The organism is Enterococcus moraviensis ATCC BAA-383 (assembly GCF_000407445.1).
GTDB lineage: Bacteria > Bacillota > Bacilli > Lactobacillales > Enterococcaceae > Enterococcus_L > Enterococcus_L moraviensis.
In genome coordinates this window covers 115343-230685 of sequence record NZ_ASWB01000002.1, presented here as the reverse complement: position 1 = coordinate 230685, position 115343 = coordinate 115343, and the positions used below count along the sequence as shown (strand labels likewise).

At 36.1% G+C, this 115343-nt stretch carries 111 protein-coding genes, 3 tRNA genes, 3 rRNA genes and 1 riboswitch (2 of these 118 running past the window's edge); of the genes, 19 read left to right on the top strand and 98 right to left on the bottom strand.

What is annotated here, in order from left to right; all coding sequences use genetic code 11:
* The 10 genes from I586_RS07100 to I586_RS07055 all read right to left on the bottom strand — a co-directional run.
* Positions 1–826, bottom strand: partial view of an HD domain-containing protein gene (locus I586_RS07100; protein WP_010765831.1) — the 5' portion only. It extends 152 nt beyond the left edge of the window; the window shows 826 of its 978 coding nt (coding positions 1–826); the start codon lies at positions 824–826; its stop codon lies off the left edge, out of view.
* Positions 827–989: 163 nt separating this feature from the next.
* Entirely contained in the window at positions 990–1331 is a 342-nt protein-coding gene (locus I586_RS07095) for a P-II family nitrogen regulator (RefSeq protein ID WP_010765832.1), read from the bottom strand.
* 11 nt (positions 1332–1342) lie between these two features.
* On the bottom strand, positions 1343–2560 hold the full coding sequence (locus I586_RS07090) for an ammonium transporter (RefSeq protein ID WP_010765833.1): 1218 nt from the start codon (positions 2558–2560) through the stop codon (positions 1343–1345).
* Between the two features lie 296 nt (positions 2561–2856).
* Positions 2857–3723 carry a 16S rRNA (cytidine(1402)-2'-O)-methyltransferase gene (gene rsmI / locus I586_RS07085; RefSeq protein ID WP_010765834.1) on the bottom strand — a complete coding sequence of 289 codons (867 nt, stop codon included), beginning with the start codon at positions 3721–3723 and terminating at the stop codon, positions 2857–2859.
* 89 nt (positions 3724–3812) lie between these two features.
* Positions 3813–4160 carry a DNA replication initiation control protein YabA gene (locus tag I586_RS07080; protein ID WP_010760523.1) on the bottom strand — a complete coding sequence of 116 codons (348 nt, stop codon included), beginning with the start codon at positions 4158–4160 and terminating at the stop codon, positions 3813–3815.
* Positions 4153–4992 (bottom strand): PSP1 domain-containing protein, encoded by an 840-nt coding sequence (locus I586_RS07075; protein WP_010765835.1) that lies wholly within the window; start codon positions 4990–4992, stop codon positions 4153–4155. Before I586_RS07075 ends, I586_RS07080 begins: the two co-directional genes overlap by 8 nt.
* Positions 4993–5006: 14 nt before the next feature.
* Positions 5007–5957 (bottom strand): DNA polymerase III subunit delta', encoded by a 951-nt coding sequence (holB, locus tag I586_RS07070; protein ID WP_010765836.1) that lies wholly within the window; start codon positions 5955–5957, stop codon positions 5007–5009.
* A 1-nt stretch (position 5958) separates the two neighbouring features.
* The gene (locus tag I586_RS07065) at positions 5959–6288 is read right to left on the bottom strand and encodes a cyclic-di-AMP receptor (protein WP_010765837.1); all 330 of its coding nucleotides are present in this window, start codon (positions 6286–6288) and stop codon (positions 5959–5961) included.
* A 14-nt stretch (positions 6289–6302) separates the two neighbouring features.
* A complete protein-coding gene (gene tmk / locus I586_RS07060; RefSeq protein ID WP_010765838.1) occupies positions 6303–6947 on the bottom strand; it encodes a dTMP kinase in 645 nt (214 codons plus the stop codon).
* 172 nt (positions 6948–7119) lie between these two features.
* Entirely contained in the window at positions 7120–8862 is a 1743-nt protein-coding gene (locus I586_RS07055) for a SpaA isopeptide-forming pilin-related protein (RefSeq protein ID WP_010765839.1), read from the bottom strand.
* 190 nt (positions 8863–9052) lie between these two features.
* Between I586_RS07055 and I586_RS07050 the strand changes: the two genes are divergently transcribed.
* Entirely contained in the window at positions 9053–9718 is a 666-nt protein-coding gene (locus I586_RS07050) for an O-methyltransferase (protein WP_010765840.1), read from the top strand.
* A 54-nt stretch (positions 9719–9772) separates the two neighbouring features.
* Here I586_RS07050 and recR read toward each other — a convergent pair whose 3' ends face one another.
* A complete protein-coding gene (gene recR / locus I586_RS07045; protein WP_010765841.1) occupies positions 9773–10369 on the bottom strand; it encodes a recombination mediator RecR in 597 nt (198 codons plus the stop codon).
* A 350-nt stretch (positions 10370–10719) separates the two neighbouring features.
* On the opposite strand from recR, the gene I586_RS07040 reads away from it, so the two are divergent.
* The gene (locus I586_RS07040; RefSeq protein WP_010765842.1) at positions 10720–11835 is read left to right on the top strand and encodes an LPXTG cell wall anchor domain-containing protein; all 1116 of its coding nucleotides are present in this window, start codon (positions 10720–10722) and stop codon (positions 11833–11835) included.
* Between the two features lie 212 nt (positions 11836–12047).
* Here I586_RS07040 and I586_RS07030 read toward each other — a convergent pair whose 3' ends face one another.
* The 4 genes from I586_RS07030 to I586_RS07015 all read right to left on the bottom strand — a co-directional run bounded on the left by I586_RS07030 (position 12048) and on the right by I586_RS07015 (position 16157).
* On the bottom strand, positions 12048–12362 hold the full coding sequence (locus I586_RS07030; RefSeq protein WP_010765843.1) for a YbaB/EbfC family nucleoid-associated protein: 315 nt from the start codon (positions 12360–12362) through the stop codon (positions 12048–12050).
* A 15-nt stretch (positions 12363–12377) separates the two neighbouring features.
* The gene (gene dnaX, locus I586_RS07025) at positions 12378–14132 is read right to left on the bottom strand and encodes a DNA polymerase III subunit gamma/tau (RefSeq protein WP_010765844.1); all 1755 of its coding nucleotides are present in this window, start codon (positions 14130–14132) and stop codon (positions 12378–12380) included.
* A 137-nt stretch (positions 14133–14269) separates the two neighbouring features.
* Positions 14270–14548: a YiaA/YiaB family inner membrane protein gene (locus I586_RS07020; RefSeq protein WP_010765845.1), complete on the bottom strand. Its 279-nt coding sequence runs from the start codon at positions 14546–14548 to the stop codon at positions 14270–14272.
* Between the two features lie 115 nt (positions 14549–14663).
* On the bottom strand, positions 14664–16157 hold the full coding sequence (locus I586_RS07015; RefSeq protein WP_010765846.1) for an AcpB/EbpR/MafR family transcriptional regulator: 1494 nt from the start codon (positions 16155–16157) through the stop codon (positions 14664–14666).
* 240 nt (positions 16158–16397) lie between these two features.
* Between I586_RS07015 and I586_RS07010 the strand changes: the two genes are divergently transcribed.
* A complete protein-coding gene (locus I586_RS07010; protein ID WP_010765847.1) occupies positions 16398–17420 on the top strand; it encodes an immunoglobulin-like domain-containing protein in 1023 nt (340 codons plus the stop codon).
* A gap of 20 nt (positions 17421–17440) precedes the next feature.
* On the opposite strand, the gene I586_RS07005 is transcribed toward I586_RS07010, so the two are convergent.
* The 4 genes from I586_RS07005 to I586_RS06990 all read right to left on the bottom strand — a co-directional run bounded on the left by I586_RS07005 (position 17441) and on the right by I586_RS06990 (position 22565).
* Complete coding sequence (locus tag I586_RS07005) at positions 17441–18427, bottom strand: LacI family DNA-binding transcriptional regulator (RefSeq protein ID WP_034701988.1); 987 nt, start codon at positions 18425–18427, stop codon at positions 17441–17443.
* A 17-nt stretch (positions 18428–18444) separates the two neighbouring features.
* Positions 18445–19926 carry a UDP-glucose--hexose-1-phosphate uridylyltransferase gene (galT, locus tag I586_RS07000; protein ID WP_010765849.1) on the bottom strand — a complete coding sequence of 494 codons (1482 nt, stop codon included), beginning with the start codon at positions 19924–19926 and terminating at the stop codon, positions 18445–18447.
* Between the two features lie 429 nt (positions 19927–20355).
* Positions 20356–21342, bottom strand: coding sequence for a UDP-glucose 4-epimerase GalE (galE, locus tag I586_RS06995; protein ID WP_010765850.1), 987 nt, complete (start codon positions 21340–21342; stop codon positions 20356–20358).
* A gap of 62 nt (positions 21343–21404) precedes the next feature.
* A complete protein-coding gene (locus I586_RS06990; protein WP_010765851.1) occupies positions 21405–22565 on the bottom strand; it encodes a galactokinase in 1161 nt (386 codons plus the stop codon).
* A gap of 202 nt (positions 22566–22767) precedes the next feature.
* Here I586_RS06990 and I586_RS17080 point away from each other — a divergent pair, with 202 nt between their 5' ends.
* Complete coding sequence (locus tag I586_RS17080) at positions 22768–22935, top strand: DUF3042 family protein (RefSeq protein WP_010760505.1); 168 nt, start codon at positions 22768–22770, stop codon at positions 22933–22935.
* 333 nt (positions 22936–23268) lie between these two features.
* Here the strand turns inward: I586_RS17080 and I586_RS06985 are convergent, their stop codons facing one another.
* From I586_RS06985 to I586_RS06920, 14 genes are all read right to left on the bottom strand, one after another.
* Complete coding sequence (locus tag I586_RS06985; RefSeq protein WP_010765852.1) at positions 23269–25113, bottom strand: FAD/NAD(P)-binding protein; 1845 nt, start codon at positions 25111–25113, stop codon at positions 23269–23271.
* Between the two features lie 37 nt (positions 25114–25150).
* Complete coding sequence (locus tag I586_RS06980; protein ID WP_010765853.1) at positions 25151–25510, bottom strand: DUF488 domain-containing protein; 360 nt, start codon at positions 25508–25510, stop codon at positions 25151–25153.
* Positions 25511–25642: 132 nt separating this feature from the next.
* Positions 25643–26041 carry a rhodanese-like domain-containing protein gene (locus I586_RS06975; RefSeq protein WP_010760502.1) on the bottom strand — a complete coding sequence of 133 codons (399 nt, stop codon included), beginning with the start codon at positions 26039–26041 and terminating at the stop codon, positions 25643–25645.
* Positions 26042–26056: 15 nt separating this feature from the next.
* Positions 26057–27028: an ROK family glucokinase gene (locus I586_RS06970; RefSeq protein WP_010765854.1), complete on the bottom strand. Its 972-nt coding sequence runs from the start codon at positions 27026–27028 to the stop codon at positions 26057–26059.
* Positions 27029–27247, bottom strand: a complete 219-nt coding sequence (locus tag I586_RS06965) for a YqgQ family protein (protein ID WP_010765855.1) — start codon at positions 27245–27247, stop codon at positions 27029–27031.
* Between the two features lie 16 nt (positions 27248–27263).
* Entirely contained in the window at positions 27264–27974 is a 711-nt protein-coding gene (locus I586_RS06960; protein ID WP_010765856.1) for a rhomboid family intramembrane serine protease, read from the bottom strand.
* 9 nt (positions 27975–27983) lie between these two features.
* Positions 27984–28523 carry a 5-formyltetrahydrofolate cyclo-ligase gene (locus tag I586_RS06955; protein WP_010765857.1) on the bottom strand — a complete coding sequence of 180 codons (540 nt, stop codon included), beginning with the start codon at positions 28521–28523 and terminating at the stop codon, positions 27984–27986.
* Between the two features lie 175 nt (positions 28524–28698).
* Positions 28699–29631, bottom strand: a complete 933-nt coding sequence (locus I586_RS06950; protein WP_010765858.1) for an alpha/beta fold hydrolase — start codon at positions 29629–29631, stop codon at positions 28699–28701.
* Between the two features lie 216 nt (positions 29632–29847).
* On the bottom strand, positions 29848–30567 hold the full coding sequence (locus I586_RS06945; RefSeq protein ID WP_010765859.1) for an MIP/aquaporin family protein: 720 nt from the start codon (positions 30565–30567) through the stop codon (positions 29848–29850).
* 1 nt (position 30568) lies between these two features.
* Positions 30569–32404: a type 1 glycerol-3-phosphate oxidase gene (gene glpO / locus I586_RS06940; RefSeq protein ID WP_010765860.1), complete on the bottom strand. Its 1836-nt coding sequence runs from the start codon at positions 32402–32404 to the stop codon at positions 30569–30571.
* A gap of 17 nt (positions 32405–32421) precedes the next feature.
* Entirely contained in the window at positions 32422–33930 is a 1509-nt protein-coding gene (gene glpK, locus I586_RS06935; protein ID WP_010765861.1) for a glycerol kinase GlpK, read from the bottom strand.
* Between the two features lie 360 nt (positions 33931–34290).
* Positions 34291–35763 (bottom strand): AcpB/EbpR/MafR family transcriptional regulator, encoded by a 1473-nt coding sequence (locus I586_RS06930; protein WP_010765862.1) that lies wholly within the window; start codon positions 35761–35763, stop codon positions 34291–34293.
* Positions 35753–37078 (bottom strand): FAD-dependent oxidoreductase, encoded by a 1326-nt coding sequence (locus tag I586_RS06925; RefSeq protein ID WP_244147877.1) that lies wholly within the window; start codon positions 37076–37078, stop codon positions 35753–35755. Before I586_RS06925 ends, I586_RS06930 begins: the two co-directional genes overlap by 11 nt.
* Before the next feature lie 157 nt (positions 37079–37235).
* Positions 37236–38150: an LCP family protein gene (locus I586_RS06920; protein ID WP_010765864.1), complete on the bottom strand. Its 915-nt coding sequence runs from the start codon at positions 38148–38150 to the stop codon at positions 37236–37238.
* 127 nt (positions 38151–38277) lie between these two features.
* Positions 38278–38446: riboswitch (M-box (ykoK) riboswitch) on the bottom strand.
* Between the two features lie 250 nt (positions 38447–38696).
* On the opposite strand from I586_RS06920, the gene I586_RS06915 reads away from it, so the two are divergent.
* Positions 38697–39194 carry a hypothetical protein gene (locus I586_RS06915; protein ID WP_010765865.1) on the top strand — a complete coding sequence of 166 codons (498 nt, stop codon included), beginning with the start codon at positions 38697–38699 and terminating at the stop codon, positions 39192–39194.
* A gap of 65 nt (positions 39195–39259) precedes the next feature.
* Here the strand turns inward: I586_RS06915 and I586_RS06910 are convergent, their stop codons facing one another.
* Positions 39260–39652 (bottom strand): DUF4809 family protein, encoded by a 393-nt coding sequence (locus tag I586_RS06910; protein WP_010765866.1) that lies wholly within the window; start codon positions 39650–39652, stop codon positions 39260–39262.
* A 365-nt stretch (positions 39653–40017) separates the two neighbouring features.
* Between I586_RS06910 and I586_RS06905 the strand changes: the two genes are divergently transcribed.
* Entirely contained in the window at positions 40018–40827 is an 810-nt protein-coding gene (locus tag I586_RS06905) for a YusW family protein (protein WP_010765867.1), read from the top strand.
* A 93-nt stretch (positions 40828–40920) separates the two neighbouring features.
* Here the strand turns inward: I586_RS06905 and I586_RS06900 are convergent, their stop codons facing one another.
* From I586_RS06900 to I586_RS06890, 3 genes are all read right to left on the bottom strand, one after another.
* Complete coding sequence (locus I586_RS06900; RefSeq protein ID WP_010765868.1) at positions 40921–41964, bottom strand: WxLIP family cell surface protein; 1044 nt, start codon at positions 41962–41964, stop codon at positions 40921–40923.
* A 145-nt stretch (positions 41965–42109) separates the two neighbouring features.
* A complete protein-coding gene (locus I586_RS06895) occupies positions 42110–42712 on the bottom strand; it encodes a WxL domain-containing protein (protein ID WP_010765869.1) in 603 nt (200 codons plus the stop codon).
* Positions 42713–42748: 36 nt separating this feature from the next.
* Entirely contained in the window at positions 42749–44947 is a 2199-nt protein-coding gene (locus I586_RS06890) for an adhesive domain-containing protein (protein WP_010765870.1), read from the bottom strand.
* Between the two features lie 478 nt (positions 44948–45425).
* Between I586_RS06890 and I586_RS06885 the strand changes: the two genes are divergently transcribed.
* Positions 45426–45965, top strand: coding sequence for a DUF924 family protein (locus I586_RS06885; protein WP_010765871.1), 540 nt, complete (start codon positions 45426–45428; stop codon positions 45963–45965).
* A gap of 471 nt (positions 45966–46436) precedes the next feature.
* The gene (locus tag I586_RS06880; protein ID WP_010765872.1) at positions 46437–47120 is read left to right on the top strand and encodes a GumC domain-containing protein; all 684 of its coding nucleotides are present in this window, start codon (positions 46437–46439) and stop codon (positions 47118–47120) included.
* A gap of 59 nt (positions 47121–47179) precedes the next feature.
* Here the strand turns inward: I586_RS06880 and I586_RS06875 are convergent, their stop codons facing one another.
* From I586_RS06875 to I586_RS06835, 9 genes are all read right to left on the bottom strand, one after another.
* The gene (locus I586_RS06875; protein WP_010765873.1) at positions 47180–47938 is read right to left on the bottom strand and encodes an alpha/beta fold hydrolase; all 759 of its coding nucleotides are present in this window, start codon (positions 47936–47938) and stop codon (positions 47180–47182) included.
* A gap of 161 nt (positions 47939–48099) precedes the next feature.
* Complete coding sequence (locus tag I586_RS06870) at positions 48100–49011, bottom strand: hypothetical protein (protein ID WP_010765874.1); 912 nt, start codon at positions 49009–49011, stop codon at positions 48100–48102.
* A gap of 232 nt (positions 49012–49243) precedes the next feature.
* Positions 49244–49393: a 50S ribosomal protein L33 gene (rpmG, locus tag I586_RS06865; RefSeq protein WP_002296119.1), complete on the bottom strand. Its 150-nt coding sequence runs from the start codon at positions 49391–49393 to the stop codon at positions 49244–49246.
* 127 nt (positions 49394–49520) lie between these two features.
* A complete protein-coding gene (locus I586_RS06860) occupies positions 49521–51644 on the bottom strand; it encodes a penicillin-binding transpeptidase domain-containing protein (protein ID WP_010765875.1) in 2124 nt (707 codons plus the stop codon).
* 294 nt (positions 51645–51938) lie between these two features.
* Positions 51939–53879, bottom strand: coding sequence for a threonine--tRNA ligase (thrS, locus tag I586_RS06855; protein WP_010765876.1), 1941 nt, complete (start codon positions 53877–53879; stop codon positions 51939–51941).
* A 444-nt stretch (positions 53880–54323) separates the two neighbouring features.
* Complete coding sequence (locus I586_RS06850; protein ID WP_010765877.1) at positions 54324–54503, bottom strand: 2-hydroxymuconate tautomerase; 180 nt, start codon at positions 54501–54503, stop codon at positions 54324–54326.
* A gap of 62 nt (positions 54504–54565) precedes the next feature.
* Complete coding sequence (locus tag I586_RS06845; protein WP_010765878.1) at positions 54566–55159, bottom strand: class I SAM-dependent methyltransferase; 594 nt, start codon at positions 55157–55159, stop codon at positions 54566–54568.
* An 87-nt stretch (positions 55160–55246) separates the two neighbouring features.
* Positions 55247–56719, bottom strand: a complete 1473-nt coding sequence (locus tag I586_RS06840) for a L,D-transpeptidase family protein (protein WP_010765879.1) — start codon at positions 56717–56719, stop codon at positions 55247–55249.
* 416 nt (positions 56720–57135) lie between these two features.
* Positions 57136–57978 (bottom strand): aminoglycoside 6-adenylyltransferase, encoded by an 843-nt coding sequence (locus I586_RS06835; protein ID WP_010765880.1) that lies wholly within the window; start codon positions 57976–57978, stop codon positions 57136–57138.
* Positions 57979–58134: 156 nt separating this feature from the next.
* Between I586_RS06835 and I586_RS06830 the strand changes: the two genes are divergently transcribed.
* A complete protein-coding gene (locus tag I586_RS06830; protein WP_010765881.1) occupies positions 58135–58716 on the top strand; it encodes a YdcF family protein in 582 nt (193 codons plus the stop codon).
* Between the two features lie 126 nt (positions 58717–58842).
* On the opposite strand, the gene I586_RS06825 is transcribed toward I586_RS06830, so the two are convergent.
* The 12 genes from I586_RS06825 to I586_RS06770 all read right to left on the bottom strand — a co-directional run bounded on the left by I586_RS06825 (position 58843) and on the right by I586_RS06770 (position 70037).
* A complete protein-coding gene (locus I586_RS06825) occupies positions 58843–59916 on the bottom strand; it encodes a WxLIP family cell surface protein (protein WP_010765882.1) in 1074 nt (357 codons plus the stop codon).
* 129 nt (positions 59917–60045) lie between these two features.
* Complete coding sequence (locus I586_RS06820; RefSeq protein WP_034701975.1) at positions 60046–60783, bottom strand: WxL domain-containing protein; 738 nt, start codon at positions 60781–60783, stop codon at positions 60046–60048.
* A gap of 36 nt (positions 60784–60819) precedes the next feature.
* Positions 60820–63024, bottom strand: coding sequence for a hypothetical protein (locus tag I586_RS06815; RefSeq protein WP_010765884.1), 2205 nt, complete (start codon positions 63022–63024; stop codon positions 60820–60822).
* A 458-nt stretch (positions 63025–63482) separates the two neighbouring features.
* Positions 63483–64202, bottom strand: coding sequence for a YebC/PmpR family DNA-binding transcriptional regulator (locus I586_RS06810; RefSeq protein WP_010765885.1), 720 nt, complete (start codon positions 64200–64202; stop codon positions 63483–63485).
* Positions 64203–64297: 95 nt separating this feature from the next.
* Positions 64298–65467: a nucleotidyltransferase gene (locus tag I586_RS06805; RefSeq protein WP_010765886.1), complete on the bottom strand. Its 1170-nt coding sequence runs from the start codon at positions 65465–65467 to the stop codon at positions 64298–64300.
* 129 nt (positions 65468–65596) lie between these two features.
* A complete protein-coding gene (locus I586_RS06800) occupies positions 65597–66334 on the bottom strand; it encodes a class I SAM-dependent DNA methyltransferase (RefSeq protein ID WP_034701971.1) in 738 nt (245 codons plus the stop codon).
* Between the two features lies 1 nt (position 66335).
* The gene (gene rsfS, locus I586_RS06795) at positions 66336–66674 is read right to left on the bottom strand and encodes a ribosome silencing factor (RefSeq protein ID WP_034701966.1); all 339 of its coding nucleotides are present in this window, start codon (positions 66672–66674) and stop codon (positions 66336–66338) included.
* A gap of 122 nt (positions 66675–66796) precedes the next feature.
* Positions 66797–67402, bottom strand: a complete 606-nt coding sequence (gene yqeK, locus I586_RS06790) for a bis(5'-nucleosyl)-tetraphosphatase (symmetrical) YqeK (protein WP_010765889.1) — start codon at positions 67400–67402, stop codon at positions 66797–66799.
* Positions 67392–68036 (bottom strand): nicotinate-nucleotide adenylyltransferase, encoded by a 645-nt coding sequence (locus tag I586_RS06785; protein ID WP_010765890.1) that lies wholly within the window; start codon positions 68034–68036, stop codon positions 67392–67394. Before I586_RS06785 ends, yqeK begins: the two co-directional genes overlap by 11 nt.
* A gap of 18 nt (positions 68037–68054) precedes the next feature.
* Complete coding sequence (gene yhbY, locus I586_RS06780) at positions 68055–68366, bottom strand: ribosome assembly RNA-binding protein YhbY (protein ID WP_010765891.1); 312 nt, start codon at positions 68364–68366, stop codon at positions 68055–68057.
* Between the two features lie 31 nt (positions 68367–68397).
* Positions 68398–69513, bottom strand: coding sequence for a ribosome biogenesis GTPase YqeH (gene yqeH / locus I586_RS06775; RefSeq protein ID WP_010765892.1), 1116 nt, complete (start codon positions 69511–69513; stop codon positions 68398–68400).
* Entirely contained in the window at positions 69510–70037 is a 528-nt protein-coding gene (locus I586_RS06770; protein ID WP_010765893.1) for a YqeG family HAD IIIA-type phosphatase, read from the bottom strand. Before I586_RS06770 ends, yqeH begins: the two co-directional genes overlap by 4 nt.
* Positions 70038–70262: 225 nt before the next feature.
* Here I586_RS06770 and I586_RS06765 point away from each other — a divergent pair, with 225 nt between their 5' ends.
* Positions 70263–70655, top strand: coding sequence for a VOC family protein (locus I586_RS06765; RefSeq protein ID WP_010765894.1), 393 nt, complete (start codon positions 70263–70265; stop codon positions 70653–70655).
* 46 nt (positions 70656–70701) lie between these two features.
* On the opposite strand, the gene I586_RS06760 is transcribed toward I586_RS06765, so the two are convergent.
* From I586_RS06760 to I586_RS06645, 24 genes are all read right to left on the bottom strand, one after another.
* On the bottom strand, positions 70702–71487 hold the full coding sequence (locus I586_RS06760; protein WP_010765895.1) for an acetyl-CoA carboxylase carboxyl transferase subunit alpha: 786 nt from the start codon (positions 71485–71487) through the stop codon (positions 70702–70704).
* Positions 71488–71489: 2 nt separating this feature from the next.
* Positions 71490–72356, bottom strand: a complete 867-nt coding sequence (accD, locus tag I586_RS06755) for an acetyl-CoA carboxylase, carboxyltransferase subunit beta (protein ID WP_010765896.1) — start codon at positions 72354–72356, stop codon at positions 71490–71492.
* Positions 72357–72370: 14 nt separating this feature from the next.
* Positions 72371–73741 carry an acetyl-CoA carboxylase biotin carboxylase subunit gene (locus I586_RS06750; RefSeq protein ID WP_010765897.1) on the bottom strand — a complete coding sequence of 457 codons (1371 nt, stop codon included), beginning with the start codon at positions 73739–73741 and terminating at the stop codon, positions 72371–72373.
* A 7-nt stretch (positions 73742–73748) separates the two neighbouring features.
* Entirely contained in the window at positions 73749–74168 is a 420-nt protein-coding gene (fabZ, locus tag I586_RS06745) for a 3-hydroxyacyl-ACP dehydratase FabZ (protein ID WP_010765898.1), read from the bottom strand.
* Complete coding sequence (gene accB, locus I586_RS06740; protein ID WP_010765899.1) at positions 74168–74668, bottom strand: acetyl-CoA carboxylase biotin carboxyl carrier protein; 501 nt, start codon at positions 74666–74668, stop codon at positions 74168–74170. The genes fabZ and accB overlap by 1 nt, the downstream gene beginning before the upstream one ends.
* A 1-nt stretch (position 74669) precedes the next feature.
* Entirely contained in the window at positions 74670–75905 is a 1236-nt protein-coding gene (gene fabF / locus I586_RS06735) for a beta-ketoacyl-ACP synthase II (RefSeq protein ID WP_010765900.1), read from the bottom strand.
* 26 nt (positions 75906–75931) lie between these two features.
* Entirely contained in the window at positions 75932–76669 is a 738-nt protein-coding gene (fabG, locus tag I586_RS06730) for a 3-oxoacyl-[acyl-carrier-protein] reductase (RefSeq protein ID WP_010765901.1), read from the bottom strand.
* 3 nt (positions 76670–76672) lie between these two features.
* Positions 76673–77602 carry an ACP S-malonyltransferase gene (gene fabD, locus I586_RS06725; protein WP_010765902.1) on the bottom strand — a complete coding sequence of 310 codons (930 nt, stop codon included), beginning with the start codon at positions 77600–77602 and terminating at the stop codon, positions 76673–76675.
* Between the two features lie 187 nt (positions 77603–77789).
* On the bottom strand, positions 77790–78746 hold the full coding sequence (fabK, locus tag I586_RS06720) for an enoyl-[acyl-carrier-protein] reductase FabK (protein ID WP_010765903.1): 957 nt from the start codon (positions 78744–78746) through the stop codon (positions 77790–77792).
* Between the two features lie 186 nt (positions 78747–78932).
* Positions 78933–79157 (bottom strand): acyl carrier protein, encoded by a 225-nt coding sequence (locus I586_RS06715; RefSeq protein ID WP_010765904.1) that lies wholly within the window; start codon positions 79155–79157, stop codon positions 78933–78935.
* Between the two features lie 49 nt (positions 79158–79206).
* Positions 79207–80166: a beta-ketoacyl-ACP synthase III gene (locus tag I586_RS06710; RefSeq protein ID WP_010765905.1), complete on the bottom strand. Its 960-nt coding sequence runs from the start codon at positions 80164–80166 to the stop codon at positions 79207–79209.
* A gap of 14 nt (positions 80167–80180) precedes the next feature.
* On the bottom strand, positions 80181–80621 hold the full coding sequence (gene fabT / locus I586_RS06705) for a fatty acid biosynthesis transcriptional regulator FabT (RefSeq protein WP_010765906.1): 441 nt from the start codon (positions 80619–80621) through the stop codon (positions 80181–80183).
* 565 nt (positions 80622–81186) lie between these two features.
* The gene (locus tag I586_RS06700) at positions 81187–81417 is read right to left on the bottom strand and encodes a YkuJ family protein (RefSeq protein WP_010760442.1); all 231 of its coding nucleotides are present in this window, start codon (positions 81415–81417) and stop codon (positions 81187–81189) included.
* Positions 81418–81517: 100 nt separating this feature from the next.
* Complete coding sequence (locus tag I586_RS06695) at positions 81518–82408, bottom strand: NAD(P)-dependent oxidoreductase (protein WP_010765907.1); 891 nt, start codon at positions 82406–82408, stop codon at positions 81518–81520.
* A gap of 76 nt (positions 82409–82484) precedes the next feature.
* The gene (locus I586_RS06690; protein WP_010765908.1) at positions 82485–83708 is read right to left on the bottom strand and encodes a glycosyltransferase family 4 protein; all 1224 of its coding nucleotides are present in this window, start codon (positions 83706–83708) and stop codon (positions 82485–82487) included.
* Between the two features lie 49 nt (positions 83709–83757).
* Entirely contained in the window at positions 83758–84774 is a 1017-nt protein-coding gene (locus tag I586_RS06685; protein ID WP_010765909.1) for an LTA glycolipid anchor biosynthesis glycosyltransferase, IagA/BgsA family, read from the bottom strand.
* A gap of 287 nt (positions 84775–85061) precedes the next feature.
* Positions 85062–85135 (bottom strand) — tRNA-Asn (locus tag I586_RS06680).
* Positions 85136–85145: 10 nt separating this feature from the next.
* A 5S ribosomal RNA gene (gene rrf, locus I586_RS06675) occupies positions 85146–85261 on the bottom strand.
* Positions 85262–85356: 95 nt separating this feature from the next.
* A 23S ribosomal RNA gene (locus tag I586_RS06670) occupies positions 85357–88268 on the bottom strand.
* A gap of 181 nt (positions 88269–88449) precedes the next feature.
* Positions 88450–88522, bottom strand: a tRNA-Ala gene (locus I586_RS06665).
* 83 nt (positions 88523–88605) lie between these two features.
* Positions 88606–90166, bottom strand: a 16S ribosomal RNA gene (locus I586_RS06660).
* The 16S, 23S and 5S rRNA genes sit together here with 2 tRNA genes alongside, the layout of an rRNA operon.
* Positions 90167–90830: 664 nt before the next feature.
* Positions 90831–91346: a GNAT family N-acetyltransferase gene (locus I586_RS06655; protein WP_010765910.1), complete on the bottom strand. Its 516-nt coding sequence runs from the start codon at positions 91344–91346 to the stop codon at positions 90831–90833.
* A gap of 133 nt (positions 91347–91479) precedes the next feature.
* Positions 91480–91851: a hypothetical protein gene (locus tag I586_RS06650; RefSeq protein WP_174270386.1), complete on the bottom strand. Its 372-nt coding sequence runs from the start codon at positions 91849–91851 to the stop codon at positions 91480–91482.
* Between the two features lie 64 nt (positions 91852–91915).
* A complete protein-coding gene (locus I586_RS06645) occupies positions 91916–92284 on the bottom strand; it encodes a CvfD/Ygs/GSP13 family RNA-binding post-transcriptional regulator (protein WP_010765912.1) in 369 nt (122 codons plus the stop codon).
* A gap of 199 nt (positions 92285–92483) precedes the next feature.
* On the opposite strand from I586_RS06645, the gene I586_RS06640 reads away from it, so the two are divergent.
* Positions 92484–93650 carry a MalY/PatB family protein gene (locus tag I586_RS06640; protein WP_010765913.1) on the top strand — a complete coding sequence of 389 codons (1167 nt, stop codon included), beginning with the start codon at positions 92484–92486 and terminating at the stop codon, positions 93648–93650.
* A gap of 67 nt (positions 93651–93717) precedes the next feature.
* On the opposite strand, the gene I586_RS06635 is transcribed toward I586_RS06640, so the two are convergent.
* Positions 93718–94305 (bottom strand): peptidylprolyl isomerase, encoded by a 588-nt coding sequence (locus I586_RS06635; RefSeq protein WP_010765914.1) that lies wholly within the window; start codon positions 94303–94305, stop codon positions 93718–93720.
* 224 nt (positions 94306–94529) lie between these two features.
* Here I586_RS06635 and I586_RS06630 point away from each other — a divergent pair, with 224 nt between their 5' ends.
* The gene (locus tag I586_RS06630; protein WP_010765915.1) at positions 94530–95543 is read left to right on the top strand and encodes an NAD(P)/FAD-dependent oxidoreductase; all 1014 of its coding nucleotides are present in this window, start codon (positions 94530–94532) and stop codon (positions 95541–95543) included.
* A gap of 37 nt (positions 95544–95580) precedes the next feature.
* On the opposite strand, the gene I586_RS06625 is transcribed toward I586_RS06630, so the two are convergent.
* Positions 95581–95826, bottom strand: coding sequence for a DUF1450 domain-containing protein (locus I586_RS06625; RefSeq protein ID WP_010765916.1), 246 nt, complete (start codon positions 95824–95826; stop codon positions 95581–95583).
* 43 nt (positions 95827–95869) lie between these two features.
* Here I586_RS06625 and I586_RS06620 point away from each other — a divergent pair, with 43 nt between their 5' ends.
* Positions 95870–96418 (top strand): phosphatidylglycerophosphatase A family protein, encoded by a 549-nt coding sequence (locus I586_RS06620; protein WP_425250066.1) that lies wholly within the window; start codon positions 95870–95872, stop codon positions 96416–96418.
* 776 nt (positions 96419–97194) lie between these two features.
* On the opposite strand, the gene I586_RS06615 is transcribed toward I586_RS06620, so the two are convergent.
* From I586_RS06615 to I586_RS06595, 4 genes are all read right to left on the bottom strand, one after another.
* The gene (locus I586_RS06615; protein WP_010765918.1) at positions 97195–98082 is read right to left on the bottom strand and encodes a hypothetical protein; all 888 of its coding nucleotides are present in this window, start codon (positions 98080–98082) and stop codon (positions 97195–97197) included.
* A 530-nt stretch (positions 98083–98612) separates the two neighbouring features.
* Positions 98613–100517, bottom strand: a complete 1905-nt coding sequence (locus tag I586_RS06610) for a DUF262 domain-containing protein (protein ID WP_010765919.1) — start codon at positions 100515–100517, stop codon at positions 98613–98615.
* Positions 100518–101147: 630 nt separating this feature from the next.
* The gene (locus I586_RS06600) at positions 101148–102134 is read right to left on the bottom strand and encodes a hypothetical protein (RefSeq protein WP_010765921.1); all 987 of its coding nucleotides are present in this window, start codon (positions 102132–102134) and stop codon (positions 101148–101150) included.
* Positions 102135–102283: 149 nt separating this feature from the next.
* On the bottom strand, positions 102284–102583 hold the full coding sequence (locus tag I586_RS06595; RefSeq protein WP_010765922.1) for a hypothetical protein: 300 nt from the start codon (positions 102581–102583) through the stop codon (positions 102284–102286).
* A 156-nt stretch (positions 102584–102739) separates the two neighbouring features.
* Between I586_RS06595 and I586_RS06590 the strand changes: the two genes are divergently transcribed.
* Positions 102740–103057, top strand: a complete 318-nt coding sequence (locus tag I586_RS06590; RefSeq protein ID WP_010765923.1) for a helix-turn-helix domain-containing protein — start codon at positions 102740–102742, stop codon at positions 103055–103057.
* A gap of 499 nt (positions 103058–103556) precedes the next feature.
* On the opposite strand, the gene I586_RS06585 is transcribed toward I586_RS06590, so the two are convergent.
* The 9 genes from I586_RS06585 to I586_RS06550 form a co-directional block, all read right to left on the bottom strand.
* Complete coding sequence (locus tag I586_RS06585; protein ID WP_010765924.1) at positions 103557–103841, bottom strand: DUF3969 family protein; 285 nt, start codon at positions 103839–103841, stop codon at positions 103557–103559.
* Positions 103842–103928: 87 nt separating this feature from the next.
* Positions 103929–104270: a DUF3969 family protein gene (locus I586_RS06580; RefSeq protein WP_010765925.1), complete on the bottom strand. Its 342-nt coding sequence runs from the start codon at positions 104268–104270 to the stop codon at positions 103929–103931.
* A complete protein-coding gene (locus I586_RS16930; RefSeq protein ID WP_010765926.1) occupies positions 104264–105697 on the bottom strand; it encodes a T7SS effector LXG polymorphic toxin in 1434 nt (477 codons plus the stop codon). The genes I586_RS06580 and I586_RS16930 overlap by 7 nt, the downstream gene beginning before the upstream one ends.
* On the bottom strand, positions 105687–106040 hold the full coding sequence (locus I586_RS06570; RefSeq protein WP_010765927.1) for a DUF3958 family protein: 354 nt from the start codon (positions 106038–106040) through the stop codon (positions 105687–105689). Before I586_RS06570 ends, I586_RS16930 begins: the two co-directional genes overlap by 11 nt.
* Positions 106037–106327, bottom strand: coding sequence for a TIGR04197 family type VII secretion effector (locus tag I586_RS06565; protein ID WP_010765928.1), 291 nt, complete (start codon positions 106325–106327; stop codon positions 106037–106039). The genes I586_RS06570 and I586_RS06565 overlap by 4 nt, the downstream gene beginning before the upstream one ends.
* 220 nt (positions 106328–106547) lie before the next feature.
* Positions 106548–106620 (bottom strand) — tRNA-Lys (locus I586_RS06560).
* Positions 106621–106730: 110 nt separating this feature from the next.
* Positions 106731–106862 carry a FeoB-associated Cys-rich membrane protein gene (locus I586_RS17070; RefSeq protein ID WP_010765929.1) on the bottom strand — a complete coding sequence of 44 codons (132 nt, stop codon included), beginning with the start codon at positions 106860–106862 and terminating at the stop codon, positions 106731–106733.
* Positions 106863–106866: 4 nt separating this feature from the next.
* A complete protein-coding gene (feoB, locus tag I586_RS06555) occupies positions 106867–109020 on the bottom strand; it encodes a ferrous iron transport protein B (protein ID WP_010765930.1) in 2154 nt (717 codons plus the stop codon).
* 3 nt (positions 109021–109023) lie between these two features.
* Positions 109024–109491, bottom strand: a complete 468-nt coding sequence (locus I586_RS06550) for a FeoA family protein (protein ID WP_010765931.1) — start codon at positions 109489–109491, stop codon at positions 109024–109026.
* 492 nt (positions 109492–109983) lie between these two features.
* Between I586_RS06550 and nrdH the strand changes: the two genes are divergently transcribed.
* The 5 genes from nrdH (at position 109984) to I586_RS06525 (ending at position 114829) form a co-directional block, all read left to right on the top strand.
* On the top strand, positions 109984–110208 hold the full coding sequence (gene nrdH, locus I586_RS06545) for a glutaredoxin-like protein NrdH (protein ID WP_010760423.1): 225 nt from the start codon (positions 109984–109986) through the stop codon (positions 110206–110208).
* Between the two features lies 1 nt (position 110209).
* The gene (nrdI, locus tag I586_RS06540; protein WP_010765932.1) at positions 110210–110587 is read left to right on the top strand and encodes a class Ib ribonucleoside-diphosphate reductase assembly flavoprotein NrdI; all 378 of its coding nucleotides are present in this window, start codon (positions 110210–110212) and stop codon (positions 110585–110587) included.
* Complete coding sequence (gene nrdE / locus I586_RS06535) at positions 110568–112727, top strand: class 1b ribonucleoside-diphosphate reductase subunit alpha (protein ID WP_034702205.1); 2160 nt, start codon at positions 110568–110570, stop codon at positions 112725–112727. The genes nrdI and nrdE overlap by 20 nt, the downstream gene beginning before the upstream one ends.
* Before the next feature lie 170 nt (positions 112728–112897).
* Complete coding sequence (gene nrdF / locus I586_RS06530) at positions 112898–113860, top strand: class 1b ribonucleoside-diphosphate reductase subunit beta (RefSeq protein WP_010765934.1); 963 nt, start codon at positions 112898–112900, stop codon at positions 113858–113860.
* A 141-nt stretch (positions 113861–114001) separates the two neighbouring features.
* The gene (locus I586_RS06525) at positions 114002–114829 is read left to right on the top strand and encodes a DUF92 domain-containing protein (RefSeq protein ID WP_010765935.1); all 828 of its coding nucleotides are present in this window, start codon (positions 114002–114004) and stop codon (positions 114827–114829) included.
* Between the two features lie 201 nt (positions 114830–115030).
* Here the strand turns inward: I586_RS06525 and I586_RS06520 are convergent, their stop codons facing one another.
* Positions 115031–115343, bottom strand: the 3' end of a protein-coding gene (locus tag I586_RS06520) for an MgtC/SapB family protein (RefSeq protein ID WP_010765936.1). 392 nt of this gene lie beyond the right edge of the window; the window shows 313 of its 705 coding nt (coding positions 393–705); the start codon falls outside the window, past its right edge; its stop codon occupies positions 115031–115033.

Genomic DNA, 115343 nt, shown 5'->3' with positions numbered 1-115343 from the left:
TATCATACTCATCCTCACTGGAACAGACACTATATTTGGGTGGATTCTGTATTTTAGCCAACAAAAAATTGATTTCAGTTGAACGAGTTGAACGCAGCTTTTGAAGAAATGGTGCATCTGTCAATAACAAATCCGTCATAGTGATTTCCCCATTTGACAGTCCAAGTTGGATTGCTTTTGCCATCCATTCATAGCTACAGATATTTCGAGGATCATAAAAAAAATCAAGCACTACTTTTTGATACTGATCTACAAACCAAACCGCCCAAGCAACTGATTCTAACACAATTTGATCGTTCATGATTTTGATGGCTTTCAAAAAATCATGAATCTCTTGTAATGGAACGGAAAAGTAGCGATGAACTTCTCGCAATGTATAATCAATCCGATCACAACATAATAATGGCGCTTTTTGCTCCAATAATCTCCATTGTTCGTCATCAAATAAAATTTGCTGATAATCAAAACCATATTGCTCTAATAACTCAGGAATTGTTGATTGTTCGATAAACTCTTTTTTGATTTGCTCATGATAGTCATCCGCTTTATTCGATAGGACCAAATCGATCACATGTGAAAATGCCGTGTGTGACACATCATGTAGTAAACCTGCAATTTGTTCCTCTACTGTCCCTCCTAGTTTCTTGACTAGCAACATAACACCAATAGAATGTTCATATCTCGTTTCATTCCAAGATGGATTGATCAAAAATGCTGGTCCAGCCATATGAACATCTTTTAAACGTTGGACTTCTTGTGATGAAATCAATACTGCTAGAACTTCTTCTACTTCAAATGAGCCATACAAAATATCCTCAACGATCATTTTTTCTCCTTTAAAGACACCTTATTTTACTTACATTATACACGAACGCTTGTTCTTTCACAACTAAATTTGTTTTTTGTAGTTTCTATTGAGTAAACTTAATTTATAGAAAAAGAAGAAATCCCGCGGTTAAAAATCTGCTGGATTTCTTCTTTTTCTCTTTTTAAATTGCATTTGCTCCTCTTTCACCTGTTCTAATTCGAATTGCTTCTTCTATATCATAAACAAAAATTTTACCATCACCTACTTCGCCTGTCTGGCAAATAGCGAGAATCAAAGAGATAATTTCTTCTACTTTTTCATCTAATACAACACAGCTGACTTTGACTTTTGGTAATAATGTAGTGATCACTTCCTGTCCACGTACATATTCTTTTAGACCCTTTTGATTTCCAAATCCCAGCACTTGGCTTACGGTCATTCCTAGCATTTCAAAACTATCAGCCATTTCTACTTTCAGCTCTTCTAATTTTTCTTGCTGAATAATTGCTTCTACTTTTTTCATTTATCTTCCTCCTAAGAATCTAATCCCATAAATGTTGGATAGGCTGTTTCATCATGCTCGATGCGATCTAATCCCAACGCTTCTTCTTTTGCCGAAACACGAATCGGCATAAACAATTGAATCCCTTTAATAATAAGAAAACTAGCCATACCAGCAAATAGAATCGTAAAAGCAATACTCTCAACTTGCGCTATAAACAATTCCGTACCACCATAAAGTAAACCAGTTTTTCCCCCTACCGCTGGATCGGCAAAAACCCCAGTCATGATTCCACCAAAAATCCCGCCAACACCATGACAACCAAACGCATCTAATGCATCATCATAGCCAAATTTATGTTTAACAAACGAAATAAAGTAATAACAAAATGGGCTAACTAAAGCGCCCAGAACAAATGAACTCCAAAGAGAAACGAATCCTGCTCCCGGAGTAATGGCTACTAAACCAACCACAGCTCCTGTACAAGCACCTACAACCGTCGGCTTACCGATTGCTAATTTTTCAATTAACATCCAAGAAAGCATCCCGCTGGCCGCTGCTGTATTAGTCGTCAGCATAGCATGGATTGCCAAACCATCTGCTGCCAATGCTGAACCTGCGTTAAATCCGAACCATCCGAACCAAAGTAAGCCAGCACCCAAAACGACAAAAGGAATATTATGTGGACGATACTCCGTTTGGCGATATTCTCGACGTTGACCTAAAACAACTGCCAATACCAGACCCGAAATCCCTGAGCTAATATGGACAACATTTCCACCAGCAAAATCGATCGATCCTATTTTATCTAAAAAGCCCCCACCCCAAACCATGTGAGCCATTGGATAATAAACAACGATCGACCAGATACCAATAAATAAAAAGATTGCTGAAAAACGCATTCGTCCAACAACAGCACCTGTAATGATCGCCGTTGTAATCAAGGCGAACATCATTTGAAAACCTGCAAATAGTCCTTCTGGAATTTTCTCTCCGTCTGTCATTGAGACATGTTCAAAAAACAGCTTATCAAAGTTTCCAACGAATAAATTTTCACCGCTAAACGACATTGAATAACCAATAATGACCCAAAGAACTGATGCAAGCCCCATTACACAAATCACCATCATCATTGTGTTGAGAATATTTTTCCTTCGTTCCAATCCACCGTAAAAAAATGCCAGTGCCGGAGTCATTAAAAAAACCATTGCAGAACAAATCAGAATAAATGCGATATTTCCTGTTTCCATAAAATCCCTCCAATTCCCAAGTTAAGCCAACCTTCACTTTAGCTTTGTCGGTTATTTTAGCATCGTTTTTTTAATTCTCCTAGTAAAAATCTCTCAATCGCGAAAAATAATTTGATTTTTCTGACAATTCGCGTTATAAAAAATAACATCTATACCAATGAAGCGGTTTCGACTGAATTATTGGCTTTATTTGCACTACCAATTTCACACAAAAAAAGCGAGAATAAACGGCGAGGAAAAAGCAGCTCCTTCGTAAATAAGGAGCTAAACGCTTTTATCTCGGCCTCATTCTCACTTTAATCTACATGATACTCTTTGTATACATCCTGTTTCTTCAATCCACGTAGTTTTGCTACTTCTTTGATGGCTTCTTTAGAGGAACTTCCTGTATTCATCAACACATCGATATGCTCCTTAATCGAAAGTTCCAACTCTGTATTATCTTTTAACTCCGATTCATCAGCCCCTTCAACTAAAAGACAGCACTCACCTTTTAACGTGTGTTCAGCTAAATAATCTCGAAGCTCAGCCAATGTTCCTCGTAAATACTCTTCATGTAACTTCGTTAATTCCCGACAAACCACAGCTTTTCGTTCTTCCCCGAAGACTTCCGAAAAATGCTTTACTGTTGTTGCAATTCGATGTGGCGACTCATAAAAAATCTGAGTTGGAATTGCGGTTTTCAGCTGTTCCAACGTCTCAACTTGTTCTTTTTTCTTTCGAGGTAAAAACCCATAAAAAGTGAATGGTTGTGGAACTAATCCTGATGCGATCAGTGCAGTGATTCCAGCTGTTGGGCCTGGTAGGGCAACAACCTTAATCCCCGCTTCAATACACGCTTCAACTAACTCATGACCAGGATCACTGATTGACGGCATCCCAGCATCACTAACTTGTGCAATCATTTCACCCGCTTCTAAACGAGCAATAAATTGCGGAATACGCTCTTTATAATTATGCTCATGAAAGCTAATTTGCGGCGTCGTGATTTCAAAATGATTCAGTAATTTTTGAGTATTCCGGGTATCCTCACTCGCGATGATCGTTGCTTCCTTTAAACTATTAATACAGCGAAAGCTCATATCTTCCAAGTTTCCGATTGGTGTTGGAACCAAGTAGAGTTGTCCAATATTGGATGAATCGAAACTTTTTTGTTTTTGCATAACTGCTCCTTTTCAACACATAGGTTTAGGTTAATGTAAAAAGGCTGAGACAAATTATGTCACAGCCTCTAAATTTGAATTACATAGTATTATTTGTATCGTTCACCATAAATGACATCTAAACAAAATGCACATTCTTCATCATTTTCACGACGTGAGCCATACAAAATGTTACAGACATGAAATCCTTCTTCATAAAGTTTTTCTAAATTCATACGAGATTTAGATAACTCTTGCTTCGCTGGATCATTTGAATCACTGGCTAATTTAGTCAATTCTTGTAAATGTTCACGTAAGCGTTGATTTTCGATTTCAAGAGTGGTGTTTTTTTCCACTAACTCATGAAGAGCTTCTTTAATCTCTGACAATTGTCCCAAAGTTCCTTGTAGATCCGTCTCTAATGAACTCAGACCATCGTATAAAGAACGTTTATCCATTGTGATCACCTTTTTCGGCTTGAGCTTTTTCTGTTGCTTCTTTTATTTCTTCATAATCATATTCTACGGCTGTTTCGCGTCCAACTAAACGGACTTTGATGATGCGACTCAATAAATTCAAGCCAACCACACGGCCTTTACCATCTGGTGTGATCACGTCTTTACCATAATCAGGTAGTTCTTTTTTCGCTGCTTCGTATTCATCATTTTCGTATTTTAAGCAACACATCAAGCGTCCACATAAGCCAGAAATTTTTACTGGATTTAAAGATAACCCTTGATCTTTTGCCATTTTGATTGAAACAGGCATAAAGTCACCTAAGAATGTCGAACAACATAATTGTCTACCACACGGTCCGATTCCGCCTAAAATTTTTGCTTCATCTCGAACTCCGATTTGGCGTAATTCAATCCTTGTACGAAAAATCGCCGCTAAATCTTTAACAAGTTCACGAAAGTCAATTCGACCATCTGCAGTAAAATAAAAGACCATTTTGCTGCGATCAAATGTATATTCAACACGAATCAATTTCATTTCTAACTCATGTGCTCGGATTTTTTCTTTGGCCACACTTAATGCAGCTTGGGCATCATCTACGTTTTTTTGTTCTTTCTCTAAATCAGTCTCTGATGCTTTATTTAAAATGGGTTTTAAATCCTCAGGTAAATCTTCTGGATCAATAGATTTTTTCGGTATCGCAACTGTGGCAAGCTGTTTAGATTGCTGTGATTCCACAAGTACTTTATCATTGTAAAAATACTCTGATTTTCCAGGAGCAAAATAATAGATATGACCTGCTTCACGGAAGCGAACTCCTACTACTTCTACCATTTTCATCCTCCTATTTATGTTTTAGGGTGAATCATTCGTATTACTAATTGCTCGCAAACACTCTGCCAACCGACATTGGCTTCCCACTTTTGACGTGCTTGTAAAATCAATTCAACTCGCTGTGCTTGTCGTTCTACCACACGTTTGAGCTGTTCTTTCGCAACGCTTTCTGTGAGTTGTTTACGGTAATAAGCAAGTAATAAATCAAAACTCAACGCTTGTTGATCCTTTTCTTTAAAGACTTTTACCATCTTTTTTTGAACATAGACAAAAGCCTGCAAATCATCTTTTATCATATAATCGAACCATTGTTGAGTAATTTCCCTAGCTTCATTAAACCATTCATCTTGAGAGATTTCAACTGCTTTGTCAAAACTATTTGTCAGTTCTGCTAAAAGGCTGGCAGTATTTTTGTTGATTCCTGATTCTACCAAAGCATTGACCAATTTCGCCTTAACTAAAGGCTGAAAATGAAGAACTTGGCAACGTGATTGAATGGTTGGTAAAATCTTTGCCAACGATGTCGTTTCTAAAATAGCCAAAACTTTTCCTTCAGGTTCTTCTAAAAATTTTAATAAACTATTTGCAGCACCTATACTCATTTTATCTGCTTGCTCAATCAGAAAAACTTTTTGAGCAGTTTCAACACCACTTTTGCTGAATTCTGCTTTTAGTCCTCTGATTTGGTCAACTTTTATTGTCTGACCATCTGGCACGACACGCAAGACATCTGGATGCTCATTGTCATTGATCCGTAAACAATTGTTGCACTGATTACAAGGATTATTCTCTATCAGGTTCGAACAAAAAACATGTTTTGCCATCCATAAACCAAATTCCTTTTTACCAGTTCCTGTATCGCCTTCAAAAAGATAAGCATGGGCAAGACGACCATGCTCAAAACTTTTTTGAAGTTGCTGGTAAAGCAACGGTTGCTGTTCTTTTAAAACGCGCGCTTCATCCATCTTAATATTGGTGGAATCCTTCTACAGGAAGAACAAACACAGTTGCGCCGCCCACCTCAACCTCGACAGGATAAGGCACTTGTCCATCCATCGTAATATCTAGTGTTACAGGAGTTGACACATATTGTTTACGAGATTGACACGTTTTTTTGATTAATTCTAACGCTTCTTCCACACGCTCATCATCAATACCAACGATAAATGTGCTATTGCCAGCTTTTAAAAATCCACCAGTTGATGAAAGTTTTGTTGCACGGATATTGGCATCAATAAATTCATTGGCTAAACGGTTACTATCTTTATCTTGGACAATCGCTAAAATAATTTTCATATTCGGTCACCTTCCTAGTTTCTAAAATATTCTGGATAACGATTTACAATGGCTTGATACGTTGCTTCTACAACATTTTCCAAACTCATTCTCGCATCGATTTTCGTGATTCTTTCTGGATTTTCTTCTACTAATTTTAAATATTCATGACGAACTCTTTGATGGAACTCAAGACCTTCTGAATCTAAACGATCGATTTGTTCTTGACGATTATTTTTGATGCGGTTCAATCCAGTATCAGAGTCTACGTCTAGGTAAATTGTAAAATCAGGTACTGTTCCTTCGATCGCAAATTCATTGATTGTCGCAATCGCTTCAACGCCAATACGGCGGCCAGCACCTTGGTAGGCTAATGAACTGTCTACAAAACGATCACATAAAACGATTTTACCTTCTTCTAATGCAGGCAAAACCTTCTCCATCAAATGCTGACGTCTAGCTGCCGCATAAAGGAGAGCCTCTGTTCGCTCATCCATCTCCTGATTTCTTGGATCTAAAATGATTTGACGAATTTTCTCAGCAATAGGAATGCCGCCAGGTTCTCTTGTTTTAATGATACTTCTTTCTGCTGCTAGATCTAATCTTGGATATAACTCATTTAATACGCTTGTCTTTCCTGCACCATCTGGTCCTTCGATCGTTATAAAAATCCCTTGCACTTCACTAATCCCCTTACTTACTTTGATTCCTTTTATCTATTATACTTTATCTGCCACAATCAGTCTAATTGAATTCCTTATTATTAAAATTTTCCTGATAAAAGAATAAAACCGGCCTAAAAAGTCTCATTGACTTCAGACCAGTTTTATTCTTTTAGGTTATTAAAATCATTTAAATTCTTTTCTTTCTTGCTAGAATGATCATCACACCTGTTACTAGACACAAACTTCCAAACACGATCAGGTTATGCATAGATTTTTCTCCAGCCTTAGGGAGCATTTTACTTTTAGTCTGGCTGTCCTCTTTTTTCTTTATCGGTTGTTCATTACTACTGTCCTGTAATGGTTGTGGTGTCTTTTCTTTTTGATTTTCAACAATTAATTCTAATGGTTCCGTTTGAGTTTGTCTGATTTCAAATGGAATTGGTTTTGCATTTAATAGATAGCCTGGTAATGCTTTAGTTTCAACAAATTGATACTTTCTTGGTGCCAAACCTTGGATGAATAGTTGGCCATCTTCATCTGTTGTGAGTCCAGTTTGAAGAACATTCCCTAAATCATCTTGAAGTTCAAATACAACGTCTGCTAATGTTTCTTTTGATTCTTGATCCAGTTTAAGCAATCGGATCGAGCCCAGTGTCTGTTCAGCTTTATTGGTAACTTGCCTAAATGCAATTTTATTTTGAAACTCATTGGTTGTTATTTTTATCGGAGTAGCATCTAAAACATATCCCGTTGGTGCTTTGGTTTCTATTAAAGTGTAGCTTTCTTGTAGCAAATTATTTATTTCACCTAATCCTTGATCATTTGTGATAATTTGCCCAATTCGCTCGTTTGTTGAATCTCTGTACACATCGAATTCTGCGCCAGCTAATTCAGTACCCTCTTCTGATGTTTTCATTATCTGAATAGAGAATATATCCCCTGTTCCAGAACCATTCCCATCAGAGTATTGTGTTTTCGCTTCTTTTGAATCGATTGTGATCTGATTGCTTTCTAATGTAGCAATATTTGAAAATACTTCTTGGTCTTTTGGTTGATGATCGATCGTCGTGTCATAAGAAATAAGATAGCCGATCCCTTTTGGCATATCCCCGAAATCGACCGTAAAACCATTTGGTAAATAGTTAATGGCTACTTGATTCGTAATATCGACTTTATTGATTGGATTATCAAAAATGCCTTTGTCTCCATCTGGGAATTCTGCTGAAGTCACCTTGATCGAGCCGGGAACTAACGTGTAGTTATCCGTTTGAAAAGTGTCTGTGACCACAGCATTAGGAAACTCTTGCCCGCTAGCATTTACTCGTACTTCCCAATAAAGCGTACGAGAGTCAGATGAGAACCATGACCATTTATTGATTACTTCATTTGGATCATCTGTGGCTTTTTCAACTTCGACTTCTGTAGATACTTCGGTTGTTTTATTGATTGGAAATACCAACTTGATTTCGCCATATTCATTAATGACTTGTGTATCAAATCGAGTGAAAAACTGCAATGTCCCTTTAACATTTGAATGTGTTTCAACATAATCCGTATACGTCAGCAACACTGTTTTTGACTCTTTATCTGCAACTGCAGTAGCCACAACTGCTCCACTTTCGTCCAATACATCAAAGGTCAAACTATTCACTAAATCTAGTTCATCAGGCAATTCGATCAATGTCGTATCCCCTTTTTGAGCACTTCCGTTTGGAATACTCCAATCCATATGAACTTGGATGATATCCCATGATTGAAATGAGGGTTGATCTTCTCCTTTTTCATTGGTGACTTTCACATTTTGAATCACATCATTTAGTTCTTTTGCTTCAGATTTCATTTCAACTAACACCATAGAGCTAATCAAAATACCAATAAACATGATACTTAATACGAATACTTGAATTGGCTTATACATTTTCTCTTGCATTCCTTCACCTCTATTTGTTTTTTATCTCCTAAATTATACAATATCCACACATTTAAACTGTATTTATTTTTAATAATAAAAAAATTATAAAAACATAATTATAAGAAAGCTAGATACATAGGTCTTTCGATTCATTAACAATCGCAGTATAATTAATTTAAACAAATCAATATTGATTGGACGTGATTTTTTGGAAAATTTATTTGCAGCGGTTGATAATTATTTTATTGAGAAATTAGTAGAAAAGGATTCTATCTTTGACCAAATTCTTTCCAACAACCAAAAACACCATTTACCACCTCACGATGTCTCACCTTCACAAGGGAAATTTCTGTATCTTTTAGCAAAAATAAAAGGTGCAAAACGAATTCTAGAAATTGGCACACTCGGTGGCTACAGTACTGTTTGGTTTGCTAAGGCACTGGATGCTGATGGACAAGTTATTTCTCTTGAATACAATAAAAAACATGCAGACGTTGCAATAGAAAATCTGATGCTAGCAAACGTTTCTGATAAAACGACGATTTTAGTTGGCCCTGCTTCTACGCATTTAGAACAAATGGTTCAAGAGCAGGTTTCACCTTTTGATTTAATATTTATTGATGCAGATAAGGAAAATAACTCAGTTTATCTTCATTACGCGTTACAGCTTTCAATGCCGGGAACCATTATTATTGGAGATAATGTTGTTCGTGATGGAGCGGTTCTTGATGCACAAAGTACTGATGGAAGAGTGATTGGCGTGCGCTCTTTTATAGATGATTTATCGACTTCAGCAAAATTAACTTCTACAGCAATTGAAACAGTTGGTGTGAAAGGCTATGACGGATTCACGATCAGTATTGTTGAAAAGTAAATCAAAAAGGTTGGAATATAACTCTACGAGTTATATTCCAACCTTTTTCTATTTTTAAAGTTCGCGACGTCCTTCTACGGCTTTTAATAAAGTTACTTCATCCGCATACTCGATATCACTGCCGACAGATAAACCATGTGCTAATCGTGTAACGATGATTCCAGCTGGTTTGATCAAACGAGAAAGATACATTGCAGTAGCTTCTCCTTCAGTCGTAGCATTTGTCGCGATAATGACTTCTTTGACCTCATCGTCATGTAATCGTTGGATCAACGATGCAATATTAATATCTTCTGGTCCAGTCCCTTCCATTGGAGATAATACCCCATGCAAAACATGATACAAGCCATGGTATTCACGCATTTTTTCCATAGCCATCACATCTTTTGACTCTTCTACGACTAAAATGATACTGCGGTCTCTTGTTTTATCTTGACAAATTTCACAAGGATCTTCTTCTGTAATATTTCCGCAAATACTACAAAAATGTAAATCACGTTTCACACTGATCAAAGATTTCGCAAAAGCATTCACATCTTCTTCTTTCATATCTAATGTATAAAAGGCTAAACGAACGGCCGTTTTTTGACCGATACCAGGTAGTTTCATGTAACTTTCAACTAATTTTGCGATAGGTTCTGGGTAATGCATTTCAACAAATCCTTTCAAACACAAACGATGGACGATTGGTTGTAAATTATGTATTCATTGTAGAGCTAACATATATTATACCATTTTTTATGCATGTTTTTACAGAGTAAAAGCTTTACAGCCATTCTACTTTCTCTTTGTTATGTTAAAAATCAGAAAAAATACTTAAATTGATGACTAATAAGATACGTATTTTGTCAAAAACGTCTAATTTAAAAGGGTTAATAAATCTATAATTTACTCTAACATTTTACTCTTTTACTAAATAAATCTTGACATTTATTACAAGTGTTATATATTAAATAGCGGGTGAGAAAATAAAAAGATGGAAATACAAAAGGGGAGTTTTTATGAAAAAGGGTTTAAAAATATTAACAATATCATTACTGTTCAGTTCTGCTATCTTTTCAACACCAGCAGTCAATGCTGTTGTTCATGCTGAAGAAATAGGGGAAACAACAGTTGATGACAGCGAAGATGATAGTTTACTACGTGCTCAATTACAAGATTTAATCAAACAAGCAAATTCAACTATATCAACGCCTGATACAACATACTCTGAAGCTGACATTGCAAGCATAAGACTTACAATAGCTGATGCTCAAAATGCTTTAGACAATAATCTTAAAGATGATTTTGCTTCTCTTCTTGAAACATTGAAAGCTAAATTAGGAACATTAGTTAATCCTCCAACTGAACCTAGTTCTTCTGAACCAGAGCCTAGCACGACTGATTCTAGTTCTACTATGCCTGAATCTACTGATTCTAGTTCCACAATACCTAGCTCGACCGATTCTAGTTCTACTGCACCTAGTTCTACTGATTCTAGTTCTACTATACCTAGCTCGACTGACTCTAGTTCGACCGTTCCTAGTTCGACTGATTCTGATGCTGCTGTGTCTACCTCTACAGATCTTAGTTCAACTACACCTAGTTCAACGGATGAAGCTAAACCAACGATTGAAATTACCGACCAAACAATGTACGTAGGTCAAACATTAACAGAAGAAATGATTTTAAGTTGGGCAACGTTTCACAATGCAGATGGCTATGAAGTAGGGTTTGAAATCCTTGAATCGCCTATTAAAGTTACAGCTACCGGCAACACGCTAATTGAAGTTGGAACATACAAAATTAGATATTATATCAGTCAATTAACACGTATGGCTACAAATGTTGTTGCTGAAAAAACAATTACTTTAACGATTCTTTCAGAAAGTGAAAACCCATTAAATCAGGTTACACCAATTGAAAAAGACAAAAATCCTAAAGCACCAGCTAATAATGTTTTTTCACCAGTAGCAAATCCTGTTTCTACTAAAAATCAAAAATCGATTACCTCAGCTCAAACAAAAGCAAAACAATTACCTGTAACAGGTGAAGTAAACAATGGTATGACGATTGCTTCAGCTGGCGTAATCTTGATTGCAGGAGCTTACATCTTTAGAAAAAAAACAATTAGATAAATAACCAGCTAACTTTTTTTGATTTATTTGCCTGATAACTATGTTGATATTCCATTAACTCTTGCCCTATCGCATAGTTGTCACTAGTAAAATAATCATTAAATCTACAGAGGATTTCCCTCTGTTTGCTGAATATAGAATGAAGAAAAGAGCCAAAGAATAAATGTTTATTCATTTATCCTTTGGCTCTTTTTCTTTAAGCTTATTCTTGATTAAAATCCTGGCATTCCTTTAGCATATTTGCCCATAGTTGCTTCTGTTTCTTTTTCTACTTTTGTCAGTGCATCATTTACTGCCATGATGACAAGATCTTGCAACATTTCAACATCTTCTGGATCTACGATGTCTTCTTTGATCGAAATGTCTTTCATTTTACGATCGCCAGTAAAAGTTGCCGTAACGAATTGATTGGTTGACTCACCAACAAATTCACGTACGTTTAATTCAGCTTGTGCCTTTTCCATATCTTTTTGCATTTTTTGGACTTGTTTCATCATTCCTTGCATATTTCCCATGCCTCGCATCATAACTATCTTCTCCTCTTAATCGTTTATTACTTCAACAAGCGCTTCGCCAAACATAGCAATCGCTTCGTCTACTACTTGATTATTGACTTCTTCTGCCGGTTCTTCGTTGGCTAATAGGTGGTTCGTGTCACTAGTCGCACCTTGTGTTTCATTGCTTTGATCACTTGGGGTATCTTTATTTTGGCTGATAAATGACTGACGCAGTTTCGGCCAGCTTTCTTTTGTGATACAAATCATGTCTGGTGAATAATTGTTCACTAAGCGGCTTAAATTGTTATGAACTGCCAGCTGCATTTCTTCGTCTTCCATCGCTCTACCACAAACAATTTCATACTCAAATGCAATAACTAAACCGTTTGGCCCTGCAGCAACAGGTTCACTCGCTTTTAGCATCGCTCGTTGTGTTACTGACATCATTTGTAACAGGTCATCCCAAACATTTTTCACATTCAGTAAATGGTCTTTAGTCGCTTCGTTTAAGACCTTATATACTAGTTCAGTGGGAATTCGTAATGTATTTTTGCTACTTGTTGCTCGTGTTGCCTTAACTGGCTCAGCTTCTTTAGCGACAACACCATTTTTTTTCAACTCTGTTAATTCTTTTTTTAGTTGCTCGATTTGTTGTTGTAATGTAGCAATTTCTTCAGTTGGGACTGCTTGTGACTCACTGGAATTCACAACGGGTTGCTTAACAGATTTTGCCAACTTGACTGTTGCAACTTCAAGATAAATATTCGCATTATTCGTAAATCGAATATCATTTTGAGTATCACTTAAAATCTGAATCATCTGGTAAATTTTTTCTGCTGCCGTTTTTCCAGCGAGCGCTTTGAAGTTCTCGGTTAGATTGCCGACTTTTTCTGTTAATAGATTCGGTGCTTGCTGAAACATTAACAGGTCTCGGCAATATAATAACAGGTCTTCTAGGAATCTTCTTGCTTCTTTACCAGAACTAAGGATATTCTCCAAGGCTTCTAATGCCTGCTCAACATCCCCTGTTACACAGTTAGAAATATACTGATCCATCATTTCATACGTTAAGCTACCTGTTACTTGCATCGCATCTGTCAACGTTACTTTTTCATCGCTAAACGAAATTGTTTGATCTAGAATACTTAAAGCATCTCGCATTCCACCTTCTGCCGCTCTACCGATCACATATAACGCCTGCTCTTCAAACTCGACATTAATCTGTTTTAAAATATAGCCCAAATGATCAACAATATCTTGTGTACTGATTCGCTTAAAATCAAAGCGCTGTGTTCTTGAAATAATCGTCAATGGAATCTTATGCGGTTCAGTTGTCGCCAAGATAAAAATAACATTTTGTGGTGGTTCTTCTAACGTTTTTAATAACGCATTGAATGCCCCTGTCGATAACATATGTACTTCATCAATGATATAGACTTTAAATTCAGCTTGTGTGGGTGCATATTTGGCTTTATCCCGAATGTCTCGAATTTCTTCCACACCATTATTACTAGCTGCATCGATTTCAATCACATCATTCAAACGGCCTTCAGTGATTGCAACACAGGTTTCACATTCATTACACGGTTCTCCATCGACACTATGTTTACAGTTGATTGCTTTAGCAAAAATTTTTGCCGCACTTGTTTTCCCTGTTCCTCTTGGGCCGGTAAACAAATAGGCATGCGAGGTTTTCTTTTGGATGATTGCATTTTTTAATGTCTGTGTAATTGCTTTTTGTCCGACAACATCCTCAAAACGCTGTGAACGCCAGACGCGATACAAAGCTTGATACGCCATAATTTACCCCTCCCTCGAAATTTCACTATGGTCTATTATACGTGATTTTTATGGATAAGGCATTAAAAAAAGCTAAACTCATTTAAAAATAATAAAAAAAGCCCCAACTATCGTCAGAACTTTCTTCTATTCGTTTATTAAAGGTGTGTCTCAGTATCTTCTGTTTTTACTAATCCGTCGTTTGCACGGAACATTTGATTGTATCGTTCTTCATCTTCTTGATTGTCTCTGATTACTTTTGACAATGTAAAAGATGACGAAATCAATCCAACGGAACCCATTAAATAATAACCTTTAACCATTAATGGCTCTTTTAATGTGTACAACCCAATCAACATCAATGCCACGAAAAAGGCAAATGATCCCCAACTTAAAAATACGAAAGCTGGTGTATTTCTATACGCTTTTTTTTTCATAGTACTCTCCTTTAAAGAAAATTGTTACTTTATTAGTATATCATTAAAATAAATGAAATGACATACATTATTTGGATATCCATTTTTCACTTTAAATGTATTTTGCTGTAACTGCTCACGAGTTGAGATAACGAACCTCTTCTGGTAAAACCAACCTCTTTTTATTAATGAAACTCCCTAAATCAGTAATATTTTTAAATGATGGAATATCTTCTACTATAATATTGACCTCTTGTTCTAAATCATCAATTGCATAATTTGAAACATACAGATCGTAAGGTTGTTCGATGGATTCTTTTATTTTCTCATAATAATGATATTCTTGAATAGTCATCGAAATTTTTTCTCTAAAATTTTCGTATAAAATGGACTGTAATAATTTAGCATGCTCTTTTCCCAGATCACTCAACACTAAAATAGATACCTGATAGCGTAGTTCATCTGATTGCTCAGTAAGATGTTCCCATCGAATCGCCATTTCATGTAGGATTTCACTAAGGTACATACTTTTCCAAGGAAATTTTGTTTTGGCTTCCAAATCAGCAAGTGCTTTTTCAACAACCGCACTAAACACTACAAAGTTTTGTTGGATCGTTTTACTAGAATATAAGAATCGATCATAAACCATGTATTTTTTATACGGAAACATTTTATGTTTTGCATAGATATGTTCGATCAGCCGAACAATACTTTCACGACTTTGATCCGAAATTGAAATCGTTAATGCCTCTTTAATAGTCGTAACTAAATGATCTGCTTGAATCATCACATTTTCTTTCTCTTGCTTATTATCCCAACCAAAATCCCACCAAAATATTGAATAGCAAAAATCCTCATACCAATTTTTAGGCAGTTCAATATTCAACGGTTCAATGATTTTTTCAACATCTTCTTGGTAATTTTTCATGTCGATCGATTTTTTAACGAAGTTATGGATTGGATCTCGTTTTTTATTGATCAAAAATCCTTGTTTTTCTCTAATGATTGTAACGGCAATCGAGTTTGCTAAATGAACGATTTGGCTATCATTTAACTTTAATTCAAACTTCTCATTGATCTTATTGGTTAGTGAGAAAACACTTTCTCGCTCTAAAGGAAAAGGCCACTCTCTCACACCATAAACCTCCATAAAATAAGAGGAAAAAAAGTAACGAACTTTTCGTTCGTCTTTTCCATAAACAAAATAGGGAGAACGACTCATTTCGATTTTCCGATCTTTTAGTGCAGATAAAATCAAATTAGACAACCTATAAAGGCTTGAACTGCTTAAAAAATATTTTTTCTCCCAAAACGTAGCGGTTTCATTTGGTTCAAAAAAAATAGATTCTAATAAAGAAAAAGCATTAGATTCCTTAATGACTTCAACGTATATCTCATGAAGTGACTGATAAGGAGATACGGTAAGTCGGATGCCATATTTTCTTGAGGTCTCTATCATTAGATAGTCTGACCATCGATCTTCTATGTATTGGCAATCCAACATCAACGTTTTTTTTGAGCAATTGATTTTATCAGCTAATTCTTCTGACGTGATCCAACCATTTGGCTCATTCAATAGGTTCAACAACAACACTCTTCGATGCATAGCAGGTGATAACAAACGTTCCATTTTCTCTCCTCTTTTCTTATTTCTATATCCTTTATTCAAAAATTTCCAGTAGTTATGACTATTTTGAACAAAACCTTATTTAACACTAATTATAGCATTTTATCCTCTATTTTTGTATCCTCCAAAAGCGCAACTCTATTGGTTTATTTGAGCACACGTTTTATTATAAAACTGTAAAAAAGCGGATTTAAAGTTTATCGATAAATGGAAAATCTCACCACATTTTTGGAGGGATTCTACATGAAAAAAAACACAATCAAACAGACCATTATTGCTGGATTCATCAGTATCCTAGGGGTTGTTTTGTTTCTTGCTGGTTACATTTTCACCGATGTATCTAGTAGAGCAAACAGCTTAGAACGCGAGCCGCAAAAGACAAAGGTTACCTTTATAAAAAATGTTCCAACTGGCAAAAAATTGACTAATCTAGCGACTATTCCTGAGAAAAAACAAACAGAAGCGAAGGCGCTGGCATTAAATGTTGCTACAGATACCACCGCTCCATCGATCAGCGCTCCTGAAGAAACAGTGATACAAAATACACAGGTCAATATTTATGAGGAAATTACCGCAACCGACGACCACGACGGAGATATTACAGAAAAAGTAGTGGCCGATCGAGACTTAGACACTACCGTTATAGGCCAGCAGCTTATTCATTTTACGGTAACTGATGCAAGCGGAAATACGGGCTCTACTGATAGAACATTTAACATCATCGCTAGTAATGAACCCGTAGAAGAAGCGCCAATCGCACAGTCTACTCAAGAAGAAGTATCGCCTACTGTAACTGAACCTACTGCTGATAAGGCAATCGATGCGCCAGTAATTCCAACTGAACCTGCTTATGGACCCATGACCCTTACTATGAATGGTCAAACTATTCCTTACCAAAATGGTGGACAAGGCGCTGGACAAAGTATAATCGACTCAAATCCTGGCGGCATTGCTTCTACGTGGGGAGGTGCAGCTGTTCAATCAGGTGATGATGGACAAAACACTCATTTTATCGGACATAACCCTGGCGTTTTCTCAACTGTCTTCTCGTTAGGTGTAGGTAGTCAAATCGTTGTAACTGACGCAAATGGAACCCCCACAACTTACACTGTGCAAACCTTACTTCAGTTAGACGATTATGGTACAGAAGTCGGTACTGGGACAAACTATTGGGATCTTACTGTAGGCACAGCTGGTGGCGAGCGTATCACCTTACAAAGTTGTGTCAACGATGATATTAATTTATTTGCCATTGCATATAAATAATCAAAAGAGCAACGATGAGGTCACCTCGTCGATGCTCTTTCTATTAATTCTGTAGCTATCGTTATTTTTCTTGCTACAGGCGCTTGTTCATGAATCACGGAAAAAAGTGTTTCGACAGCTAATTCTCCCATCCATTCCGTATGGATTTTTATTGTCGTCAACGGTGGGCTGACATATTTTGCTACACTGATATCATTAAAACCGATGACAGAAATATCTTCTGGTATCTTAAAGCCTAGTTCTTGGATTGCTTTTAATGCACCCACAGCCAATGCATCACTTGAAGCAAAAAACGCACTTGGAAATTCCTTTGGATGTTGTATTAGAAATTGTTTCATTACTTCATAGCCACTTTCAACCGTAAAGGGTGCTTTTAAAATAAATGATTCATTTAATATCTTTTTTTGTTCTAGTATCTCTTTAAAAATCGTCAACCGCTTATCTTCAAGTAATTCATGAGTGCCACGAGTATACTCTTCACCTGCAATCATCCCAATTTCTTGATGTCCACGTTGTGTCAAATAAGTCAAAACACTAGAAACACTCTGGTGAAAATCGATGACTAAGGAATTATAGCCTAAATCCAGTGCATCAAAGTCAACAAATAAAAGATTTTCATTTAAGTTAAATAATAAATCTGCCTGTTCTTTAGTGAATTTCCCTAATGCAAGTATTCCATCCACAGACTCATCACTTACGTCTTCTAAAGAACGCTTGATCAAATCAAACCCCAGTTCTTCCATCTTTTTTTCAATGCCTAAACGAATCGATAAATAATAAATATCTTCTAATTCTTCTAACTCGTCGTACCATTGAATTAATAAAATTTTAGCTTTAGCATTTTTAGCATTCTTTTTGTATTTTGTATAATTTAATTCTTCTGCCGCTTCAAACACTTTTTGTTTTGTGTCAATACCTACAGAAAGATCAGGATCATAATTTAGCACTCTAGAAACTGTAGCTGGTGAAACTCCTGCCATTTTTGCTATATCTTTGATTGTTGCCATCTTTTCACCTGCCTTCATTATAAACTGTCAATAAATCGTTTAAACGCAGCTTGACCTTCTGGGGTCCGTTTGTATACTCCTGCATCTGCTAAAACCTTAGCAAAAATTTGACCTACCTCTTTTTGAATAATTTCTTTTGCATTTTCATCATTAAAATCATAGCGTTCTTTCATTTGATCAGCCCACTTTTTGTGGTGTTCTGCTATATGATTTTCTTGCTCTAGGACATAGCTTTTCACTTCATGCAGTTCATTTTTCAAACGAGGTGGCAATACAGCCAATCCCATTACCTCGATCAAACCGATATTTTCCTTTTTAATATGCTGAACATCTTTATGAGGATGAAAAATCCCATCTGGATGTTCTTCGGAAACGTTATTGTCACGTAAAACTAAATCCAGTTCAAAGAGTTTCCCTTTACGTCGGGCGATCGGTGTAATGGTATGATGAGGTGTTCCATCTGCTGAAAAAGCTCGAATTGATACTTTCTCATCAGAATACTCCTGCCATTTATCTAAAATCAATGCTGCCGCTTCAACTATGTCCTCCGAATTTGGACTTTGCAGGCGTATCACAGACATTGGCCACTTAACAATTCCAGCGTTCATCAGAGGAAACTCTTTCAACTCGAAGTATTGTTCAATCTCTGCTTTCTCCATTGGAAAAACATGGCGTCCAGCTTGATAATGATCATGTGTCAAGATCGAACCACCTACGATTGGTAAGTCTGCATTAGACCCTACAAAATAATGAGGTAACACTTCGATGATTCTTGTCAATCTACGAAAAGTCTCTTTCGAAATAACCATTGGGCGATGTTCTTCTGATAAAATAATCGAATGTTCATTATAGTAGGCGTAAGGCGAGTACTGAAATCCCCAACTTTCCCCATCTAAATTCATTCGAATGATCCGATGATTAGTTCTAGCAGGATGATTGTTTCCACCTTTGTACCCTTCATTTTCCATGCATAAAGCACACTTAGGGTAATCAGTTTGCACTACTTGTCGTTGTGCGGCTATTTGTTTTGATTCTTTTTCTGGCTTAGATAAATTGATTGTGATTTCGAGCTGACCATACTCTGTTTCAGCTGGAAACACACTATTTTGAGCAATTGCTCTTGTTTTAATATAGTCATTATTTTGACTTAATTTATAGAAGTAATCCGTCGCATCTGCTGGATCTTTTTCATAATATTGAGCAAAAAGAGCATTAACCACTGATGGTGGCGGGGTAAGAAAATCCATCAATTGCGCTTCAAAAACCTCCAACGCCATTCCATCTTCTTGAACTACTCCATTTTTTTTAGCTTGGACTACTAATTCATCTAGCAATTCCAATGATGTCTTTGTCACTAGTCTTGGAGAAATAGATTCTAACGATTCTTCACCGATCATTGCGAGTACACGATTTTGTAAATAAAGACGATCTAGCTCCATCCATCCACCAGCTTGAATCGCTAATGTGACAAAATCAGTAATAGTTTGACTAATTGACACAATGTTTCCTCCTAAATTTGAAAGCTGAACAGGCTCATTTAGCCTTGACAGGAAAATAGGAAAAAATGACTGAGATGTTTTTTATCTCATTCACTTTTTTATCTTTTTCCCGAAAGGTTAGCCTGTTACGCTAGATAATGTTAAAAGCTGAACAGGCTCGTTTAACCTTGACAGGAAAATAGGAAAAAATGACTGAGATGTTTTTTATCTCATTCACTTTTTTATCTTTTTCCCGAAAGGTTAGCCTGTTACGCTAGATAATGTTAAAAGCTGAACAGGCTCGTTTAACCTTGACAGGAAAATAGGAAAAATGACTGAGATGTTTTTTATCTCATTCACTTTTCTATCTTTTTCCCGAAAGGTTAGCCTGTTACGCTAGATAATGTTAAAAGCTGAACAGGCTCATTTAACCTATACCGCTCTACAAAGTTATTTATATCCGTTTGGATGACTAACATGCCAATCCCAAGCAGTTTTAATGATCTGATTGATTTCTGTCACTTGAGGTTGCCAACCTAAAATCATTTTTGCTTTTTCACTTGAGGCAACTAATTTACTAGGATCACCAGCTCTACGTGGTAGGATTTTTGCTGGAATTTCTTTACCTGTTACTTGTCGAGCTGCTTCCAGCATTTCTTTGACTGAATAACCAGTATTACTTCCTAAATTGAAAATATTACTCTCATTCCCGTTTTGTAAATATTTCAATGCCGCAATGTGAGCTTCGATCAAGTCTTCAATATACACATAATCACGAATACAAGTACCATCTGGTGTATCATAATCATCCCCATAAATCCCTAAATACTCTCTTTGACCTAACGCTGTTTGTAAAATAATTGGAATTAAATGCGTTTCTGGATCATGATCTTCGCCAATAGACGCATCTGCTTTTGCTCCTGCAACGTTGAAGTAACGAAGTGCAACATAACGCATACCATACGCTTTATCACACCATTTCATCATTTTTTCCATCATTAATTTGCTTTCACCATATGGATTTTCCGGATTGGTCGGCGTTGATTCTATGATCGGCATCTCTTTAGGCTCTCCGTATGTAGCCGCAGTAGAAGAAAATACGATATGTTTAACCCCGAATTCTTCCATTACTTCTAATACAATTTGTGTACCATGAACATTATTATTAAAATAAACTAATGGTTTTTCTACTGATTCTCCTACTAACGAACTTGCAGCAAAATGGATTACACCCTCAATGTCTTCCCTCTTAAAGACATTCTGTAAAAATGCTTTGTCTCGAATATCTCCTAAATAAAATACAGCCTTTTCGTGAAGCGATTGTTTATGCCCCGTTTGAAGGTTATCCACTACAACTACGTTATATCCTTTATTAATCAATTGATCAACTGCATGAGAGCCAATGTAGCCTGCTCCTCCTAATACTAAAATTGACATGTGACTGCCTCCTTATTTGAATAAAACATCTGTTAAAATCATTTTTTTACATCTTCTTTATTCTACAGCTTTCTAGCTCCGTCATCAACATTTGCACTATAGAAATCAGCTGGATACCCTATTTTATCTAAATAAATTGATCCAACTTGTTTGGTAAAATGCTCTAGTTCGGATTCTTTTACCAAGGCAATTGCACATCCTCCAAAACCCGCTCCAGTCATCCGCGCCCCTAAAACACCGGGTTGTTGCTGCGCTGCTTCTACTAAAGTGTCTAATTCAAAGCCAGTCACTTCATAATCATCTTTTAAAGAAGCATGTGATTCGTTCAATAATTGACCGAATCGTTGTAAATCATTTTCTACCAGTGCTCTCTTAGCCAAGATCGTCCGCTGATTCTCTGTTACCGCATGTTTCACTCGTCGAATTAATCGTTCATCGGCAATAAGATCTTTGTTTTCATTGAAGCGTTCTTCTGTTAATTCGCCTAAAGATTCTATGGATAAAGAAGTTTGGAGAAGTTTTAGAGCCAATTCACATTCCGCTCGACGTTCATTATATTTTGAGTCAGCTAATTCTCTGCGTTTGTTTGTATTCATAATGGCAATCACATAATCTCCAAATTCTGCCGGTACTAACTCGAAATCCAATGTGTTCGTATCCAATAAGATTGCATGATCACGTTTCCCCATCCCGATGGCAAACTGATCCATGATCCCAGAATTCACCCCGATAAATTGATTTTCTACACGCTTACCAGTCAGTACTAAATCTATCATCTTAACATTTAATTGAAACAAATCATTTAGAACAACTCCTGTTAGTAACTCGATTGAAGCTGAAGAAGAAAGTCCAGCCCCATTTGGAATTGTGCCGTAAAAAAGAATATCAAAGCCATGATTCATTGCATAACCTTGTTCGATTAAATAGTGAATCATGCCTTTAGGATAATTCGTCCAGTTATCCTCCTCCTTATAAGCTAAATCAGTTAATGATACTTCAATAATCCCCAACTCCGAAAAATTTTCTGAATAAAAGCGTATCATTTGATCTTCGCGTTTCCTAACTACGCCATAAGTCCCAATCGTAATCGCTGCTGGAAAGACATGACCGCCATTATAATCTGTATGTTCCCCAATCAAATTGATTCTTCCTGGAGCAAAATAGATTTCCTTAGAAGCTACTCCAAATACAGAATAAAAGAGCTCTTTCAATTCATTTTCCACAATTGCCACCCCTTGCTTCTTTTTAGTAAATTAATAATAAAACATTTACTAAATTTTTGCAACACTTTTTACTAAAGCGATTACAACATTGATTTTACTATAAGAATAAAGCAATTTTAAAAAGATTCATTACAATCTATTGGATTTTTTTCTTACTTTAGTTCATAATAGAGGTATCTAAATAACTGAGAGGAGAATATATATGAAAAAATTTATTTCAGGTATGCTTGTAGGAACAGCTGTAACTTGCGCTGCTGTTGTCGGCTTTGCAGCTACAATCAAAAAAACTGTTCTTGATCCAATCGAAGAAAAAGAAGATATGATCGAGGAAAACCGTAAAAAAGCAATGCGTAAACGCATTTCTCGATAAACAGAAAAGCGAAATAAACCCGTTTTACTCTGACAGAAAAATAGAAACCCCAGCGTGTGAGGCTTTTTATCACATGCTGGGGTTATCTTTTTTCCGAAGAGTTGGTTTATGCAGCTGGATCACAGAAAAGCGAAATAAACCCGTTTTACTCTGGCAGAAAAATAGAAACCCTTGCTTGTGATGCCTTTTATCACATGCTGGGGTTATCTTTTTTTCTAAGATAGGTATTTTATTTTACAAAACAAGCTGAAATTCACAAAAATTTAAAAAACAGATTTCGTGAATTCCTGCTTATTTCTTCGAGTTAGACACTTAGGTCCCAACCTATTCTTTCTAACTTTTATTCTCTTCAAAAATACGTCTCGCAATCAAATCTGCTTCCCTCAAGTTCCAGGGATCCGTTCCAGGTCTAGATGTTGCCGCCGTCAACCAATGAACGCCCTCAGTTGGAATTCCATAACAATATAAGCCCTTAATAAGTTTGCCCGATTTTGACTGTATTTGATTCGTTTTTCGTTCAACTGAAAGTGCCCCAGTTTGATAAAGTTTGCCTGAGGCTAATTTCATTTGGTGCAAGCTAGCGATCTCATCTCGTAAAAGTTGTTGTACTAACGGATTTAGACTAAATTGATTCCTTGTCTTTGGCAATCTAGCTTCAATCAAAAAATGCGTTTCAAATTTGAGGTTTGGGTCTTTTCTTGAATACCCTACAAACCAGCCATTCTCTGTCTCAACTTCCATTCCTGGTTCAAGAAGTGTTACAACACCGGCTTTGATCAACGCTTTTAATTCAGCTATTCTTTCTAAAGGAGGCCCAATCGATAAAAACGAATTCAACGGCGTAAACCAGTCCCACAACCATCGCTTATAATCATCAGTAGAAAATAGTTCATGTTCTTGCATAAAACGGACTTCATCTCGCAAATCTTTCAAACAATCCAATGCTGCTGCAAATGGTCCCGCTATTGTCCCTTTTTTTGCTTCTTCAAAATCCCATGACAAATAATCTAGAACAAATGCCTGAAACGAACCGGTCTCACCTTCTGTTTTATCAGGATGTTGAACAACAGACCAGTCCCAAATATCTTTTTGAGAGATTCCATACTTTTGTAAAACCGAATTTGCTCCTTTTGTTCGAACGAAATCCTCGCTAAAGCGACCTTGATTCACATTAGGATAATTTGTTTCGATTAATGCTAAATAGTAAACAAACTCTACTTCTTTTTTTAGAAGCTCAAAAAATTGCTCAGCAGGAAAAGTATTTTTTCGTTTAAACTTATTTAAACTTTTTTCTTTTAGAAATCGTGGCTGATACTCTTCCCCATATCCCTTTTGATTAGCCCCTCTAGCATGATATGGAATTCCTCTACCAGACCCAGCGATAATTTTTGGTTCTTTCCCCGACGGAAGATAAATTAGCTCCCCTTCTATTTCTTTAAATAGGCCTCCTCGATCACGGGTCAACAAAGTCAGATAGTCATAAAAAACGAGCCCTAATCCCTGAATCAAGACAGGTGTTTTATCTGTGATGGCTTCAAGATAAGCATCTGCTGCATTTTTAGGTGAAGAATAAAATAAACGATGTTCACTTGCATAAGCCGCCAATTCTTTTTCTTGCCCTATCAGTTCATTTTCTTGATGCCCTAAAGCTAAAATAACTGTATCTACAGTCGTTTCAACTGCTTTTGTATACACCAAAAAATGATCCTCTTGTATTTTAGCCGCACGAACGGTATCTTTAAAAAATTTTACCGAAGTCTGCTCTGTCATACGTGTCTGAACATATTCATAGAACCATTTTTGATATAGACCATAAAAAACGCGTGAGCAATGATCATTTGGCCCAAGTTTTTCGCACTCTTCCAGTAAGGCGGTTCTGTTTGCAACATTATGTGTTTTTATAAATGTGGTTGCTTCGGTTTTCGCCCATTCATGTAGATTTGGGCCTTTTGCCACAGGACCTTTTGTACTCAACGTTTCATCCGTAAATAACGTGACCTGAGCTGCCACAGAATTCATGAGCAATGATAACGGTTGATCTTCTCGCCACACTTTTCCTCCAGGACCATAGGGATCGAACATTGTAATTTGGATTACCTGCTCTTCTCTTGACCATTCAACTATTCTTTCCAAAATTGAAAGACCTCGAGGACCTCCACCGACAATCGCAATTTTCATTTTCTTCCCCCTTTCAAAACCTTATTCGTTTTCGTCGCTACTGAGCTCTTTTTTCTAATGCTTCTTTTAAAATAATCGCATTATTATATTTTTCATCTTTGGCACTATAAATCAGTGTCGTTACAGGATACTTTTCTATAATCTGCACTAACTTTTGGAAGGCTGATTTTGCTTCTCCTGACTGTAGTTCAATTAAATATTTCTCTTTGAATAAAGGAAACTTAATTGCTTCATGATTAAACCATTTTCTCAGTTCGTTACTTGGAGCAATTTCTTTCAACCACAAATCTAGCTGTTCTTTTTCCTTGGACATTCCTCTAGGCCATAAACGATCAACCAACACTCGATAACCGTCAGCTGCTTCAGAACTTTCATAGGCTCTTTTTAATTGAATCATAGTTACCACCTCTTCTTTATTTTACCGCAATGAATAAAAAAAGAAACGAGTTATCATTTTATTTCAGAAAAAAACACAGAGAAGTAAACGGTGTTCTTTCTTGAACACCCGTTTCTCTCTGTGCTTTATTGTTTACGCATTTTTCTTTTTCGTTTTGCCAGTCCAGCCTTCATAGCCGCCTTTTAAAATATAAAGATCTTTATAGCCATTTTTACGTAATTGATTCGCTGTCCGAATACTTAATGATTTTTTTTGATCATAAATATAGACAGGTTGGTCTTTACGAATTGAATTCAATGTTGTTTTGATTGTTGTATAAGGCATGCTACGAGCACCAAGAATATGCCCTGCATCAAATGAGTCTTTTTCACGAACATCAATGATTTGAGCTTTTCTCATGCCTTCTTTAAATTCTTCTTCTGTAATTGTTTTAGCAGAGCGTTTTGCCATGATTCTAAGATATAATTCGTTGATCCCCATTGCTAATAAAATTGTTAATAAAACACCATTAATAATCCATAAAACGTTCATTCCAAAATCCCTTTCTTACTCTTTCTCCATGAATTGCAATGCAAGTGAAGCAGCTCCGATAACACCCGCTTCATTGCCTAATTGTGCAAGCTTAACTTGCGTACTAGTGCGAACTTCTGGGAAAGTAAATTCTTCAAAATATGTTTGAACACGACTGCGTAAAAATTCACCAGCTGCAGACACACCACCGCCGATTACCACACTAGACGGATTTAAGGTATTTCCTAGGTTACCGATTGCAAGCCCTAAGAAATAGCATACTCGATCTACTACCATCAAAGCAAACGGATCATCTGCTTGAGCATAATCAAAGACATCTTTACTTGAAACATCTTGTCCATCATCGATAGCTTGTTTCAACTGAGAATCGCCCGCATATTCTTCTGACATATGGCGAGCCACTCGAACAACACCTGTTGCACTAGAAACTGTTTCTAAACACCCGCGTTTGCCACAAGTACATTCAAAACCACCAGGATCCACCGTTACGTGACCAATTTCGCCCGCACAGCCATTTATCCCATGCAGTAAATTGCCTTCTGCGATAATTCCGCCACCTACACCTGTTCCAAGCGTGATGAACACTACATCTGGATTGTTCTCTCCAGCACCTTTCCAACGTTCACCTAAGGCTGCTACATTGGCATCATTATCTAAAACAAAAGGAATCCCTGTTGCCTCTTCGATTTTCGTTTTTACAGCTTGTTTTTTTGTCCAATTCAGATTGTATGCACCAACCACTGTCCCTTTTTCAATATCGACACTACCAGGTGTCCCCATACCGATGCCGATAAAATCTTCATGTTTCATCTCATAAAGAGAAATTCTGTGATTGATTGATTCAATGATATCAGGCACAATATGGCTACCCTCATCTAAAATATTCGTTTCAATACTCCATTTTTGCTGAACATCTCCATCAGTTGTTAAAATCGCAAACTTAATCGTTGTTCCGCCTAAATCAATCCCAATCAGTTTCTTGTCCATTTACTCGGTTCCTTTCTCAGCCGCTCTGCTTTCTTCAATTCGATGTTCTCTTTGCAAAACACTTCTCGCATGGAGGTAAGTGTCTCTATCAATCAAGTGACCTTCGTAAATATTTTTCAATTCAATCATCATCAACTCGATATCATAAATTCTAGCACCAACATAGATGTAAATGCCGAATTGTTTAAATAACTGCTGCACATCATATAGCGTTTCCATTAAATGCACTTCCTCATTATACAAGTAAACCGAATTTTTTAAAACCCAAGACTAAGCAAACACCTAATAAAAATATAAAAAAGATCCCAGAGATGATTCGTTCATGGATATTGAATTCTTCTGAGCGGTCTGGCACAGCTAAAACAGTAGCCACTAAGAGTCCACCAATCAATCCGCCAATATGTCCCATTATATCAACAGAGCTGCTAAACAAATTGAAAATCAAGTTGATTCCAATGAAGGTTGCATATCGTTGAACCATAAATGAAATCGCCGGATTATTTCTAAAATGTCGACCTAAAATAATAAAAGCACCAAATAAGCCAAATAACGATGTACTTGCACCCGCTGAAATACTACCTTGAGAGCCCAATGCGAAACTAAGAATATTTCCTGAAATGCCACTTAATAGATAAATCAAAAGATAGCGCCAGTGACCATAAATACTCTCAACTTGAGTGCCCACATAGTAGAGCGTCACCATGTTTACCGCAAAATGTAACCATCCAATATGTAAAAACATCGGTGTAAACAAACGCCAGTATTCATGATAATCCACAATTTCTTTGCGAGACATTGCTCCCCACTCAATCAGGACTTGTTGAACAGTGGAGCCTCCACTAACTTCTAATCCTAGAAAAACAAGAGTTGTTATCCCTAATAAAATATACGTAACCAAGGGTTGTTTCCATAATCGTTTTATTTTCATTTGCGTTTGATAATCCATGTATTCCTCCTAGTTGATAAATAATTGTTTCACAGGTAGGTCAAAAGATTCCACCTGCCAACTTTCTTGAATCTGTTCACTAAATACCAAACTACATGTTTCCCCTTGATACTGTTGAAGGAATCGATCATAGAATCCTCCACCAAAACCAATTCGAAATCCCCCAGTTGTAAACACAATCCCAGGTACAACTAATAAATCAATCATTTCCATCGATACATTTTGTGAAGCTACAGGTTCTTCTACGCCAAAGGTCGTTTTTTTAAAGCGAGTCTCTGGTGTGACGTGATGGAATGTTAGCTGTCGTTGTTTCTCTGCGACAGGCATCAGCATTTGTTTTCCTTCCTGCCACCCTTTTTCAAGCAAAATATGGGTATCAAATTCAAAATCTAATGGTTTAGTGATCGCAATGGTTTGCGCTTTTTGCCAAATTGGATCATTAAATAATCTTCGACTGATTTCTAGCTCTTTTTGTTCTTTTACTATTGGATGTTCGTGAAGCCAGTTTAAGTTTGCTAAACCTAGCTTTCTTAGTTTTGCTTTTTCCACATCCACCCCTCCTAACCTAGAAGCTGAACTCAATTATACAGCTTTGATAGGAAAAACTACTTATCATGCTTACATCGCATTTATTTTTGCTTTTTCCTGAATAATTTTTTAATCCTTTTTCTTTTAACCTTACCTTGTAGTTTATAGAAAAACAGTCCAAATAGCAAACAGATTTCTACCCTTCAAAAGTAATATCGATTCTTTTTTGTAGCCAGTTACCAATTGCTTTATATACTTCATTTTTTTCAAATTCAAATAAAATCTCATGACGTAATTCTGCAAACAAAACGAGTGACACATCTTTGATGCCTGCCTCATCTAATTCCTTTGCGACCTTTCTTGGTCCCTTGCCAAAATCCCCTACTGGATCTTGTTCACCACTGATAACTAAAATCGGCAAATCCTGATCGATATTTTGCGCCCATCCATTACGGTTCGCTCCTTCTACTAAACGAAACAGCGTATAAAAACCATTGTTCGTGAAGGTGAATCCTGTTAACGGATCATTTTCATATTGTGTCACATTCTCTTGGTTTTTACTTAGCCAATTGAATCTACCATCTTCTGGAAATTGCTTACTGAAAGAGCCAAAAGTCATGTGATCCAGCCAATTATTTGGTTTATCTGGGGCTGTTCGATTTAACCCTTTTGTTAACGATAGACCCAGTGACATGAGAGCTGCATTTTTACCTGTTCCCATAAAAATAGCGCCACTGATTTCAGACTTGTATAATTGTAAATAATTGCGCAATGCAAAAGACCCCATACTATGACCTAACATAACGTGTGGTAAATCAGGATAATTCATTTCTGTCCATTCTTTGACATACTGAATATCTTCTAAGACAAATGTTAAAGGTTCACCCAAACCAAAATACCCATGTTTAGGCTCATCCTTCATTACAGATTTACCATGTCCCAAATGATCATGTCCAATAACGATAAAGCCTATTCCATTTAAATACTTGGCAAAGTCTTCATAACGTTCAATGTATTCCGCCATTCCATGAATGATTTGGACCGTTCCAATTGGCTCACATTCCGGCTCCCAACAGACAAAGTGGCTGGTCGTATTTTTATCTGCAGACAAAAAAGTATTGTGTTTCATATTCTTCCCTCTTCTCAATTGATACATTCTATTATAGAGTATTCTTAGCACATGAAGTAGTCAAATGTTCATTTTCTTTGACCCCACTCTAAACGTCCAATTTTATCCCTTGAAACAATCAATTCCTAGTTTTTTTATAACCGTTGATCATGGATAAACAAAAAAAAGGAGTGGGACATGACTCTTAGAGTCATACCCCATCCCTATATATCAAACTCAAACCATCATCATATAAACACCAGCTGCTACTGCCGCACCGATAACAGGCCCAACGACCGGTACCCATGAATAGCTCCAATCAGAGTCACCTTTAGTTGAAATTGGTAGTAACTGATGTGCTAAACGAGGACCAAAATCACGAGCTGGATTGATTGCATATCCAGTAGGTCCACCTAAAGATAACCCAATGGATAAAATCAATGCACCGACAACTAGTGGATTTAAGCCATCTGTAAAACTATGTTGTGAAAATGAGAGTAGGCCTAAAACTAAAACAAATGTTCCAATAACTTCTGTAATCATATTTGCTGGATAATTGCGAATTGCTGGACCTGTGGCAAATGTCCCTAAAATCGCGCCTTGATCTTCTGTCACTTCCCAATGTGGTAAATAAGCCAACCAAACTAGAACCCCACCAACAACGGCACCTAGTACTTGTGCTACAATAAATAGTACAACCAAGCTCCATTCAAAACTTCCAGTCATCGCCATAGCAATCGTCACCGCAGGATTCAAATGAGCTGGTCCCATGTAGCCTGCAACATAAACCGCAATGGTTACAGCCATCGCCCAACCAAAGGCAATCACGATCCAACCAGATGCTTCAGCTTTACTTTTCTTTAAATTAACTGCCGCACATACGCCATCCCCTAAAAGAATCAAAATCATTGTTCCTAAAAACTCACTGAAAATCTGTGTCATATTTGAAGTATCCATTTTACTTCGTCCCTTCTTTCAATGTACTCAAGTCAGATTCCGCAATTAATTGATTTAGATCGTTTGTGTAGTCTTCTTTTTTCTCGTTGCTCCAGTTGTGATAGTGACTCAATTCTGCAATTACACCTTGTTTGACTTCATCCAACGTATCTCTCATGAAAAGTAAATGATTTGTTCTACGTACTAGATAATCTGCTGGTGTCAAAACCATTTCGTTTTCTAAGGCATAATGCAATGCCAATGTTTCTGCTAAACTTAATCCTGTCACCGGTTCAGTTGTGGTGATTTTTTCAAAAAGTTTTGTTACATTTGATCCATATAAATGTGTAAGGTATTCTGCCTCTTCTTGGCTTAATCCTTTTTCTACACCCATTTTTGCAAGATCATTTAATGCTGCTTCTACATTGGCAGCATCAAGATCTCCCCCAGAAACAGAATACGTTTTAGAGTCGATCAACTCAAATTCACAATTAAACTCTTCTTTTAAAATACGTTGAATTTCCTTCAAAGCACCTTCTGCCATTTTACGATAATCTGTAATTTTACCACCTGATAATGTTAACAAACCATCTTCTGAACGCTCTAACAAACTACCACGAGAAACAGCAGAGGGATTTTCTTTGCTTTCAGCTAGTGAGTCTTCCAAATGATTCAAGACATTTTCAACATCAAAACGTGTTGCTTGCTGATTTTTATACTTATCAACAACATCAATGACTTTATCAAAACTTTCATCAGATACTTTGCCATTATTGCCACCGTTATAATCTGAACCACCATTTTCAGAAATTAGTGGTCTAAGTCCAGCCCAACTTGCTTCGATATCATCGATCGTCACATTCGCTTTAGGATAGTGGCTGTTGACGATTTCCAACAAATAATCAACATCTTCTTGGGTAACCGTAGGATGTTCAAAATCACCAGTGTAATCTGTATCTGTTGTACCAAAATAGGTTTTTTTCTCTCTAGGAACTACGAAAACCATCCGCCCATCATGTTTCCCTGTGTCAAAATACGTTGGCTGAGGTACAAACAATTTGCTGCTATCTACAACAAGATGAACACCTTTAGTTGGGCGCATTTGTGGGATTAGATTTTCGTTGGTATCCAATCCACGAACTTTATCTGACCATGGACCTGTCGTATTGATCACGACTTTGGCTTTAATTTCAAATTGTTCACCAGTTAATACATCTTCTGCCTTTACTCCAATAATTTTACCATTTTCAGCTTGCATAAATCCGACAGCTTTCACTTTGCTGACCATCAAACCACCATCAGAATCAGCACGTTTGATATTTTCAATAACAAGACGAGCATCGTTATTTCTAAAATCTAAATATACACCGCCGCCTTGTAACCCTTCACTTTTTAATTGTGGTTCTCTTGTTAACACTTCTTCTTTTGTTAGTGTATAATTTTCATATTTTGTTCCGATCACATTTGCTAAACGATCATATAGATCCATCGCTACTTTGACAGAAAACATATTGAACGTTGCTTTTGGATCGTCATAAATTGGTAAAAGCATTGGGTCTGGTTTTGGAATATGAGGTGCAATTGCTTGGACCACTGCGCGTTCTTGTACAGTGTCCGCTACAACTTCCACATCAAAATTTTTCAAATAGCGAATACCACCATGCACTAATTTGGTTGACCGAGAAGATGTTCCTTCAGCAAAATCCTGCATTTCGATCAAGCCTGTTTTCATGCCTGTAGCACTTGCTTGCAGAGCAACACCAGCACCTGTAATACCACCGCCAATGATCAATAAATCTAATTCTTCAGACTTCATCTTTTCAATTGATGCTTGTCTCGTTTTAATTGAAAATGACATACCACTCACTTCTTCCTTTATTTTGATTTATGTTTGAACATTTGTGTGGCAGCGACTGCTTGTTGCCAGCCTTCATATAAATCATCACGTTCTTCATCAGACATTTTTGCTTCAAACACTTGCCCATCTTCGTAAAACTCTTTTAGCTCATCTAAATCTTTCCAAAAACCAACTGCTAATCCTGCTAAAAAGGCTGCACCTAAGGCTGTTGTTTCCAAGTTTTGCGCTTTTTGAACAGAGGTATTTAAAATATCTGCTTGGAATTGCATCAATAAATCATTGTTAGCCGCTCCGCCATCTACTTTTAAGATTGGGATATCGATCCCCGTATCTTTTTGCATTGTGTCAATGATATCCCGCACTTGATAAGCCACTGATTGTAATGTTGCTTTTACAAAATCTTCTCTTGTTGTTCCTCTCGTTAAACCAAATACAGCACCTCGTGCATCAGAATCCCAATATGGTGCACCTAGACCCGTAAAAGCAGGCACAACATACACTTCATTTTTATTATGCGATTCGTTTGCTACAGCCTCTGATTCTGCTGCTGTTTGAATCATCTTCAAACCGTCACGTAACCATTGAATCGCTGAACCAGCAACAAAAATACTTCCTTCCAACGCATAGTATACTTTTCCATTGATCCCGTACCCAATCGTTGTTAGTAGGTTATTATCAGAAAGTTGCGGTTTTTCCCCTGTATTCATCACAATAAATGAACCTGTGCCATAGGTATTTTTGACCATACCGGGTTCAAAGGCCATTTGTCCAAATAATGCGGCTTGTTGGTCACCTGCCATACCTGAAATCGGGATTTCACTGCCGTAAAAATGATAATTTTTCGTTAATCCATATACTTCTGAATTAGACGTTGCTTTTGGTAACATCACACGCGGTATATTTAAAATATCTAAGATATCTTGATCCCAATCTAACTCATGAATATTGAATAACATAGTACGGCTTGCATTAGAATAATCCGTTACATGGGTTTCTCCACCCGTTAATTTCCAAACTAGCCAAGAATCAATCGTACCAAACAACAATTCACCTTTTTCAGCACGTTCTTGTGCACCTTCCACATGATCTAATATCCAACGAATCTTCGTTGCTGAAAAGTATGCATCAACAATTAAACCTGTTTTTTCGTGGATCTTTTCCCCATATCCATCTTCTTTTAATTGATCAGCGATTGGAGAGGATTGACGAGACTGCCAAACAATTGCGTTATAAATTGGTAAGCCTGTTTGTTTATCCCAAACAACTGTTGTTTCACGTTGATTGGTAATCCCGATCCCAGCAATGTCTGAAGGTTTAACGCCAGATTCGATCAAAGCACCTGCAATAACAGATTGCACTGAATTCCAAATCTCATTTGCATTATGTTCTACCCAACCAGCTTTTGGAAAAATTTGTGTAAACTCTTTTTGCGAACTCCCGATATTATTCCCTTTCTTATCAAAAATAATTGCTCTAGAGCTTGTTGTTCCTTGATCGATTGCCATGATGTACTTTTGTTCTGTCATTGTTGTTTCCTCCTTATTTTAAAAGCGTAGCTAGATAACATTAAAAGCGTAGCGGGCTCGTCCAGCTCTGACAGAAAAATAGGAAATTCTAACTGAGGTGCTTTTTGCCTCATTTAGAATTTATCTTTTTTCCGAAGAGCTAGCCAGCGAAGCTAGATAATACATAGTGACAAAGCACCTCTTTGAAAACGCTTTATATTTTATGTATTTATAATAATCGTAAATTGTTTTCTAAAAACGTCATCTTTTTTTTATTTTCAAAAATAATTGAAAGTTTTTAACAAATCCCTTGCTACATCAAGGAAAAGGCTAAGAACAAAACAATATAAATCGTTTTGTTCTCATCCTTTTCTGTTCACTTCATCTTTTTTTATATAACGTTCTAATCTTCAGCCTAATTTGATTGATATCATACGTTGACCCTAACTCTGACAATACATAAACTTCTTTTACAGAACGATAAACAGTTGGCTTCATGATATTTGTGATCATCAAATCATAGTTCTTTTTTGGATCATACGTTTCAATCGTTAAACCATTCAGATTTTTTAAACTTAAAACTAACACTTGTGTCATTACTTCTTTATATAAATGATCCATCTTCAAATCGATACCGATTCGTGTCTCACCAACGATTTCAAAATCAATAATCGCCAATACGCTTAGATACTTTACTAAAGACCATTCATGCAAGCTATTCCCCACTTCATAGCATTCAGCGAAACATTCTAAGCTTCTATCTAAAAGAACACGAGAAAAATCAGCCAACTGATGACTGGACAGATTTTGTTCTTTTTGCCAAATATTCTCTCGGTCAAATAATTCTAACTCCCCTTTGAAAAAATACAGTCGACTATGAATTTGGGAAAAATAATAGAGGATTTTTTTCTCCAAATCTGGGAAAAATTTCTGTGGACGATAATATAAAATGACATGTTCTAACACAAAAGTGTCTGCCAAAGACGTTGGTGTGCGTCGACCTCGTATCAAGTTATAACTAGCAAAATCCACCTCTGTTAAAACAGACATGCTTGTTAAAAAAATAAAATGTAGAAAACTCTCTTCTTCATCAATTTCAAGAGGGTAACGGCTTAAAAATCGGATAACAAAAGAACGTAATGTTTTAAAAAGAGGATCTTGTTCATACACTTGGCTCTTATTGTACAATCCTTTAAACTGCTTTGGCTGAATGACGATTCTTTTTTTGCTGATGGTCAGCCATAAACTGATTTTCAATTTCGCATGTTCCTCAAAAGAAAGAGACAGCGCTTTTTCCAATGCGTCGATGATTCGCGAATTTTGAAGTGTCATTGTTTTTTCCTGATGGGTTTCATACGGCGTTAAAAACCAATATATTTGAAAGTAAAAATAGCGAATTTGCAGCTCTTCACCTTTTAATTGACCATTCCGAATTTTAAGATCAAACTCTTTCAATAATACATTCAGCTCTTTGATTTTCCGAAATAAAGATGACTCGCTGATCATAAATTTTGTTGTCAACTGAGCGATTGTAAAATCTCTGTAGTGAAACAAATAATCAATCAATTGAAACTTAACTGACGCGCGAACATAGTCATCTAAAACCTTATTAATAGAAAACTGATCAGACATATGGATCGCGACCCATTGTCCATCATAAAAAAGCGAGCAGTCTTTTTCATACGGCTTTAAATAATAGCCTAATTCTTTTAAATCACTTTCAAATGAAGCCTTTGAAACACCTAAATAATCTAATAATTCAGTATCATTGATTCGACCGCCTGCCAAGATTACTTTCTTTAAAATGCCAACTTCTCTTGCTTCTTTTTTATCTAACAATCCCTCAATCTTCATACGCTTCACTCCACAAACCTTCAAAACCTAACTGGTTCGTGATATCTATCACGTTGGAATAATAAGGATGGTATAAAAAATCTTTTTGATAAAATTCCTCTAATGTTTGACCCGTTTGAATCCCTAGTGCTAAAGTATTGATTTTTTCAAGAATATCCGCTTTTGAAACTAATTGTGCACCCAGTAGTTTGTGGCTCTCTTTTTCAAAAATAATTTTTCCATGAATTTTTTCTCCACGAGAAAATAGTGAGCTTTGTTGCTGAACATGAGCAACAGAAATTGGCTGATCATAAAATAGCCCTTCCGCTTCAGTCAAACCTGTACTCGCTATATAGTGATCGACAAGTCGAGTGCCGATCGTACGAATCGAACCAGCAAATGGTGTTGTTGGTTCTACAAGATTTTGCGCTACGACCAATCCCGTTCTGACGGCATTATTCACTAAAGGAATATAAAATGATTCCTTTGACAAACTATAAGGCACTTGTATACAATCCCCAATAGCAAAAATATCTTTTTGGGATGTTTGCAAATACTGATCCACCAAAACAGTTTGGTCTGTATGTCTTCGAATATGTTCATCAAGATACTGTAAATTTGGTCGAACATTCATTGCAAAAATAGCACTATCACATAACAAGTTAGATTGCTTGGTTTCAATTAAAAGGCCCTCATCCATATCGGTGATTTTTTCTACCGTTTCATCAAAGTGAAAGATAACGCCACGAGCACTCATCTCCTCTTGCACTGGTCGAATCATTTCTTCATCAAAATACTTGAATAATAAATAATCCATGCGCTCAAAAAGATGCACTTCCTTGTTCATTTTCAATAACGTTTCTGCTGCTTCTCCACCAATCTGTCCTCCGCCAATCAACGCGACTTTCTCACTATCTTCTATGCGTTTGATTGCTTCCTTGACTCCTGGTAAAAACTTGTATTTTAGTACTTTTTCGGAATCACTACCAGTGATTTTTTGTGACCATTGGCTAGATCCCGTCGCTAAAATCAATTTATCAAACGAGAGTAAGAACTCACCTTTTTGCTTCTCATATTTGATGACGTGTTGTTTTGAATCCATACCGATCACTTTGGCATTTAATAATAATGAAATATTCTTGTCGGCCAGTTGTTGTTCTGAGACAAACTGGGCTGTGTCGATTGGACCGATTGTTTTATCGAAATAAAGGTTGATACCACCTGGTAAATAGCCAATTGTTTGTTGTTTATCAATTAAATGAATTTCAGCTGTCGGGTGTTTCTTTCTGATAGCAAATGCAGCGGATACCCCAGCAAATGAAGCACCAATGATCACGACTTTCAAGCTAAGACCTTCCTTCTAAAAAACCGTTTTCTTAAAGGATAGCACAAGCCTGATCTTAACGCATACAAATAAGCTGATTTATCTGTACTTTATAAAAAAAGATCTGCTTGCTCAGTATAAACTGAACAGACAGATCATAAATCAGGTTTTATTTATCTTTCATAAATGCTTTGATTGCTTCAGCATTTTTGGGTTCATCTAGTTCAATCACACTCCCAGATTCAGTATAATCGTTGAAGTTCCATGTTCCTTCTACGGGAACTGAAAGTGACTCTAACGGTTTCACTTTTCCAGAAAGAAAATCTTTTGCTAAATCAATCAATAAACTCGTTGGGACATTTGTATCGATTTTTCCAACCATTTTTCCCGCTACCTGAGGTAATTCCCAAACAGGAATCAAATCTTTAGATTGTTCAACTAACGCATCCATCACTTGTTGCTGACGTCTGATCCGGCCAAAATCACCTTCTTCATCCATTCTAAAACGAGCATATTGTAATAGACTATTGCCATGCAAGGTTTGTTTTCTTTTTAAGATATCTACACCATCCAAATTGATATCCTTCTCAGCATCAATTGTAACCCCTTTGGGATAAAGTTCATCAATAATGTCACTAAATTCTTTGAAGTCCATAACAACATAATAATTGATCGGTAAATCAAAATTCGTCTTTAAAACGTCTTTTGTCATTTGTGCGCCACCATATGCATAAGCCGCATTTATCTTGTCTTGACTGCCATCAGGAAAGGTTACATAACTGTCTCTCATGATCGAGATCAATTTGGGTTGTTTCGTTTTGCCATCATAGTGGGCGACCATCAGCGTGTCTGAACGGCCTTGATCTTCATCGTCATCTCTAGAATCATTTCCAACAACCATTACGGTCAATTCTTTATCGCTTGTCTGCTCATCACCCGTGAAATTTTGGTTCTTTTTGGGGAGTTTTGATTCACTCTCTTCTTTTGCTGTTTGGAATGAAATTGCTGCATAACAACCAGCACTTACAACCACAAGAAGAATTGATAACACGGTAATGATTACTATTTTTACAGATTTTTTCATGAGTTATTCCTTTCTACAGCTCAGCTACTCCTCTGGATATAATAAAAAACTTCACCAAGGGTACTCAGCGAAGTGACTAGATTGCTCGTTAAATTTCTGACACTTGCCATAGATCTTCAACTTAGCTAACTCTTCTCTTCGTTGAGTTTTAGCACTATATAACGTAAAAAGCATTGCTTTTAGCTACTTTGAAAAACGCCTTAATTCGACGAAATTTGTCCTACCCGTACCTGTCTTTCGACATTTCTGAGCAGCAGCCTGTGTTTATATAGGAGCCTCACCTAACAAGTATTTAATTCAGTTTAAACTATAAGCGTATCCAATCACAAAGTCAAATTAAATTTTATATAAGGAAACTACTTATACAAGTATCTACTTAATTTATCGTTCCTAACCCAATGTTTACGTGATAATACTCTTTTTTTCCTAATAAATCTTTACATTTTCTTAAAAATTGTCTGTTTTACTTTAAATCTTAACTTTAGATAGACATTCCTCTTATTATCTGTTTCAATATTTAAAAGATAGTGTAGTTGGAGGAAAACAATGGATAACTTTTTAGAAAAACAACAGGAATACTTTTTTAATTTTTTGACAGATAGCATCGATAATTTTTTATTAGAGCAAACAGAAGAAACATTTTATGCAATTGCTTTGGATTGCAACATTTATGAAGAAGGTGAAATAAACTTTTGCCTCAATACCATTGATCTTTGGCAAGAAACAACCGAGTATTATACAACGAAAGGCTACACCACTTCTCAATTAGAAGAGATGAAATACAATGCGCGTGATTGGGACGAAAATCAACGGTTTGCATCGCTTCATTTATTTGATGACTGGGTTGAAGATCCAGATGACATCGAAACCGTTCTTGAATGGCTTTGCCAACAATTTGTTTTGTTCTTAGAAACTGAAACATTTGAGCGAATACCTAAAACAGAAGAATTCAAGTTACTCGTTTATGATCGTAATGAAGATGCTTTTGGATCACAAGAACGTTTTGAAAAAATCTCAATGTCAGCTTTTTTTCAAATAGACTAACAAAAAAGTGGTAAGGACATAGCGCTGTGCGTTATTGTCCTTGCCACTTTTTTACATTCAAACAACTAGAACTCAAACGATAACTCTTCCAACTTAAATAGAGTAATCAAAATTTCATTTACTGTTTTTGTTAATTCCACTTTATCTAAAATTTGATCTTTTGTTTCGATTTTTGTTTCATCATTTGAATACGTTAGGAAGTTATACTCTTCTTTAAGTGTAACGTGATAGTCTGCTTTTTTATATAACGTATAATCGTCAATAACATCCATTTCATACTCGCGCTTATAGCCGTTTTTTAATACGATTGCTGTTATTAAAGCATTCACTGTCAATTCTTCTAATGCCATAGCCTGTTCATCTAACAGTAACGTATAATTCTCATCTTCAATGATTCCACACACGTTACAACCGCCTTCTAATAAGTTGACCGTTTTAGTGATCTTTGCTTTTTTCATTTATACAGATCCTTTCTTACGCTATCTCGACTTCCTTATTATAACAAAAATACAATGAATATCGATAACAAATTTTGTTAAACACTACTCTCTTTAACGAGTGCATCGCTTTAAAAAAGGCTTCTCTGAATGAAGTAAAAAATGAGAGAAGCCTTTAGTTCTTAAATTGAATTACTGGGTTAGTTCTACTTCAATCGTTAAAATCTTTTTTTATTTAAAGTTTTATTCATACATACCACTTTAAAGATATGTATTTCAAACATTATGATAAATCACTCATATACATTTACTTTTCATTCCTTTTGGACAAAAATATAGTCATTTATTATTCATAAAATAGTAGCTAAAAAAGAGGAGGTATTTTTATGAAAGTTTTTAAAGGTATGATGATCGCAGGATTGGCAATCAGTTTATGTTCAGCTAGCTTGTCAGTAGTGTCAAGCTCAGCAGAGGCAGCAACACTAGTTGAATCAAACTACAATAAGACAATCACTTTATTTAATAAAGCAGATATCTTAGCGTACACTGGTTTATCATTAACAAGTTCAAACGTATCATCTGTTTACAATAAACTAGTTAAAGCAAGTACATGGGAAGCTGCTGGTTATTCTTCATCACAAGCAGTAGTGATCGCAAGAGATTTTGGCAGAAATTATTCAAAATCAATCAGCTTATTGCAAAAAATGACTTACCAAAATGATTTACATCTTAAAGTTATTTTGATCACTAAAGGATATGTTAAAGCGGAATTTGGTTTACAATCATACTATGTTCCTGGAACGCCTGTATTACCAGAAGAACCTAAAGAACCAGAAGTTCCAGTAACACCTGAAAAACCTGAAGTTCCAGAAATATCGGAACAATCTGATCTTAAAAAATTAGAGATCCAAGTTACTTACACTACTGGACAACAAATTCAATTAGAATATCAAGTAAAAAGTAACGGAACAATCAAGGCACAATATCAAGATAAATCAAATAAAGTACAACTACAAGATACTGCAGCTGCTGAAAAAATCGAAGGTATCACTGCTGGTTTAGATTTAAAACATGCAAGTGAAAAAACAATCACCTCTCATATTTTAAATAAATTAGGTCGCGGCTCAAGCTACAAACAATTCCAATATCAAGCGCAATTTAACGATAATACACAAGTTAAAATCAAATTAAAATAGTAGCAAAACAGTCCGTCATTCGGACTAAACAAACTATTAAGTCAATTTTAAAAGGTCTAAGAAATAACATTCTGAGTTATTTCTTAGACCTTTTTATTTACGTTGTTGTTTCTTTCTCCATAAAATATACCCTTGAACTAGAACTAACAAAATTAATAAAATTAGTATCATGATCAGCCATAAAGGAATGGTACTTGCCACTTTATCTCCTTTGTTTTCTTCATTGATCAACTTTGATTGCTCTCTTGTAATTTCAAATTCATTTGTGAATTCCCATTTTTTATCTTCCTGCTCAATTTGAGTGATGCTGCTATATCTTCCAGGTTGTAATTGTCTTTTTATCGGTACTGAAAAATCCATCATTGAATTTGGCGCCATTTCCAATGACTCTTTTTCAAATTTGATCACCGGAGACTTCTCTCCCTTTTTTTGAATAGACATTTTTACATCCATTTTCTTTGAAATCGCTGAATGTTTGTTGCGAATCGAATGAATCACTGCCATTTTATTGCTTTGTTTAGATTTTGCTACATTTACTGAATCCATCTCATAATCTGGTAAGATAGCTTCATCCGTTTCGTTTAATACAACACCGATAACATAGTGGAATCGTTGCTGAACGGTTACTTCTTTACTGTTTAGCTCATTATCAGGTAAATTCTTAGTAAATCTCAATCCTCCAACTACTACACCGTCATATTTTTCTTTTGGCATATTTACGTGAAAACGTGCAATTTTTGTTTCATAAGGTTGTAACGAAATTGTTGTTTCAATAACATCGACCAACGATTCAAATGGATAGCTCAAACTTTTATCCTTGATTCCTTTTAACGTATAGTCGATCATCCCCTCTTCTGTTGTCGTCGCATTTATTGCGTTGATTGAAATAGTAATGGGTGTAGCTTCTGGATTTACTAGTTTCACTTGCAATTCTTGTTCTGCTTCTGGCAACATTTTCAATTCAAAATAAGACTTTGTCCTATCTAATTGGTTTTCCGGAATAATAGCTTGTACGTAAAAACTGTTTGTTTCATTATTTTTTTCTTGTGCTAAAACTGGTTTTGCGATCAATAGACTAAAAATAAACCCAATCGAAAAGAATAACTTCATATTTTTTGACCTAAGCCAACCATCCATTTCACTCACTCCTTTATTATTAAAAAAAAGAAGCTGAGAAAAAATCCTCCCAAAGAAGTCTTTTTTCTCGCTAATAATTCAAATGAAACGTGTGGAACAACACTGATTGATGCACATTGCCCTACAGTCTCCTCACATTTTGTTGCTACGGCGCATCAGCTAACGTCCAATCAATTGTGGAAGTATGTTTGCCAAGTGTTGCCATTGCTGCTGGTACATCTAGCGTCACACCTTTGCTTTCAGCATCTGGCCAAGTAAACGTCCAAGTACCAGCGCCAGCACCTGCTGCAGCTGTTGCAAAAGGCGTTGCTGTAGCAGCTCCGCTAGTTAATTTTACTGTATTTACTGGTGTAGGAGCTTCTGCATCACTATTCGTTTCTGCTTGTGTATTTTTAAAATTCAAGCTGGCATTTGGTAAAGATGCTGCCGCTGCGTTATCTTTAAACCCATTCAATTTTCCACTAAGTTTCCAACCAGCATTCGTCCCTCTAGCATCTGAAACAACAACATTGATCGCTGCAGGATTTGTTGGGATGTAAGACGCATCATTGACCGAAATAGTTTGTGAAGCATAACTAATCGTAGAAACAGCTTCTAACGTTAATGCACCTGGCGTAAAGGTAACATCTAAATCAGTTGCCTTATTAATATCCGCAGCCGATGCAGCTTGTCCCACAAATAAGACACCAAAAATAACAGATAATAATAGAACTTTGGAACGAGTAGTAACAAACATTGAACTCTTCATTTTTATACACCCTCTCTTTATTGGTAAATCTTCTATTTATTTGGCTCCAACAGAAACAATTACTCTCCCGCTTGCTGCTGTTTCATTGCCAAGTGTTGCCGTTGTATTGAATGTAATCGACGTACCTGCTGCCAATTGTCGTTTAGAAATGTCTAAGGTAAACGTGCCATCTCCATTAACAGGTGCCTCTTCATAGATATTCCCTGGAAATCTCACTCTAACAATAAATTGCGTTCCTTCTGGAGGATTTGTGATTTTGACAGTTCCATTGATTGCAGTATCACCAACAAAAATCGGAACAACGACAGGAGTTGGAACAACATATCCATCTAAGGATGGAATTTTTCCAACGGCAAAGACTACATTGTCACTGTTTTTACCTTTATAAGACTGGATATGTTCTGCGAGCGTAACTAATCGCAATGGATTACCTTCTTTTAAATTTTTATCTGCTACAAAAATTGAAAAAGTTCCATCCTTTTCGATTGAGACTTTCCGTAATGAACCATCAGGAAATTGCACTTGTACAAATAATTTCGTTTCATCTGGTATATTTCCTAATTCGATTGAACCTGTAAGATACTGACTTCCTTCATTCACATTTTTAAATTGTGGGATCGGAACCTGATAATATTTCAAAGGATCAACGATCACTTGCTTCGTTTCCAAATCACTAACTTTCCTTCGCTCACCGTCACTGGCCTCAATTCTTACCTTTAACTCATCGTTTCCTTGAGGTTGATAACGTTCAAATGGAATGATAAAATACCCAGCGTCATCAACTGCGCCTGTCAAAGTGGTCCCATCTGGCAGTTCTACTTTCGCTGTAAAAGTGACATTATGTGGAATAGGCTGATTGAGCTTAACCTGTCCATCCAGACTTGGCATCCCGTCTAAAATATCGCTAACCACAGGTTTTGCAACAACATACCGTAAAAATGGATCTGCAATAACTTGCTTGATTGTTGGTTCGCTCTTTTTCGTATAGTTATCCACACTGGCTTCTACCACTATTTGTAATAGATCATTTTCTTTAGGCTCATAGTGATTAAATGGAATCACAAAAGTGCCATCTTCCGTTACAACGCCAGACAATGTTGTTCCATCTGGCAACATGACTTTTGCTTGAAATGTCACGCCTGTCGGAATAGGTTGGATAATCTCTACATTCCCACTCAGGCTTGTTACGCCTTCTATGATGTCTTTAACAATAGGTTTTGAAACTGAATATTTAGCTAATGGGTCTTCTTCAATGTTGTCGAAATACAAATTGATTGCATCACCATTTGCATGGATTGTATTGAGTAACGCTAAGTCAATAACTGGTTTATTAACAGCCATTGCAGTAATTTTTGCTTTTTCAGCTGTAATATCAGACACTTTAGCAGTAAAATCAAATGTCACATCTCCAAGAACATTTGCTTGCAAGGCTTGAGTCAATACATCAGATGTGCCATTGGCGATTTGACCTACAAGATCTAACAAACCATTGACAGCTGGTTTCAATAAATTAAGTACTGGATTTAATATAGCCAGTAGTCCGGAAAATTTTAACCCATCTACAGCTTCTTTCAATGGGTCAAACAATTTTGCATACGTTGTTCGAACATATTGCCCTAGTCCATCAGTGAAATCAACCATCACATACTTGCCATCAGGTGATAATTTCCCTTCAAATGTTGCTTCATAACTCCCTAAATCCTGAAGCGTATTTAATCCTTTAAACGCATTTTCCAATGAATCCAATTCTAATCCCAATGGTTTTGCTAAACTTAATAATCTCGTTACAAGAGTACCCACATTTAAAATTAGATCTTTTACGACTGGTACATCCCCTGGCACGATTGGAAGTAATTTAGCATGGGCATTGATCATCATCGGTCCATCAATCTTACCTCGTAATTCTTCTGGTAGTGCAAAAACGATAACTTTTGGCGATGCTAGACCAACATCAGCAATAGCGGTTCCTTTAAATGAAAGGTCTAAATTATATGTAGAATCTGCATTTTTTTCCAATTTAACACCGTCACTTACGGCAGTACCATTATTTGACGACAACTGCGTTCCTTTTAAGATACTGACATCGGCTAAATCAGCAGCTTGCGCCGATTCTGAAGCACTCACTTCATATTGGCCTTTCTCGCCAAAATAAAAAAGTGTACTTGGTGTGATTGCACTTGATAACAAAATCGCAGCCCCTACTAACGAAATTGTAGAACGATAACTCTTTTTCATAATTACCTCCTTAATATTATTATAAAAGGGGTTATTCTTATAATATTAATACCTCCCTTCGCACCATACAAAAAAAATGACGATAGAATGCATGATCGATGTGTAAAGAATACTATCTAAATAATTTTATTTCAAACAATTGAATTGTAATTCGAATTAAAAAATAGCGTAAAATGATTAAAATTACACGATCTATTTTACAGTTGAATAATGAAATTAAAACACTTGTTTTTTATTTATAAAATCAAATAGGTCATTTCCTACTTTTGGTGTGGATATTCTGTATTTATTCGTCAAAATAGAACCAGATTATTTTAAACCTTGTTTATTTATAATCGGCAATATTCTTTTTTCTACAAATAAAATAACACTTCACTTTTATCTCCTAAGTAATATTCTTGTCGTGTATTTATCCTTCAGTCAACACTTATGATAAAATAGAAGGAAGAGATTATACTTCTAAATTGGAGGGTATACCATGGAATATCAAGAAATATTGGCATTTTGGTTTGATGAATGTGACCCTAGCCAGTGGTTCAAAAAAGATTTAGCATTTGATACACTTATTAAAGAGAGGTTTTTAACCCTTCACACCCAAGTATCACAAGGAGAAAAATGGGCATGGAGGACAACTATCAAGGGGCGGTTAGCGGAAATTATTGTGTTAGATCAATTTTCTCGAAATTTATTTAGAGATACACCGCAGTCTTTTGCATATGATGGGATGGCGTTAGTTTTAACACAAGAAGCAATGACAACCGGTGACTTAGATCAACTAACAACTCAACAACGAGCATTTCTTTATATGCCCTTAATGCATTCAGAATCCTTAGTCATTCACGATGAGGCGTTAAAATGTTTTGATGAAGAAGGCATGGAGAATAATCTAGCTTTTGAAAAAAAACATCGTGATATTCTCGTTAGATTCGGTCGTTATCCACATCGAAATAAACTATTAGGAAGAACTTCAACACCTGAAGAGCTTGCCTTTTTAAAAGAACCAGGATCGTCTTTCTGACATGCTAATCCTTTTAATCAAAGAACAGCGGTTGCTGTTCTTTTTTATATAAAAATGTCTCAAGTCCCACTAATGGTCATGTCTTCCTTCTATTTTGATTTGATACAAACCCAACTGAATCCAGTTTTATCTATTTCACAGAAATCTTTTAGTCCTATTCTAAAGTTATTTTATTTACAAAACACATTAGAAAATCAATCCCAAAAAAATAAATCATTTTTAAAATATGCTATGTAATCTTACTAATTGCTAAAAAATCATCTTACAAAATTCAACAAATAAATCATAAAGCAACTATCCCTAACGTGGACTTCCAAACTAACGTATTTCAAGCAATAATCTGGTCTTGTTATTAATATAACTCAAACTATGAAATAGACCAATTCAAGTGAAAAAAAGCTTGACTACATTATAAATAAAACATATTATTTATAAGAAATTCAAATAATGAATACAGAAAGAAGATAAAAATTGAAAAACAAATTCAAGAATAAGCCGTTATTAACAATTGGGATCGTTTTATTGATTGGCACGTGTACCTTGTTTAGTTTAAAATCTGTTGCAGATAAAGTTATCGTATGGGGCGGTGAAGAAAATATTGAAAAAATCAATAACAACCTAGACCAATTAGACAACATGCTAAACTTAAAAGAGAAAAAAATTACAGATCTTGAATCACAACTTAATCAAAGAAGTGGACAATTAAGCCAAAACGAGACTGAATTAGCAAGTTTAAGAACACAAGTAACCAATCTGACCAATGATAAAAACCAAATCCTAGGAACAATCGCGTCACTACAATCACAAGTTACAAGTAAAAATGGTGAGATTCAACAAAAAATTACTGAACTACAGCAAAAAGATGTTCAGATTCAGCAAAAAATCGAAGAAGGAAACCAAAAAGAAGTCGCTAAGCAATTAGAAGTTGACGCAAAAAATAAAGAAATCGCATTATTAAACCAAAAAATTAGCAGTATAACCAATGAAAAAAACACACTTCAAGTTCAATACAATGATTCACAACGCAAGTTAGTTGATGCAACGACTCAAATAGAAAGCCTGCAAGACTATGTAAAAAAATTGGAAAAAGCAAAAACTGATACCGCTTCTGTCACTGCAAAATCTGATAAAATTATTAGCCAACATAAAGAATAAACAAATAAGCAATCAAACAGTCTCTTCCATTTGATTGCTTCTCTTATTTATTGTATTTATCAGGTTAATTCATTTTCAAAAAATTCACTCACAACATCCATCATATCACCCTTGACTAAATGTCCATCCCCTTCACCTGTAATAAACTTACTGTTTTCAGCATAAGGTTTATCTTCAATCATGTGATAAAAGTCAGCCATGTCCTCATAAGGAATTTTAGGATCTTCTGTTCCATGCCAAAATAAAACAGGACGCATCCCTAATGTTTCAGGAACCTTAGAAAGATCATAATTAGCTACCCAACTTAATAATAACGGTAAATCTTCAGGAACAAAAAAATTCATTTCAGCTGCTCGCTCCATTACTCGCTCAATGTATTTTTGTGGAGCAGGTGTCCCCATCATACAAACTGCTGCTTTAATTTCTGGATGTTGAGTCAACAACGCACAGGTCGTAATCCCTCCCATAGACACTCCACCCACACCGATTTTTCCAGCTTCAATCAGTTTTTGTTTATCAAAGTGACGTACTAACTGTGTAAATTCAATAATATTGTACTGAATACTAGACCAAAAAGTGATTGAAGGAATAGGCGAGATTGGACCAGTTTTTCGTTCACCATGATTCATTGCATCAGGTAAAATCACTCTCATTCCTTTTTTAGCTAATTTTCTAGCTTGGGTTAGCGACAATTCTTTTGTCGATTGCCAGCCATGATAGTAAATAACTAAAGGTAAAACACTGTTTTTATTTTCTTCTAATACAACTTCCAGCACTGGAATTTTTTTGATATATCTATGGCGAATACTGATTTTCATTTCATTCTCTCCTTAAAAGGTCGTTTCTGATTGAACTTCGTGATGATCTATAGACTTTGTCAATAACATAAACACGTTCCATCTATTTATAAATAATGTTATTCAGTACTCTATTGGCATATAGAATCAATTCTTACTCCCGATATGTTGAGTTCACCAGTTTATTTTCTTTTGCGTCTTTTTCTAATCACTCTTAAACGTAAGAATAGCAGAATAATGAGAATTAAAATTATAATCAAGCTACTGATATTTAGAATCAACGGTCGATCAGTCTTATCTTTATTCGTCTTATCTTTAGATGTCTTATAGCTTTCTTCTATTGCCTTTAACGATTCTTTTGGAATAGAATAACGTGTACTTCCTTGTTTACTAATATCATAAGCATCGGCATAATTCCCTAGACCATCACTTGCTCTAAGGTACATCTTTCCCTCGATACCTTCTCTGTTTAACTCAATTTTAAATCTACCCTTTTTATTGACTGAACTCCCCTGATAGTGGTACTCATCATTATCTGTATAAAAAAGGTCGATTTGGCAAGGACTTTTTGATGCTGGTATCTTAATTTCACCATTGATTGTTTTACTTTCCTTATCAAAATTTACTTCTGAAAAAAATATTGTCGACTGATTGCTACTAACTAAATACGGAACATTTTTATAATGATAGATGACCCCATCATCAGAAGTAAAGCAAAGATCTGTTGAATAAATCCCTAATTTATCTGTTTTAACTGGATTATTTTCGTAATACATATCTTTGATCTTGATTTTATCCCTATAATAAATAGTTTCAATAAATCCACTGTACACATGAGTCGGACCATCTAAAACAAAATTTGAAAAGCTCATATAGGGTTCACTATCAAAAGGAAATTCCAAATATATTTGTTTTTTCTTCTTCTTAATACTTGTTGTTTCTCCATTCAATATTTGCTTACGTGCATATCTACTCATTAAATCGTTTGATGCATCAAAGCTTGAATTAGTGGCAGAATCCTCGATGTTTTCTGCATAACAAATTAAAGGAAAAAAGAATAAAAACAAACCAATACCCACTAAACACTTTTTCATTTTATAACTCCTCCAACAATTTCGTAACCAAATTGTAACACAAATGAAATCAATTAGAAACCTTCAAGATTCTTTTTTAAATTTTCTTAATTTTGATTCTTGAACAATATTCTTCTTTTCCACACTATAAATAAATTTAGTTACAATACAAGCCCCACTCTTCTTTTATCTAACGATAGCAAAAAAGCTATGCTCCTTTGTTTGACAAAGATTCATAGCTTTAAGTTAAACCTTATTTTGTTTCACGGTGTAAAGTAACTTTTCTTTCACGTGGGCAATATTTTTGTTTTTCCAAACGATCAGGATTGTTACGTTTATTTTTGCTTGTTAGGTAGTTACGTTCTTTACAAGAAGTACATTCTAAAGTAATGTTTACGCGCATGTCTTTTCCCTCCTATATCTATATTCATAATTCTAAGATATTTCTTAGCCTCAAATATCATATCATGTTTATTAAAGAATTTCTACCCTTTTAACGAAATTTGTAAAGGAAAACTACTTTACAAATCTTATTGTGCCTTGTATTCAGCATACGCATTAACAATTGCTGTAACCATTGATTGGTTCGGTCTTGTACTTTCACTAGTTAAATGAGGTAAAATGACGCTAACCGCAATTTCTGGGTCATTGTAGGGAGCATAAGCTACTACGTTACTATTCACTGTAATATGTTCTCCTACGTTGGTTTCAGCTGTACCTGTTTTAGCTGCAATATCAAGTGCCGCTCCTTGCATATACTTCCCTGTAGTAAAGACACCATTTCCGTGTACAACATCATAAAAACCATTTTGAATGATTTGCATTTGTTCAGTACTGATATCGACTTTATTTAATTCATTCGGTTTTATTTGCTCTTTTAATTCACCTATTGAGCCGTCTGATTTGTTATCATAAATTCCTTCAACAACATGTGGCGCATAACGAGTACCACCATTTGCTACTGTTGCAGCATATTGTGCTAATTGCATTGCGGTGTATGTGTCATACTGACCAAAAGATAAATCGAGTAAATGCCCTGGCATTGGCGCATTCTCAGGATCATCAAACGCCGTATTTGTATACCCAGTTCCCTCCCCAGGTAAATCGATTCCCGTAGAAACCCCCATACCATATTCACCAAAGGTTTTACGTAAAACATTAAATAAAGTCGGATCACCCGTTTGGTAAGGCAACTGCATATTGTATTGATAATCTATCTTCATCATTTTTAATACTAATTTCATCATATAAGCATTGGATGAGTACTCTAATGCTTGTTCTGCACTAAGTGGAATTTGATTTCCTACAATCGTATTATTAAAAACAGAGGCTTTTTGTTTACTCCCATAAATTTGAATAGGTTCATCAATCAGTACATCATTTCCTGAAATCACACCTTGCTCATAACCTGCAGAAATCGTAGCACCTTTTACGACCGAACCAGGTTCAAAAGCTTTATTGATGGTATATATTGGATCAGATGTCAATTCATTTGTCGCAGCATCACGGTTTAGCCCAACCATTGCCATCACCGCACCTGTCTTAGGATTCATCACTACAACGTAAGCACCATCGGAATAGTTTGCATTTCCTGTTCCTAATAGTTGTTGGTATTGTTCTCGAACTACCTGTTCGATTTTCGCCTGAAAAGCCATGTCGATCGTTAATTTTAAATTCTCACCTTTTTTGCCTTCTGATACAGGTGTTTGTGTCACGATTTTTCCTTTGCTATCCAACGTTACTTCTGAAATTGCTTTGTGACCTTGAAGAATATCTTCATATTGTTTTTCTAGATAACTCGTTCCTACTCGATCATTTAATTCGTACCCTTTTGCAATATACTCATCTGCTTCTTCTGCAGGTAGTCCAGCCTTTTGAGAGGATACTTTCCCTAATAGACTTGTCAAATCTGTATCGTTTGGATACTCACGGTCCCAATCCATTCCTGTTGAAACACCGGAAATCTCTGAAGTATGTTCACCGATTATCGCAATTTCATCCTGAGTAACACCTTCATTTTTGATAAACGCGGTATTTAATTCTCCAACCGAATTCATCCGTTTAAAAATAGTTGCAGCTTGTAATGTATGTTCATCAAAGTTGATTTCTTCCGGTTTTACTTTTTCTACTGTCTTTGTGTATAACGTACCTTCGTCTGTAATTTTATTGCCTTTTTCATCTTGCTTGTCTTTATCAGTCAAACGTTTTTGAGCAGTTTTCAGATTTTCTGGGTCAGCTAACCAGTAATCCTTCTTATCACGTTCTGTTAACTCATCTGCTGGAACATGAATCAAATCATTCACTTTGTTTGCGATCGGTACTAGATCTTTTGTTTGGACCTTTTTGCCCCGTGTGTATGTGATCGCTAGGTTTGCTTTATTGCCAGCTAGTAAGTTCCCTTTTGCATCATAGATCTGACCTCTGGGTGCACTACTTTTGATCTTTAAAGTGGAATTTTCTTCTGCTTTTTGTGCATACTCCTGTCCCTCCGCAATCTGTAAATAACCTAAGCGAACAATTAATGCTACAAATAAACCAAAAATCACGAAGAACAATAAGTTCAATCGAAACGGAATATGTGATTTCTTACTTTTTTGTGTCATTGGTTCTTCATTATCTTTTTTTAATTTATCTAAAAAGCTCATTTTTTTCATTTATTATTAATCCTCCATATGAGAAAAGTCTCGCTTCTCTATTGTAACGAAAAAACACAAAAAAACATAGAGGGAATCTACTTACTAAGAAAATATTTAATTTTTACTGAACAAAAATGTGTCTGAGACATAACTCTGCGAGTTATATCCCAGACACCTAGTATCCGAATAAACGGTGGGAGCAAATGGTCCTCGATGCTTCGAGGATCGGAGTGAAACGAGAACCTTAGAGGCAGAAGCAGCTCCTTCTTATTTCTCGGAGTTAAACGTTTCTGTCCCAACCTGATTTTCCAATTATTTTCTACTATAATTTGCTACATCAGCAACCATGCTATCCACAAAAATATTTAAATCGATGACTTCTGTTTCTTTACTGCCATAACGACGAATATTGACAGTTGCATCATCCATCTCTTTATCGCCGACAACGATTTGATATGGAATTTTTTGTGTTTGAGAAGCACGAATCTTGTAACCCATTTTTTCATTGCGATCATCCACTTCGATTCGTAACCCTTGCTCTTGTAGACGTTGTTTCACTTCATAAGCATAATCCGAATGCGCTTCAGCAGATACTGGAATAATTGTTGCTTGGATTGGTGCTAACCAAGTTGGGAACGCGCCTTTGTAAACTTCTGTAAGGTATGCTACAAAACGTTCCATTGTTGAAACGATTCCTCTGTGGATAACTAATGGACGGTGTGTATTTTCACCATCTTCTCCTACATAAGTCAAATCAAAACGTTCTGGTAATAATGCATCGATTTGAATTGTAGACAGTGTTTCTTCCATTCCTAATGCAGTTTTTACTTGAACATCCAGCTTAGGTCCGTAAAAGGCTGCTTCACCTTCTGCTTCAAAATAATCGATTCCAGCTTCATCCGCTGCCTCTTTGATCATTGTTTGAGATCTTTCCCACATTGCATCATCATCAAAGTATTTCTCTTTATTATTAGGGTCTCTTAAACTCAAACGGAAGCGATAGTCTGTCACGTCAAAATCAGCATAGACTTCTACCATTAATTTCAATGTACGCAAGAATTCTTCTTTGATTTGATCTGGACGAACAAATGTATGACCATCGTTCAATGTCATTTCACGAACACGTTGCAAACCAGATAATGCACCAGATTTTTCATAGCGATGCATCATACCCAATTCTGCGATTCTAATTGGTAGTTCACGGTAGCTGTGGATATCATTTTTATACACCATCATGTGATGTGGACAGTTCATTGGGCGAAGAACTAACATTTCGCCATCACCCATATCCATTGGTGGGAACATATCTTCATGGTAGTGATCCCAGTGACCTGATCGTTTATAAAATTCAACGTTGGCCATGATTGGTGTATACACATGTTGATACCCTAAGCTGATTTCTTTATCTGTAATATAACGTTCAATTGTGCGACGAATTGTTGCGCCTTTTGGCAACCAGAATGGCAAACCTGAACCAACATCTGGATTAAGCATAAATAAATCTAGCTCTTTTCCTAATTTACGATGGTCACGTTCTTTGGCTTCTTCACGCATTTTAATAAATTCTTTCAAATCTTTTTTGTCAAAGAAAGCTGTTCCGTAAATACGTTGCATCATTTGGTTGTTGGAATTTCCTCTCCAATACGCACCCGCAACTGATAATAATTGGAATACTTGAATACGTCCAGTTGAAGGTACATGAACACCACGACATAAATCAACGAAATCACCTTGATCGTAAACCGTGATGACTTCCTCTTCTGGAAGCTCTGAAATCAATTCAACTTTATATGGATCATCTGCAAATAATTCTAACGCTTCATTTTTAGAAACCACTTTACGAACGATTGGATTATTTTCTTTGACGATTTTCATCATTTCAGCTTCAATAGCTGGTAAATCTTCTGCTGTTATAGGATTTTCACCATTGTCTGTATCATAATAAAAACCTGAATCGATTGCTGGTCCTACCCCAAATTTGATTTTTGGAAATAGACGACGTAATGCATTCGCCATCAAGTGGGCAGATGAATGACGTAAAATTCCTAGGGCATCCTCATGATCTGGTGTTACGATTTCAATTGTTCCATCTTCTTCGATCGGACGAACTAGATCTATTAATGTACCATTGAATTTCCCAGCTAATGCTTTTTTAGCTAAACTATTGCTGATACTTTTAGCGATGTCTAATGTTGATGAACCAGTCTCAAATTCTTTGACTGCGCCATCTGGAAAAGTAATATTGATTGACATTTTTGTTGCCTCCTTTAGTAAATTATGATTGAAAAGAAACTTCTACTTGCTTGTAGGTGAAGATTCACTAGTATAGATACTTCGCTCGACTCCGCTCGCCAAGTACTGTTCATCGTTCACTCTGGCAGAGCCAGTCGTGGTGATTCACAGCAAAAAGTCCTAGTATCCGATAGTTAATCAGATACTAGGACGAAAAGTTCGTGGTTCCACCTATTTTTAAACACAGCAAACAGCCATGTTCCTCAAGCGTGTTAACGGTACGGCCGCCTTTGTTTCAACAAAGGTTGGAAAAAGTGGTCATTCCTTGTGCGGGTCTGGAAAATTTTCAGCCAAGATTTTCCTCTCTAAAAGACTGCTTGCAAGTTCAGTTGTCTTTCTCATCAATCATTTATGTGTTAATTTAAACACTTCTTGAAATAAAAAGCAAGTGTTTCTTTAAAATGCTTATTTTTTCCATTGACCACCTTGCGCATATCGGTCTTTTTTCATTTCATTTACAATCACATGAATATTTTCTTGCGGCGCTCCTGTATTTTTAGAGACAACTTCTGTTATTTCTTTGACCATATTTGTAAGTTGTTCCTCACTACGACCTTCCACTAGTTCTACATGAATAAATGGCATGACATTTCCTCCGTTCGTTTGTTTTTATATTATTAATAATACCACTTTTAGCAAGCCTTTATTTATTTTTCAGCAATCAAACTAAACATTGACGCATCTTGTTTCATAAATAAGTTTTTACCATGATGAAATGTTTGACTAGACACTGAGTTAAACCCGATTTCAGCCATTTGTTTTTTTAATTCCTCTTGTACAAACCCATTATGAACTTTCTCATGATAGATTTTTTCATTTTTATCAAAATCGATAATGATTAACTGTCCTCCAAGATTCAGCGCTTGATACAAAGATTCTAGTAAATCCAACGTATCTGGAACATGCAGAAGAACTAAGGATACGATGATCAAGTCCGCTTTGATGTTCAAGGTGTGATTTTTTGAAAAACGTCCGATCACAGTCTTCACATTCGTTTGGTTCAGTTCTGCAATTTTTTGATCAACAATATGGATCATTTCCTGTGATGGATCAACAAAATACATCTCTTTAACATCATTAACAATTTGCAAGCCAATCAATCCAGTACCACAACCATAATCTAATACTAGTTTATTCGATGTCTCTCCTACATGCGTCTTGATTTCATTTGTGATACTATTTGCCAACTCTAATTGTTTAGGTGAATCATAGTGGTGTGCGATTTTGTCAAAAACATTCATCGACGGTTCCTCCTCATGGTTTCTATTCTTGATTCTATTTCTGAATGAGTAAAAAAGAAGCCCAATTGGACTTCTTTTAGTTATCTGTTAAGCTGGTTCACCATAATCGACTGGTTTGTCAAATTCACCAGGTGCATCATCATAGATATGTCCATAAACAATGACTGGCATTCCTGCATAAGCTCCATTGAATATTTGAGCAACAGCTTCTCCAGGTGTATTGATACAACCATTACTACCAAAATTAGTTTTATACGCTTCTTTGTTTCCAAAATACTCTGCTTTATAATCAGCATCATGAATACCAATTTGTGTTACCACACCACCGAAACTCTTCAATGGCATCCAATATTTTACAGGTACACTATATTTTGAGCCATCTAGCATTTCGCCTTCTAATTTTGTGTCTGTGTCTTTGTACAAAATAGTGTGGAATCCAGGAACAGTTGCTGTCCCTTTATTGTAGCGACCAGTAATGACATCTGTTTCAACTACTTTTACGCCATCTTTAAAGAAGTACATTTTTTGATCGTTAAGATCAATCTCTACGTAATCCTTATTAACGGTTGGTGATTGGTTTACATCGCCATCGATTGGTACAGTGATTGTTTCAGCATCTTTATCACTATTGATTGCTTGAACAAGTAAATCTCTTGTTTGCGGCATATTTATATCCCAACCATAGCTACCATTATTTTTATATTTTGTTGTCACACCATGAACGTTTGTAAAAATAATTGGTTTAAAAATCGACCCATATTTTTGGTTCGTTTGTTCTACCCAAGCATAAACTTTATTGGTATCAACATTTCCTGATTCATCCATAAATGATTGTAGTTCTTCTTTTGTAAGAGTTAACTTTTCACCATTGATATCAAGTGTAATTGATTTATTTTCTTTTTTCGACAAGACAGCTAATTTTTCTTGCAGTCCTTTATCTTCTTTAGTAACAGTTGGTTTTTGATAAAATTCCTTCACATCGTAAACATAATTTCCTTTGTTCTCATCAACATCTTTTAATACTTGATTCATTAAAGCTTCTTTATCAACAGATGTCCCAACTTGTTCAGGTACGATTTGATACACTCCATCGACTTTCTCAATCTTAGCATCTTGGCTCGGAGTTCCTTCTTCAAAGGTAAGTTCATTCAATCTATTTTTCAATTCTGTTTTATACTCTTCATTGATGGGTAGATTAATTGAACGATCGCCAATATTTTGTTTCAAATATTCTTCTGTGATTTCATATTTTTCAGGTAATTCAATTTTTTCTTCTTTATCATTTACCTTGATCACAACATCTTCAGCTTTATTCAGCTCTTCAAGTTTCTTTTTTGCAGCTTTTGTGTTTAATAAACTGATATCAACACCGTTTGCCTTTGCTGTGATAAAGAAATGTGATTGGAAATAAACAAATCCACCCGTAAACACAAGTGCTAAACAAATTAACACACCCACTAAAGGGACTAGCCATTTTTTCTTTTTCTTATTTGGATCACTATTATTTTTGGATGCCCGTGCATTCTTTGCTGAGCGACTAACTGATTCTTCATTTTCCATTGTGCTATCTTCCTTTTTTATGATTTATCTGCTCTCTTTGATTTAACGCTTATTCCTGTTTTAGAAATAAAAATAAAGAAAAGAATTTTGATTTTTATTTCATATTATAGTTTTCTTATTAGTGCCTCTCAACAACTACATTTTAAAGCTAGTTTAGTTAAATTTGCTCTAATCTTCAATTAATTTGCTTACATATGAGAAAAAATTCATGTTTTTATGTATAAATGCTAGATTTTCATTTTTTCCAATAAACAGGAAGTAGCAACTATCAAAAATTGATACAGTGTACCTACCATTCTACCACATATCAGATAGAGGAAAAAAGACCATTTGATAATATCTTTGACAAAATTCTAATTTATTTACAACAAACTTTAAACTATTGGTAAAACGTCACTTTTTTCATACAATTTTTCTTAACAAAAATCCGTTGTATAGTGCATGACCTTTTTAGCAGTCTGGTGATCGTAAATCAAGTTACTGCACTTAGAAAATACTTGAGCATAGTCATCAAACTGTTCCTGTAATGAAACTAATGCTTCCCAAGCGGATGAAATACTAGAAAGATCTAATGTTTTTAAGAGAGCCTGATAGTGCTCTTTGTCTAAATAATTTGGTAAATATTTATAATTTTTTCCAACACTGAAATGATAACCATGATCTGAACCCACTTGCCAAGATAATAGACGCAACAATTCTTTTCGACAGATTTCATTTAAATGATCTGCTGCATAAAATAATTCATTACGACATAAACCTTTCACAACATAAGTACTGACCCACCAAAATTCATTACAGCAATCTGAAAATTCTTCCTGCGTAGGGCATTTGATCCAATACTCTTGATCCGTAGCCTTTGCTAACACAGGCAATAATTGCTGTTTATCTAACAAAATTTCTGCTAGGCCATCGCCTTCATTCCAAGTATCTGCCAGCTCTTTAGGACAAAGGGTCAAATCGATTCGATTACCATCTTCAAATAGCATTAAATAGGTAAATTTCCCATTTCCAGTTGGTGGAAATAGAACCATATTTTCTGGTGTTTGCATAATTAAGCGTAAACCAAACTGATCGATCCAATTCTGGTCACTAACAAATTCATCGACAGACTCTACAATATAGACAATATCATAATCTTGAAATCCATCTTTAGGCACACGTTGATTTGTCCGAGACCCAGTCAACCCAACAGCCAATACTCTGGAATCATTTTTCGCTGTATCTAAAATCAGGTGAAACATCTCTTCTTCTGTTCGCATATTACCCTCCATTATTCACTTTATATAAAGTATACGATAAGTTAACACATCCTGTTATACTTTCGCTTAAAATCGTTAAAAAAAACTTAAAAAGAAATTTATAAACACTATTTTCTCAGTTTATCTACTAAACTATAAATGAAAGGGTGTGTTGTGATGAAATGGGTGAAACGAATTATGGTGATTATCATAAGTTTAGGGGTTATGTATGCTGGTCTTATTTTATTTCTAATTTTAAGTGGAACAAAAGATCAACCAACAAAAACGCCAGATACTGTACTTATTTTAGGTGCACAAGTAAAAGGAGCTTCAAAAGAAACTGCTTATCCAAGTACTGTTTTAAAAGAGCGGTTAGATGCTGCTATACCTTATCTAAAAGAGCATTCTGAGGCAATGGCTATTGTATGTGGTGGCCAAGGATCCGATGAGCCTGATAGTGAAGCGAATGTTATGGCTGAATATTTAAAAGCTAACGGTGTTTCAGAAAAGCAACTACTAATAGAAGACAAATCCACACGAACAAAAGAAAACATCCAAAATGCTCAAAAGAAACAAAATCTTGGAAACACAGTCATCGTTACAAGTGATTTTCATATGTTCCGCTCCAAATTGTTAGCAAAACGACTGGGTATTTCCGAAATCAGCGGACTTCCTTCCGTCTCTAAATCCTCAGCGACTTTTAAAACGTATATGAGAGAAATCATCGCTTTAGGATATGGCTTGCTTTTTGACCATTGAGTTTAACTTTCTCTAAGTTCTATCTATAGCGCTATTCTTTACTTTTTAATGTAACGTAGCAATCAGATAACGGATAGCCCGTCCTATTGAGAGGATGGGCTATCCGTTATCTGTCGACTCACTATTTTATTGCTCTAGATTCTTTTTTAAAGCTTCATATTTTTCTTCTTGCCTTTTTTGTTCCTTTTTCATTTTTTGATTGAAATAATAAATAATTCCTAAAATCACTGCTAAAACACCTACACTACCGCTGATAACAAGAGTCCAAGGAAATTGTTTTTTCTGATTGGGAGGTAAATTGATTGCTGTTGCATTATATTTCTTTGCTTCTTTTTCTTTTATTTCAAACTTTCTTTCCCAGTCCCACTCTCTAAATCCATCATTTGCCTTTAGTTTAACTGTATAGTTTCCTGCAACAAAAGGTTGTTCATTTAATTCTATTTTATAGTTAAAATTCGTATTGGGCGCCATTGTTAAGGATTTTTGATGATTTTCATAACGTGGCTTTGTTTCATTTTCATAATAAAGTTTCGCATCTAGTTGTAGTTTTTTGATCATTGCTGCTTGTTTATTTTGAATATTCATCGTTACTGCATTATTTCCGTTTATTTGTGTCGTTTTGACTTGATTTAAGGCTAGTTCTGGTTTTACTTCTTGATCGGTCTCACTCAGTAACACACCCACAACATAAGAGAAACGATTACCAACTGCTAAAGCACCTTGACTCTTTTCTGCTTTGTCCTCTTTTTGTTCAAAATATAGACCGCCTAATACATACCCATCAAATGGTTCAGTAGGAATGTCGATCACACACTCAACTGTCTTGATTGATTGTTTTGGTAAGACAATTTCTTTTGGACTCGATGCGATTTCACTAAACGTGAATTTTGCAGATGAATCTTTTTTAGTATCACTATAAGAATAATCTACAACACCATTATCATTTGTGATAGCCGAATTCGCTGAAGCATATACTGTGATATCTTTTTCTGTATCATTTGTAAGTTCCACGCTCAATGTCTGTTTTTCACCTGGAGTTACCCTCAAATCAAAGTAACTGATTTCCTTACTTCGTTGATTTTCTGGTAAAACCGCCTTAATACTGAAATCAATTTCACTTGCTTGACTAATCGGTCCTACACTCATAGCCAATAATAATAAAATAATGGCACATACAAATTTAGATCGTTTCTTTTTCATAGTTAAAACTCCTTTATAGCATCCCATAATAGCACTGAAAAGAACGCTATTCATTAGCCAAATAGGTTCTTTTCAGTGTAGAAACATAGATATTAAAAAAATTGAATCTTAAACCAAATCCTCTACCACTTACAAGGGACTGTCGTTTAAGGTCCAAGTAAGTGTCGTTTTATATTGGTCATTAGTCACTTTAGTCGTAGTATTAGGTACGGTCAATTTAACGCCTTGCGCTGCTCCTGCTCCTGAGCCAAAGGCAAGTGTCCATGTTCCCATTCCTGTAGAAAGTGCTGCTGTAGCTACTGGAGAAGATGCTGCCCCTGTTGGATCTAAAGTTACAGGTACTGTTATAGGTGCTAACGCAATTAATTCCGTAGAATTTGGTGTTGCTGCTACAAAACTCATTTGAGCATTTGTTAAAACAGCTGGTGTACACCCACTAGTTTGGAATTGGCCATTTTGTTTAACAGTCAATTTCCATCCAAGATTCAATCCTCGTTTATCTGTAACTTGAGCATAGTTAGGCACACTGATAAGCGTAGAAAGTGAGTTTTGAACTTGATCCAATTGTGCATAATAGGTCGCATTGACTGTTTGAATCACTTTTGTTCCAAAGTGGAAATTCGATACATAATCTAAACTAAGCGGACCACCGGTTCCTGGTTGATGAGGATCATTAGGATTTGGGGTAACGGGTGAAGTTGGGTCTGTTGGATCGACAGGCGGTGTTATTGTTGTATCTTGAGAGAAACTAATATCTGCATTTGATGTCATTGAGCTTACCGCAACTGCTTCTCCAATCGTTCCACCAACAAAACTAAAAAAAATAAGTACAGAAACAGTAGATAAAGAACCTAGAATCTTTTTTATTTTAACCTCTCATTTTAATAAGAAGTCAAACCTAAGTTATATAGGCGTATCTGATAAAATCCATTGTAATTGAGCCGTATAAGACTCATTTACGTTGATATTCACACTAGGACTAAGGTTTAAGAACACCCCATTTTGCTGATTCCATGAAATGACGACATTATTGTTATCTGGCGAAGTATACGCATACGCCTCAGAAGCAATTGTTGTGATTGAGGTATCTTGGCCATTTTTTCGATAAACAAAAGCTTGATTGATTGTCTTATTCGTAGTCGTGGACTTCATCGGTTGACTTTCTCTAACCAGTAAGTGCCATTGATTTTTTGCTACTCGACCATCCGCAACAATCAATGATGTATCCACTATAGTCGGACCATAAGTCGTTTTTTTCGTAGGTACAGGTATGCTTTTAAACGAAATTTGATTTGGTGATTGAACAAAGCGCAATGTCCCATCTCCTACTGAAATCGAATTCAACTTATTTTGTGGCGTGATGGCGGTCCCACCACCGTCAGCTCCTGAAACAATACTAGAAAACGGTAATATTTTACCTGTCATATTTTGAGCAACAGTACCTGTATATTGAAGTGTAAAACTTGTATTTGGCTGTATAAAATTATTTATAGCAAGAGGGTTTTGATAATACCAATACTGCATGTTCATATTGGAATCCGTTAAAAGCTGTGTTCCTAACACAGGGGTTTGTACACCTGTGTTTGATGTTCTAATAAGTGTTACAGGACTTAATTGCGTTATACCATTTGGGATATATGCTTTCAACATTTGCTGACTCCAGGTTGCAGGCTGATTCGTCAATGTTGTTGTCAGGGTATAGCGTACTGTTTGGCCTGTTACAACTGAGGGGGCTACTTCCCAATTGCCTTGTGCGTTTAGTCTTTCAATTATTTGGACAACTGAAATGGCTGGTGATAAGTAAGGAACTATTTGACTGTAATTCGTACTTGTAACTAAAATTGCTCCCGTTCGATTACTCAATCCCCGAACTGATAAAGTGACTGTTTCCCCACCATTAAACATTGGTAAATTGGTAAATTGAAAACTACCATTGGCATTCAAAGGAGTGGTATAAATCGTTCCTGAATTGATCTGTAATGCTACTTGATAGGTCCCACCACTCGTTTGTACTGCGTTACCTGAAAGCTGAGTAGTTCCTGGTGTTGCAGAACTGGATGTCACCGGTTGGATTGGCCAAGTAACAGATTGTATATTGGAAGGTAGACTTTGGATGTAATTACTGCTAGTTTTTGATTGTGCAAGTATCGTCGCTGAAAGAGTATCCCCATATTGTAGTGCTGACGCTACATTTGTAGTGAAATTACCAGCAGCATCAACTGGTATATTACTGATAACAATAGGAGCTGACGTGCCATCAGAACGAGTGATAGTCAATTGAACGGTATAGGTATAACCGCTATTTTGCACTTGTTGGATTTTTCCCCCTACAGTCGTTTGTAAATTTAAGATTGGACTATTTATAATTGGTGCAGTTACATTGGGTACACTCGTCCCAATCGACATCGATGGTAACGCAATCACACCTGATTTTGACACATTACCTAGAACCAAATTTATAATATCTAAACCATCCGTTGATGAACCAAATGTTCCCTTGATTGGATAGTTTACGCCATTACTTGCTGGAGGAATCGTGATCCCATTTTGATACAATGTTGCGACATCAAAAGTAAATGAAACTGACCAGCGACTTAGTCCTAATAGACCTAAAATATTTGATGGAAAAGTGACATATACTGAATTATAGGCACTACTATACGCTAATACGATTTCATGCGCTGTATCATGAATATCGTATGATTTATTGCCAATCGCTCCGTTTGGAAGGACTACAGTCCCGGTAAGCAATGACAAGAAACTTTGCTGTTTCGCTGTACTTCCATTAATTTGATTGGCTATTTCAGGTGGTAACTGGAGAATAATCCTCGGCTGACCACCTAATGATAAATCTAAAGCTGGGGTATAAGTATAGGTCATCGTAATAACGGACTGACCTGTTGTTCCAGTTGTATAGGTCCCACTAAGTGAGCCCGATCCCACACTAACTAAGCGTTCTTGTAATTCTTCTGTCGTGTTTATTTCTTGAGTCTGTGCTTCAACCAATTCATTTTCTAGCTCTTCTTCTGCAAATACTTGATAACCCGCAATCTGTAAAATACTGAGCACGCCCCCTAACAAAAGAAAAAGTACCCACTTTTTTTTCACACTGACCCCTCCTCCCCATTCACAAGCAAATTATTTACTAGATTCAACAGACAATATTTTAAAATAATAAAAAAATATCATACAAAAATTATTTCGTGTTAAAAAAAGAAACCGTTCAATTCGTTATATTGATTTTATACTGCTCGCAAAATAAAGTAAAATATTTGGGATTGATCGACTTATTTAAATTCTGTTATTATCCTATTTTTAACGCCTGAACAACGTATAGCTCATAGATTTCTTACACCTCAATCATTCAACATTTAGATTTTTTCTCAAAAATTTCGTTTAACGTCGAAATATTTGAGAATTTTTCAAAATAATGCTATTATAGTCTTGTTCTTAGTTTTTTCATATTGTGTTTCCCTTCATATAGTGTGTGTATGAAGGGTTTATTTTTGTCCTCTGGAGTAAGCTAAAAAAAAGAATCCTTATGAAATAAGGATTCTTCCAGTCTATTATTCACCTAAATCAACATTATGATAAACCTTTTGAACATCATCAAGATCTTCTAAAACATCGATCATTCGTTCAAATTGTTCTAAATCTTCTCCTGCTAATTCTACATCATTTTGTGCAATCATTTCTAATTCAGCTACTGAAAATTCTTCAATGCCTTTTTCTTTTAGAGTTTCTTGTACTGCGTGCAAGTCCTCTGGTTCTGTGTAGACGATGATTTGGCCTTCTTCTTCTGTTACATCGCGTACATCAATATCTTTTTCCATTAAATACTCAAGGATTTCATCTGCATCATCACCGGCAAAGCCAATAACACCAGTATGGTCGAACATATAAGCTACAGCACCGCTGACACCCATATTTCCGCCATTTTTACCAAAAGCCGCACGAACATCTGAAGCTGTTCGATTAACATTGTTTGTCAAAGCATCAACAATAACCATTGAGCCATTTGGTCCAAATCCTTCATAACGTAATTCAGAATATTGTTCATCGCCAGAGCCTTTTGCCTTTTCGATTGCTCGATCGATGATATGTTTTGGTACATTATATGTTTTTGCGCGCTCGATAACAAACCGTAACTTCTGATTTGCTTGAGGGTCAGGATCACCCGATTTCGCTGCTACGTAAATTTCAATTCCGAATTTTGCATAAACTCGGCTGTTATTTGCGTCTTTGGCAGCTTTTTTCTCTTTAATATTTGCCCACTTACGACCCATATTCTCACTTCGCTTTCAATTAGTATTATTTTTTTGATTATAGTGCCCTTATCATTATACTTGCCAATTGGACTTTTGTTAAGTGTTTTTTGCTTTTAAGAGACACGGATCGGAAAACGACCAAAGCTCTGCTCTAAAATACGATCACTCCCTAACTGATATAGTTGATTACTACGAATATCTAAAGCTAATTGAGTACTCACATTCTTAGAGATTTTAGTGATAAGCGGTAACTTTAGATTTTTTTTCTTTTCTTTTAAAAAACGTTGCCCTTGCTCTGTAAAACCAAGCACTTGTATGTAACTATTTTGCCTGACATTCTCTATTTCATATTGTTTCACATTGACTAAAATATAGGTCGCCAATCGTTGCAATCGTGTCCATGTGTAACGTTTTGTCTTAGCTTTTTCCATAAATTGCTGAAAAGAATCAGATACTTTTGCGGCTTCTTGTAAACGATACTCGATGCCTTCTTTCATTTGATAGATCTCTCTGAGTTCTGGTAGAGAGCTGCTAAGTAGTTTATATTTTAATAATGGCCAATACGCTTCCCAAGAAACGGTTGGTGACTCTTCCAAATCTTTCATGACTCGCATTGGTAGCACTTGTTTAATTTGGCTTAATTCACCTGAGAAAACTGCTTTTCTAATTGCAGTTGCACTCGCAAACTGTTGATATATTTTGGTATCATGATATCCTGCCTGTTCCCGCTTTAACGGATACAAAAGCATTGGTTTTTCATAGGTAGCATTCTCTTTCGCATAGCTTAATCCTAAAATATGATTGGGTGATGAGAAATCTAACGTACCATTTGGATACAGCTTACGAAATACCTCTGTCATTTGCTGTGGATAACTCATCCCATTATTTTTTATTTCTTGGTAAGCGTGATTGATTTCTGTTTGATGTTCGTTAACAAAAGACCCAAATTGCTCATAATTCATCTCTACTTGATTATCTGTACCAAAGCATAACGCATCACATTGTAATGCTTGCAGTAACTTTATTCCACCTGCAGCAAAATAATCAGCCGACTGTACCGCATAGGCAAACGGTAACTCTATCACTAAATCAACACCATGGCTCAAAGCTTCTTTGGCACGTGTCCATTTATCAATAATAGCTGGTTCACCTCGTTGCAAAAAGTTACCACTCATCACAGCAATCACTACTTGTGCTTCACTCAATTCTCTTGCCATTTTAGCATGATACTGATGACCATTGTGAAAAGGATTGTATTCAACAATAATGCCGCAACTTTTCATGTTTCTTCTCCTTCTTATCGCACTCGCGTCTATTAGAATTCTATCATAACATGTTTATTTTAGGACTGAAACAAAAGAAAAAATGAGCAGCCTAAACTTCAAAAAGTTTCGCCCTACTCATTTTCCCAACTACTTTTCACACACAAAAAACCAACGACTGCTTTCTTCTGTAGGTGCCTCATCCGTAAAGTCTGCAAATACTTTAACATTCATAAAGCCCGCACTTTCTAGCATCATCAAATAATTTTCCATTGTGTATGTTCGTTCTTGATGCAATTCATCTTGTCGAATAAACACTTCATCATTTCCATGTTCTTTTACAAAGAAGGTTAGAAAGTGCTCAATACTATGTTCTTTTTCACCAGGATAACTATCCCATAAAAAAGCAAATTCTTCCGTTTGATAGTGATAGCTATACTCTGGAAATACGTTGTCTACCTGATGGATAGAGTGAACATCAAAAATAAAGACACCCTCTTCTTCCAACGCTTGATAAACATCATCAAATACTTGTTGAACCTCTTGGCGATTTGCCATATAACATAACGAGTCAGAAAAACAAGTGATGGCATGATATTGACCCATCTCGGATAAATCCATCATATTCCCTTGAACAAATTGGATTTGAACATCCTCTTCTGCGGCACGTTTACTCGCCATCATCAACATTTCTTCCGATAAATCCAACGCAGTGACAGTAAATCCAGCCTTAGCAAAATTCACAGCCAATGCCCCCGTACCGCAAGCCATTTCTAAAACATCCATTTTCCCTTCTGGTAAGTGACGTTTTGAAAATGCAAGCCACTGATCATAGAGACTATCATCCATTACTTCGTCGTAAACAAAAGCAAATGTTTCATATGCCATATTACTCGACCCAAGCGTGAAGGTCGACCATTGGTGCATCTGACCAAAGTTTTTCTAGGTTGTAAAATCCGCGTTCTGCTGATTGGAATACATGAACGATGATATCTCCTAAATCGATCAAGACCCATTTGCCGCCATCTTTTCCTTCAATTCGTTTAACTTCAACTTGTGCTTCTTCTTCTTTTTCAATGATTTCTTCTACAATTGCATTGATTTGACGTTCACTTGTTGCTTGGCAAATCATAAAATAATCTGCTAAAAGTGATATCTCATGTACATCTAAAGCGACAATTTCCTCTGCTCTTTTTGAATCTGCTGCTTTTACAGCGATTTCTAAAATCTGTTGACTTTCTATGATGGTTTCCTCCTAATTTTAAAGCGGAACAAATCGGTTAATCCTTTAGAAAATTAGGAAATTGGTATTGAAACGTTCTTTGTTTCACTGACAATTTATCTATTTTTCTAAGGATTGATTTGTGCAGCTTTTCCTACTACCCAATAATTATATGTTTCAATTGTTTTGGGATAAATTTTTTGTTCTTTTTCAATAAGATGTTGCAATGTATGTTTGGTTTCATAGGCAACGGCTTCGTCTAAATCGACTAAAGCCAATTCACGAGCTTCTTTCACCCCAGGAAAATCACGACCTGGTTCGATATAATCAGCAACATAAATAATTTTATCTAATAAACTCATTTTAGCGCCACCAGTTGTATGCAGACGAATCGCTTCTAAAATCTCTTCGTCATTGATTCCTAGTTCTCTTTGAACCATGCTAGCTCCAACAAGTCCGTGCCAAATCGCATTTCCATAATTGAGTAAGTCTTGATCATATCCGTCACGCAAAATGATCATTTCAAACTCTTCATTCGGACGTTCTTTAGCATAATCATGGGTCAAGGCGGCAATGCTAGCCTTCTCCTCAGACGCACCATATTTAGCTGCTAAGGCAATAGCCGTTTCTTCAACACCTAAAACGTGCTTAAATCGGCGTTCACTCATGTGCATTTGGACTTTTTGCATCAATTCTTCTCGCTTAAACGTCGTATATTCTCCGCTAAAATCCATCTACATACAGCCCCTTTTCTTCTATATAGTGTATCACACTATCAGGCAATAAGTAGCGCGTAGAACAACCATTTTTAATTTTCTCTCGAATCAATGTTGAGCTAATATCCATTTGAGGAACATCTACCCAAATGATTGGATATGATGTAACGGTCCCATAGTGTGGTCGACGAATACCGACAAAATTAGTCAACGTCAGCAATTCATCAATTTTATACCATTTTGGTAAGTATTCTACCATATCTCCGCCAATGATAAAATAATAATCTGTATCTGGATTATTTTGCGTTAAAGCCTTCATTGTGTCATAGGTATAACTTTTGCCTTTACGGAACAACTCAATAGGCTCTACAGCCAAATTTGGATTATCAGCAATTGCTAGCTCCAGCATGGCTAATCGGTGTTTACTATCAATTGTCTTTTTTTCATCTACATGAGGCGGTAAATAAGTAGGCATCAAATAGACTTTGTCCAACCCAAGTTGTTGTTGCACTTGGTCAGCCATCACTAAATGAGCCAAATGAACTGGATTAAAATTCCCGCCTAATATTCCTACCTGTTTACGCTTTTGAAAAAGCTCTGCTTCTTCCACAATTACTTCCGCTTTTAATGCAGCATTCGTATTTGTCCCCATTTTTCTTACCTCCAAGTTTTAAATTGCTTTAACTTCTTTAGAGATTTTTTGATATTTTTCTTTAGATGATGGTTTGAACAGTACTAGTACACGACCGATGATTTGAACGATATCACAGTGAATGTCTGCTTTCAATGCCGCAGCTACATCTTCTGCAATCTCATCAGTATTTTGTAATAATGTTACTTTAATCAGTTCTCTTTTTTCCAACGCTTCATTGATTTGTACCACCATCGCAGAATTCAAGCCACCTTTTCCAATTTGAAAAATCGGTTGTAGATGGTGCGCTTGACTACGTAAATAACGCTTTTGTTTTCCTCTTAAATCCACTAAATTTCCTTCTCTCTGTTCTCACTTATGATTAAATCAACGCTTTTCTTCTCAATACATCGACACCTTTAGGAGCCCAACCAGCAACCACACAAGGTTCTGTTATAGTAATCCACCCTAGACCAGCAAATACGATATCTGTTTTCTCTTTGATCGAAAATTCAAAGCGAACCAACTCTGGAAACCCAGCTACTTCATCAGGACGAGGCGGTTGTAGTAAACCACCTACGTGTTTTTCATAAAATGCATCAGCTGTCACTAACTTAGTGCGGTGGATTGCTAAATCATTTGACACATAAGCTATAAATGAACTACGTTCCCCTTGAATAAAGTCAAATCGAGCTAAGCCACCTAAAAATAATGTTTGCTCTGGATTCAATTGGTATACTTTTGGTTTGATTTCTTTTTGTGGCGCAATGATTTTTAAATCTTTTTTCCCTAAGTAATGCGCCATTTGATGACGATGAATGATTCCTGGCGTATCGATCAAGAAATGACCGTCATCCAATGGTATTTCAATCTTATCTAATGTCGTTCCTGGAAATTGCGATGTTGTGATCACGTCTTGAACGCCCGCGGTCTGCTTGATGATTTGATTGATCAATGTTGATTTTCCAACATTGGTCACGCCAACCACATAGACATCCTTGCCCTCACGATATTTTTCGATCGTCTCCAATAAATTTTCCATTTCTTGAGGTTTCTTCGCACTTGTCAGTAAAACATCGACTGGACGTAGCCCTTCTTCATGAGCACGCTCTCTCATCCATTGAATCATTTTTGGTTTCTTTAACGATTTAGGTAAAATATCGACTTTGTTTCCTACCATCAATACTGGATTATCCCCAATAAAACGATGTAACCCAGGAATCAGCGAACCATTAAAATCAAAAATATCAACTACATTCACGATCAGTGCATCTTCTTTACCTAATCCATTTAACAAACGTAGAAAATCATCATCTGTTAATTGAACATCTTGAATGTCATTATAATGTCTTAAACGGAAGCAACGTTGACAATACACTTCCCCTGTCTCCATACCTTTTTCAAAAGCAGCCTTTGGTGTATAGCCTAATTCATTCGGCTGTTCTGTTTGAATGACTGCACCACATCCGATGCATTGGATTGCTTCTTGCTCGCTCATTCTAGTCCGCCTTTCCATATCATATCTGGATGTTTCTTCCCTAAGTGTTTCATAATTTTACGTTCAAAGAAACGATTTATTCGTGTATTCCATCCGTCTGTGTCAACAATGGGACGTACTAAAATATTTCTGATTCCAGCCGCATTTGCACCTCGGATATCCGTCATAATTTGATCGCCTACCATCACTAATTCTTCTGGCTTTAAATTCAGCTTTTTTTCTGCTTCACGAAAGCCTCTAGTTGAAGGCTTTAAAGCTCTCGATACATACTCTAAATCAAATTTTTCAACTGCTCGTTTAATACGGCTAGATTTATTATTTGAAACAACTACAACAGGTATCCCAGCATTTTTCATTTCTAGAATCCACGTCAATAACTCTTCAGTTCCGTCTGGATTGTCCCAGGCAATCAACGTATTGTCTAAATCAGTCAGTACAGCTTTAATTCCTAATTTTTTTAATTGGTTCGGTGTGATTTTATAAATCGCATCGACCATCCAAGTTGGTTTAAATTTTAAAAACATAGTAACTCCTCTCATCTCCACGATGAACTTTCTCATAGTGAAAGGAGTACTAAGCTAGCACTCCTCCAATTTGTATTATACTGCATTTTGGTGAAAAATTCTATAAATGCTCATCATAAGTTTTCATAAGATTCAATGACAATAATATGACCATTAAAACAAAGATTTGTTTCTTTGATTATTTCTATGCTAAACTTTTGTAAACAAGTGAAATGAGGGAAAACAATGACCGTCACAATAAAAAAGGCTTCAATCAATCTTTTTGTCCCTGATACAGAAATAGCTATGGCTCTTTATGAAAAGATATTTGACGCAAAAACAATTGAATTAAATAAGAACGATGAAGTAAAATCTGCACGTTTTAGTATTGGTGAGAGTCTTTTCGCTTTAGCCGATGAACAACCAGAAAATGGTGCTAAATCAGCCTTGACATTACAAGGAGCACCTCTTTGTATCCAACTAATTTGTAATAATGTAGAAGAACTTGTAGAAAAAACATTACTTGCTGGTTGTACGTTAGAAATGCCTATTACCGTTGTACCAACTAAATTTAAAGTTGCAAATATCAAAGACCCTTTTGGCTTTGTTTGGTCAATTTCAGAAGTTTACACCGATTGATAATAAAAAAATGGAACAAGCTAAAATAAACTTGTTCCATTTTTGATCAATATTTACGGAAACGTTGATAACGATTTTCCAATAATGTATCCGTTTCAAGTTGGGATAGCTCAGAAAACTTACCAATCAGTGCCTTTTGAATCATTCGATTGATTTTCGATTGTTCCAATGCTTCACCATTCATCTCTTCTGGAATCACTCGATCAATAATCGTTAATTCTTTTAATTCTGTTGCTGTAATTTTCATTAATTCTGCTGCTTCTTTGGCACGACTTCCATCTTTCCATAAAATCGATGCAAATCCTTCTGGTGAAAGTACAGCATAAATAGTATGCTCTAGCATCCAAACTTCATCGGCTAAAGCAAGGGCTAATGCGCCGCCGCTTCCACCCTCGCCAATAATAATTGCAATGATTGGTACACTTAAATCAGACATTTCTATCAAATTTTTGGCGATTGCTTCACCTTCACCACGTTCTTCTGCCTCAATACCGCAATAAGCTCCTGCTGTATTGATAAACGTAACGATTGGACGACCAAATTTTTCTGCTTGCTTCATTAAGCGTAAAGCCTTACGGTAGCCTTCTGGGTGAGGTGCACCAAAATTTCGTTCGATATTTTCAGGTAAGTTACGCCCTTTTTGGATTCCTACAACTGTTACAGGTTTCTCTTCTAATGTCGCAATTCCGCCAACAACAGCTAAATCATCTCCAAAATAACGATCTCCATGAAACTCCATAAAATCATCGAAAACTGCATCAATATACTCTAATGTAGTATAGCGATCTTGCGCACGAGCTAAGGTGACAATATCATTGGCCGTTTTTTCCATCGCTATTTCCACCCTTTCATCGTATGAATCTTTAGTAAGTCACTAAGTGTTTCTCGTAGCTGATTTCTAGGAACGATTTTGTCAACAAATCCATGATCCAGTAAAAACTCGGCTTTTTGAAAATCATCAGGTAACTCTTGACGGATTGTTTGCTCGATCACTCTACGTCCAGCAAAGCCAATCAGACTTTGTGGTTCTGCTAAAATAATATCACCATCCATAGCAAAACTAGCTGTGACACCGCCCGTTGTTGGATCAGTTAGTACCGTGATATAAAGCAGACCAGCATTACTGTGTCGTTTAAGTGCACTTGAAATTTTTGCCATTTGCATTAGAGAAAAAATGCCCTCTTGCATTCTTGCGCCACCTGAAGCCGTATAAATAATCACTGGTAAACGTTGTTCTGTAGCCCGTTCAAATAAACGAGTGATTTTTTCTCCGACAACAGTTCCCATGCTCCCCATAATAAAATTAGCATCCATGACACCAATACCAATCTCTTGACCATCAATTTTAGCCTTTCCGGTTAAAACAGCTTCATGCAATTCCGTTTTTTCTTGCATCTTGGCGATTTTATCTAAATAATCAGGAAAGTCTAATGGATCTTTCGTGATCAAGTCTGTGTCCCACTCTTCAAAACTTTTCTCATCTACCGTCAAAGCTAGACGTTCCCAAGCACCAATTCTAAAGCTATAATCGCAATAAGGGCAGACTTTTTCTGCCCCCATATCTTTTGTATATAGCGTGCGTTTGCAACAAGGACATTTCGCCCACATGTTATCTGGAACTGCAGGTTTTTTTATAGAAGATTGGTCTCCCGCGCGATTCGGATTGATTCGAATGTAGTTTTTCTTTTTAAATAAAGCCATACACCTGCTCCTTTTTAATTATCGCTTTCTGGTTCCCAATTTGGTAAAAATGTTTCTTGTAAAAAGCTTGTATCATAATCACCAGCTAATACATTTTTATGTGTAATCAAGTCTAACTGAAATTCTGAATTTGTGATGATACCATCTGTTACGATTTCGTTTAATGCACGTTGCATTTTCATTAATGCGTCCATTCGATCATTTCCATGAACGATCACTTTAGCGATCATTGAATCATAAAAAGGTGGAATCGTATAACCTGAATACATCGCACTGTCTACTCTTAATCCCATTCCGCCACTTGGTAATAACAAATTATTGATTTTCCCAGGTGAAGGTGCAAAATTAAAAGCAGGATTTTCAGCATTGATTCGACATTCGATTGCATGACCTGTAATTGTTATATCTTCTTGGCTATAAGGTAATTCTTCCCCAGAAGCTACTTTTAATTGAGCTTTCACAAGATCGATTCCTGTAACCATCTCTGTAACAGGATGCTCAACTTGGATTCGAGTATTCATTTCCATAAAATAAAACTCACCCGATTTATCCATTAAAAATTCAATCGTTCCAGCATTTTCATAATGAACAGCTTTAGCTGCACGGACAGCTGTTTCACCTAAAAGCTGACGTTTTTCAGCTGTAATCGCAATTGACGGGGATTCTTCCATCACTTTTTGATTATTTCTTTGTAAAGAACAATCCCGCTCACCTAAGTGAATTACATGTCCATACTGATCACCTAAAATTTGTACTTCGATATGACGCGCTGGATAAATAATTTTTTCTAAGTACATATCATCATTACCAAAAGCCGCTTTTGCTTCTTGCTGTGCTGAAGCAAAATGTTGTGGCAATTCTTCTTTACTCATTACTTTACGAATTCCTTTGCCGCCACCGCCTGCTGCAGCTTTCAGCATAACTGGATAACCAATACTATCCGCAATCTGCAAGGCTTCTTCAACAGAATTGATCACACCGGTACTTCCAGGAATAACTGGAACATTCGCTTTTTGCATCAATTCACGGGCGTTTATCTTATTTCCCATTGCATCAATTGTCGCAGCTTTTGGACCAATAAACGTAATATTACACTCTTCACACATCGCTGCAAATTGGCTATTTTCTGATAAAAAACCAAATCCTGGATGGATTGCTTCTGAATTGGTAACAATCGCCGCACTTAATACGCTTTGAACATTTAAATAAGAATCTGCCGCTTTTGCAGGTCCAATACAAATTGCTTCATCTGCTAATTGTGTGTGTAAGGCATCTTTATCTGCCTCTGAATATACCGCGACAGTCTGCACACCTAATTCACGACATGCCCGAATGATCCGAACTGCGATTTCTCCTCTATTTGCAATTAAAACTTTTGAAAACATAGCTCACCTATCCAATCATAAAGGTCAATTCTGCTTCCGCTACTTTTTTCCCATTCACAGTTGCAGTTCCTTTGCCGATGCCGGCTATTGATTTTACTTTCATAATTTCTACTTCTAACATCAACGTATCACCTGGAACAACTTTTTGTCTAAATTTGGCTTTATCAATACCACCAAAATAGGCTGTCTTCCCTTTAAAATCAGGCATAGACAATAATGCTACAGCACCTGCTTGTGCTAATGCTTCAAGAATCAATACACCTGGCATCACAGGTTCTCCTGGAAAATGTCCTTGAAAAAAAGGTTCATTGATCGTTACATTTTTCTTTGCGATAACTTTTTCACCAACAACGATTTCTTCCACTGTATCTAACAGTAAAAAAGGATATCGATGAGGAATAATTTCTTTGATTTCTTCTATATTCATCATTCCACTCCCTTAGCGACACGGAAAAGAGGTTGATTAAATTCAACAACATCTTCATTCTCTACTAAAACTTCTGTAATCACACCATCTACAGTAGCGGTAATTTCATTCATAAGTTTCATCGCTTCAACAATACACACGATGTCGCCTTTTTTCACTGAATCACCAACTTGTTTAAAGTTTTCTTTATCAGGTGCTGGTTTTAAATACACAACGCCTACGATTGGAGAAATGATTTCTTCTGTATTTTCTGGTTTCGCTTCAGGTTTTACAGTTTCTTTGATCGTTTCTTTTACTTCCATTTGTTGGCTTGTAACTTCAGATGATTCCTGAGTCATTGTATTATTGTCAGCAGTATATTTTACTTCATCCGACGACGATTTTTGTGTTACTTTATTTTTATTCATATAAAGACCAAACGAACCTTCTCTAAGATCAAATTCCGTTAGTGTTGATTGGTCAAATTGTGTTAATAATTCCTTCACTTCATTGATATTCATTTTAATCCTCCCAACGTTTTAAACAAAGTACTGCATTATGACCACCAAAGCCAAATGAATTTGTCAAAGCATACTCAAATTCATGTTTTTGACTTTCATTTGTAACAATATTAATTTCGATGGCTTCATCTAACTGCTCAATATTGATCGTTGGCGGAATAAATTGATGCTGTAAAGCGTTCAATGTCGCAATTGCTTCAATCCCACCTGTAGCACCTAATGAATGCCCAGTCATACTTTTCGTGCTACTAACACGAACATTTTTAGAGGCTTCTCCTAAAGCAGTTTGAATTGCTTTAGTTTCTGCAACATCATTGGACGGTGTACTTGTACCGTGAGCATTGATATAGCCCACTTTGTCAGAATCAATATTGGCTTCTTCGATCGCTAATTTCATCGCTTTGGCAGCACCACTTCCATCTGGCCTAGGCGATGTCATATGATAGGCATCACAATTTGAACCATACCCAACGATTTCCCCTAAAATTTTAACTCCTCTTTTTTGAGCATGCTCTAAAGATTCCAAAACTAAAATTCCAGCACCTTCACCCATTACAAATCCACTACGATTTTTATCAAATGGAATTGATCCTCTATTTGGATCTTCCTCAGAAGTTACAGCTGTTAAGGAAGCGAAACCAGCAATTCCTATTTCAGTGATCGAAGCTTCCGTTCCGCCTGCTAATAATACATCTGAATAACCATGTTTGATATTTCTAAAAGCTTCTCCGATCGAATTATTCGCTGTAGCACAAGCCGTGACTGTTGCCGTACATGTCCCTCTTGCTCCAACGCGTAACGCGATATTCCCTGCCGCCATGTTTCCAATAGCCATTGGTATAAATAAAGGCGCCACACGTTTAGGCCCTTTTTCACGCATTCTTGTCACTTGATCCTGAATAGTTTGTAGTCCACCAATACCAGAACCCACCATGACCCCAAAACGATCAACATCAATCTGTTCTATATCTAATTGACTCATTTCCATCGCTTCTAACGCTGCATAAATACCGAATAAGGAAAAAAGATCCATACGTTTAGCATCTTTTTTTGCAAAATACTTGTCAAAAGGAAAGTCCTTTACTTCTGCTGCTAATGTAATACCCGTTTCGCTGGCATCAAACTTTGTAATAGGTCCAATTCCATTTTTTCCAGTTTGTAAACTTTCTAAAAAGGTTTCTGCATCATTCCCAATTGGAGATGCCACACCATAACCTGTAATCACTACGCGATTCATTCAATCGCTCCTTTCAAGCTTGTTGATTAGCCGTGCATGACTAAACCACCATCTACATTTAGGACTTGCCCTGTAATATATGGACTTTTCGCTAAAAAGATTGCCGCATTGGCGACGTCTTCTACTTGTCCAAATGATTGTAATGGAATTTGTTGACTCATTTGTTCTTTTACTTTATCGGATAAAACTTCTGTCATTTCAGTTTCAATAAAGCCTGGTGCAATAGCGTTACACGTAATGCCGCGAGCCGCAACTTCTCTTGCTACTGATTTAGTTAAACCAATAACCCCAGCTTTACTTGCCGCATAATTGGCTTGGCCGATATTTCCCATCAACCCAACGACACTAGACATATTAATAATTCTTCCACTACGTTGTTTCATCATTTTTTTGATTGTATGTTGTGTCATATTGAATGTTCCGGTTAAATTGATTTGAATGCATCGTGTAAAATCTTCTTCTGACATTCTCAATAATAATTTATCGTTTGTAATGCCAGCGTTGTTCACTAGAATGTCTACTGATCCTAAACCATCAACAACAGCCTGTATCATTTCTCCTGCTGAGTCAAAATTAGCAATATCTCCTGAAACCCCGATACATTTAACCCCAAAAGCTTCAATTTCTTTCACTAATTCTGAGCTGATTTCACCACGCCCATTCAAAGCAACATTTGCGCCTTCTTTTGCAAAAGTTAAAGCAATTTCTTTTCCGATGCCTCTTGTACTACCTGTAACAAATACGTTTTTTCCTTTTAAATCCATTCGTTACCTCCCGTCCAACAAAGCTTGTGTTTCACACAGTGTTTTTTCATCTTCCACACGAGCCGTTTCGATTTCTTTATCGATTTTCTTGATAAAACCAGTTAATGTTTTACCTGGTCCAACTTCTATCATTACATCAACATTCATTTTTTTGATTGTTTCGATACTATCAGCAAAACGAACAGCAGACATCACTTGTTTTTCTAATAATTCTTTGATCTCTGATTGTTCCATTACGTGCGCTGTAGTATTACTGATTACAGGAATCGTCATTTCTGCAAAATTTATTTTTTCTAACTCACTTGCTAACCTTTCAGAAGCAGGTTTTAATAATGCCGTATGAAAAGGACCACTAACTTTTAAAGAAACAGTTCGTTTCACACCAGCCTCTTTTAGCAATTCCACCGCTTTATCAACAGCAGGTATTTCTCCACCGATAACAACTTGCTGAGGCGTATTATAGTTTGCAGGCGAAACAATTCCCAGAACACTTGCCTCTTGGCAACATTTTTCGATCAATGAACGATCAGCGTTCATTACTGCGACCATTTTCCCTGTTCCACTGGGTGCAGCTTCCGTCATATACTTGCCTCTTTTAGCAACTAATTGAACGGCTTCTTTAAATGAAATCGCGCCACTTGCTACAAGCGCACTGTACTCTCCTAAGCTTAATCCTGCTACTACATCTGGCTGATAACCTTTTGACTGTAAAAGACGATAAAAAGCAATACTGACTGTTAAAATAGCAGGTTGTGTATACATAGTCTCATTTAGCTGGTCATTTTCTGTAAAACAGAGTTCTGCCATATCATATCCCAAAGCATCACTTGCTTCTTTAAATGTTTGTTGAACAATTTCCTCTTGGTCAAACAATTCTTTTCCCATGCCACTATACTGAGCACCTTGTCCGCTAAATACAAAAGCTGTTTTCATTACCTTACTCCTTTATTTTAGGCTAGCATTCAAAGCTAGATAGATTTAATCACTGATTAGGCAGCTCAAACTTGAGTAAAAAACAAAAAACAGGATTAAGATAAATTTTTTCCCATTCAAGTTTTGTTTTTTCAAAAAAAAACTGAACCTCACTTTATTTACAATTCAATTCGAACATTATTTCTATTTAAAGCCAGCGACTACACTTCGCTGCTATCACTTCATTTGTCTCACTAATATAAGAATCAATAATTTCTTTCACTGTCTCTTCTTTTTTTACAAGGCCTGCGATTTGTCCAGCCATGATCGATCCATGATCAACATCACCTTCTACAACCGCTTTTTTTAAAGCTCCTTGTCCTAATTCATCGAATTTCACAAGATCTGGATCAGCTTTTTTCAATTCTATTTTTTCTAACCGATCATATTCATTAGTCAATTTATTTTTAATAGCTCTCACTGGATGCCCAAAATGTTGACAAGTAACCGTTGTATCAACATCTCTTGCTTTAATGATTCTAGCTTTATAATTTTCATGTACAGTACACTCTTTAGCAACCAAAAATCGTGTGCCTATTTGAACACCTTCTGCACCTAACATTAAAGCTGCCGCCATTCCACGACCATCTCCAATACCACCAGCCGCAATCACAGGGATTTTCAACGCATCTACAACTTGTGGCACAATACTCATTGTTGTCAGCTTGCCAATATGTCCTCCAGCCTCCATTCCTTCAACAACTACTGCATCCGCTCCAATTTTCTCCATTCGAGCCCCTAATGCCACAGAAGGAATTACTGGAATCACTTTTATGTTATGTTCTTTAAAACGAGCCATATATTTACTGGGATTCCCTGCACCTGTGGTAACCACAGGAACCTGTTCTTCACAAACTAAATCCACGATATCTTGCGCAAAAGGCGAAAGTAACATGATATTGACGCCAAATGGTTTATCTGTAATTTCTTTGATTTTCTTGATTTCAGCTAGAACTACTTCTTTCGGCGCATTGCCTCCTCCGATGATTCCAAGACCACCAGCTTCAGAAACTGCTCCTGCTAAAGAAGCATCTGCAATCCAAGCCATGCCACCCTGAAGAATAGGGTATTCAATTCCAAGCAAATCACATATCTTTGACTGCATAAACTACATCCTTCAATTTATAAAATCATTAATCAAAAAAGAGCTGGAACAAAACTCTATAAGTTTAGTACCAGCCTTTCTAATTCCAACGAGCGGTGTGAACAAAAGCAAGGCTCTTAGCAATTGTTGAGAATCACATAGAACCTTGCTCATCCAACTTTTTTATTTACCTAATCGCTTTATTTATTATGCTTTTTGTTTTTCTACGTATGTTACTAAATCTTGAACAGTAGCAATACCATCTTCTGATTCAATTTTTATATCGAAAGCATCTTCGATTTCATTGATGATTTGGAATAAGTCTAAGCTATCCGCATCTAATTCTTCTTGAATGTTTGTTGTTAATTTTACTTCCTCAGGATCTTTACCTAATTCTTCTACAATAATTGCTTGAATTTTCTCGAATACCATGTGTATATTCCTCCAATAATTTTCTTTTTTAGTTTATATAGTTACAGTTTTACAGCGTTAAGAGGATTGATCCCCACGTTAAACCGCCGCCGTAGCCTGTTAACACAATTTTTTGATTAGAGCCTAATTGAAGCACTCCTTTTTCTACTGCTTCATCAAGTAATAGCGGGATGCTTGCAGCAGAGGTGTTACCGTTGTGTTCCATATTTGTGAGAAACTTTTCTCTAGGAACTTTAAGCTTTTTCGATATTTTTTCAATGATGCGTTTATTTGCTTGATGCAATAAAAGATAATCTACATCGTCTTCAATGATTTCTTGAATATTTTTTGTGACATCATTCAACGAAAAATCGTAAATATCTCTACCTGTCATGCTTAGATAAGAAGAATGTTCCGATTCCTCTATATAAAAAGGACTTTTATTTTCGACATAACCAGAAGTGAGTGACAAAGCCCTTTGTCCATCTGCCTGTAGTTTTTCGTTTAAAAAATGTTCCTCTTTATCTACTTCTAACAACACACCAGCCGCCCCATCACCAAATAATACAGCCGTACTGCGATCATTCCAGTCAAGAACTTTAGATAATGTTTCTCCACCAATAACCATGCCTAATTTTTTCCCTGTACGGATCAATTTTTCTCCCATACTTAGTCCATAGACAAAACCAGAACAAGCAGCGCTGATATCAAAAGCAAATGCACGAGTAGCCGAAATATGTCCTTGAACAAGGCATGCAACTGAGGGCGTGCCATAATCTGGTGTCATCGTTGCAACAAGGATAAAATCCAAGTCTTCCGCCTTTTTTCCAGATTTCTCTAGTAGTCTTTCAGCCACTTTTATACATAAATCTGATGTATTTTCATTCGTCACAATATTTCTTGAACGTATGCCTGTTCTACTAGAAATCCACTCATCAGATGTATCCATCATTTTGGAAAGTTGCTCATTAGATACTGCATTTTTAGGAACATAACGGCTTGTACATGTTATTTTTGCATGTTGATTCATCTTGGTCCTCACTTTTATTTATATTCCTTTAAGAAATCATGAAGATTCTTCAATGCCTTCAATAAAGCCTGTTCTTCCGCTTTATCCATTCCATTTAAGATTCTTTTGACCATTTCTCTATGGAAATGCTGATGAACACGAAAAAGTAATTTGCCCTTTTTGGTCAATCCTAACTTAACTACTCGACGATCGTCTTCACTTCGTATACGTTCCACATACCCTTTTTTTACAAGGTTATTGATCGCCACGGTCAATGTTCCGACTGTAATCGACAATTCTTTCGCTACTTCTGTCGAAGTCTTTTTCTTATACATCCCAATTGCTTCAATTGTGTGCATTTCAGTAATGGATAAGTCATTGAATTGTGATTTTTTCAATTCGGATTCTTCAATTGTCAAAATATCATTAAAGACACTGACAAGATAATCGTTGACTGTTTCTAAATTAGGTTCCATTTGTGTGCACCATCCATATACTTTGATTATCAAATCATTTGATGTTCAAACTATATCGTATATAAAAAAAGATTGCAAGCAAAATATTCTATTTTTAATTTTTCTTAATCAAAAAAATGGTGAAAATCCTTTAATTAAGCGAGTTAAAAAATAATTTTAAATTTGTAATTTCATGTCCTTTAAAAAAAACTTTTGACTGTTATCAACATATTTACTATCATTTATTTTAGTTTGACGCTCAAAATATTTTCTACTTTTAAGAAAAGGCCGAACATGCCTTTGGGACCGCTAACAATAGATACTTTTGTAGCACAAGTTCCAATCACTCAAGGTTGAATGAAAAGTGATATCAGGACTTTGTCAACTGTACTAGTTAGCTTCCAAGAAGAATTTTTTTAACGATGACCTTTGAAAGCGAATAGCATCGCTAAAAGACTATTAAAGCTATTTTTGATGTATCAATAGCTAACAAATAAAAAAATCCTGTGGCGTACAAAAAATGTACGCCACAGGATTTTTGATTATTGTCATTGATTTTGTTAAATACTTACTTAAATTTTACTAATTATTGAATTAAATCATAAATCTCCATCGCAACAATATCAATATTATCAAATTGATAACTTTGTTGAGAATCAGTTTCTGTTAATTCAAATGTTTCAGTTGATTTATCATAAGTTACGATGCATTTTTCAGCACCTTCACGTTCAAAACGACGAACCTGAATTTCATTGTCTGTTGCTTCAGTCATCGCTTCAAGTCGCTTGATAATCGCCACAAGTTGTGAATGTTTCATAAATGGGCCTCCCTTTAAAAACTAGTTCTGTACCATTGTATCAAAACATTGTCTTTCTTGCATGATTTTTCGTCATTTTTTTTAATTTTTTTGCTGTTCTTTAATTTTTACTATCTGGTAGTTTCCCACTTGGCCACCAAAGTTTGATCAAGGCTTGTGTGCCATCGTTCTCAAACCCTTTATCCGCAAGCTTTTCATAGAGCTTTGTTGCTAATTCTGTTGATGGTAATTCAAGATTCATTTTCTCAGCTTCATCTAAGGCAATCTTTAAATCTTTTATAAAGTGTTTTACGAAAAAGCCTGGAGAATAGTCCTCTTTTAATATTCTTGGGCTGTAGTTGCTTAAAGACCAATTTGCCGCACTGCCACCTGATAATGTCTCAATAACTTTATCCAAGTCTAAACCAGCTTTATTCGCATAGACCATCATTTCTGTCATACCTGTCATTGTTCCAGCAATCATGATTTGATTTGCCATTTTGGTATGCTGCCCTTTTCCTGCACCACCATGCAAGCTAAACGTTTTACCAAAGGTTTCAAATATAGGGAATACTTGGTCGTATGCTTTCTGATTTCCGCCTACCATGATTGTCAGCGTCCCATTCTTGGCCCCTAAGTCGCCTCCTGATACAGGAGCATCTAAAGAGACTCCACCAAGCTCAGTTGCCTTAATTGCTATTTTTTCTGCCAATGTTGGCGTACTAGTAGTTAAATCAACAACTATTTTATTTTTAATATCTTCTGTAAAAATACCATTTTCTTCAAAATAAATCGTCTCAACATCGCTAGGAAAGCCAACCATAGTAAAGATAATATCGCTACTTGCAGTAATTGCAGCTGGAGTATCTTGCCAAACTGCACCTTCTTTAACTAGGTCATCTGTTTTACTTTTAGTTCGATTATAGACATTGACGTTCAATCCTTGTTTCATCATATTTCTGACAATTGCTGCACCCATAACTCCAGTTCCAATGAATCCAATTTGTGGCATAGTCTTAATCCCCCTATTATGTTTAAATAAAAAAACTTCTATTCTTAGTATAAACCAAGAATAGAAGTTTTAACATTTATTTTCTTAAAGAAGTAAATTTGACTTTAATTCGTTCAATAGAGTCCGCTGCTTCTTTTTCTATAATAAGTTGATCGTAATATCGAATCATATCTTCATAAAATTCAAGCATGACATTTCCAAAATGAGTGGCTGATATTTCATAAAGTTTTTCCTTTAAGATAGCTTCGTCTGGTTTAATTCCTGAATCAACATAGTCAATAAAGGTTGAGGCAAAATCCGCATCTGTTTTAAAGGTTCTACCTAAACTTTCATGATCGAATAAATTATTTAAGTAAGCATTTCCTTCAACTACACATGGAACTCCAGATGCCATCGCTTCAGTATAGGTCAGTCCTTGCGTTTCTGAAGTTGAAGCACTGACAAAATAATCAGCAGCTTTGTAATAAATCGCAACTTGATCATTTGGAACTTCACCGATAAATTGAATTTTATCACTTATTCCTAACTCTTCGCCTAAGCAACGAAGCTTATCAACATAAGGTCCATCTCCGACAATCACTAAACTAGCATTGGGAAACTTTTCAAAAATAGTTGGTAACCCTCTAATTATCGCTTGGATATTTTTCTCATATGAAATGCGACTTAAAGATAATAACATGATACTATCATCGTCTAATCCTAATTGATCTCGAAGTGCTTTCTTCATCTCCACAGTAATATCTGGCCTTTCAAACTTCTTAATATCGATCCCTGTTGGAATAATTCTCATCGGTGACGTTACGCCATATTCTTTTAATTTATCAATTACTCGTTCACTGAGACAAACTACCCCTGTCGTATGATTTGCAAAGAAACGAGAAAAATATTTAACGTGCGTGGGCCGTACAACTTTTCCTTTTGCAATATAATGTAAATAATCCTCATACATAGTATGGTACGTATGAATGACAGGGATTTTAAGCTTTTTCCCTACCATTTTACCTAATAATCCTGCACCAAACTCTGTATGCGTGTGAATCAGATCTAATTCAAGTTCTTTGGCAATTAAATATGCATACCACATTCCTCGTACAACGATCCGACGGTCTTTAAAAGAAACGAATGGAACGCTAGGCATCCGAATAACATCTTCTTCAAATTCTTTTGCATTTGGATCAGTGGTCGTAAATATATATACCTCATGACCTTTTTGTTCTAATTCTTCTTTGAGTGTTTTAATTGATGTTGCAACCCCACTAACTTGGGGAAAATATGTATCTGTAAAGAAACCAAATTTCACTTTGTTCCCCTCCATTAATTTAAATTTCCTGATGCATTATTTTTGATTCTTATATGATTTTAGTTCCTAGCACTTTTTCATAGACATCTTTTAGTTCGTGACCAATGTGTCCAATGCTTTTCTCTTTGGCAACGTTATAACCTTGTTGGCACGTATCTGGGATTTCCCCTTCGACAAGTGACTCGAGTAAATGAGCAAACTCTTCATTCGTTTGTCCCATATAACAATTTACTTTATCTTCAAGCCATCCTTTATAGACTGGGATATCCCTAACCAAAACTTGCTGTTTACTAGCCAAAGCTTCTAAAATGACTATTCCTTCTGTTTCTTCATATGAAGGAAAGAAAAATAGATCCGCAGCTGAATATGCCCCTTCAATAATGTCTCCTTTTATATAACCAGGAAATTCAACATTTGAAGGATGATCGTCTTTTACGATTGTCCTAATTGCCTTTGGAATAGAATACATCGGTGTATGCCCAAACCAGATAAAACGATAATCCGGAAATTTTCTAGCGAGTTCAACAAAATCAATAATACCTTTTCTTTCAAAGTAAAGCCCTACACAGATAATAACTTTTTGATTCTCTTTTATTTTAAAATATTTCATAAACTTTGTCTCTTTTTCTTCAGATCGTTTAAAACGATTCAAATCGATTCCGTTTGAAATTGAAGCAATCGGAACGGTGATACCATACCCCACTAATAGTTCCTTTGAATACGGCGTAGGTGTAATTAAAAAATCTGCTTTAGAATATAGACTAACTAAGTATTTTTTAACTAAAGGAGAGAGTTGATTTGATCCAATAAATGAATTTCTAAAATCTTCTTCAGTTGAATGTGCATGGTAAATCACTTTTTTTCCCATCTTTTTTGCTTTGTTTACCATACTATGACTATTGATTCCATAAGTATTAATATGTAAAATATCGTAGTCTTTACAATCAGCATCTAATGTATATTCTATCCCTACTTCAGAGAGTGCCCGCTTCTGATGGTCTAATGCTCGCCCTATTCCAGACTTTGCTAATATTTTTTCACCTTCAAAATATAATAAAACCTTCACGTTGCCACTCCTAACTTCTTTAAACTATTATAACATAGGTTAAATAGTCCTAACTCAATCTAAATTCCTAGTTCAATATATCCTACAAGTATTATATCAAAAAACAGCGTAGGAAAGCCATTTTTCTGTAAAATAGATTCTTCACATGACAAAACTGTTAGTTCACGATAATGGTTTTTACTCATTATTGCCATTATTTCATCTTTTGCTTATTCTATCAAATAATAATGTTTATTTTACTATAAAATAAAAAAAGAACGAAAACTTATTCAGTCTTCGTTCTTTTACTCCGGCAGTAGGACTCGAACCTACGACATCATGATTAACAGTCATGCGCTACTACCAACTGAGCTATGCCGGAATAACAACTAGCGTGGCGACGTCCTACTCTCACAAAGGGAAACCCTTCACTACAATCGGCGCTAAGAAGCTTAACTTCTGTGTTCGGCATGGGAACAGGTGTATCCTTCTCGCTATCGCCACCACACTGGGTGTTGTTGCTATTAAGTTGAGTGATTATTCACTCAAAACTGGATTGAAGTAGTAATCAAACATTCCGAAAAACTTTTTTATTTCGTTTCTTTGGTTAAGTCCTCGACCGATTAGTATTGGTCCGCTCCGTACATCACTGCACTTCCACTTCCAACCTATCTACCTGATCATCTCTCAGGGGTCTTACTTTCTTAAAGAAATGGGAAATCTCATCTTGAGGTGGGCTTCACACTTAGATGCTTTCAGCGTTTATCCCTTCCCTACATAGCTACCCAGCAATGCCCTTGGCAGAACAACTGGTACACCAGCGGTAAGTCCATCCCGGTCCTCTCGTACTAAGGACAGCTCCTCTCAAATTTCCAACGCCCGCGACGGATAGGGACCGAACTGTCTCACGACGTTCTGAACCCAGCTCGCGTGCCGCTTTAATGGGCGAACAGCCCAACCCTTGGGACCGACTACAGCCCCAGGATGCGACGAGCCGACATCGAGGTGCCAAACCTCCCCGTCGATGTGGACTCTTGGGGGAGATAAGCCTGTTATCCCCAGGGTAGCTTTTATCCGTTGAGCGATGGCCCTTCCATGCGGAACCACCGGATCACTAAGCCCGACTTTCGTCCCTGCTCGACTTGTAAGTCTCGCAGTCAAGCTCCCTTCTGCCTTTACACTCTGCGAATGATTTCCAACCATTCTGAGGGAACCTTTGGGCGCCTCCGTTACCTTTTAGGAGGCGACCGCCCCAGTCAAACTGCCCACCTGACACTGTCTCCCACCACGATAAGTGGTGCGGGTTAGAGGGTTCATAACACAAGGGTAGTATCCCACCAGCGCCTCCACCGAAACTAGCGTTCCGGGTTCATCGGCTCCTACCTATCCTGTACATGTGGTACAAACACTCAATATCAAGCTACAGTAAAGCTCCATGGGGTCTTTCCGTCCTGTCGCGGGTAACCTGCATCTTCACAGGTACTAAAATTTCACCGAGTCTCTCGTTGAGACAGTGCCCAAATCGTTACGCCTTTCGTGCGGGTCGGAACTTACCCGACAAGGAATTTCGCTACCTTAGGACCGTTATAGTTACGGCCGCCGTTTACTGGGGCTTCAATTCTGAGCTTCGCCGAAGCTAACCCATCCTCTTAACCTTCCAGCACCGGGCAGGCGTCAGCCCCTATACTTCATCTTTCGATTTTGCAGAGACCTGTGTTTTTGATAAACAGTCGCTTGGGCCTATTCACTGCGGCTGACCGAAGTCAGCACCCCTTCTCCCGAAGTTACGGGGTCATTTTGCCGAGTTCCTTAACGAGAGTTCGCTCGCTCACCTTAGGATACTCTCCTCGACTACCTGTGTCGGTTTACGGTACGGGCAGTTGTTTTCTCACTAGAAGCTTTTCTTGACAGTGTGACATCAGGAACTTCGGTACTATTATTTCCCTCCCCATCACAGCTTGTCCGTATAGAGTAAAGCATTTGACTCTACTCAAGACTTACTGCTTGGACATGCACTTCCAGTCGCATGCATTCCTTAGCCTCCTGCGTCCCTCCATTGCTCAAACAAAAACAACTGGTACAGGAATATCAACCTGTTGTCCATCGCCTACGCCTATCGGCCTCGGCTTAGGTCCCGACTAACCCTGGGCGGACGAGCCTTCCCCAGGAAACCTTAGTCATACGGTGGACGGGATTCTCACCCGTCTTTCGCTACTCATACCGGCATTCTCACTTCTAAGCGCTCCAGCCGTCCTCACGATCGACCTTCAACGCCCTTAGAACGCTCTCCTACCATCACACCAGAGGTGTGATCCACAGCTTCGGTAATATGTTTAGCCCCGGTACATTTTCGGCGCAGGGTCACTCGACTAGTGAGCTATTACGCACTCTTTAAATGGTGGCTGCTTCTGAGCCAACATCCTAGTTGTCTGTGCAACCCCACATCCTTTTCCACTTAACATATATTTTGGGACCTTAGCTGGTGGTCTGGGCTGTTTCCCTTTCGACTACGGATCTTATCACTCGCAGTCTGACTGCCGAATATGAATGAATGGCATTCGGAGTTTATCTGAATTCGGTAACCCGAGATGGGCCCCTAGTCCAAACAGTGCTCTACCTCCATCATTCTTAACTTCGACGCTAGCCCTAAAGCTATTTCGGAGAGAACCAGCTATCTCCAAGTTCGTTTGGAATTTCTCCGCTACCCACAGCTCATCCCCGCACTTTTCAACGTACGTGGGTTCGGTCCTCCAGTGCGTTTTACCACACCTTCAACCTGGCCATGGGTAGATCACATGGTTTCGGGTCTACGACTACATACTCATTCGCCCTATTCAGACTCGCTTTCGCTGCGGCTCCGGCTCTTCACCTTAACCTCGCATGCAATCGTAACTCGCCGGTTCATTCTACAAAAGGCACGCCATCACCCATTAACGGGCTTTGACTTGTTGTAGGCACACGGTTTCAGGATCTATTTCACTCCCCTTCCGGGGTGCTTTTCACCTTTCCCTCACGGTACTGGTTCACTATCGGTCATTAGGGAGTATTTAGCCTTGCGGGATGGTCCCCGCGGATTCCGACGGAATTTCTCGTGTTCCGCCGTACTCAGGATCCTCCTAGGTGTTGCCAACATTTCGTCTACGGGGCTATTACCCACTTTGGCGAACCTTTCCAGGTTCTTCGACTATCTTGACAGACTACCACAACGGAGTCCTACAACCCCAACAAGCAAGCTTGTTGGTTTGGGCTCTTCCCGTTTCGCTCGCCGCTACTCAGGGAATCGAATTTTCTTTCTCTTCCTGCAGGTACTTAGATGTTTCAGTTCTCTGCGTCTACCTCTAACCAGCTATGTATTCACTGGAAAGTAACATCCTATAAAAGATGCTGGGTTTCCCCATTCGGAAATCTCTGGATCATAGCTCACTTACAGCTCCCCAAAGCATATCGGTGTTAGTCCCGTCCTTCATCGGCTCCTAATGCCAAGGCATCCACCGTGCGCCCTTATTCACTTAACCTTACGATCTTACGATCGGTTTTGTTTGGTTCGTTTCTCTAGCGATAGAGGCGTGACCAATAAAATAAGCTTCGAACAGTTAATTAACTCTTCAACGCGGTGTTCTCGGTTTGTTTTGATTACTTTTTTACTTCAATATCCAGTTTTCAATGAACAATTCGTTAGTAACCATTAGGTTACTATGGAGCCTAGCGGGATCGAACCGCTGACCTCCTGCGTGCAAAGCAGGCGCTCTCCCATCTGAGCTAAGGCCCCTTGATGCTTATTAATTTGAGAGTAAACCTCTCAAAACTGAACAAAGTGTCGACGAATGTGTAAGTTTCCGTAATATTCCTTAGAAAGGAGGTGATCCAGCCGCACCTTCCGATACGGCTACCTTGTTACGACTTCACCCCAATCATCTATCCCACCTTAGGCGGCTGGCTCCACAAGGGTTACCTCACCGACTTCGGGTGTTACAAACTTTCGTGGTGTGACGGGCGGTGTGTACAAGGCCCGGGAACGTATTCACCGCGGCGTGCTGATCCGCGATTACTAGCGATTCCGGCTTCATGTAGGCGAGTTGCAGCCTACAATCCGAACTGAGAGAAGCTTTAAGAGATTTGCATGACCTCGCGGCCTAGCGACTCGTTGTACTTCCCATTGTAGCACGTGTGTAGCCCAGGTCATAAGGGGCATGATGATTTGACGTCATCCCCACCTTCCTCCGGTTTGTCACCGGCAGTCTCGCTAGAGTGCCCAACTGAATGATGGCAACTAACAATAAGGGTTGCGCTCGTTGCGGGACTTAACCCAACATCTCACGACACGAGCTGACGACAACCATGCACCACCTGTCACTTTGTCCCCGAAGGGAAAGCTCTATCTCTAGAGTGGTCAAAGGATGTCAAGACCTGGTAAGGTTCTTCGCGTTGCTTCGAATTAAACCACATGCTCCACCGCTTGTGCGGGCCCCCGTCAATTCCTTTGAGTTTCAACCTTGCGGTCGTACTCCCCAGGCGGAGTGCTTAATGCGTTAGCTGCAGCACTGAAGGGCGGAAACCCTCCAACACTTAGCACTCATCGTTTACGGCGTGGACTACCAGGGTATCTAATCCTGTTTGCTCCCCACGCTTTCGAGCCTCAGCGTCAGTTACAGACCAGAGAGTCGCCTTCGCCACTGGTGTTCCTCCATATATCTACGCATTTCACCGCTACACATGGAATTCCACTCTCCTCTTCTGCACTCAAGTCTCCCAGTTTCCAATGACCCTCCCCGGTTGAGCCGGGGGCTTTCACATCAGACTTAAGAAACCGCCTGCGCTCGCTTTACGCCCAATAAATCCGGACAACGCTTGCCACCTACGTATTACCGCGGCTGCTGGCACGTAGTTAGCCGTGGCTTTCTGGTTAGATACCGTCAAGGTAAGAGCAGTTACTCTCCTACTTGTTCTTCTCTAACAACAGAGTTTTACGATCCGAAAACCTTCTTCACTCACGCGGCGTTGCTCGGTCAGACTTTCGTCCATTGCCGAAGATTCCCTACTGCTGCCTCCCGTAGGAGTCTGGGCCGTGTCTCAGTCCCAGTGTGGCCGATCACCCTCTCAGGTCGGCTATGCATCATGGCCTTGGTGAGCCGTTACCTCACCAACTAGCTAATGCACCGCGGGTCCATCCATCAGTGACACCCGAAAGCGTCTTTCAAATCAACACCATGCGGTGTCGACTATTATGCGGTATTAGCACCTGTTTCCAAGTGTTATCCCCCTCTGATGGGTAGGTTACCCACGTGTTACTCACCCGTCCGCCACTCCTCTTTTCAAATGAGTGCAAGCACTCGGTAGAAAAGAAGCGTTCGACTTGCATGTATTAGGCACGCCGCCAGCGTTCGTCCTGAGCCAGGATCAAACTCTCATAATAAAAGTTGAACACAATCTTGCGATTGTTAAGCTCATTTGTTTGCTAGCATATTGCTTCGCTTTGTTAAAAATTGTTGTTTGTTTTTACCGTTGTAAAAACAACCTACACATTTGGTTCGTCTTACTTTGTTCAGTTTTCAAAGGTCTACTGTGTTACCTCGCAGCAACTTTTATATCATATCAAATCTTCGATTCGATGTCAACACTTTTTTTCAAAAGTTTCAAAGTTTTTTCTGCTTGATGTTGTCGAGTGTTTCGTGACAACTTCATTAGTTTATCAGGTTATTAGTTATTTGTCAACAACTTTTTTCTGATTTTTCAAGTTTTTTTCGAACTTGAAATGTTATTCTATTTCTTGTTTGTCGCTTGTAGTTCTTGCGACAACTTCATTATTTTATCAGGTTAAACATTGTTTGTCAACAACTTTTTTCCTGATTTCCAAAGTTTTTTTCAACCTTGGATTGTTATATTATTCTCATCGTTCGGCGTGTTTCATCAGTGCCTTGCGACAAGATATAATATAACAAGTTTTTCTTTATTGGTCAACCTTTATTTTCAAAAAAATATCAAAGTTTATTATTGGATTTTATGCTAATCTATCATATTTTCGTCTTTTTAACATTTTTATTATGTGAACTTGTCATTTCGGATCAATAACCAGTAAATTACGATTGATTTTGCATTTCAAACGAAAATAGTTCGAATTCATTTCCATTTAAATCTTTTGAACTTCCAACATTGATAAACCCATTTTTTTGGTAAAACGCGATTAGCTTCTGATTACTCGCTAAACAATCTAAGCGTAACTCTAAAACTTCACCAGAAAACTTCCGCTTTAATGCAGTCAGTAATTCCGCTCCATAAGATTTGCCTCTATAAATTGGACGAATAATTACACGATGGATGTAACAAACTTTTTGAACTTCATTAATTTCCTTCCAAAGAAGTCGATCCCATTCAGTTGGCATTTCCCATGCTGCAACTAATCCAGCTAACTGAGTATTATTATAGAAGAAATAGACCTCCCCTTTTTCTATTGCATTGGTTAAGCCGTGCTTGTCTTGCCCACTTAAAATCTCAGACCATTGTTCACTTCCAATTTCTTTTAGCCATTCAGCACTTTCTTTCAATAGAGACAAAGCAAGTTTTGTTTCTTCTATAGTAACTTGTTTTAATTCCATACTATTTTTCTCCTATTCTATATTTAAAAAAGGACGATACAAAACTTTAGGTTCGTTTTGCTTCGTCCTTTCACTTCTGGATAAAAAGCGTATAGTAACAATAGCCTTTTATTTTTATGTAACTTATTGATTTTTAAAACATCGGCACTCCTTGAATATCATAAGAAGCTAGTAAATTTTTTAATTCAGATGGTCTTTCCCACACATATCTATCATCAACAGTCGGAATCATGTGGTCTTCGTTCATTTCAAAGACAAACAAAGGCATGTTCTCAGCATCAGTATGCGCATTTGTTAACTCTACTAAATTAATTGATGTAACATCTAGTTGAATTTCTTCTTTGAAAACTTGTAACATGCTTGCCAATCCCGTCATCTCTTCAGAAACTTTTGTTGTAACAAACGCCATTGATTCACCCACTGGATGAACAAGAAACTTTTTCGAACCATCATTTAGATTCAGCATAATAGTACCAGCGACTTTTTTGTTAGACAAAACATCCACCTCAATTAATTTTTGTTTTCAGAAACTAGGAAAATTGTAACATATTTTCTGAAAAAAAACAGAATTATTTCGATAGTAATTTATCCATTGCTTCATCTGTCCATATTGGTAACTCTTTTTTTAACGTTTCAAACCCTATTTTCTTATTTTTATTCGTGAAATATTTTTTGCGTCTATGATTTGGTTGTTGTATTGGATTTTCTAAAGTCCGTAGAGATAAGCTGATTTTTTTTGAATATTCGTCAATGTCAATAACTTGAACTTGGACCTTTTGCCCAACCGTCAACAAACTGTGAATATTTTTCGTATACCCTGCTTGGACTTCCGAAACATGTATCAACCCTTGGACTGTTTCACTTAATGACACGAAAGCACCGTAAGGCTGTAGTCCTGTAATGGTTCCGTCAAGAATCATCCCTATTTTGTATTCCATATTAGTATCCTCTTTTCATTATTCCCGTCAAAATGATCTTCTCATTTAAAATAATAGCACGTTCCTTTAGAAAGTGCATGAATTTATTTCTACTATATACATTATTAATTCTTTTTGTTCATATTTCTTTGAAAGTCTATTATACTATAGTTAAGTCTTATGTACTGAATAATGTTTTATAATAGAAAGGAAGAATTGAATGGTAGAATTTGATACTGTCTATAACCGCCGTAATACAAATTGTTCTAAGTGGGATTCCATTAAGGATACTTATGGAGAAGATGGCTTATTGCCTTTGTGGATAGCCGATATGGATTTCAAAGCAAATACACCTGTATTAGAGGCATTGAAAAAAACTGCAGAGCAAGGGATATTAGGTTATTCACCTGCTCCTGATTCATTATATGAAGCCATTCAAGATTGGCAAAAACGGCATCATGATTATTCCATTAGTAAAGAAGCCATTCTTTTCAATAGTGGCGTTGTTCCTAGTCTCTCACTAGCTATTCAAGCCTATACTGAACCTGGCGATGCAGTTTTGATACACGACCCTGTTTATCCACCATTTGCCAAAGTCGTTGAACAAAATAACCGTAAACTCGTTCGTAGTCAGCTATTGATTGATCAAGAACATTTCATTATGGATCTCGACACATTGGAAAAACAAATTGTTGCTGAAAATATCCGACTTTTTATTCTTTGCAATCCTCATAATCCAGGTGGACGCGTTTGGACCAAAAGTGAGCTAGAAGCTTTCGGAAAATTATGTGCAAAATATGATGTTCTTGTCATCAGTGATGAGATTCACCAAGACTTGATTTTTGCTCCTAATGTGTTTACAACATTCTCAAATGTCCATTCGACATTTAAGGACTTTTCAATTACATTGACAGCTGCAACAAAATCTTTCAACCTTGCAGGTACAAAAAACTCAATGATTTTTATTGAAAATCCTGATCTAAGAAAGAAATTCATTGATGCCCAAGAACGAAACTTCCAAAATGAAATAAACATTTTCGGTTACGTAGGTACAGAGGCTGCTTATCGACATGGTGACAACTGGTTAAAAGAGTTATTGATTTACCTGAACGAGAATATCGTTACGGTAAGTGAATTTTTGAAATCTGAACTTCCAGAAGTCAAAATGATGTGTCCAGAAGGAACTTATCTCATTTGGTTAGATTTTTCTGCTTTCGGTTTGACCGACGCTCAGTTACAAAAACAGCTTATTCATAAAGGGAAAGTTGTATTAAATCCTGGAATATCTTTTGGGCCCAGTGGCACACAGCATATGCGCCTAAATGTTGCTTGTCCTAAAGAAACACTTATTGAGGGTTTGCATAGAATCAAACTTTCTTTTGAATAGTCTAAAAAAGTCCGCAACAAAACTTTATCTAGTTTTGTTGCGGACTTTGCTTTTAACATGATAATGCTTACTCGCTGATTTCTACTTTGTCAATAACGACATCGAATGTTGGACGATCTTGAGAGTCTCTTTGTACTCCGCCGATTTCATCGACAACATCCATGCCTTCAACAACATGGCCGAAAACAGTATGACGGAAATCTAACCAAGGTGTTCCACCTTTTTTATACGCTTCAATCACTTCTGTAGGGAATCCAGCACCTTCTAATTGACCAAACATGTTCGCTGGTACATTCTGATTGTTTACGATAAAGAATTGGCTGCCATTTGTATTTGGTCCAGCATTTGCCATTGATAGCGCACCGCGTAAGTTGAAGACATCTTTAGAAAACTCATCTTCAAATTTTTCACCGTAGATACTTTCGCCGCCCATACCTGTTCCAGTAGGATCGCCACCTTGAATCATGAAATCTGGGATAACACGGTGGAAGATCACACCATCGTAGTACCCTTTTTTCGCAAGTTGAACAAAGTTTTCAACTGTTTTTGGTGCATGTTCTGGGAAAAGTTGTACTGTAATATCCCCACGGTTTGTTTTAATCAGAGCTTTTGGCCCTTTAACATTTGCTAAATCTAATTGTGGAAATTCTGACATTGTTATTTCCTCCTCGTTATTTTTTACTTACTTATACTATCATAAACAACTTCACTTGAAAATTCCATTATCTTTGTTAAACTTTTAAAAGAACCTATTTTTCACAAACTCACACTTGCTTTTTTCTGTTACAAATGATATTTTGTGAAAAACGATATACAACTTTTTTTATTTCATTTATATAGATGAACATTTTTTTACTTTAGAAACTGGAGGAATTTTTGATGTCTGATTCAAAAAATATTTATGATTTGACCATTGTCGGCGCAGGTCCTGTCGGTCTTTTCGCCGCTTTTTATGCTGGTATCCGTAAGGCGAAAACAAAAATAATCGATAGTTTGCCTCAACTTGGCGGACAATTGTCGACGCTTTACCCTGAAAAATATATTTATGATGTTCCTGGTTTTCCTGCAATCAAGGCCAGCGAGTTGATCGACAATTTAGAAAAACAAATTGCGCCTTTTGCTCATGAAACTTGTTTGGAAGAAGAAGTTCGGAATTTGGTTCAAGAAGATGGCCACTTACGTATTGAAACATCAAAAGGGGTCCACTACTCTAAGGCCGTGATCTTCGCTATCGGAAATGGCTCATTTCAACCTAGACGTTTAATGCTTGATGGTGCTGAGGAATTCGAAGGAAACCATGTTCATTATTATGTTACAGATATGAATAAATTTTCTGGTCAAAAAGTCGCTATTGCAGGCGGTGGTGATTCTGCTATTGATTGGGCCTTGATGTTAGAACCTATTGCTAAAGAGGTTTCCATCATCCATCGCCGACCTGAATTCCGTGGACACGAGCATAGTGTCGACAATTTGATGAACTCTGAAGTATCTATCTATACACCTTATGTGATCGATGAGCTCTTGGTTGAAGATAACTTGTTTAAAGGGATTCAGTTAAAAGAGACAAAAACAGATAATTTTGAACAGCTTGATTTGGATTCTTTGATCATCAACTATGGATTCACTTCATCTTTAGGACATTTAAAAGACTGGGGACTCGATGTTAGCCGAAATGCTATCGAAGTCAACTCAGATATGTCAACAAATATTCCTGGGGTTTACGCTGTTGGTGATATTTGCAACTACGATGGCAAAGTAAAATTGATTGCTACTGGATTTGGTGAAGCGCCTACTGCTGTAAATAATGCACTGCACTTTATCAAACCTACTGCACGAACTCAACCTATGCATAGTACTAGTTTATTTGAAGGAAAAGAAGTAAAAATGCTTTAAAAAAATGGAATCGGCTTTTAATAGCTGATTCCATTTTTTATATGCCCATTTCCTCTTGCCAAAGCAAAATCGCCTTTTTTATATGTTCAACCAATTCTTCTGGTGTAGTACCTGTAATTCGTTCCCCCTCAAATAAAACAAAATACGTTTGAGCACATAGAACACATTCGTTCATGCAAGAATAGGAAACTACATCACCATTTTCTTCTATAAACGGATCGCTCAATAACAGTTCTGCACCTTTCGCTAAATTTTGTTCACAACATTCAATTAATGGATTCATCTATCTTCTCCTTGCTTTTTTCTCTGTTGATAGTATACCATTGATGTATTCTAAGTTTAAAAATGATGCATCGGAGGGGTTTATTTTGGTTATAAAAGGCGAAACATTAGAAAATAAAGCACGGCAGTTATTGAAAGACCGTGGTGTTGAAATGGCAGATTTAGCAGAGTTAGTCTTATTTTTGCAAAAACCTTATATTGAAGATCTTGATTTAGCAACTTGTATTGAACATATTGATAGTGTCTTATCGAAACGTGAAGTACACAATACAATCATCACAGGAATTCAATTGGACATTTTAGCTGAGGAAAAGAAATTACTCCATCCTTTACAAGAAATTTTAGAAGAAGATGAAGGGTTATATGGAATTGATGAAATCTTAGCACTGTCAATCGTAAACGTCTATGGATCCATCGGTTTTACAAATTACGGCTATATCGATAAAGTAAAACCTGGAATTCTCGCAAAACTAAACTCTCATGAAGGACCTCAAGTTCATACCTTTTTAGATGATATCGTTGGGGCTATTGCTGCGGCTGCGGCTAGTCGTTTAGCTCATTCTCAACCGGATAAAAGTAGCATTACACAATAAGTATTTTTTTACAAAAACAGTATGTAAATACCACTTTTTTGGGTATCTACATACTGTTTTCTGCTCTTTTTTATCTTTTTGACAGCTTTTCAATTGCTTCGTTAGTAATTTGTCTATTATAATAAGTTTAAAGTATATAACATATTATATACTTAGGTTTAAAGCTACCACTATAGGTACATAAAGAGTTTTCTGATTTTAATTGCACATTTTTTCAGTCGTTGATTTTCTTCCCCAAAGATAAATCAAATACCTATAGTGGTAAACTTTAACCAATCTATCCAAATTGTTAAATCATACATACCTCCAATATATACATATGCCCAACATGGATATTTAAAATAAGTGATAGAAGTAAAAAATAAAAAAACGGTATCAGAATTCCTTCCAATACCGTTGTACCGTTCAATTAGTAAACGCTGGCATGTTCATTGTCTCGTATATTTTTAGGGGTAGATATTTTCCTAAAAATTGAGTACAATAAATCATGTCAGTGCTTTTGCATTGACGAGGGCAACTTGATTGGTCAGTGTCTGCTGACTTTTCAGGGCTTCGTAGTTTGGCGGCCACCAAACTGTGAAGTGCCTTTTTTATTTTCACTTCTATCATGTACTTATTGTACAAGATGAGTGAATGTTTCGTCAATGCTGATTCTGCTTTATTTTTTTCCTTAAAAAGTCATGTTCTTCAAACAAATAATAGACACAAGGCATTCCTTATTATTCTTTCGTTAATAAAAATTCTTATTCAGCAACCAGTACTTAGTTTAATTAAGATTATTGAGTTGTTGATACAGTCATTTTAAGTGCTTGTAAGGCATCCATGTGCTGAATCGTGTAGACGATCGTTCCTTTTTGCCAAACAACTGAATTATTTTGATAACTATCACTTATACTGGCTGTTAAAGAAATTTGTCCAATATTTTGTGGTGCTGGAAGCATTGCTGTTTCTAAATAGGCAACTGCATCCTTAGCTAAAGGTTCCGCTACTTCTCCTCCAATATTAGAAGCTCTCACAACTAAACTCCAATTCCCTTCTTGCCATGATAAAAAGGTAGAGCCAGCAGCACCTTGTTGATAGCCTTTGATTCCATAACCTAAATCAATTGGATTTCCACCGTTATCGATGATTTGATTAACTGCAGCTGCTGCTTCTTCATTTGACCCATACGTTTTTTTCTCAAATGAGGCAATTGGTTGTAAATCATTAACGGCTACATCATTGACTGCAATCGCCTGATCCTCAGCATAATATAAAACCCTAAAGTTTCCTTGGTCAGCTGCACTTGTCGTTGCTGCCGTTAAATATTCTGCTGTTTGACTTGTTAATATCGCTTTGGGTAACTGATCGTTTGGAAAATCCTTACTTAGTTGACTTAAAACGGCATCTGCTTGTTTAGCAGGTGTATTACTTTCTGATTTTACTGGCTCTTTACTTTCGCTATTCTTCGTTTCAGACGATGAACTAGATGATGACGCTTTTGTCGTGCTCTGAGTCATGCTGGATTTTGTCGTATTCTTACTCGTCTCCGTAGTAGTGGTTTGACTTGTTTTTTCAGTACTTTTAGCTGTAGTTGAACTTTCAACCGTTTTCCCTTTTCCTCCGCATGCAGCCAAAGACAATCCTGCAAGTAATATAATTGAATAGATGAACTTTTTTTTCATTTTTTTCCCCTCCTAAATGTTTCTTTCTTTTAGTTTATCATTAAGTAACCGAATACTCACTTCATATGATTATGGAATAGATATAGGCATTTCAACTATAAAATCTTCTTTTCACTTCCATTCTGCATCTCTAAAAAGAAAAAAGAACGACTATTCCATCTTCTAAACGTCCAAAGACGCCAACAGAATACCGTTCTTGTGGGTTTGGCACCCAATGGGTCGTAAGGGGCTCGAACCCATGACCCGGTGATTAAGAGTCTATTAAATCATATATTATTCTTGTAAACCTTATTAAATCAATGTTCCTTTTATTGATTTTATCATTATTATCTGTTTTAAGCTCTATTTTAGACAATAATTAGGCTTTCTTCTAACGATGTTTTAGTTTGTTTAATAACACTTGCCAAAGCTGTTATTATTACTTCGATAAGATCTAATCTATTTTGTATATATGTTATAAAATTTAATGTAGGCTATTAATAAAATATAAAGATAACTTAGATAGTAATTAAGAAACAGAACAAATCTTTTTAAACTTCAGCTTCACTCTGAATAAACTTTTTAATGAATTTTGTCGCCATCATTTCAGCTCTTCCTTTCACTTCACTTTTAGAAAAATCATATGGATTAAGTTCACTGATTAATTCGATAACTTCAGGAACACTACTTCTATTATAAATTTTAATTTTTTCGTTTAATAACTGTCCATTCTTTATGGATTTTGCTACTTTCAATTCACTACATTCTTTATTCAAAATTTCTTCCAAATATACCAAGTTTCCTAAATTACTACTAATTTCAGTTCTTGCTTCATCCTCAAGTATATGTTCAATACTTCCTTTTGTATTATCAATTTGATACGATGATTCATCTTCATTTAATCTTCTCAATATATACTTCACATATTCTATTTGAGTATTTAAACCATTGTATTTTGAATATCTTAACATACTTATTTGCTTTTCTATAATAGTTATATTATCAATACTTAAAAATCTTTCAATCTTTAACTCTTCAATTAAAGATCCTGAATTATTTTCGCCTTTAACAATTTTAAAATTAACTAGCTTATTAAATAGAAACTCAAAATAATGATCAAATTTATCTAATGTTATATCTGTAATATCGTACATTCCGATCATTTGATAAATGAAAATAGTATCTGCAACGAAAGTAATCATTTTTTTCAATAAACTCTCATATTTTCTTTTGATGGTAGATTCTTTTTCCTTAATCCAATTATAATATAATGGTAATAACCACAAGGTATACTTGCTAACAATACTATTTTTAGCAGTAGCATTAGCAAAATCAATTTTTTTAACTACTATAGGCCAGTCATCTTTTTTCCATTGTTTCACAGAATTAGGCTCAATAAAATGAAATAATAGTAAACTAAACTCTTCTAATTGATCTAAAAAATCTTTTATCTCTTCTCCTTGTTCGATACTAGGATATTTCTTTTGAAACAATTCAAACATGTTTACACTATTATTTAAATTTAATTCGAGATCTTCTGGATGAATAATATACCAACAATACCTGTAGAAGATATCAAAAGGTATCGCCGTTTTATAAATAATTGAATTATAGATAGAATTCCATTGATCCGAAATTTTATCTAAACCAGGAATACAGTTTACATTTTTTGTCTTATAGAAAATATCATTTTTTATAAGATCTTGTTGGGTTAACGATAATCCTTTGGAGTTAATGTCAGAATAAATGCTATATGATTCATTTTCATTAGAAAGGTAAATAGCTACAATTTTTGCTTCCCTTGCTTGTCTGTAAATTGCACGTAAGAGATAAATCTTTTTATGCAAATTTATTCCCTTACATTTTTTTTCAATAATACTTTTCATAATAAGATATCCTTCAGAATACCTAATGCAAAGCTCATCTTTATTATCATTCATTGTTTTTTTCTTTTTTGATGCAGAATTATATTGTAATATATTTTCAAAGAAAAATTTTCTTTCTTCTTCTTGAAGAGGCCAAATTATAGGAGATTCTTTCCCGTCTTCCTTTATATATATATATTTTGCTATTTCCTCAGATAAAGAGCTAGAAATTTTTTGGTCTTTTTCGTCTATGTTCTTTTTCTGAGATATTTCTTTTAACATATCTCTAATAATTACAAAAATCATTGTTATTGTTATTATTCTTTGTTGTCCATCAACTATCGAAGTTTCTGCTGACCCATCTTTTAAACCATGCAAAATGACTGTACCCAAAAAATAAAAACATTCTTCATATTCATCTGAACTATTTTTACTTAATGCATTAATTATATCTAAGATGAGATCTTCTTGTTGTTTTTTCCCCCAAGCATACGGCCTTTGAAAACGTGAAATTTTATATACATTATTTACCCCTGTTAATAATGTTCTAATCGATTCTTCTCTTGCAGAAAACTGGCTCATTTCACTCATACAATTTTACTCCCTCTTTATTTTAATACGCTTTGACATACAAATAATTAAAACTAATTGTAACATATTAACTTTTCTTATTGAATCAAAAAAAAATTTCTATTGTTATTATCAAAATAATTCTCACAGAATACCTAATTTCTTTTTTCTTTGCCTATCTACAATTCTTTGATCTAATTTATTAAAATTACACCTAGGGATAATTTTAATTTCTCTAAACTTATTTTTGTCTATCAATTCACAATATGATAGAATTCTTATTACTTCTTTTAATATTTGATCTCTCAAGTTATTCTCGTAGTATACTTTTATATCTGAAATTTCGTTTGTTTTATAGTGATATTTAATTTTGTAAAAATCATAATAGTATAAGCCTCTTTTATATTCACCTTCCACAATAAATGATGTAAACATTGATAACTTTCTCTCATAAATCACATAACAAAAATCCTCTTTTTCCACGCCCATTTGTTTTAGCATTTTAGTATTTTTTTCTCTTGATCTGTTGGAGAAGCTTCATACTTCATGAATCCCATTTTTTTCATATACAAATCGAAGTTATTCATTAAATCACCCCAAAATAAAAAAGCTAGCAAAGACTTATTACATCTTCACTAGCTCTATTTTTTCTTATTCTTTTTTAAAGTCTACAAAACTCATAAACCCTTTTATTTGTAAAATTGATGGATCAGACTCTGGAAAATTCAAAGTAAGAGTTGTATCTGAAAAATCACCTACATTATCAACTACTTTAATACTTAAATAATCGTTTGTATAAGTATTTCCTTCTCTTTTCTTTTTCAATTCCTCTAAATAATCATCTAAAGTTAACTTTTCTATTTTTTTTACTTTATCTGTTATTGAGGATAGCTTCTTTTCAGAATCATCACTCTGTTCGTCTAAGCCGCTAAGATCACTACTATACATATTATCTGACAAATCTAAATACAAATCCCCTTCGTATTTAAACTGAATCATACCGCTACCATCTTCTTTTGTTTCAGTAACATTGGAAGCATACCCATATTTAGTTTGATGATTATAAGTTACTTTTCCCTCTTTATCAAACGAGTATTCTGTTTTTTTATAGTCAGTAGAATCATTTTTTGAATTATCAATGACATTCACCCAATTACCATTGATTTTCGCTAGTAACTCTTCTTTCATTCTTTTGTTGGCTGATTCAAGTGCCTTATTATAAGCGGTTTTAGCATTATCAACTTTTTTAGTCCATTCTTTTTTTTCTTTTTCTTCTTTTTGTTCCTTTTCTTCTTTTTTCTTAGCTTCCTTGTTCATTTTTTCTTCTTGCTCTTTATACTCTTTACTATCTTTACGATAATACACATTATTATCAATGGTTAACTTATTTCCAGACAATTCGTAACTCACACTGTTTTCAAGACCACCTGATCCTAAAATTAAATGCTTTTTATCTTCTGAAACTTTATAACTGAGAACATTGTTTTCAACTGTAACTTCATTCTTTGTAAAAACTACTTCCTCACCTAAACTAGAAGTATTGAACTCTTGCCATGATCCTTCTAATTTATTAGTACCGCACCCCACAATAACAAACAAATAAAACATTGATAAAATTACAAATACACTTTTTTTCATTTCAATTCTCCCTGTTTTTTTATCTTAAAGAACAAAATAATTATAACATTTATGGAATGCCATAGCCACAAATAACCAAAGAATCTATTGTATATTTTTGTTCCCTGATAGCATCATTACTATTTCTCTCAATTTCTTTTTAAAATACTCTATACTTTCTCTTTACTCCTTAATTCATTAATTTGTGTTTCCATCCTTTGCACGGAAAGAGCAAACTCTTGATTAAAGACATTAAATATCTGAGAACAAGAGTAGTATTCTTTGGCAATCTTTCTTTTATCTACAGGGCGTTTCTTGTCACTGAAAAATCGTCCCAATAAATTAAGTGGCTCTTGCCAAGATTTCAATTGCTCTAACATATCATGAAGTTCATAAATGTCTTGATGACTTAATTTTTTGATTGGTTGATTATTTTCAGTTTTGAGTCCAAGCTTTGTTGAATTATCCATAATTATACCTCTTTCCTTCTTTTTACTATTTTAAAAACTTTCTTTTCTAGATTATACAACATTTAAAAATGTTTAACAACCCAAATAATTGTTTTAATGTTGTAAAAATGATACTTATATGATGTAGAATAGTGTAAAAGGAAGTGGACAATAGCAATGAATAATTTTGAAACTTTTTTATCTGAAAGACTTCATAAATTTAGAACAAAGAAAAATGTCAGTGCAAGAGAAATGAGTATTGCAATCGGACAAAATGAAAATTACATTAATTCAATAGAAAATAAACGTTCTATGCCTTCAATCCAAATGCTTTATGCTATTTGTGAATACTTAGAAATTTCTATTAGTGTATTTCTCTACGAACCTAAAAATCATAACCAACTAGTTTCAGCGATCAATACTAATTTGGTTGATTTAGATGACGAAACATTAGAACATATTCTAGCGATTTTAAAGTCTTTGAATAATAAATAGTATAAGCCACTAGTAACCGACTTAAACAAGTCAGTACTAATGGCTTTTTGATTTATCAAAAATGTGATTAATTTTTGCCCACGAACGTGCCCACGAGATCAAAATAAAAAAAAAGAACGCCTATTCCATCTTCTAAACGTCCAAAGACGCCGACAGAATACCGTTCTTGTGGGTTTGGCACCCAATGGGTCGTAAGGGGCTCGAACCCATGACCCGCTGATTAAGAGTCAAAAATAACGACTTTTATACATATAAATACTGTTTTGTTAGCATATTTTTATATTGATTATAAATATTCTCTGCTTTTCTTTTAAATTATAGGATTACTTTAGTCTCTATTAAATAACAATCTATCCTCATTATTTAAAAAGTTCAATAAAAGATTTTCAATATTCAACCATGAATTCAATAATAAATCAATTATCAAACCACCTATTAACTACTCATCTAACCATTTTTTTACATTATACGGATCATCAGACGGTGCTACTTTTTTCAACTATTCTTTTGATTGCTCTTTTAAATCTCGTATTCCATCTTTTAGTTTAGCTGGTCTTAAAGACTGAATATCTTCTAATTCACATCCTAACTCTACAATTTCAATAACATCACCGCTTAATCCTTTTTCCTCTAATATGCTTACAGAACAAGGACTAAATAAGTAATTTTCACAATCATTTATTGTTAACAACCCATTTTCCAATGATTCCAAAAGCCCAATGGCGATAGTCAAAACTAATCTCTCTGCTTCATTTTTCTTATTTGCACTTAACTTTAATTTCATACTCATACCTTCTATTATCTAATGTAAGGTGTTTTGATATTAGTAAAGATCAACAAAATATTTTTTAAATTTATTTTGTATACCTAATTACTTAATTTTATAGACAGGTGAATTTTCGCCATTATCCTCCCTAAACTCTTCTATATTTTTTTTGATCAATTCTTTATTCATTTTTTCAATTTCTCTGATTGATTCTTCCAATTTATCAGGAATTAAACTTGCTACATCCTCTAATTCACTTCCTAAGTGAATTGCTGAACCTATTTCAGGAAACTTTTCTTCCAATTTTTCTATATTAAAAGGCTGATATAACAACGCCATTGCATCATCATAATTCAATATTCCTTCCTCAATACATTTCAAAATTCCTAAAGAGACAATGGATAAATATATTTCAGTTGTATTTTGATCTTCTAAATTAATTACCATCCTGTACTCCACTTTCCTTTCACTTTTACGTTAAACACTCTACCTGACTTACTTTCAAAATAATGAATGGATATTGGTTTTCCTGATTTATCGTAACCATTTTTATATACTTTTTTCCATTCCCCAGCTTCGACTTGCCTTAATCCATCTAGAATCGATCCGTTATTTACTTTAACTTTTTTTGTCCCATTTTGCACTCCAGTAAAACCTTCGGGATATTGCGGAGCATCCTTTATTCCGTTATACGTATTTTTGACTTCAAAATTACTGTAGTTATCGCCACTCATAATATTTTGAATACTCATACCGCCGACTGCTGTCGCATGTCCCCAAATTCCTAAAGCTTCTGCCCCTATTGCTGGAATCGCATTTAAACTTGCTCCTCCTGTTACTGGTGCGGTTGCTACACTGCCTGCTGTACCACCAAACATCCACATAGCACCGCCGACATATTCTGCTCCTGCTTGAAGCACACCTAATAAATTTCCTGTAAATACTCCCTCATTATATCCTTTATGTTGTTGTAAAGATTCTTTTACGTCTCTTTCTCCAAAAAGACCATCTAATAACGCTTTTACGCCATTATTTTCTAACACTTGATAACTTGCTCCAGCAAGAAATGATTGTAGGGTCTTTAAATCATCTTTCGCGATTTCAATCGCTAAGTCTTTTGTCGCATCTCTATCTAGTTTACCGTTTCTATAAACTTCATAGAATGATTCGCCATTTTGAAGGGTAACTTTTTTCACTTCTAAATTATCTGCATGTTGTTCTTCATACTCTGCCCATTTAGCTGTGATTGCATTCTTCCAAGAAAGATTTTTTGGCACAATAAATGTCCCAGTCGCACCATTCCATGCCGTTTTAGTTTGTACTAGCCCTTGATCCACTGCTTGTTGTAAACTGTCAATTTCTGAAAATATAGACGGAGAACTTCCATCAAATGCTAATAACTTTTGTAACTGCTCTTCTAATTTTTGTTTCGATGCACTATACATTCCAATCAATGCAGAATTTCCCAATAACTGAAACGCTTTTGTCCCATCTGGTGTTTTAGACGAATTTATCTCTTTACGTATATCTTGTGCCTGACTTAACATCTTATCTGCTTGACGAATATTCTCTTCCAATTCTGATTGTTTCAAATCACCACTATCCACTTGTGAGATATATTCCTCTGGAAATTTTTTAACCGCTTGCTCAACTGCTTCTGATAATAATATTCCACCTTGTGCTAAAGGATATAAAACCGTATTAAAATAAGCTTTGGCTGAATCATAAGCTTTTCCAGTTAATAATGGACTTGCAATCACAAAATCAGTAATCGCTTTTTGCAACTCATGGTAACCTTCTGTTTGAGATTTACACATTGTAGACACGCTAGAAGCTTGATTTTGTGATGATGAGACATACATATCAACACTCATTAGTTTCCTCCTCTGCTAACAATTTTCTCTTTTCATAACCAATATCTTCTAACTGATTTAGCACTTTCTTTTTTCGGCTATGAATCTCCAATTCATCTGTTTCCAATTGCATTATTACTTGCCTTGATTTTTGAGAATATTCATCCATTAACGATTGATAAAACATTTCTTGCTCGTTTTTATGAAATTGATAACATAAATTATCAAAAAAATGACGTGCTTCATAAAAATGTTGTTCATGCGTTTCTTTTATTCGTCTAACTTGCTTTTCTTCACTTATAAGTGTTTCTTCGGTCGTATTGAGCTGTTTTTCTTCTCTCTCAAGTTCTTTTAATTGTCTCATTTCCCTAAACCTTCTAGAGAGTTGAACATAGTATTTGCAACATTCTGATCCATTGCTTCAAAATCTTTCGCCACACCTTGAAGATTACTCGAAGCTTGAAAAACTGTCTGTGCAATTTTTTTCGCTGTTTCTTGTGCTGTTGTGATTGCTTCTTGTGCATTCGCGTTCCCTGCCACTGTCGTTTGAGTATCTTTAGTAATAGAAGATGATTGAATTAATTTATCTGTTGCACCTTTTAATGCAGTAGATTTTTGACTAGCTCCAGCAAAATCACTTTGTATTGTCATGAATTCCCCACCCTTTTATAGATATTTCATACAATAATAATATCATAGAAGTTCCCATTCAGGAATATAATGTTTACATAAAGTATTTATTATATATAAACGAGCTTTCAATAAAATAAAAGTTCTCATAAATTTCTAAAACAAAAAAAGAACGCCTATTCCATCTTCTAAACGTCCAAAGACGCCGACAGAATACCGTTCTCGTGGGTTTGGCACCCAATGGGTCGTAAGGGGCTCGAACCCATGACCCGCTGATTAAGAGTCAGCTGCTCTACCAACTGAGCTAACGACCCAAATAATTAGTACTTAAATATTGTAGCACTTGAAAGTCGTTTATTCAAGAAGAAACGTCAGACACAACAAAATAAATTACGCCCGTTTTATCTCACTGCATCTGATTTTTTTAATCTCCTTGTTCTTTTTTCACGGGACATGTGGTATGACAATCATCACAGCTTTTCCCTGTTTTGAAACGTGAATAGACAACATATCCTGCTCCACCAAAAATTAACACTGCTAAAATCAATGTTGCCATGTTTTTACCCTCTTTCTAAAGTTGCCATTGTTACAATTGGTTCTTCTTCAACTTTTGGTTTTCTAACTAAATAATACCCCATAATGATGACAAGTGCCGCAGCAATAAACAATCCTATTCCGATTTGACCATTTTCAAAGATAACATGCCCAAACTGATAGATAACGAAACTAACCACATAAGCTAAACCGCATTGATACCCGATAGCTCCCCAAGTCCATTTCCAATCGCCCATTTCTCTACGAATTGCTCCAATTGCTGCAAAACATGGCGCGCATAATAGATTAAATACTAAAAATGAATAAGCAGCGACTGGGGTAAAAGCACCTTGTAACGCAGACCACACCTCAACACCATCTTCAGAAACTTCGCCTAAATGTCCAAATAAAATACCGAATGTGCCAATCACGTTTTCCTTTGCAACTAAACCTGTGATCGTTGCAACAGCTCCTTGCCATGTACCCCAGCCAAGTGGTGCAAATAGTGGTGCAATCACTTTACCAACATTCGCTAAGATACTTTGATCCGCTCCTGCTTCTTGCAATGTAAATGTATAAGTTGACGTAAACCAAATAATGATACTCATCACAAAAATAATCGTTCCAGCCTTTTTGACAAAAGATTTGCTACGATCATATGCATGACGGAGTACTCCACGTAATTGCGGCATATGATACGCCGGTAATTCCATGATAAATGGTGCTGGGTCTCCAGAAAATGAACGTGTCTTCTTTAATGCAATTCCCGATAACACTATTGCTGCAATCCCTATAAAATAAGCGGATGGCGATACCCAACTACTTTTTGGAAAGAAGGCCCCTGCAATCAAGGCGATAATCGGTAATTTAGCTGAACACGGCATAAATGTGGTAACCATGATTGTCATTTTACGGTCTTTTTCATTTTCAATCGTGCGGCTTGCCATGACCCCTGGCACTCCACAACCAGTGGCGATCAGCATCGGAATAAACGATTTACCTGATAACCCAAATTTTCTAAATAAACGATCCATAACAAAGGCAATTCTTGACATATAGCCGCAATCTTCTAAAAAGCCAAGGCATAAGAATAAAACAGCTAACTGAGGTAAGAAACCTAATACAGCTCCTACACCAGCAATAATTCCATCTAAAATCAGACTTTGCATCCACGGCGCAACATGCCAGCTAGCCAATAGTCCTTCAACCGTTGTTGGTACTAGATTTCCAAATAACTCATCGTTGATCCAGTCTGTTCCCATTGTCCCAACCGTTTGAATCGCTAGATAATAAACAAACCACATAATCAAAGCAAAAATTGGTAACGCCAACCAACGGTTTGTCACAACACGATCAATTTTGTCGCTTGTACTAAACGTGATCTCATTTTTTTCGATTGCACATAGCGCTGTTAAACGAGTGATAAATTCATATCGCTCATTGATAACAATGGATTCACTATCATCACCAAAAATTTGTTCCGCAATTTTAATGATTTCTTCTATTTCTTTGAGTTGCAGCTTACTTAATTCAAGTTCTTCATGAACTCTAGCATCTCTTTCAAACAATTTAATACTATACCACCGTGCTTGTTTTTCTAACACGCTATTCCCTAAAACATCCATGATCTCATTCAATGCTGCTTCCAAACGGTTATCATACGTTGGATAATTAAACTCTGGCGGTAAAACTTCAGTCGATTTAACGGCTTTTTTTACTAAATCATCCAACCCACGATTTTTCAAAGCACTGATACCCAATACTTCTACACCTAAACCATAAGCAAGTTTCTCACTATTGATTTTTCGACCAGTTTTATCTAAGATGTCCATCATATTCAATCCAACAACAACGGGAATACCCGTCTCCATCAATTGCGTTGTCAAATACAAATTTCGTTCTAAGTTCGTTGCATCGACAATATTAATAATGATATCTGGACCACCGCTAAGTAAATAGTCTCTAGCAACCACTTCTTCCGGTGTATAAGGAGAAAGAGAATAAATACCAGGTAGATCTTGAATCGTTACTTGCTTATTCTTTTTCAATTTGCCTTCTTTACGTTCAACAGTAACTCCTGGCCAATTCCCTACATATTGATTAGCGCCTGTCAGTGCATTGAATGCTGTTGTTTTCCCGCTATTAGGATTTCCTGTCAATGCAATATGTTGTTCTTTCATTTTCTACCCCTCTTTCTGTACCAAGACTAATTCTGCTTCATTTTTTCTTAACGTCAATTCATACCCACGAAGATTGATTTCGATTGGATCACCTAATGGCGCCATTTTCCGAACAAGAATATCTACACCTTTTGTGAGTCCCATATCCATTAACCGCCTCTTTACCGCTCCTTGGCCATGAATCCCGATTACTCGGCCTTTCTCACCAACCATTAATTGATCTAGCGACAGCCAATTTTCTTCATCAAGATTTTTTTCTACTATAATAATCTGTTTTAATACTGATAGGTTGATCGCAATTCGACTATTGTGCAGTAAAACAATCCCATTCTCGCTAGAATAATTCACCAAAACAACTTTCCCTCCTGGCACAAGACCAAGATTATTCAAATGTTTCTTCGCAAAACCCTCTGCCTGAATCTCTTCAATTGTATAAACCTTGTTTAACTTTGCCTGTGCCAATGTCAACATTAGATGCCCTCCTATTTTAAAAAACTAATATATAGTAGTGACCTTCGACTTCATACTTCTTATTGCAAAGCAAAAGTTCACTATGATTTGTGAAAAAGTTTCATTTTTATTATCAATGATATTGATAATCGTTCTCATTAAGTATACCTGTTTGTGATACTTAAATCAATCTTCTTTCTACCTGTAGTAAGAAAATACTTTCCCCTTAAAATCAGCTTGTTTCGATTAGTGTGTCTTGTATCAGTTGACCACTATATCTTGTGTTTTGACAATTAGAATCTTGAACTTAAAATTTAATAAATTTCTTTTTTGAACGTGAAATCAGCAATAATATGCGCTCAAATCTAGAGAATACGTGCTTTCATATTTCTTTCAAAAACACAAAACTTGGTATTCCATCAAAAAACGAACACAATATGTAGTGCCTAAGTGTTGACTTTTTCCCTGAGAGATTTATACTAGTAAAGTAAACTAATTGAGGGGGAATTAAAAATGAACGTAAAAATCTTTTCTAAAAATAATTGTATCCAATGTAAAATGGCAAAACGCTTTTTGAGCGAGAATAATATAGCATTTGAAGAAGTAAATATCGATATCCAACCAGACGCAATCGACTGGTTAAAAGAACAAGGATTCCAAAGTGTTCCGGTTATCACTTCTGATGCTACAACAGTTGTAGGATTCCGTCCTGATCAATTAAAACAATTGGCTAGCTAAAATGAAAATTGTTTATTTTTCAGTTACCGGACAAACTAGACGCTTCATTAAAAAATTGGATTTAGCAGCTTACGAACTTGAGCCTGCGAATCCTTTTTTTGAGATAAATGAGCCTTTTGTCCTCGTCGTTCCTACTTATGACCAAGAAATCACTGAAGTAGTGAACGATTTTCTTGATTACAAAAACAATCGAGAATACTTGCAAGGCGTTGCTGGAGGCGGAAACCTCAATTTCGCAGAACTATATGTATATACAGCCAAAGACATAGCACGTGATTACAACGTTCCAATGCTTTTTGCTTTTGAATTTAGCGGCACGAACGACGACGTGGAATCCTTTAAGAAAGTAGTGAATGAACTTGAGTCTAAAAGAAATTAAAGATGTTAGCTATTTTAAGCTGAATAATGAGATCAACCGTCCCGTAGACGGACAAATTCCTTTACATAAGGATAAAGAAGCCTTAGAAGCTTTTTTCAAAGAAAATGTTCTTCCTAATACAAGAACCTTTAATACTATAGAAGAAAAAATCAATTATTTGATTGACCATGATTATTTAGAAACTGCATTTATCGAAAAATACTCTATGGCATTTATTGAGCAATTGTATACATTTCTTGATGAACAACAGTTTGAATTTAAATCATTTATGGCAGCTTACAAGTTTTATTCACAATACGCACTTAAAAACAATGAAGGAACTGAATACTTAGAGAGCTATGAAGATCGTGTTGCTTTTAATGCGTTGTATTTCGCTGACGGTAACGAAGAATTGGCTCTGGTTTTAGCAGATGAAATGATCCATCAACGCTACCAACCCGCAACCCCTTCTTTCTTAAACGCTGGGCGTAAACGTCGTGGCGAACTTGTTTCTTGTTTCTTGATCCAAGTGACAGATGATATGAATAGCATTGGCCGTTCAATCAACTCAGCTTTACAATTATCACGTATTGGTGGCGGTGTGGGGATCACATTAGCAAACTTACGTGAAGCAGGTGCTCCGATCAAAGGATACGAAGGAGCTGCCAGCGGCGTGGTTCCTGTTATGAAATTGTTCGAAGATAGCTTTAGTTATTCTAACCAATTAGGCCAACGTCAAGGTGCTGGAGTTGTTTATCTAAACGTTTTCCATCCAGATATCGAAATGTTCCTATCAACGAAAAAGGAAAATGCTGATGAAAAAGTTCGTGTCAAAACTCTTTCTTTAGGTGTTGTTGTTCCTGATAAATTTTATGAATTAGCTCGTAATAATGAAGACATGTATTTATTCAGTCCTTATAGTGTTGAACGTGAATATGGTGTTCCTTTCTCTTACGTTGATATCACAAAGGAATACGATAACTTAGTTGCGAATCCAAAAATTCGCAAACGTAAAATCAAAGCGCGTGATTTAGAAAATGAAATTTCTAAGTTACAACAAGAATCTGGTTACCCATACATCATCAATATTGATACTGCCAACAGAAGCAATCCTGCATATGGCAAAATCATTATGAGTAACTTATGTTCAGAAATCTTACAAGTTCAAACACCCTCTGTTTTAAATGGCAAACAAGAATATGAAACACTTGGTACAGACATTAGCTGTAACTTAGGCTCAACGAATATTGTTAACTTGATGGATAGTCCTGATTTTGGTAAATCTGTCCGTGCAATGACTCGTGCATTAACCTTTGTCACAGATGCATCAGATATCGATGTAGTTCCTTCTATTCAAAACGGAAACAAACTAAGTCATACGATCGGACTTGGTGCGATGGGGCTTCATACTTTCTTTGCTAAAAATCATATGGAGTATGGTTCTAAAGATTCACTAGATTTTACAAATGTGTACTTCACTTTATTGAACTACTGGACGTTAGTTGAAAGTAATAATATTGCTAAGCAATACAACGAAACTTTCCATAATTTTGAAAAATCTGATTATGCGAATGGTTCTTATTTTGATAAATATATTGAAGGAGACTTCACTCCTCAATCAGATAAAGTCAAAGAAATCTTTAAAGATATTTTTGTACCAACGTCTGAAGACTGGGCAAACTTACGTGATGCAGTGAAGAAAGATGGCTTATATCATCAAAATCGTTTAGCGGTAGCACCTAATGGTTCTATCTCTTATATCAACGATACAAGTGCTAGTATCCACCCAATCACTCGTATGATCGAAGAACGCCAAGAAAAGAAAATCGGTAAAATCTACTATCCTGCTCCTTATCTAGCAAATGATACGATTCCATATTACACATCTGCTTATGATATGGATATGCGTAAAGTCATTGATGTTTACGCAACTGCACAACAACATGTAGATCAAGGGATGAGTTTAACGTTGTTTATGCGTTCTGAAATTCCAGAAGGCTTATACGAATGGAAAGATTCACCAAAACAAACAACTCGTGATTTGAATATTTTACGTCACTATGCTTTCCATAAAGGCGTTAAATCAATTTATTACGTACGTACATTTACAGATGATGCTGAAGAGATTGGTAGTAACCAATGTGAAAGCTGCGTAATCTAAAGAAACAGAACAAATCGGTAGTTCTACAGAAGTTTCTCTCTTTTCCTTTAGAACTACTTGGTTGAGCTAGCTCATTAAAACGACTCGTAAAAACCTAACAAGGCGCCTTTTGGACGCCTTGTTCTATGATTTAATGTATTTTAGTGTATTGGTAATGAGGAGGAAAATACATGGCAACGTATTATGAAGCAATTAACTGGAACGCGATTGAAGATGTGATCGATAAATCAACGTGGGAAAAACTAACTGAACAATTTTGGTTAGATACTCGTATTCCTTTATCAAACGATTTAGATGATTGGAGAACTCTTTCAGAATTAGAGAAAACAACTGTAGGATATGTTTTTGGTGGTTTAACACTACTTGATACAGTTCAATCTGAAAGTGGTATGGAGCAATTAAGAAACGATGTTCGTACACCTCATGAAGAAGCCGTTTTAAACAATATCCAATTCATGGAATCTGTTCATGCAAAAAGCTATTCATCTATTTTTAGTACGTTGAATACTAAAAAAGAAATCGATGATATTTTTGAGTGGACAAATAGTAACGTGTATTTACAAAAAAAAGCAGAGAAAATCAATGAAATTTATAAAAATGGGACACCATTAGAAAAGAAAGTTGCTAGTGTATTTTTAGAAACTTTCCTATTCTACTCTGGTTTTTACACACCTCTTTACTATCTAGGAAATAATAAATTAGCTAACGTTGCAGAAATCATTAAATTGATCATTCGTGATGAATCTGTTCACGGTACTTATATCGGCTATAAATTTCAATTAGGATTCAATGAATTGTCTGAATCAGAACAAAATGACATGAAAGATTGGATGTATAACCTTCTTTATGAGTTATATGAAAATGAAGAACGTTACACTGAAGAATTATATGATGATTTAGGTTGGACAGAAGAAGTAAAAACATTCTTGCGTTACAATGCGAACAAAGCCTTAATGAACTTGGGCATGGATCCTCTATTTGCTGATACAGCAAATGATGTTAATCCAATCGTTATGAATGGTATTTCTACTGGTACAAGCAATCATGATTTCTTCTCTCAAGTCGGCAATGGTTACTTATTAGGTACTGTTGAGGCAATGAAAGATGATGATTATTTGATTGGTATGGACTAGTTCTTTAAAATAAGAGTAAGGTGAAACCTAATCCGTTTTACCTTACTCTTATTTTTATTCTCCTTAACCGTAACAACTATTCCATGATATACTTATTTTGTACGGGGAGATTACGAAATCAATTACTTTAAGAGGTGCAGCATGACCATTTTATTTTATAAATTATTTTTAGGCTTCATCGTAGGCAGTCTGATTGGTCTATTCTCTTACATCACACATTTACTCACAAAATCCGGTATGATTGCTATTGTTTTTGTCGCTACAATTGTTTGCGGATTTGGTTCGTGGTTCACTTGGGGATTATTGATTTTATTTTTTTGTAGCTCTGGCTGTATTCATCTAGCAAAAAAAAGAATAAACATGACTAACCTCGATACTGTCGCCGAAAAAGGACATACAAGAGATGCTTTGCAAGTACTTGCAAACAGTCTTCCCGCCATTATTTCTTTGGTTCTTTTCTATTATACAAAAAATCAATTGTTTTTGATTGGTTATGCGAGCGGTATCGCAGGTGCTACTGCAGATACTTGGAGCTCAGAAATCGGTATTTTGAGTAAAAGTGCTCCTCGTTCAATCATTTCATTTAAACCAATTCAACCAGGTCTTTCTGGTGGCGTTTCTCTACTTGGAACGATTGCTTCTTCATTGGGTAGTTTGCTGATTTCAGTTGTATTTTGGCTTCTTTATCGGCCAGATGACTTTTCAACATTTCCACAGATATTCATTCTGATCGTCCCTTTTATTTGCGGGATTTTTAATTCACTTGTGGATAGTTTATTAGGCGCAACACTTCAAGCAAAATACCGTTGTAGTATCTGTGGACAACTTACGGAAAACAAACAACATCATTTCCACACAACACAACAAATCGGCGGACTCTCCTGGCTAACGAATGACTGGGTAAATTTTTTCAGCGGTTGTCTCACTGTTTTATTCAGTTGGATCATTCTATTTTATGCACAACAATAACTACAAAAAACGAATCAACAAGATATGGATAATCTTTTGATACTGCTTGCCTAATTACCTTAGTGATCGTTCATTTAATTGTTTGCAGCTACTAACCACTGATAAAAACTTTTAAAACACTATACTAATAAAGGGATTGACCGATCTTTATTAGTATAGTGTTTTGCGAATTGGCACGTAATTCAAGTTTTTTTTCGAAGCTTAAATACTCACTAGACGTAATTTCGTTATATTTTTATAAATGGACAAATCTTCAATAACTTCTGCATAGGTCATCCCTTTGGGTAAATCGATCGTATAAATATTTGTGTAAATCTGTGTATCATCAACTAATACTACGTTAAAGTTTACATCTTCAATTTCTATTTTGTGCTCTTCAAAATACTGATTGATAAATTCCTTTGTCTCTTGCTTATGTGTATAGCGAATCTCTAATTTTTTGGTTGTAGGAACATGAATCACTTTTCTAACCACTGTCAATGCGATAAAGACACCAATGAAACTAGTTATTGCA

What these genes read in the sequence shown, in the direction of transcription:
- I586_RS07095 (WP_010765832.1), bottom strand. Translation starts at nt 1,331, where the DNA reads ATGAAAAAAGTAGAAGCAATTATTCAGCAAGAAAAATTAGAAGAGCTG.
- I586_RS07090 (WP_010765833.1), bottom strand. Translation starts at nt 2,560, where the DNA reads ATGGAAACAGGAAATATCGCATTTATTCTGATTTGTTCTGCAATGGTT.
- rsmI (WP_010765834.1), bottom strand. Translation starts at nt 3,723, where the DNA reads ATGCAAAAACAAAAAAGTTTCGATTCATCCAATATTGGACAACTCTAC.
- I586_RS07080 (WP_010760523.1), bottom strand. Translation starts at nt 4,160, where the DNA reads ATGGATAAACGTTCTTTATACGATGGTCTGAGTTCATTAGAGACGGAT.
- I586_RS07075 (WP_010765835.1), bottom strand. Translation starts at nt 4,992, where the DNA reads ATGGTAGAAGTAGTAGGAGTTCGCTTCCGTGAAGCAGGTCATATCTAT.
- holB (WP_010765836.1), bottom strand. Translation starts at nt 5,957, where the DNA reads ATGGATGAAGCGCGCGTTTTAAAAGAACAGCAACCGTTGCTTTACCAG.
- I586_RS07065 (WP_010765837.1), bottom strand. Translation starts at nt 6,288, where the DNA reads ATGAAAATTATTTTAGCGATTGTCCAAGATAAAGATAGTAACCGTTTA.
- I586_RS07055 (WP_010765839.1), bottom strand. Translation starts at nt 8,862, where the DNA reads ATGCAAGAGAAAATGTATAAGCCAATTCAAGTATTCGTATTAAGTATC.
- recR (WP_010765841.1), bottom strand. Translation starts at nt 10,369, where the DNA reads ATGCATTACCCAGAACCTATCGCAAAATTAGTTGAAAGTTACATGAAA.
- I586_RS07040 (WP_010765842.1), top strand. Translation starts at nt 10,720, where the DNA reads ATGAAAAAGGGTTTAAAAATATTAACAATATCATTACTGTTCAGTTCT.
- I586_RS07030 (WP_010765843.1), bottom strand. Translation starts at nt 12,362, where the DNA reads ATGATGCGAGGCATGGGAAATATGCAAGGAATGATGAAACAAGTCCAA.
- dnaX (WP_010765844.1), bottom strand. Translation starts at nt 14,132, where the DNA reads ATGGCGTATCAAGCTTTGTATCGCGTCTGGCGTTCACAGCGTTTTGAG.
- I586_RS07020 (WP_010765845.1), bottom strand. Translation starts at nt 14,548, where the DNA reads ATGAAAAAAAAAGCGTATAGAAATACACCAGCTTTCGTATTTTTAAGT.
- I586_RS07015 (WP_010765846.1), bottom strand. Translation starts at nt 16,157, where the DNA reads ATGGAACGTTTGTTATCACCTGCTATGCATCGAAGAGTGTTGTTGTTG.
- I586_RS07010 (WP_010765847.1), top strand. Translation starts at nt 16,398, where the DNA reads ATGAAAAAAAACACAATCAAACAGACCATTATTGCTGGATTCATCAGT.
- I586_RS07005 (WP_034701988.1), bottom strand. Translation starts at nt 18,427, where the DNA reads ATGGCAACAATCAAAGATATAGCAAAAATGGCAGGAGTTTCACCAGCT.
- galE (WP_010765850.1), bottom strand. Translation starts at nt 21,342, where the DNA reads ATGTCAATTTTAGTATTAGGAGGAGCAGGCTACATTGGCTCTCATGCA.
- I586_RS17080 (WP_010760505.1), top strand. Translation starts at nt 22,768, where the DNA reads ATGAAAAAATTTATTTCAGGTATGCTTGTAGGAACAGCTGTAACTTGC.
- I586_RS06985 (WP_010765852.1), bottom strand. Translation starts at nt 25,113, where the DNA reads ATGAAAATTGCGATTGTCGGTGGAGGTCCTCGAGGTCTTTCAATTTTG.
- I586_RS06980 (WP_010765853.1), bottom strand. Translation starts at nt 25,510, where the DNA reads ATGATTCAATTAAAAAGAGCCTATGAAAGTTCTGAAGCAGCTGACGGT.
- I586_RS06975 (WP_010760502.1), bottom strand. Translation starts at nt 26,041, where the DNA reads ATGAACGTTTTATGGATTATTAATGGTGTTTTATTAACAATTTTATTA.
- I586_RS06970 (WP_010765854.1), bottom strand. Translation starts at nt 27,028, where the DNA reads ATGGACAAGAAACTGATTGGGATTGATTTAGGCGGAACAACGATTAAG.
- I586_RS06965 (WP_010765855.1), bottom strand. Translation starts at nt 27,247, where the DNA reads ATGGAAACGCTATATGATGTGCAGCAGTTATTTAAACAATTCGGCATT.
- I586_RS06960 (WP_010765856.1), bottom strand. Translation starts at nt 27,974, where the DNA reads ATGGATTATCAAACGCAAATGAAAATAAAACGATTATGGAAACAACCC.
- I586_RS06950 (WP_010765858.1), bottom strand. Translation starts at nt 29,631, where the DNA reads ATGAAACACAATACTTTTTTGTCTGCAGATAAAAATACGACCAGCCAC.
- I586_RS06945 (WP_010765859.1), bottom strand. Translation starts at nt 30,567, where the DNA reads ATGGATACTTCAAATATGACACAGATTTTCAGTGAGTTTTTAGGAACA.
- glpO (WP_010765860.1), bottom strand. Translation starts at nt 32,404, where the DNA reads ATGTCATTTTCAATTAAAACGAGACAAGCATCAATTGAAAAGATGAAG.
- glpK (WP_010765861.1), bottom strand. Translation starts at nt 33,930, where the DNA reads ATGACAGAACAAAAGTACATCATGGCAATCGATCAAGGAACAACAAGC.
- I586_RS06930 (WP_010765862.1), bottom strand. Translation starts at nt 35,763, where the DNA reads ATGAAGATTGAGGGATTGTTAGATAAAAAAGAAGCAAGAGAAGTTGGC.
- I586_RS06920 (WP_010765864.1), bottom strand. Translation starts at nt 38,150, where the DNA reads ATGAAAAAATCTGTAAAAATAGTAATCATTACCGTGTTATCAATTCTT.
- I586_RS06915 (WP_010765865.1), top strand. Translation starts at nt 38,697, where the DNA reads ATGGATAACTTTTTAGAAAAACAACAGGAATACTTTTTTAATTTTTTG.
- I586_RS06910 (WP_010765866.1), bottom strand. Translation starts at nt 39,652, where the DNA reads ATGAAAAAAGCAAAGATCACTAAAACGGTCAACTTATTAGAAGGCGGT.
- I586_RS06905 (WP_010765867.1), top strand. Translation starts at nt 40,018, where the DNA reads ATGAAAGTTTTTAAAGGTATGATGATCGCAGGATTGGCAATCAGTTTA.
- I586_RS06900 (WP_010765868.1), bottom strand. Translation starts at nt 41,964, where the DNA reads ATGGATGGTTGGCTTAGGTCAAAAAATATGAAGTTATTCTTTTCGATT.
- I586_RS06895 (WP_010765869.1), bottom strand. Translation starts at nt 42,712, where the DNA reads ATGAAGAGTTCAATGTTTGTTACTACTCGTTCCAAAGTTCTATTATTA.
- I586_RS06890 (WP_010765870.1), bottom strand. Translation starts at nt 44,947, where the DNA reads ATGAAAAAGAGTTATCGTTCTACAATTTCGTTAGTAGGGGCTGCGATT.
- I586_RS06885 (WP_010765871.1), top strand. Translation starts at nt 45,426, where the DNA reads ATGGAATATCAAGAAATATTGGCATTTTGGTTTGATGAATGTGACCCT.
- I586_RS06875 (WP_010765873.1), bottom strand. Translation starts at nt 47,938, where the DNA reads ATGAAAATCAGTATTCGCCATAGATATATCAAAAAAATTCCAGTGCTG.
- I586_RS06870 (WP_010765874.1), bottom strand. Translation starts at nt 49,011, where the DNA reads ATGAAAAAGTGTTTAGTGGGTATTGGTTTGTTTTTATTCTTTTTTCCT.
- rpmG (WP_002296119.1), bottom strand. Translation starts at nt 49,393, where the DNA reads ATGCGCGTAAACATTACTTTAGAATGTACTTCTTGTAAAGAACGTAAC.
- I586_RS06860 (WP_010765875.1), bottom strand. Translation starts at nt 51,644, where the DNA reads ATGAAAAAAATGAGCTTTTTAGATAAATTAAAAAAAGATAATGAAGAA.
- thrS (WP_010765876.1), bottom strand. Translation starts at nt 53,879, where the DNA reads ATGTCAATCAATATTACTTTTCCAGATGGCGCAGTCAAAGAATTTGAG.
- I586_RS06850 (WP_010765877.1), bottom strand. Translation starts at nt 54,503, where the DNA reads ATGCCATTTATTCATGTAGAACTAGTGGAAGGTCGTAGTGAGGAACAA.
- I586_RS06845 (WP_010765878.1), bottom strand. Translation starts at nt 55,159, where the DNA reads ATGAATGTTTTTGACAAAATCGCACACCACTATGATTCACCTAAACAA.
- I586_RS06840 (WP_010765879.1), bottom strand. Translation starts at nt 56,719, where the DNA reads ATGGAAAATGAAGAATCAGTTAGTCGCTCAGCAAAGAATGCACGGGCA.
- I586_RS06835 (WP_010765880.1), bottom strand. Translation starts at nt 57,978, where the DNA reads ATGCGAACAGAAGAAGAGATGTTTCACCTGATTTTAGATACAGCGAAA.
- I586_RS06830 (WP_010765881.1), top strand. Translation starts at nt 58,135, where the DNA reads ATGAAATGGGTGAAACGAATTATGGTGATTATCATAAGTTTAGGGGTT.
- I586_RS06825 (WP_010765882.1), bottom strand. Translation starts at nt 59,916, where the DNA reads ATGAAAAAGAAACGATCTAAATTTGTATGTGCCATTATTTTATTATTA.
- I586_RS06810 (WP_010765885.1), bottom strand. Translation starts at nt 64,202, where the DNA reads ATGGGTCGTAAGTGGGCAAATATTAAAGAGAAAAAAGCTGCCAAAGAC.
- I586_RS06805 (WP_010765886.1), bottom strand. Translation starts at nt 65,467, where the DNA reads ATGAAAAGTTGCGGCATTATTGTTGAATACAATCCTTTTCACAATGGT.
- I586_RS06800 (WP_034701971.1), bottom strand. Translation starts at nt 66,334, where the DNA reads ATGGCATATGAAACATTTGCTTTTGTTTACGACGAAGTAATGGATGAT.
- yqeK (WP_010765889.1), bottom strand. Translation starts at nt 67,402, where the DNA reads ATGGATTTTAGCGGAGAATATACGACGTTTAAGCGAGAAGAATTGATG.
- I586_RS06785 (WP_010765890.1), bottom strand. Translation starts at nt 68,036, where the DNA reads ATGGGGACAAATACGAATGCTGCATTAAAAGCGGAAGTAATTGTGGAA.
- yqeH (WP_010765892.1), bottom strand. Translation starts at nt 69,513, where the DNA reads ATGAGCGAGCAAGAAGCAATCCAATGCATCGGATGTGGTGCAGTCATT.
- I586_RS06770 (WP_010765893.1), bottom strand. Translation starts at nt 70,037, where the DNA reads ATGTTTTTAAAATTTAAACCAACTTGGATGGTCGATGCGATTTATAAA.
- I586_RS06765 (WP_010765894.1), top strand. Translation starts at nt 70,263, where the DNA reads ATGACCGTCACAATAAAAAAGGCTTCAATCAATCTTTTTGTCCCTGAT.
- I586_RS06760 (WP_010765895.1), bottom strand. Translation starts at nt 71,487, where the DNA reads ATGGAAAAAACGGCCAATGATATTGTCACCTTAGCTCGTGCGCAAGAT.
- accD (WP_010765896.1), bottom strand. Translation starts at nt 72,356, where the DNA reads ATGGCTTTATTTAAAAAGAAAAACTACATTCGAATCAATCCGAATCGC.
- I586_RS06750 (WP_010765897.1), bottom strand. Translation starts at nt 73,741, where the DNA reads ATGTTTTCAAAAGTTTTAATTGCAAATAGAGGAGAAATCGCAGTTCGG.
- fabZ (WP_010765898.1), bottom strand. Translation starts at nt 74,168, where the DNA reads ATGAATATAGAAGAAATCAAAGAAATTATTCCTCATCGATATCCTTTT.
- accB (WP_010765899.1), bottom strand. Translation starts at nt 74,668, where the DNA reads ATGAATATCAATGAAGTGAAGGAATTATTAACACAATTTGACCAATCA.
- fabF (WP_010765900.1), bottom strand. Translation starts at nt 75,905, where the DNA reads ATGAATCGCGTAGTGATTACAGGTTATGGTGTGGCATCTCCAATTGGG.
- fabG (WP_010765901.1), bottom strand. Translation starts at nt 76,669, where the DNA reads ATGGATTTAAAAGGAAAAAACGTATTTGTTACAGGTAGTACAAGAGGC.
- fabD (WP_010765902.1), bottom strand. Translation starts at nt 77,602, where the DNA reads ATGAAAACAGCTTTTGTATTTAGCGGACAAGGTGCTCAGTATAGTGGC.
- fabK (WP_010765903.1), bottom strand. Translation starts at nt 78,746, where the DNA reads ATGCAGTCAAAGATATGTGATTTGCTTGGAATTGAATACCCTATTCTT.
- I586_RS06715 (WP_010765904.1), bottom strand. Translation starts at nt 79,157, where the DNA reads ATGGTATTCGAGAAAATTCAAGCAATTATTGTAGAAGAATTAGGTAAA.
- I586_RS06710 (WP_010765905.1), bottom strand. Translation starts at nt 80,166, where the DNA reads ATGAATCAACATGCAAAAATAACATGTACAAGCCGTTATGTTCCTAAA.
- fabT (WP_010765906.1), bottom strand. Translation starts at nt 80,621, where the DNA reads ATGGAACCTAATTTAGAAACAGTCAACGATTATCTTGTCAGTGTCTTT.
- I586_RS06700 (WP_010760442.1), bottom strand. Translation starts at nt 81,417, where the DNA reads ATGAAACATTCACAACTTGTGGCGATTATCAAGCGACTTGAAGCGATG.
- I586_RS06695 (WP_010765907.1), bottom strand. Translation starts at nt 82,408, where the DNA reads ATGCCACAAATTGGATTCATTGGAACTGGAGTTATGGGTGCAGCAATT.
- I586_RS06655 (WP_010765910.1), bottom strand. Translation starts at nt 91,346, where the DNA reads ATGGAATTAAAACAAGTTACTATAGAAGAAACAAAACTTGCTTTGTCT.
- I586_RS06645 (WP_010765912.1), bottom strand. Translation starts at nt 92,284, where the DNA reads ATGGAATACAAAATAGGGATGATTCTTGACGGAACCATTACAGGACTA.
- I586_RS06640 (WP_010765913.1), top strand. Translation starts at nt 92,484, where the DNA reads ATGGTAGAATTTGATACTGTCTATAACCGCCGTAATACAAATTGTTCT.
- I586_RS06635 (WP_010765914.1), bottom strand. Translation starts at nt 94,305, where the DNA reads ATGTCAGAATTTCCACAATTAGATTTAGCAAATGTTAAAGGGCCAAAA.
- I586_RS06630 (WP_010765915.1), top strand. Translation starts at nt 94,530, where the DNA reads ATGTCTGATTCAAAAAATATTTATGATTTGACCATTGTCGGCGCAGGT.
- I586_RS06625 (WP_010765916.1), bottom strand. Translation starts at nt 95,826, where the DNA reads ATGAATCCATTAATTGAATGTTGTGAACAAAATTTAGCGAAAGGTGCA.
- I586_RS06620 (WP_425250066.1), top strand. Translation starts at nt 95,870, where the DNA reads ATGTATTCTAAGTTTAAAAATGATGCATCGGAGGGGTTTATTTTGGTT.
- I586_RS06615 (WP_010765918.1), bottom strand. Translation starts at nt 98,082, where the DNA reads ATGAAAAAAAAGTTCATCTATTCAATTATATTACTTGCAGGATTGTCT.
- I586_RS06610 (WP_010765919.1), bottom strand. Translation starts at nt 100,517, where the DNA reads ATGAGTGAAATGAGCCAGTTTTCTGCAAGAGAAGAATCGATTAGAACA.
- I586_RS06600 (WP_010765921.1), bottom strand. Translation starts at nt 102,134, where the DNA reads ATGAAAAAAAGTGTATTTGTAATTTTATCAATGTTTTATTTGTTTGTT.
- I586_RS06595 (WP_010765922.1), bottom strand. Translation starts at nt 102,583, where the DNA reads ATGGATAATTCAACAAAGCTTGGACTCAAAACTGAAAATAATCAACCA.
- I586_RS06590 (WP_010765923.1), top strand. Translation starts at nt 102,740, where the DNA reads ATGAATAATTTTGAAACTTTTTTATCTGAAAGACTTCATAAATTTAGA.
- I586_RS06585 (WP_010765924.1), bottom strand. Translation starts at nt 103,841, where the DNA reads ATGAAATTAAAGTTAAGTGCAAATAAGAAAAATGAAGCAGAGAGATTA.
- I586_RS06580 (WP_010765925.1), bottom strand. Translation starts at nt 104,270, where the DNA reads ATGGTAATTAATTTAGAAGATCAAAATACAACTGAAATATATTTATCC.
- I586_RS16930 (WP_010765926.1), bottom strand. Translation starts at nt 105,697, where the DNA reads ATGAGTGTTGATATGTATGTCTCATCATCACAAAATCAAGCTTCTAGC.
- I586_RS06570 (WP_010765927.1), bottom strand. Translation starts at nt 106,040, where the DNA reads ATGAGACAATTAAAAGAACTTGAGAGAGAAGAAAAACAGCTCAATACG.
- I586_RS06565 (WP_010765928.1), bottom strand. Translation starts at nt 106,327, where the DNA reads ATGACAATACAAAGTGATTTTGCTGGAGCTAGTCAAAAATCTACTGCA.
- I586_RS17070 (WP_010765929.1), bottom strand. Translation starts at nt 106,862, where the DNA reads ATGGCAACATTGATTTTAGCAGTGTTAATTTTTGGTGGAGCAGGATAT.
- feoB (WP_010765930.1), bottom strand. Translation starts at nt 109,020, where the DNA reads ATGAAAGAACAACATATTGCATTGACAGGAAATCCTAATAGCGGGAAA.
- I586_RS06550 (WP_010765931.1), bottom strand. Translation starts at nt 109,491, where the DNA reads ATGTTGACATTGGCACAGGCAAAGTTAAACAAGGTTTATACAATTGAA.
- nrdH (WP_010760423.1), top strand. Translation starts at nt 109,984, where the DNA reads ATGAACGTAAAAATCTTTTCTAAAAATAATTGTATCCAATGTAAAATG.
- nrdI (WP_010765932.1), top strand. Translation starts at nt 110,210, where the DNA reads ATGAAAATTGTTTATTTTTCAGTTACCGGACAAACTAGACGCTTCATT.
- nrdF (WP_010765934.1), top strand. Translation starts at nt 112,898, where the DNA reads ATGGCAACGTATTATGAAGCAATTAACTGGAACGCGATTGAAGATGTG.
- I586_RS06525 (WP_010765935.1), top strand. Translation starts at nt 114,002, where the DNA reads ATGACCATTTTATTTTATAAATTATTTTTAGGCTTCATCGTAGGCAGT.